This window comes from Bacillus sp. MYb78 (assembly GCF_002975115.1).
GTDB lineage: Bacteria > Bacillota > Bacilli > Bacillales > Bacillaceae_G > Bacillus_A > Bacillus_A cereus.
The window spans coordinates 57672-171158 of record NZ_PCOB01000004.1; the positions used below are offsets into that span (position 1 = coordinate 57672).

Genomic DNA, 113487 nt, shown 5'->3' on the forward strand with positions numbered 1-113487 from the left:
TATGTAGGCATGCATAGTATGACACATAATTTCGCAAAGTTATATAAAAATGGCGAGTATGTAAATGAGATGAAAGAAGATCAAGGTTTAATCGCTAATATTATTGGGAAATCACCTAAATTAACACGTCCTCCATATGGTTCGATGCCTGGATTGAATGAAGGTCTTCGAAATAAAGTGGTAGAAGGCGGATTTAAAGTATGGGATTGGACAATTGATTCATTAGATTGGAGATACAATAAAATGCCAGTTGATGCAGCTGCAGCACAAATTGCTCAAAACGTATTAACAAACGCAACAAAACCACAAGAAGTAATTTTAATGCATGATATTCACCCGCAATCAGTTGCTGCTGTGCCAGCAATTTTAAAGGGGCTAAAAGAAAAAGGTTATGAGTTTGAAGCTTATCATGAAGAGAGTCACTTCCCAGTGAACTTCTGGCATGATAACCGTATGTAATGGAGGAATGAACGTTGAAGTATGGAAAAGTAGCAGTAGTTGGAGCATTATCAGTAGGACTTTTAACAGGTTGTTTCGGTGAAAAGCCAGAAGAAAATCTATATACAGCTTTTGAAACAGCAGCAACACAAGAAAAATCTTTAGTGGATGAAGCAAAAAAATTAGAGCAGTTAGAGAAACAAGGGCAAGAATTATATGCTCAAATTTTGCAAGAAGGTAAAGATCATAATGAAGCAGTTGTGAAGAAAATAGAGCAAGCTACTGCAAATGTAGATGATCGTGAAAAAGTATTGAAAAGTGAGAAAGAAATGCTAGAAAAAGCACAGAAGGAAACGAAATCTGTTCAAAGTAATATAGAGAAGATTGAAGATAAGAAGTTACAAAAACAAGCAAAAGCAGTAGAAGAGTCGTATAAGAATCGTTATGATGCATTCCAAAAGATGAATGAAAATTACACGAAAGTGTTAGCGACTGAAAAAGAACTGTATGAAAAATTAAAAGTAAAAGAAACGAAATTAAAAGAAATCGGTGAAAAAATTAAAACTGTTAATGAATTAAATGTGGAAGCACAAAAGTCGAAAGAGCAGTTTAACAAATTTACAAAAGAGTATAATGACAGTAAATTAGCATTCTACAAAGGTGCAGAAATTAAGATTAAAGATCAGAAATAAAGAAGAATCTAAAGTGTAATAAAAAGCCGGAGAAACATAGTTATAAATGTTTTTTCGGTTTTTTACGTTAAATGAATAGAAAAGACTGGAATTGATATCATAAAAGAGTTATAGTGAGTTATTCTAAGGGAAACATTGTAAAGTAAGGAGAATGGGAATATGTCATATGAATTTTTACTCAAATTAGGTTTAGCACTCTTTTTAGGATTATTCATCGGGATAGATAGGCAGCTAAAGAATAAACCACTTGGTGTGAAAACAAGTATGGTTATTTCTGTAGCAAGTTGTTTAATTACGATGGTTTCAATTGAATCTGTGCATGTATATTCTGTTCCAGGACATACAAATATGGATCCGATGCGACTGGCCGCTCAAATTGTTAGTGGAATTGGTTTTCTTGGCGCAGGTGTCATTTTACGAAGAAGTAATGACGTTATTTCTGGATTAACAACAGCTTCTATGGTGTGGGCTGCTTCAGCTTTAGGAATCGCAATTGGTGCGGGATTTTATTTACAAGCGACAGTTGCTATGGTTTTAATTATTTTAGCGATTAATGTACTTCCGCAACTTGTGAAAATTGCAGGACCGTATTCATTAAGACAAAAGGATTTATCTATAAAAATTACTGTTAAAGAGCATCATGAGTTAGATGGTATATTTAAGCAAATTAAAAATTTAGGCATGCATGTGAAACGCGTGAAAATTAAAGATATAGATAGTGGAGCATTTCAGCAACTAGAGATGGTTATTTTAGCTCCAGAAGATTTATATACAACAGAGTTATATAGTTCCCTGAAAGAGATTGATCGAGTAGTTTCAGTTGAAGTGGAAAGTAGATAATTGTGATAAAAAAGAGTGAAGTGAATTCACTCTTTTTTATTTGGATTTTTAAGGAATGAAATTGATATAATGATGAGTAACAAGGGGGAGAAATGATGGGAATACATATTAGAAGAGCAATAAAGGATGATATACCAGGTATAGCAAAGGTGCATGTTGATAGTTGGAAAACAACGTATAAAGGGATATTTGCTGACGAAATTCTAGATAATATAGCATATGAGAAACGAGAAAAACAATGGGAAGATATTTTTCAACAAGAAGGTAATCATCAATTTAGATTTGTAGCAGAGAATTTAAATGGAGACATAGTTGGATTCATCGATGGGGGAGTAGAAAGAACTGGTACATATAATTGTGATGGAGAATTATATGCAATCTACCTTTTACAAGAGTATCAAGGAATGAAAATAGGACAAAAGTTATTTCAAGCTTTATTATCGGATTGTATAAACAATGATATGCAATCACTTTTAGTTTGGGTTGTTACGAATAATCCTTCTAAAAAGTTTTATGAAAAATTTAACCCTGAAAAAATTGATACGAAATTTTTAGAGAGAGTAAGGGTAGAAGAAACAGCGTATTGTTGGAGAGATTTGAATTTGTTATACAAACAGTTATATAGATTTACTTAAATAATATTATTATGTAAACTTTATGTTTGAAAGAGGTATACCAATTAAGGTATACCTCTTTTGTTTAACCATTTTGGATAGATTACTAATGAAAAATAGTAAGTATGTAGTTTGAAACTGAGTATTTTTTTCGTGTATTTTTAACTAGATTAAAGAAAAGAGAGAAAACAAGAAAAATTAAATCAGATAAAAAAATTCTGAAATATACTCTTGAATTGAATATCATTATCAATTAGAATCATAATTGATAACGACATTCAATTATCGTTTATTATATGAAATTTCGATAGCTTTAATATAAAGAGGAGGACCAGTATGCAGCATGCGAAACAAATCGCAGAACATGCAACATTACAAAGCTTTTTAAACTGTTATTTAAGAGAAACGGGGAGTGGAGAATGGATTACAGAGGATGAAAGAATGAAGAGTATCTTCAGTAATACGTTGAATAGAGATACAGTCCCCACATATTTATGTTGTCGGCTATCGGCACAGAACGTTACTTTGTATGGAGAAGTTATATATAAATCATCAACAGATCGTCATTTGTTTGGAGAACAATTGTATTATCAAATTGGAGATAGTAATTCTGTTATTAAAGCAGATTACGTTACAGTTATTACATTTTTAATAAAAGAGATGTCTATCAACTACGGAGAAGGAACGAATCCTGCGGAACTTATGCTTCGAGTTATCTGTAGTTGTCAAAATATTGAGGAATTTACAAAAGAGAGAATAGAAGATACATCCGCATTATACGGTTTCCATACAACTTTTATAGAAGCGGAGCAGTCTTTATTATTTGGGCATTTAACTCATCCTACACCAAAGAGTAGACAGGGGATATTAGATTGGAAAAGTGAAATGTATTCTCCAGAATTAAAAGGAGAATGTCAGCTTCATTATTTTCGGGCCCATAAAAGTATAGTAAATGAAAAATCATTATTATCAGATTCTACAACAACGATTATAAAAGAAGAATTAAGTAATGATGAGATGGTTAGTAAGGAATTTATAGCGAAGTACTGTAAGGAAGATCAATATGCATTAATTCCAATTCATCCGCTTCAGGCAGAATGGCTCTTGCATCAAGCTTACGTACAAGATTGGATAGTTCAAGAATTGCTTGAGTATATTGGACCTGTAGGTAAGTATTATATGGCAACATCATCACTAAGGACACTGTATCATCCCGATTCGAAGTATATGCTTAAGTTTTCATTTCCGGTGAAAGTAACAAATTCAATGCGTATTAATAAACTGAAAGAACTTGAGAGTGGTCTTGAAGGGAAGGAAATGTTAAATACGGCTATTGGTGAAGTACGAGAAAGATTTCCAGGCTTTGATTTTATTTGTGATCCAGCCTATATTACATTAAATTATGGAACACAAGAATCTGGATTTGAAGTGATTATTCGCGAGAACCCTTTTTATAGTGAACATGCAAACGACGCAACATTAATTGCTGGGCTAGTTCAAGACGCTATACCTGGGGAGCGTACGCGGTTATCGAATATTATTCATCGCCTAGCAGATTTAGAAAGTAAAAGCTGTGAAGAAGTAAGCTTAGAGTGGTTTAGACGATATATGAATATTTCTTTAAAGCCAATGGTATGGATGTATTTACAGTATGGTGTTGCATTAGAAGCTCATCAGCAAAATAGCGTTGTTCAGCTAAAAGATGGTTATCCGGTCAAATATTATTTCCGTGATAATCAAGGATTTTATTTCTGTAATTCAATGAAAGAGATGCTTAATAATGAATTAGTTGGTATTGGAGAACGTACTGGAAATTTATATGACGACTATATTGTGGATGAGAGATTTCGTTACTACTTAATTTTCAATCATATGTTTGGCCTCATTAATGGTTTTGGCACAGCAGGATTAATTAAGGAGGAAATTCTTCTCTCGGAATTAAGGTCTGTACTTGAATCATTCCTTCCGTATAACCGGGAACCTTCAACATTTTTAAGAGAATTATTGGACGAAGATAAGTTAGCGTGTAAAGCAAATTTACTAACGAGATTTTTCGATGTCGATGAGTTAAGTAATCCATTAGAGCAAGCAATTTATGTGCAAGTACATAATCCGCTCGTTAGAGAAGTGGCTGTTCGTTCATAAATAGCGTTAAAATTTCACGTAATACAAATAATGGTATTTTGTCATAAGGTGGAGGGTTTTATGAGAGTGGACATGTATCATACGAAAGTATTGAAGGCGCTCGAATCAGAAGATTACATTTCAGTACGAAGAAGAGTGCTACGTCAATTAGTAGAATCGTTAATTTATGAGGGGATTATTACACCGGTTCGCATAGAAAAAGAAGAACAAATTCTTTTTATAATACAAGGACTTGATGAAGAAGAAAAAAGTGTCACGTACAAATGCTATGGCAGGGAACGGATGACATTTGGACGTATTTCTTTAGACTCATTAATAGTAAGAGTCCAAGATGAACAGCAAGAAATACAATCTGTCTCGCAATTTCTAGAAGAAGTTTTTCGGGTTGCTAGTGTAGAACAAGCTAAATTAGATTCTTTTATGCACGAATTAGAACAAACAATATTTAAAGACACGATTGCACAATATGAAAGAAATAATAAGAAAGAATATACTCAAAAATCTTACGATGAGTTTGAAAGCCATTTAATAGACGGCCATCCATATCACCCTAGTTATAAAGCACGTGTTGGATTTCAATATCGTGACAATTTTCAATATGGATATGAATTTATGCAGCCAATAAAACTCATTTGGATTGCAGCGCATAAGAATTATGCGACTGTAGGTTATGAGAATGAAGTGATGTATAACGACCTTTTAAAAGAGGAGATTGGCGATCATAAATTAGAAGAGTTTATGGAACGAATTCGTAATAGGGGATGTTATCCAAAACAGTACGTGTTTATACCTGTTCACCCATGGCAGTGGGTGAATTTCATCATTTCAAATTATGGGGATCATATACAGGGTAATTTTATTATTTATTTAGGAACATCAGAGGACGATTATTGCGCGCAACAGTCAATGAGAACGTTAAGAAATATTACGAGTCCAAAGAAACCGTACGTTAAATTATCGATGAATTTACTCAACACTTCAACACTCCGTACACTGAAACCATACTCTGTTGTGAGTGCACCAGCAATATCAAATTGGTTAAATGATGTTGTAAGTAATGACGCCTATTTAATGGATGAAGCACGTTTAATCTTGTTAAGCGAGTTTTCAAGTGTAACGTATGACACGAATAAGAAAGCTATATATGGTTCATTAGGATGTATTTGGCGCGAAAGCATTCATAAGTATTTAGATGCACAAGAGGATGCAATTCCTTTTAATGGTTTATACGCTAAAGAGAAAGATGGTACACCAATTATTGATGCGTGGTTGAACAAATATGGAATGAAGGATTGGCTACAATTACTTATTCAAAAAGCGATAATACCAGTTATACATCTTGTTGTAGAGCATGGTATCGCACTGGAATCACATGGACAAAATATGATTCTAGTCCATAAAGAAGGGGTGCCTGTTCGTATTGCGTTAAAGGATTTTCATGAAGGGCTTGAGTTTTATCGTCCATATTTGAAAGAAGTTGACAAATGTCCCGACTTTACTAAAATGCATAAAACATATGCGAATGGAAAAATGAATGATTTCTTTGAAATGGATCGCATCGAATGTTTGCAAGAGATGGTGTTAGATGCACTTTTCCTGTTTAATTTAGGAGAATTAGCATTCGTACTTGCGGATGAATATGGATTGAAAGAAGAACATTTTTGGATGATGGTTGTTGAAGAAATTGAAGATCATTTAAGAATATATCCACATTTGAAAGGTAGATTTGAAAATATTCAATTATATGCACCTACATTCTATGCTGAACAATTAACGAAACGTCGATTATATATGGATGTGGAATCGCTTGTTCATGAAGTTCCAAATCCATTGTATAGAGTAAGACAACTTATGAAACAAAAATCAGTTGTTACAGGGGGAAATTATGCTAATCGTTAATAAACAAGAGTATAGCAAAAGTGATTTTAATTTGAGATTACAAGTTTATGAGGAAATGGAACAATTTCAAGAAGCAGAAGGAAATAGATTTGCACTTTGTCTGAAAGATCCATTCGATATTATTACGCTTGTGTTTTTCTTAAAAGAAAAGAAATCATCAGTATTACTTATACATGAAGATACGCCAAAAGAAACGGCTATTGAAATGGCAAAGCGTGCAAATTGTGTAGGAGTTTTATATGGAGAATATGGCGATTTTACAAAATTAGAAGTAGGGAACTTTTTACTAGAAGAGCCTTCTTTATTGCAATATAGTTCGGGAACTACGGGAGAACCGAAACTGATTCGTAGAGCATGGAAGGAAGTTGATACAGAAATTACTGCCTATAATGAAGCTTTAAACTGTGAAGTAGATGAAGTGCCAATCGTTATGGCTCCTGTTTCACATTCATACGGACTGATATGTGGTACGTTATCAGCAATTACGAGGGGGAGCAAGCCTGTAATCATTACGAACAAAAATCCTAAATTCGCATTAAATGTAGTTCGCAATACAGAAAAACATATTATATATGCAGTACCACTTATGTTACACATTATGGGGAGTTTTCCATTAGGAACGTTTCAGTTTCATAAAATTATGACATCAGGATCGCCTTTGCCAGAAGCACTATTTTATAAACTAAAAGAAATGACAACATATATGATGCAGCAATACGGTTGTTCTGAAGCAGGTTGTATTAGTATATGTCATGATATGAAGAGCCATTTAGATTTAGGAAACCCTCTACCTCATGCGAGTATAAGCATAGGTTCAGATGAAAATGCACCGGAAGAAATCGTCGTGAAAATGAATGATAAGGAAATTTTCACGAAAGATTTAGGGTATAAATCTGAGCGTGGCATTCATTTTATGGGGCGTATGGACGATGTAATTAATGTTTCAGGATTAAAAGTCTTTCCTATAGAGGTAGAAGAAACGATGCTTCGATTGGAAGGTGTGCAAGAGGCAATTGTATATCGAGGGAAACATCCTGTCATGGGCGAAATAGTTAAAGCGAAAGTGATATCTCATGTTGATCCAGTACAAATAAGAGAATGGTGTATTCAGCACTTACCTTCTTATAAAGTTCCGCATGAAATTGAAAGTGTAAATGAAATTCCTAAAAATAAAACTGGAAAAGTAAGTAGAAAGTTACTAGAGATGGGAGAGGTTACAACATGAGACGGGAAGCGTTAAAGAATGCCGTGTTAAAAATTATGATAGAAAAAATGGAACTGAAAAATGTAACGCATTTAGAAGAAACGATGCGCTTAAATCAAGATTTATATATAGATTCGGTAATGATGTTACAGCTTATTGTATACATAGAAATGGATGTAAAGCTATGCGTTCCAGAGGATGAGGTAGATCCAAAGGCATTTCTTACTGTAGGATCTTTGCTTGATTTTATGGAGGAGTTACAGCCGTTACAGGAAGTAAATGTGAATAACTAACCTTTAGGAAAGTGGATGAGAGTATGACTTCAATTAAAGTGCACTGTTTAGTGAGTTGTTTTTGTGAAATTATAAAAAGGCGTAGCGACATTGATTTTCGTCCATTTTATTTTGGACTATGGGATGGAGATTTTGATATAACAGAAGGCGGAATTATTTCATATCACTCTGAAAACATTAACCATGATCATTATTTACTTTGGTTTGAAAAATTGTACGGTATTAAAGTAAACGAATGGTATGATCATGCAAAAGATAAAGATAGCAATGTAGAAACGTTTTTAGAATTAGTAGAAAACAAGCCGGAAAATCGTTATGTCATTGTAATGGTTGATATGTCTCTATTACCAGAGAGGGAAAATAAATTTCATCAAAAACCGTTTCCACATTATTTAATGATATCAAAAACAGAGAAAGAAGAAGAGTGGTTCATGCTAGATCCTGATTTTCGTTGGGAAGGAAATATGGAAAGAGAAAAAGTACTTCACTCTATTCAAGATAACCCATTTGGTGGAGGGTATTTCATTGATATAGAAGGAATTGGGGAGCCAACGCAAGAAACAGTAGCTAGTTATTTCACAGAAACATTCAAAAAGAACGACAATGAACTGACTATGGAACTGAAAAATTTAATTGTAAAAATGGCAAATGAGGAAGAAGGATATGCGCTTTCTGGACTTGTAGCAGCAGTAAAACAAATACCAGTACTTGCAATTCGTAAATATAGTTATGAGCATGCCTTTGCATACTTCCGTGAAACGTTGCAATATTCGGAGCAAGAATTTGATTATTGGTGTGATCGGGTAGAGGATATTGTACAAGGATTTACAAATGTACAGTATCGTGCAATTAAAATGGCGATGACGAATAATAAAGGTATGCTAGTATCGATTATTGAAAAACTGGATGAAATGAATGCAATTGAACTGCAAATTAAGAAGGAATTAGAGAGACAGTTTCTATCATGGAAAGGTATGAAAACAAATCAATCTGTCGCAACTCTTTAATAAGCTAACTGAATTTAAGATAGGGGAGTTTAATGCTATGAAATATTCGCTATGTACCATTTCATTTCGTCATCAATTAATTTCATTTACTGATATTGTTCAATTTGCATATGAAAACGGTTTTGAAGGAATTGAATTATGGGGGACGCATGCACAAAATTTGTACATGCAAGAACGAGAAACGACAGAACGAGAATTGAATTTTCTAAAGGATAAAAACTTAGAAATTACGATGATAAGTGATTACTTAGATATATCATTATCAGCAGATTTTGAAAAAACGATAGAGAAAAGTGAACAACTTGTAGTACTAGCTAATTGGTTTAATACGAATAAAATTCGCACGTTTGCTGGGCAAAAAGGGAGCAAGGACTTCTCGGAACAAGAGAGAAAAGAGTATGTAAAGCGAATACGTAAGATTTGTGATGTATTTGCTCAGCACAATATGTATGTGCTGTTAGAAACACATCCCAATACACTAACGGACACATTGCCTTCTACTATAGAACTATTAGAAGAAGTAAATCATCCGAATTTAAAAATAAATCTTGATTTTCTTCATATATGGGAGTCTGGCGCAAATCCAATAGACAGTTTCCATCGATTAAAGCCGTGGACACTACATTACCATTTTAAGAATATATCTTCAGCGGATTATTTGCATGTATTTGAACCTAACAATGTATATGCAGCAGCAGGAAGTCGTATTGGTATGGTTCCGTTATTTGAAGGTATTGTAAATTATGATGAGATTATTCAGGAAGTGAGAGGTACGGATCTTTTTGCTTCCTTAGAATGGTTTGGACATAATTCAAAAGAGATATTAAAAGAAGAAATGAAAGTATTAATAAATAGAAAATTAGAAGTAGTAACTTCGTAATGTGAAATGATGTGAGAGTCTCGTTTAGAGGCTCTTTTTTTTATGGTAAAAAATAACCAAAAATTTCCATGTATTTTAATTTGAATTTAACACAATTTATATATAAATAAGGAGGTGATTGGTAATGGCTAGAAATCGTAATTCTAATCAATTAGCATCACATGGAGCACAAGCAGCTTTAGATCAAATGAAGTATGAAATTGCACAAGAGTTCGGTGTACAACTTGGAGCTGATACTTCTTCACGTGCAAACGGTTCTGTAGGCGGTGAAATCACAAAACGCCTAGTAGCGATGGCAGAACAACAGCTTGGTGGCGGATATACTCGCTAAATGTAGAAGGTTATAGGAGAAAGGAAGGATTCTTCCTTTCTTTTTTTTTCAATTAATTGGTATGAATATATTGCGAACAGAATTCAAAGAATAAAAGTAATACTATATTTTACCCAATTTCTTTTGTTGTGAATGGGAAGTATTAAAGATGTAATAGCCCTGGTGGAATGAAAATTATGTTCCAGCAGGGCTATTATATGGTAAGAAATATATGATGAAAGGTTCCGAAATCAACATGTTAAAAAAAGAAAACTGTTGTTTAATTGCGCTTGCATCAGTTCCACTTGTCATGACATTAGGGAATTCAATGCTCATTCCAATCTTGCCGACAATTGAAAAGAAATTACATATTTCATCGTTTCAAGTATCCATGATTATTACAATTTACTCTATCGTAGCCATTTTACTTATACCGATTGCTGGTTATTTATCAGATAGATGGGGACGAAAGATGGTAATGGTTCCGAGTTTGCTGATTGCGGCTATAGGAGGAGCGATAACTGGTTGGGTATCTTGGAAAGTTGATAATCCCTACACTTGGATATTAATCGGTAGAGCGATTCAAGGTATTGGTGCTGCTGGGGCAATGCCGGTTGTTATACCGTGTGTTGGTGATTTATACAAAGACGAAAAACAAGTTAGTACAGGCTTGGGAATTATTGAGACATCCAATACATTTGGAAAAGTGCTGAGCCCTATTTTAGGATCTGCTCTTGCTGCCATTGTATGGTTCTTACCATTTTGGGCGATTCCAGTTTTATGTGTCATATCAATTGTTTTGTTACTTGTTCTAGTAAAGGCAAAGAAACAAGAAGGAGAAGTACCACCACTTAAAGAGTTTATAAAATCTATTCTGTCTACGTTTCGAGAAAAAGGAAGATGGTTAATTGCCATTTTTGCATTAGGTGCAATTATTATGCTTATTTTATTCGGAATTCTCTTTTATTTGTCGACTATACTGGAATCAAAGTATGACATTCATGGTATATGGAAAGGGTGTGTGCTTGCTATCCCGTTACTTGTACTGTCACTTAGTTCCTATATGGCCGGTAAAAAAATTGGAGATAATCAAAATGTTATGAAGAAGTGTATTTATATTGGTTTTTTAATGGCAGCTGCATCAGTCATCATTCCTTTATTTATAAAAGGGATTTATTTACTACTTCTTTGTCTCGTTATTATGGGGATAGGGATCGGTATGGCACTCCCATGTTTAGATGCCCTCATTACACAAGGAATTGAAAAGGAGCAAAGGGGAACGGTTACGTCATTTTATAGTTCAATGCGATTTATCGGTGTAGCAGCTGGACCACCTTTATATTCTTTTTTCATGAAAGGGGCGGACCATGAAGTGTTTTATTTGACAAGTATTTTCGCTGCCATTGGTGCTGTCATAGCAATCATTTGGATTAAACCAGCAAAGGATGCAAAGACGGTAAAACAGAAACCGGAACCTACTTCATAATTTGTAAGAGAATTGCATGATGTTTTGAGTAACATGCAATTCTCTTTCGTTCATTAAGAATAAATAACTTGTTTTAGCATATAAAGCGCGACACCCCATATGATGAGACCAGAAAATTTATTTAATAATAAAATTGTCTTTCCGGTTGAGTCTAGTCTTTTTAGAAATTTCCCCGCTAACGCTAAGCTTATAAACCAAATCCAAGAAACGATAATAGTTGCAAGTGTGAAAGCCCATTTTTCACTTCCTATGTATTGAATAGAATTTGTTCCAATTACACCGATTGTGTCTAAAATAGCATGTGGATTTAATAACGAAACGGATGCTGCGAAAAGGATTTGCTTTTTTAAGGGCATACTTTTTTCTTGTTTTACATCGTTGGAAGGGTTACTTCTCCAAATAACAAAGCCCATGTATAGAAGAAAGAAAAATCCAATTATATATAACGAGTTAGTTAGCCAAGAAAAAGTAAGGAGTACAAGGGAGACACCTTGCACTGCAATCAATATGAGTAACGTATCACATATAGAGGCAGTTAATATTACGGGGGCTACCCTCCAAATGTTTGGTTGGCTCGCACCTTGGTTAAAGACAAAAACATTTTGTACACCTAATGGAATGATAAGTCCAAATGCAAGAATGATACCATGAATAATTGCTTCACTCATCATATTACCTCCTATTTTAATTCATTATGATAGTGTATATTGTATAGAAGAAATGAAAATTTGTATCCATCCATATGGTTGGGGAGGTTACCAACCAAAAAGAATATAAGGTGATATAATGGAAAGATTCGTTTGGAAACCGAATATGTCTCTAGCGACTCCTCTGTATAAACAAATAGAAACGTATATAAAAGAAAGGATCGTTAATGGAGAATGGACCGTTGGAACGAAATTACCTTCACAAAGAGATTTGGCACATACATTTGGTGTGAATCGAAGCACAATTGTAATGGCTTTCGGTGAACTAGTTGCAAAGGGATACATTGAAGGGAATGGCAGGAAAGGAACAATTGTTGTAAATAATAATGAGAATGCTTCAACTTACGCACCCCCGCCTAATTGGCAGTCTTATGTAGAAACAGGACTTCATTATCCGAATCTCCCAGCTATTCAGGAGATTAATCAAGCTGAATTTTATCCACATGTAATTCGATTAGGAACAGGTGAGCTCGCGCCGAGTCTCTTACCTGAGAAAAAGATGAAAGAAATTATGAATAAGCTTTTAAAGTCAAATGTGACGCTTGGGTATGAAGAGCCGAAAGGAAATTTTTATTTAAGGGAAAAGATTTCCGAATACTTAAAGGGGCATGGTGTATATGTATCTCCTGACTCTATATTAATTGTTTCAGGAGCAATTCAAGCGCTGCAACTTATCTCTATGGGGCTTCTTCCAAAAGGGGCATCCATCTTATTAGAAAAACCATCCTATTTATATTCGCTTAATGTTTTTCAATCCGCAGGAATGCGTTTCATTGGAATACCAATGGATGAGAACGGTTTAAATACATCATATATTACAAAATATAAGAAGCAATTTAATGCATCTATTTTATATACAATCCCGTCTTTTCATAATCCAACGAACTTTAGTATGAATGCGAAGAAACGAATAGAAGTGATGGAAATATGTAATGAAATTGGATTACCTATTATAGAGGACGCAGTGTATCAAGACTTATGGGTTGATGCACCTTGTTCGAAACCTTTAAAAGCCTATGATAAAAATGGAATCGTACTACATATTGGAAGCATGTCCAAAGTAATTAGTCCAGGGTTAAGAATTGGATGGATTGTTGGACCTGAGCCAGTAATTCAAAGATTGTCAGACATAAAAATGCAAACAGATTATGGTTCAAGCACTATATCCCAGCAAATTGCAGCGGAGTGGTTTACAAATGGTCTATATGATGAGCATTTGCGCTTTGTAAGAAGTGAATTGAAAAAACGAAGAGATTTTATGTTACTAATGTTAGATAAATATCTTCGTGAAATAGCAACTTGGCATGAACCAACAGGGGGATTTTATATATGGGTACATATAAAAGTACCCATTTCATATCGCAGTTTATTTGATAAAGCTCTGCAAGAAAAGGTTTTATTAAACCCAGGTACTTTATATGATAGAAGTGCAAATCAATTTTTGCGCCTATCGTATTCATACGCAACGTTAGAAGAAATTGAAATAGGTATAAAAAAACTTGCACAACTAATGAAAAAGTAAGAGGAGAAAGTAATGAAACAATATGTAATTTGCCAAATGATCAATGGAGAAAAATATTTAGCTGCTTATGCGGAGACGAAGCAAGAAGCGATTGAAAAAGCAGAACTGTTAGGATTAAGAACGGGAAATCGTTACATAGTTATTACTGCAGAGGAAGCCGAAGGGTTAACGTATCCTTAAACAATGTACGAGATTATATAATAATAAATAAGCCTAGTAATATAAGAAATTACTAGGCTTATTTATTATTAAGTTGTTAAACGTTCTCGTATTTATATGCAAAGTAATAATATTATGAGTCAAGTTGACGAAAAAATCGATTTGTCTTTCGGTCTTGATTTCCTTTTCTATATTCATCAATATATTGCCTAAAGTTCCAAGCTTGTAAAAATTTATTAGCAGAGTTATAACCAGAATTGTAAAGCCATTCTTTTTCTTCCTTCGTCAGTTCAAAATTAGTACTTGTAATCGTTCCTGTTGGAATTGTAATCGTTCTTGCTTTTGATTCCTTATCTAAATGACGTAAATCATGAGCTTGCATCATTGTTTTAAATAGTCCTTTGAACATAGAAATAGGCTCGTTATAGTGAGCAGGGTCAGCTTGAATCTCATCTTTTACAAAATGAAATCCGAAAGTCGGCCAGCGAGGAGTGGTAGGTGAATCGAAGATCCAAATTGGATAATTACTTAGAATTCCTCCATCAACCATATAACAAGGCTGCTTCCATTTTGGAGTTCTCCATTTTACGGGTTCAAAGAAGAAGGGGATTGTACTACTCATTCTTACCGCTTTAGCGATAGAGAAGCGATAATTTAAAAATCCGTAGTTTGGTAAGTCGTCAGGAAAGACAACCATTTTACCATTACTAATATCAGAAGCGATGATTTTGAGTTTGTTTAGATCCGGTAAATCAGTAAATAAATGAACACCTTTTTTTCGAAGTAATTCTTCAATCCATTCTTCTATAAATACATTAGAGTATATACCTAGAGTAGTCCATGCACTTAGTCCTTTTCCGATAAAGGGGATTTTGTCAATAAAGGTTTTCTTCGTAAATTTGTTATAATCGATATCAGTTATAATGGTTTTTAGCTCTGAACAAGAATATCCTGCAGCTAAAAGTGCCGCGATAATTGCACCAGCTGATGTTCCAGCTACACGTTCCCATTCATAACCTTTTTCGGCTAATGCGCAAATCGCTCCAACATGTGCAATACCGCGTACACCGCCTCCTTCAAAAACACCATCGATCTTCATTAAACATACTTCCTTTCAAATAAAAGATTTGGAAATGGCAAAAAAGCACGTAGTTTACGTGCTTTTTTACAATGGTTTTTAAGTTTACTAGCAGCCTACAAAGCCGCCCCAACAGCTAGCTCCGATGATGATTAGAAGGATAAATAAAACGATTAATAAAGCGAAACCTCCGTAACCACAACCACCACAGCTACCGCCGTAACCGTAACCGCCGCAACTATATCCGTAACCCATGTGGAATTCCTCCTTATATTAAAAATAAAAATGAACGAGGGGAAAATGTACTGGAAGAACTAAAGAACTATCGTGTTTGTAGGAACAATGTATAGTATGCTTTTTTAAACTTGTTCGCGTACGAAGGATAAGCCCGTTTTTTGGAGGCTTGTTGATTTTGTAAAGAATGAAGTATAATCTTTGTACTATGATATAAATAAGTATGTAAATGTAAGGAGAATTTATGAATAAAAAAATTGAAGTATTAATTGATAAATATGAACTAACACACTTGAAAGATGAACTTATTAATACTGTATTTCCTTGTATAAAAGTTGTGCCAAAGCAGCAGGAAACTGTTGCGATAGGTAGTTCGAAAATGGGAGGAGTTCCTGATTTACCAGCTTTATTTGAATATCCAAAGCATAAAGGAAATCCACTACAATTTATCGCGCAATTTAACTTAAGTGATTTACAAAACGTTGGTATGGATCACAATCTTCCTAAGACGGGGATGCTGTATTTCTTTTGCATTGAAAATTATTTTGAAGAAAATGTGAAGCTAACAGAGGCTGGGCGTGTACTTTATTATGATGTTCCTGTAGAGCAATTACGAAGAGGAAATGAAGTACAAGCGAAATATAACCAGTGTACAATTACTTTTGAACTGACATACAAATTACCAGAACTTTTCATTGAAGATGAGGCTGATTCAGATCGTTTCTTGCAATTACTTGAAGAGCTAATTCCGGATAACTACGATAACCATCAAATTTTTGGTGAGCCATTCTCTGTACAAGAGGAAGTGTTATATGAGACAGGAGAATATATGGGAGTAGACCCGCAACAAATGACTCTTTTATTCCAAATTGATTCAGATCATAAAAATTGTAATATGGTTTGGGGAGAACTAGGGATGCTATATTTCTGTATTAGTAATGAAGATTTGAAAAATCAACGTTTTGAAAATACATGCTGTGTATTACAAACATGCTAATGAAAAAAGGTTGTTCTTTTAAAAAGAACAACCTTTTTATGTGAATTAGTTAATATGCATAATCTCATATGACCTATACGAAAAAGTATTGTATACTCTGAAACTATACGATACTTTTTCGTATAGTTATAGAATATAAGGAGTGACAAGATGGGAAAGACAAGTAAGTATGTGACAGCTGCCGCACTTTGTTCAACTATAGTAATGGGAGGCTTGCAAGCGTCATCTGTATCTTATGCAGCTACAAATCCGACTACAGTGACAGCACAATCAGATGTAAAGTTATTAGATGATTTCAGAAAAGAATTAAAAAAACAGATTGATAATCGAGAAGAAAATATTACAATCACATATAAAACAAAAGATAGAAATGCTAGAAATATTATGGATCAATTGTATGGTGAGTTTAATAAAATTGTAGATGCTGATGAGTATGTAAAATATAATGTAGCGTCTACTAGATATTCTATTAAAGGAATGCCAGGGGACTATACGTTTACACTGCAAGTAAAATACCGTGAATCAAAAGAACAAACTCAATATGTAAAAGCTCAGGCGAAATCAATTGTTGGATCAATTGTAAAACCAGGGATGGATGAGCATGAGAAAGTAAAAGCTATTCACGATTACGTTGTTAAGCATGTGTCTTATGATACGTCTTATCAAGCGTATACAGCATATGAAGCATTAGCGAATCGTTCTGCCGTTTGCCAAGGATATACATTATTAACGTATGAGTTGTTAAAAGAGGCAGGTATTCAAAACCATATTGTAACAGGCACAGGAAACGGACAAGCTCACGCGTGGAATTTAGTGAACATTGAAAACAAATGGTATCACCTAGATACTACATTTGATGATCCAGTACCAGATAAAGCAGGGCGTGTAACTTACTCATATTTTAACATGTCTGACGAACAGTTAAGTAAAGATCACGACTGGGATCGTAGTAAATATCCAGCAGCAACTACAAGTTATTTTGGTGAATTAACAAACAAAATAAAAGCTGGTAGCTCAAAAACGGTCGTATATGAGCAGATGTTAAAAGAAACAAATTTACAATACTTATCTGCAGAATACGGAGCAGAAAATTATAATGAATTTAAGCAAAAGTTGCAGCAACAGTTTGCAGCCAAACCAGAAAAAGTAGAAGTGCGATATAAGCAGTCCATGGATGGGACGATGCAAGATATAAAGAAAGTATTAAATGAAATAAATTGGCCAAAAGGTGCAAAGCGTGTGTCTTATCAAGTAGCGCCTTATAGTGCATTGGCTGGTTATTCATTGGCGACAATTTCATTTACGTATTAAGCAATGAGAAAGAGCATCTGTAAAAGATGCTCTTTTTATATTTGTTGATCACTTTAAAATATTGGGAATTATGTGATAAAGTAAAAAGGAGAGGATGTGAATGCTGAATGAACTTGTTCGAAAGTAATATTTTCACATTGATATATACTTGTTTAGTAATCGGACTTATCGTTTTGTTTTTCATATCATTTACTTTGTTTATTAGAAGAGTATTACAAAGTAGCGTTGCAAAGAAACACCACGTGATTAATATGAACCAGAAGCTAGATCGAATTATTGAATTGCTTGAAAAAGATAAGAAATAGCGATAGAAGAAGTATGAAAAGGGGAAAGAGAATGGCCAATTATATAAAAGAATTACGTGAAAAAGTAGGGCATGATTATGTTTTCTTAAACTTTGCCGGTGGTTGTGTATTTAATAAAGAAGGAGAAGTATTACTGCAAAAAAGAGGAGACTTTAACGCTTGGGGCTTTCCAGGTGGCGCAATGGAGATAGGAGAATCGGCTTCGGAAACTGCAATCCGAGAAATAAAAGAAGAAACCGGGTATGATGTAGAAATAAATGAGCTTATTGGAGTGTATACAAAATATTTTCAATCATATCCAAATGGAGACAAGGCACAGTCAATTGTGATGTGTTTTTCATGCTCAATAGTTGGAGGCGACAAAAAAGTAGATGGTGATGAAACGTTGGATTTGAAGTTTTTCCCGTTAGACGACATGCCACCGTTATTTTGTAAACAGCATGAAGATTGCCTGCAAGATTTATTGGAGAAAAGAGTAGGGGTATATCGTTAACATATAAAAAAGAAGCTAAATGAGATTAGCTTCTTTTTTATGTTTTATTTATTTCCACCAATCATCAAACATTGACGCTGGTACTTGTCTTTTATGCTCACTCACTGTGTAACGTTTTTCAATTTTCTCTGCAACGTCAGCTGGAACTGCTTTACCTTCTAAATAATCATCTAATTGATCATAAGTAATACCTAACTCTGTTTCGTCAGCTTGACCTGGTTTTTCATCTAATAAATCAGCTGTTGGCATTTTTAAGTAAAGTCGCTCGTCTGCACCTAACTCTTGTAATAATGCACGTCCTTGGCGCTTCGTTAATCCCGTTAATGGTAATAAATCTGCACCACCATCTCCGAATTTTGTAAAGAACCCTGTTACAGCTTCTGCAGCGTGATCTGTTCCGATAACAAGTAGCCCTTTTTGTCCACCAATTGCATATTGAGTAACCATACGGATACGTGCTTTCACGTTACCTTTATTGAAATCTGTTAATGATTCACCCAATAAGTTTTCATATTGATTTGAAAAAGCATCAACAGTTGAAGCAATATCAAATGCAACAGATTGATCTGCTTGAATGAATTGTAATGCTAATTGTGCATCATCTTCATCTTTTTGTACTTTATAAGGAAGACGTACGGCGATAAACGTTACATTACCACCTTCGTTACGAATTTCTTCAACTGCAAGTTGTGCTAAGCGTCCTGCTAATGTAGAGTCTTGTCCGCCACTAATACCAAGTACAAATCCTTTTGCACCTGTTTTTTTTACATAATCCTTTAAGAAATCAACTCGTTTACGAATTTCAATTTTTGGATCAATTACAGGCTGAACATGTAATGCTTTCATAATCTGTTCTTGTAATGTCATTATGTTTCCTCCTATTCATATTAAAGCGGTAAATAAGTTTATATGTATAATGGTACATACTTCTATCCTTTATTATTTCGCAAAACTAACGAATATACAATAGGATGTGTGTATGAATATGAATGTAGTCATTATAAATAAAGTACTACGTATAAGCAATTTTTTTAAACCTTTCAAAACTGTAAGGTTTTTGTCATTTGAATCGATGGAAGGTATTTCCGTACTTTACTAATATAAAAACATAGTTAGTAGAAAGAAGGGCGGAGAAGTAATATGAACATTAGAGAACTCGCATATCGGAATGTAACGCGAAATAGACGGACATACTCAGCCTATTTTTTGAGTAGTGCATTTGCTATTATGGCCTTTTTTGTGTATTCATTTTTTGCGTTTCATCCGGCATTAAGTGCAGGAGAATTGGGTCAGTACGTATTCGTAAGTATGTCTTTTGCACAGTCTATTATTTACTTATTTACATTCTTCTTTATTTTATATTCGATGGGAATGTTTTTAAAAACGAGAAAGCGTGAGCTAGGAATTTTAATGATGCTAGGTATGACGAAATATCAATTAAAGCGTCTTATCTTTTTTGAAAATATTATGATTGGAATAGGGGCAATTATTTTTGGTATTCTTTCAGGTATGTTATTTTCAGGGGTATTACTATTTGTCGCCCCGATGATATTAAAACTAGATATCTCCTTATCCTATTACATACCGATGAAAGCAATTGTTGTAACAAGTATTATGTTTTTCATATTATTTATGATCATATCATTGTTTAGTGCAGGAATGATTCGTAAAAATAAAATTATGAAGTTGTTTAGAGGGTCAGCAGAGGCAAAACCGGAACCGAAAGCATCAATCATTTCTTCAATATTAGCAGTAGTATTGCTTAGTGCTGGCTATGTAGGAGCTCTTCTATCGCATGGCGCAATGGTATTTATTATGATGATTCCTGTTACAACGGTAGTTATTATTGGGACGTATTTGTTGTACAAGCAGCTGAGTGTCTTTATTATTCGATTATGTAAAAAAAGTAAACGTTTCTATTGGACACAGACTAATATTATTACGTTATCAGATTTAGCGTATCGCATGAGAGATAACGCAAGAATGTTCTTTATTGTAACCATTATTTCTACTGTAGCATTTTCCGCAATAGGGACATTAGTCGGCTTCGCATCCATGACGAAAGGGATAATGGAGAGACCAATTGCGTTTCATTACCATTCTAAGCAAGGGAATAGTAACGAATCACAACATATACAAATGATTGACAAAGGATTAAAGAAACATAATATAGCAGCTTCAAAAACTAATATTTCGACAAAGAAAACGGAGGAACAGTCGTTAAGAAGCGCCACTTTTATAAAAGAATCAGATTATAAGGAATATGCAAAGTTAACAGGAGAACCATTTAATACTGTAGCAAATAAAGAGGTTGTATTTTTGTCAGCTGATATACCAGGGCCAGCGATGAAAGAAAGAAAAGAAATTACTTTACCCAATATGAATGAAAGTTTAAAGGTGAAAAAAGTTACTTCATCTTCATTGGGGAAAATATTAAGAGGAAATGTTTATGTAATCTCTAATAATCAATATGATTCATTACAAGATGGATTTATAGAGACAAAAGATTATATGTATAAAACTGAAAGAACGAAAGATGAGATTGAAATTGGTAAAGAGCTTACTCATCAAATTAAACCGTATCAAGAACAGTCAACGTTTAGTGCGGAAGAGTACGAACAAAACCAAAGTTTACAAATTGCAGGACCGATTTTATTTGTAGGTTTCTTTATTGGTATAGTATTTTTCGTTTGCGCAGGAAGTTTCCTTTACTTCCGTTTATTCTCCGATTTGGAGGATGATGTTCGCTTGTTCGAAATGATTCGAAAAGTTGGATTGACGAGTGGGGAATTATCGAAGGTAGTTACAATTCGATTGGCGCTTTTATTCTTCGTTCCAATTGGTGTTGCAACATTACATGGGGCAGTAGCCTTAACTGCGTTAGGGCAAATGTTTGAGTACTCATTGTTTAAAGAAAATACAGTTGTATTAAGTATTTTCATAGGTATTCAAATTGTATACTTCTTACTTATAAGATCCCGTTATGTAAAACAATTGAAAGAGAGATTACGTATGCATTAAATGTGTTTTTTTAACTCGAGTACAAAATTTTCTAAAAAGAGGCAAGTATTGCCAAAAAGTGATAAAATGGAAAAAGCGAGGTGAAAAAATTAATATAGAGTAAGGGGGGGAGAAATATGAAAGCAACAGGAGTTATTCGAAAAGTAGACGAATTAGGACGAATTGTTATCCCTAAAGAATTACGCGATGTATTGGGAATACAAATCAAATCACCGCTTGAAATTTTTGTAGAATCAGATAAAATCATTTTACAAAAATATCAACCTTACAATGCTTGCCAAATCACAGGTGATGTTTCAGAACAGAACATATCATTAGCAAATGGAAATATTACTGTTGGGATAGAGGGAGCGGAATATTTAGTAAAAGAAATAGAAAAGTTTTTAAACAAGAGTGAGGTTTAGTCTTAATTTATATTATTTTTCAAATTACATATCATTCTTTTAAAAGACTGTAAGAGGACCATTAATTGGTTCTCTTATTTTGGTTAGTAGTTGAACGACATGGGGTGTTACTTCCTACAAATCATAGGGAAAATAAAAAAGTAGTATAGAGTTAGTAAATGATGTTGAGAAATATTTGAAAAGAAGGAAAACAAAAAGAATAAAACGAATGTTACATTTACAAGTATTCAAAAGTGGTCTGAAATGAAAATAATACATTTTCAGGAGGGATTACGATGAGTAGTACAGTGAATAAACAAAAAGGTATACAATTGATTCCGTTTACCGTAAATAAGGTGGTAGAACAAGTAAATGAAATTCCACCAGGTGTACAAATGATTCACGCTCCGCAAGTATGGGAAAAGAGTGTGAAGGGGCAAGATGTAGTCGTTGCCGTATTAGATACAGGGTGTGATACTAATCATATAGATTTAAAAGATCGTATTATCGACGGAAGAAATTTCACAAAAGATTATGAAGCTAATCCAAATGTGTATCTTGATAATAACGGACATGGTACTCATGTAGCGGGGACGATTGCCGCGACTGAAAATGGTGTCGGTGTATTAGGAGTTGCACCACTTGCTAAAATGTTAGTATTAAAAGTTTTAGCGGGAGATGGTTCTGGAAGTTATGAGCAAATTATTGAGGCAATTCATTATGCTGTAAATTGGAGAGGGCCGAATCAAGAGAAAGTGAGAATTATTTCAATGTCACTTGGTGGTCCGCAAGATGTTCCAGAATTACATGAAGCAATTCAAAATGCGGTAAAGCAGGATGTTCTCGTTGTATGTGCTGCTGGAAATAATGGAGATTGCGATGATGAAACAGAAGAATTAGATTTCCCAGGTGCTTATTCTGAGGTAATTGAAGTTGGTGCTGTGAATTTAGAGCGGAAGATTGCATGTTTTAGTAATTCAAATCAAGAAATTGATCTAGTAGCGCCAGGTGATGAAATATTATCTACGTATCCAGATGGGAAATATGCTGTGTTAAGTGGAACTTCCATGGCGACGCCGCATGTTGCTGGGGCGCTCGCCTTGCTCATTAAACAGTGTGAGAAAGAATACGGTCGAAAGTTATCAGAGCCGGAAATATATGCACAACTCATTAAAAGAACTGTACCTTTAGGGTACGAACGTACATCTGAAGGGAATGGATTAATAGATTTATTAAAAGAATAGCCATATTAAAAAACATCTCATATGAATATGAGATGTTTTTTAATATGGCTCTGTCGCATGTAATACAACTTGTAACAAACCTGGGAATCTAGCATTTAAATCTTCTTGACGAATTGAAATGAAACGTTGTGTTCCTTCAAGGCGTGTGTACATAACACCTGACTCACGTAAAACTTTGAAATGGTGAGATAAAGTTGATTTCGCAATAGGAATGTTTAAAGCACCACAAGATTGTTCATTTTTCTTTAGTAACATATTTACAATTTGTAAACGGATTTGATCGCTAAGTGCATATAAGACAGAAGAAAATTGAATTTCTTCTCGATTTGGATGATAGAGTGTACGCATATTTCACCTACTTGTATAAGTTAAGATATTTGCACTATAACATATAAAGTGATATATTTCTATTGTTCGAATATATTCGAACAATAGAAATATAGGGGGAGAAAAAATGAAGTATACAAAATTGCAAAAGGCAGGACTAAATATTTCAAAGTTGGGTTTAGGTACAAATGCAGTAGGGGGACATAATTTATATGCTGATGTGAATGAAGAAGAGGGAAAGCAATTAGTAGAAGAAGCTATTCAGCAAGGGATTACATTTTTTGATACAGCAGATTCATATGGTTTCGGTAAATCAGAGGAATTAGTAGGAGAAGTATTAAAGGGAACACGTCATGAGTTTATACTTGCTACAAAAGGTGGAATTCAACCGTTGTTAAATGGAGAAACTTATATTAACAATGAACCAAGTTATTTAAGAAATGCTGTGGAGAATAGCTTAAGAAGATTACAGACTGATTATATTGATTTATATTATTTACATTTTACAAATCCTGAAACAAGTTACATAGATTCAATCGGAGAGCTTACTCGTTTAAAAGAAGAAGGGAAAATTCGTTCAATTGGAATATCGAACGTAAACATAGAACAATTAAAAGAAGCGAACCAACATGGTCATATAGATGTTGTACAATCTCCGTACAATATGTTAGAACGTACGGCTGAGGAAGAACTGTTGCCGTATTGTATAGAAGCGGGTATTTCATTTATTCCATATGGGCCTCTTGCTTTTGGAATATTAGGTGGAAAATATACAGAAGATTTTAAATTGAACGAAGTCGATTGGCGCCAAAATGTAAATCTATTTGAAGAAAATACATATAAGAGTAATTTTAAGAAAGTGGAAAAGTTAAAAGGGCAAGCTAAAGAAAATGATATTGAAGTGTCTCATTTAGCGTTAGCATGGTTATTAAATAAAGAAGGAATTGATACAGTTATACCTGGTGGAAAGCGGGCAGAGCAAATAAGAGAAAGTGTGAAAGCGGTAGACGTTTCATTGAATGAAAGAGTCATGAAAGAAATCCAATCTATTTTAGAAGATTAGTGAAACAGAGGGATAGTACCCTCTGTTTATATAAGGAGAAGGTCTAAATGAATAGAGTACTAGCTGTATTTTTCACGATAATGTTTATGATCGGTACAGATACTTTCTTAATTTCACCACTGTTGCCGACATTACAACAGGTGTATCATGTTTCAACCGAGTTGTCAGGATGGATGGTGAGTTCGTATGCTTTAGGGTATGCTGGATTTGCGCTTATTGCTGGTCCTATATCAGATGGATTAAACAGAAAAAAAGTGATGGTACTAGGTATGAGTTTTTTTGCAATAAGTACGTTTTTGTGTGGAATTGCACCGAGTTTTTTATGGATGCTAACATTTAGATTTTTAGCAGGTGTAAGTGCAGCTTTTGTATCTCCACAAGTGTGGGCATCCATTCCACTCCTTATAGAGAAAAAGCAAATTGTGAAAGCAATTGGGGTTGCAACAGCAGGGTTATCAATCTCTCAAATTTTAGGGCTGCCACTGGGAGCGTATTTAGCAACGATACATTATACAATCCCATTCTATTTCATTGGTATATTATCAGCACTACTTGTTATTCTTATCTATGTTGTATTACCAGAAATACAGTCGGTTCATATAGGTGGAAATAAAAAAGTGATTTTACAGCGTTATAAACAATTACTTACAGATTCAAAGGTTTCACTTTCTTATTTTGCATACTTTGTTTTTCAAACCGGAAATTTTGCTGCATTTTCATTTTTTGGTGTATGGCTTTCCATTCAATTTGGCTTACAAGTTCATGAAGTAGGTACAGCTATGCTCGTAGTAGGATTAGGAAATTTAACTGGTAATATTTTTGGTCCTAGAATCGTAAATAAAATTGGTTATAACCTTTCTTTCTACGGTGGAATTATATTTACAGCAGTGCTATATGTATTACTTCCACATGTAAAGAACATTGTATTGGTGGAGTTATTGTTCTTTGCTTTGTTTTTTGTGACAGGAATTTTGTTTGTATTAATGATGAGGCACTTACAAAACATGTCTAGTGTAGCAAGAGGAACAGGTGCTGCCCTTGCTAACGCCTCGATGTACATTGGCCAAATGATTGGTGCGGTAATAGCAGGAATGTTATTTGCAACATCTCACAATTTTATACTAGTAGGTAGCTTTACAGCGTTATTATATGTTGTAGCTTTATTTCTGTTTAGAAAAGGTGAAAACATTAGTAAAGATAATGAAAAAGGAATTGCATCATAAAGTTTTAGTAAATCAAAAAACAATTTTTTAGGATAAGTTAAAAAGGTGCTTTTTGATTGCATAGTTGCTGTATTTTTAATAATTCGTCGTTGAGCTGTATGATTGAAAAGGATTTGTAATAAAATTATGGGAAAATAAAAAACCCCTATATAGATAGGGGTTTATATATCGGCATATAGCTCCTCGGAAAAGGATATACTTAGTTTAACATATAGGAGTACTTATAATTGTGAAATAGATGTGAAAGTAATGTGAAAAATGTTGTAATAAAAAGCACTGTTTTAGCTAATGTAGCTAAAACAGTGCTTTTCTCTTTGATTGAACAGTTGCAGCATTTTCATCATGTATACCTGCATCTTTAATAATTCGTTGTTTTGCTTTATTTAATAGATGGTTTACTGCTTCACCAAAATAGTTAGCTTCGCTTTTTGTGCGGGCTTCTCGTAAACATTTATAGTTTTCTAGCAGTTCCTCTTTTTCGGAGTTTGTTAAGAAATCTTCTATTTTCTTTTTTGTCATACGAAACACCCTTTCTCCTGACAAACGACGCAATAGAAAATATTTATTTCTCATTATAACAATAATTTTAAAAGAAAGTATACACTAACGTCGCAATAATTTGTCAATTTCTTGAATCTTCTCATCAGCTTTCCCAATTTGCGTATTTTTAGCCTGTTCGCCACCAAGAGCTTGATGTAGTAAGAAAGTTTGACCGGAAATAGCAGTTACAATGGATACTTTTATAATTTCTTTTATTGCGGTGACATCGAATAAAACGAGTCCAAGAAGTGCAGCTAGGCTACCGGTAAAAACATCAGTTAAAAATCCAAAGTGAAAAAAAGTTTTCAAACGGCGTGGAAGCAATAACTTACCTTGGTTATTGATTAGATGGGAAACGAAGCCAGTAATGCCACCAACGAGAACAGCGGTTAGCCATTGATACATTTCCATCGAATCCACTCCTTTTAGTGAATAAGATTCGATTATTTTATATTGATTCCTTTTAATATTTCATATAAGCATATTGAGAAAGTTTGTTTGGGTATATTTTGTATTCAATTTAATTATAACAGAAAATTTCGATAGATTTCAGTCTATTATATGAATCATTTTTACAATAATATGAATGCAGAAAGGGGTGCGTCATATGAATATAGATTATCGAATAAGAAGTGTAGATGGTTATACAAAAAAAATAGGGGAATTAGTAAGCATGCTTGAGCATACGAGAGCTGTAACATTAGGCGAAGTAAAAAATTTATCAGTTGAGCAATTAGATTTAATTATGCAGAGCAGCGGAAATTCAATTGGCGCCTTATTAAAGCATATAGCAGCTATTGAAAAAGTTCATCAGCTTATTTCATTTCAAGATCGTGACTTTACAAAAGAAGAATTAGAAATATGGGAAGATGCATTGTATTTAGGGGAAGCAGGTAGAGCGATCTGTGGTCATGAAATACAGTATTATGTACAACTTCTACAAAGTGTTCGAGAAGAATCTCTGAAGTATTTAAGTGAACAAGGTAATGAGTGGCTCATGTCAGAAAGAAAGTGGCCTAACGGTGTAGTATATAACCAGCACTATCTTTGGTTTCATGTGCTAGAAGATGAAATTAGTCACCGAGGACAAATTAGAATGCTCAAAAATGAGTTATTTGAAAATTACGTTAAATGATGTAGCTTTTTATAGGAGAATTCCATATAATGAGAGTAATTAAAATAAGAACGGGGTGATGTATTATGGCGAAAATAACTTATATGAATAATAAACCAAATACAAAGGTGGATGGAAAGGGCGAAACGATATAAGTGAGCGCACTATCCTTCCACTTAGCTTAAACTAGGGAGGATATCAATTTGAATCAAAATATTTTAGAATCGTATGGCTGGGATTCTTTTTTTGGGGAACAAGCTGTAGAGAACTTTGAAGTAGGGCGTATTTTACTTGAGCATAAGCATATATATCGAATTATTTGTAATGATGGTGAATATATGGCAGAACTGTCTGGAAAGTTTCGGCATGAAGCAGTAACGAAGGGAGATTATCCAGCTGTTGGTGATTGGGTGTATATAAAGAAAATAGAGAATGAAAAGAAAGCTATCATTCATCGTATTTTTCCGAGAAGAAGCTCTTTTTCTAGACAAGAAGCTGGTACTCGAACGGAAGAACAAGTAATAGCAGCAAATGTAGATTATTTATTTTTAGTGAATGCACTTAATCATGATTTTAATGTTAGAAGGATGGAACGTTATTTATTATTAGCGTATGAAAGTGGCGCTATGCCAGTTATTGTTTTAACAAAGAGTAGTATATGTAATGATGTAGAACAGAAAATTGTAGAAACGGAAGCTATAGCAATTGGTGTTCCTATTTTCGTTGTTGATAGTTTAGAGCATACAGGTATTGATTCGTTGAAACAATTCGTTTCTTCAGGGAAAACAATTGCTTTAGTTGGGTCATCAGGGGTAGGAAAGTCAACTTTGTTAAATGCGCTAATAGGAATTGAGGTAGCAAAAACGGGAGATATACGTGAAGAGGATAGTAGGGGGAGGCATACGACAACGCATCGAGAGTTATTTCAATTGCCAAGTGGCGCTCTCGTAATTGATACGCCCGGCATGAGAGAATTGCAACTTTGGGAAGGAAGCGAAGCGATTCAAACAACATTCTCTGATATTGAAAAACTTGCGACAACATGCCGTTTTCGTGATTGTAAGCATGAGAATGAACCAGGATGCGCGGTGCATAGTGCAATTGATAACGGACTTATTACGATAGATCGTTTGAAAAGCTATAAAAAATTACAAAGAGAACTGGCGTATTTTATGAGAAAACAAGATGTAATCCTTGCCAGAGCAGAGCGTGATAAGTGGAAAAAGCTTTCTAAACAACATAAAAAAATGTAAAAACCAAAGGGTGCCCTTTTGGTTTTTTCTATTTGTAAATTTTATAATAATATTATTCATATATATAGACAAAGGGAACTTAATTGTTTAAACTTTACAAAGTATTCATCATAATAGGTTATGAAAATAATAATTAGGGATTGGGAAATATTCATAATTAACTCAATTTAACTTTTAAATTTGAAAATTAGGAGGTTCATAATGGGGAAACTATTAAATTTGTTTCGTGATATGAAAGTAGCAAAAAAGCTATTAATTTCATTCTTTGTAATTTTAATTGCGGCTGTGTCTATTATCGGAGGCATGTCTTATCAAACAGCCAAAAAGAATTTTGAATCGCAAATTAAGAGTAGTGCCAACGACAATATAAAAATACTGGATAATTTAATCAATCAAATGATTGATGCAAAATTTAATGATGTGAATAATTTTGCACGGGTGATTCAGGGGAATATGTATCAAGGAGATAATCAGGATGAATTAAGAAAAATGTTATCTCAATATATAAATTTAAATAAAGATGTTGAACAAGTATATGTTGCCGGAAATGATAAAAAATTTGTACAAGAACCAAATATACAAATGGCAGCAGACTATGATCCAACAGAGCGTTCTTGGTATAAAGATGCGGTTGCAAAACAAGGTGGTATTGTTGTTACTGAGCCATATAAGGCAAAAGGAAATGGACATATTGTCGTAACAATCGCAAAACAAACAGAAGATAAAAATGGGGTTGTTGCGCTAGATTTAAGTTTAGATAATTTATTAAAAACATCAAAGTTAATTAATATTGGTAAAAAAGGATATGCCTTCATTTTAGATGGAAAGCAAAAAATAATTGCTCATCCACAAGAAAAATCAGGGGAAAAAGCGGCTGATTCTTGGGCAAAGAAAATTTATGAAGATAATCACGGTGCTTTTTCATATTCTTATGGCGGTAGTGAAAAGAATATGGTATTTGCTACAAATGTAAAAACAGGTTGGAAAATTGGTGGGACTATGTACTCAAGTGAAGTAATTGAAGCTGCTCAACCTGTATTTTATAATATGTTAATTGTTATGCTTATCTCATTAGTAATAGGTGGAGCACTTATTTATTTTGTAACACTTTCAATTACGAAGCCTTTAAAGAGATTAGTTGTTACCTCTAAAGAAATAAGTGAAGGGGATTTAACGCAAACAATTGAAATTCATTCTAATGATGAAATCGGCCAACTTGCTAAAGGATTTAATGAGATGACGAATTCGTTACGGACGTTAATCGGAAGAATTAACGATTCAGCTGGGCATGTTGCAGCGGCATCAGAAGAGCTAACTGCAAGTGTAAGGCAAGCAAGTGAAGCGACTGAGCAAATCACAATCGCAATGGATGAAATATCAAGTGGGGCAACGACGCAAACAACAAGCGTAGAAAATGGCGCTATGTTACTGTTTAATGTAACGGAAGGAATTCAGCATGTAGCAAATAGTTCATCATCTATTAATACGGCTTCTGCACATACTCGTGAAAAAGCAGAAGATGGTGGGAAACTAGTAGGAAGAACAGTAAACCAGATGCAGTCTATTGCAGAATCTGTGTCACAATCAGATGCAGTTATACAATTACTAAATAATAAATCAAAACAAATTGGTGATATTTTAGAAGTAATTCAAAATATTGCAGATCAAACAAACCTTCTAGCTTTAAATGCGGCGATTGAAGCCGCAAGAGCCGGTGAGCATGGAAGAGGTTTCGCAATTGTTGCAGATGAAGTACGTAAATTGGCAGAGCAGTCTAGCGTATCTTCTAGTGAAATTAGTAAATTAATATGTGAAATACAAGATGATATGGGTAAGACAGTCAAATCTATGAATCATGTAAATGAGGAAGTTCAATCTGGACTTGTTATCGCAAATGAAACGAAGCAAAACTTTGCTGAAATTTTACAATCTACAAATGAAATAGCTAATCAAATTAAGACGATGGTTGAAACGGCTAATGGAATGTCAAAAGGGGCAAATGAAGTATCTATTTCGGTAGGACAAATTGCAATGACAGCGCAAAATAATGCGACAAGCACACAAAACGTTGCGGCTTCAGCTGAAGAACAGCTAGCTTCGATGGAGGAAATTGGATCCGCAGCGGGCACGTTATCTCAAATGGCTGAAGAGTTACAAGGACTAATTGACAGATTTAAAGTTTAATAGAGAACAGACTATCCCCTAGTAGCATTATGCCACTAGAGGGTAGTCTGTTTTATTGTGTAAAATCAAATAGGGATGTAGACTTCCTTTATGACGTTTAAAATGGCATTTTGCATAATGTTTGTCGAAAAATAGAGGTATTTGTTAGCTTTGTGTATAATTATTAACGTATAGAATACAAATAAAAGGAGAGTATTATGGGAGTGTATTGGGGGACAAAAAGACATTCTTGGCTTAGTTACGTCTCATTTTGGCTAAGTATTTCATTTTTTATTGTTTTTCTAATTGAAGTGTTTATATTAAAAACACTTTCGAATAGCTCGGTACAAATTGTTAAATATTTTTATTTTATACTTGTACCAGTAAATATTTTTCTTAGTTTAAAGTTACTATTTAAGAAGAATGAAAAGAAAGCGTTACCTATTTTTAGTTTCATTGTCTCATTATTATTTGCAATTTTAATAATCGTATTAGTTTTAGCAGCTATAGGGAAGTTCTTTTAAGGGGAGTGGTATAAGTCACTCTCCTTTTTTATTTGTGGTAGTCTTACTATATGTAAAAATGTGAATGTTGTGAGCTAATAAAAGCGGAGAGTAGACAATATTTGTATGGATTAAAGTCTTACGTTATTTGAACTTGTAAGAGTGTATGGAGTAATGAGGTAATATACATAATAATGGAGATAGAATTAGTTATTTTATAAGTATGTATAAAGCAAATGAATACGGTAAGAACGGTGATATATGGTACAATAGCTATGGATAGTGATAGAGATAAAGGGTATATAAAATACTCATCGTTTTTTAGTAAGAGAGGGGTTATCTTATGCTATACGAGGATTTGGAGACATTATTTCAAACAGCTCCGAAAGAAGATAGAGGCGGATGGAAATATATAATCCAAGAACAAAATAATACATTTAAAATTGTTGATGAAATACTGAAAAATCAAATGAGTGTCGAATTGTATTTTAATGAATACGATGAGGTGAAAATCACTTTATATAAAGATGGAATTCCCATTACGACTATGCAAAGAATTGCGATTTCAAAAGTTGAATTAGACGAAGATGAAGAAGGTATCCAATTTGTTTTAGAGCGCATGCCTAGTCGAATGATTCGGTTGCAGTTAAAGCCATATTTAGCATTAGAAATGGGGCCGTACTGGGAAGTATGTGATGATTGTGAATGAGCATAAAAAAGCATCCAATAACATGGATGCTTTTTTATGTTTTTTGAAGTTGTTTAAACGCAATGATTGGAAGTATAACAATACTTACCCATCCGATGATAGGATATAGAATGTGAAGTAAGTCACTGTAACCGATGTAACTAAAGCAATAACTAATTAGTAAAATGAAGAAAATAATATTGTGATTTTTCCACCCAGTAATAGATTGCATCTGTTTTGTCATACCGAACACATTACCAACTAAAGTTGTGAAAACTTCACCGAAAATAATGAGAACGAAGAAGAAGTGAAAAGTTGCATTAAATCTTCTTATGACTTCAGCCATTGGGATGTTATATTGATAAAATTGATCGACTGATAAGATTGCTAAATGGCTGCATAATAAAATTAAAGAAAGTCCAGCACCACCTAAAATCCCACCCCAAAAAATGGCTTTTCGATCCTTTACTTCACTGGCTAATGGGACGAGAACACTTTGGGCGAGAGAAAGATTTAAGGCGACATATGTAATAGGGCTAGTAATCCATTTCATATTCCAACTCTCTGCAGGAATAGTGTTATTAATGGAAGGTGTGCTGTGAAAAAAGGTTGTAATAGCAAGTCCGATAATAAAAATCATCATAATAGGTACGACAAGTGTATTTACTTCAAAAACACCTTGTAATCCGCGGCTACTTATAATGAGACAAGCGATAACTGTAATGAGAATACCGAGTTGTCTTGGTAAGCGAAGTTGCTCTTCAAATACTGCACCAGCTCCTGATAACATAACGCTCGTTACGCCGAATAAAACGAGTAATAATAATGTGTTTACAACATTCCCAAATACATCCCCAAATAAATATTTGTTAAATTCTTGCGCTGAAAATGCCCCAATTTGTGATGAAAGTAACATCATCTTTGTGCCGAGCCAAATAAAAAAAAATCCACTTACACATATGCCAATGGTCCCGTATAATCCATTCACTGTGAAAAATTCAACAATTTCTCGTCCAGTAGCAAATCCAGCTCCAACGACAGTTCCGATATAAGTAGCAGCTACTTTCTTTGCTACTTGCCATTGTTGATTGTCCATGTTATCCCTCTTTCTACTATGATGAGCTTGATGTACTATTATGCATATGTATGAGCTTGGACAATTAGACGTATGAAGTGTTTGAAAAAATACATGAATTAAATGATATTAGGGAAGTATTAAAGGTGTTAAAACTTTGTTACATATAAGCCGATTGTTCGAAAGGAAAGGGAATGTATGGTAAAATGTAATTAGGTTATTAAAAGATAAACATTACAAAATGATAAGAGGAGTGGATTGTATGGGTACGAAAACAAATGTTGTTGAAGTATTAAACAAGCAGGTAGCAAACTGGAATGTGTTATATGTGAAACTACATAATTATCATTGGTATGTGACAGGGCCACACTTCTTTACATTACATGAGAAATTTGAAGAGTTTTATAATGAAGCTGGAACGTATATTGATGAGTTAGCAGAACGTATTTTAGCTTTAGAAGGTAAACCATTAGCGACAATGAAAGAATATCTCGCAACATCTAGTGTCAGCGAAGGGACAAGCAAAGAATCTGCAGAAGAAATGGTGCAAACATTAGTGAATGATTATTCTGCACTTATTCAAGAATTAAAAGAAGGTATGGAAGTTGCGGGCGAAGCTGGCGATGAAACATCAGCTGACATGCTGTTAGCAATTCATACAACATTAGAACAACATGTATGGATGCTAAGTGCATTCTTAAAATAACGATAAAAAATATAAAGAAACCCATTGAAAAATTATTTCAATGGGTTTTTTTATGATTTTTCAGTTTTCTTTTATGCTATAATATAGTAAAAAGGAGGCGATGCGATGTTTCGCTTTTTCAGAACTGGAAAAGAAGAGCGGGAAATTACGAAAGATGAATTAGAACAAGCGATGGCTCAGTTTTTAGAAACGAATGCTAATATCGTTTATACAGTATTAGTAAATGAAGATTATACAGTAAATTATGATTTGTTAAAACCGTATTTACCTGCATTTCCAACAAATGATTTTCTCATAACGAAGGAAACGCTTGAGGTATTTGAACATACAGCAGAAAATTTAAACCTAGTGAAAGAAATTGATGTCGTACAAAAGGCAGTAGATCAATACGTAACAGAAAAAGAAATGTTCCCAATTGTTGAAGGTAGCGAAGATCGCCTCATATGCGGAATGAAACTAGGACCTTACTTAAATCGTAGCTTAAAAAGAGACTTATATATTTCAGAAAAACATTATTTAGTTTCAAGTAAACCAGATAGAAAAAAACAAAAGAGCGGGTAAACGTAATGAAAACAACAATACATATATTGTTGTCTTTTTTTGTTTGTTAAAATATTGACTTTTCAGTTTATTAATATTTATATTAAATGTATTGGACAGGGAAGGATAACTATTAAGTATCATTCGGAGAATAAGATATTGCTAGGGCGAGTTATATAAAATCTTCACAAAGTGGTATAAAGATTCGCAAAATAAATATTATAAAAAGTTTCGGGGGAATTGGTACATGAAAAATAGTATGACTTACATTCAATTATTAAATGAAACGTTACGTTGTTATGCAAATAAAGGAAGTTTTGAAGCGTACAATTATATAATGGAAAACGCTACAGGTGTAATAGGGAATGAGGCGCAAATATATAATTTTAAGTATGCGCTCGCAAGTGCATCAGGACTTGAAAAAGAAGCATTACATTTAATGAGGGAGGCCATTATAGAAAAGGGATTCTGGTATGGAAATGAATATTTAATTTCCGACGAAGATTTAAAATCACTACATAAATTTGAAGAATTTCATACAATGGTGCAATTATGTAAAGAAAGAGAAGAATTAGCACATAAAAAGGAAAGACCAGATGTGAAATATATATACAGCAAGAAAGAGGGGAATCTACTACTTACATTACATGGTGACCAAGAAAATATTCAAATAGTAGAGCCATATTGGAAATCAGTTTTGACACAAGATTACACGTTAGCTTTACCACAGTCTTCACAAATTCAGTTTTCAGATGGATTTGTTTGGGATGATATAGAGAGAGGGAAAGAAGAATTAAAAGAGCATTACAATAAGTTTATAGAAAATCATACAGTAGAAAATGTAATAATTGGTGGTTTTTCTGCAGGGGCAAGAGTAGCTTTATATACGATTTTGCAAAAAGATATAGATGTGGATGGTTTTGTTTTTATAGCACCGTGGCTTCCCGAGATTGAAGAATGGGATGAGTTGCTAAGAGTGCTGCAGGATAAACATATAAAAGGATATATAGTATGCGGGGATCAAGATGGAGATTGTTTCGAATCCACGCAGCAATTTGTACGATTATTAAGAGATAAGAATATAGAACATAAGTATAAAGTTGTGCCTAACTTAAATCATGATTATCCTATTAACTTTGATGAGCTATTAAAAGAAGCTATTGAATATATAGGAAATAAAAACAATAAGTAGTAAGAAAAAGAGATGCATCATATGTGATGCATCTCTTTTTAGAGTTATAAATTAAAAGCATTTGCTAGTAAGCGATAAGACTTTAATTTATGTTCAAATTGATGAGTAATCGTGACAATCATAAATTCGTCAGTATTGTATGCTTTGCTTAAGTTTATTATTTTTTCTTTTACAGAAGACGGATCACCAACAATCATACGTTGACGATTTTCTTTTATACGGAATAAATCATAAGCACTGTATGAATAATTTTGAGCAGTTTCAATAGAAGGTGTACCAGTAGTTCGTTTTCCTTGCTCTAATAATAAGATTGATAAATCTAAACTAGAAGCAATTTTTTCCGCTTCTTCATTTGTTTCTCCGCATATAACAAAGATGGCAACGATTGAATTAGGCTTATCTCCTAAAAATGAAGGCTGATATTGTTCTTGGTAAGCCCTCATAACTTCAGGGCCTCCGAAGCCATTAATAAATTGTGCAAATGCGAAAGAAGCTCCATTGTTTGCAGCAATTTTAGCGCTCTCTCCGCTAGAACCGAGCATCCACATTTCAGGAGATGTTGGGATAACTGGAGTGGCTTTTAAGTTTGCATAGTGATGGTTTTCTGGTATTTGATCATGTAAGTACATTGCAACGTCTGCAATTTGTTCTGGATATTGATCAAGTGAGACCATTTTCCCTTCTTGAAGTGCGCGAGTTGCTATTGGCATACCACCAGGAGCTCTACCAACACCGAGATCGATGCGGTTCGGATACAGTGCTTCTAGAACACGGAAATTCTCAGCAACTTTATATGGGCTATAATGTGGTAACATAACACCACCTGAACCGACTCTAATACGATCCGTTTTTGCGGCAATATGAGAAATAAGTATTTCTGGACTTGAACCAGCTAAGCTTACGGAATTATGATGTTCGGATACCCAAAAACGTGTGAATCCGAGTTTTTCAACTTCTTGTGCAAGCGTAACTGTATGTGAAAAAGCTTGGGCTGCTGTGCTACCATCTGAAATAGGTGATTGGTCTAATACACTTAACTTGATCATAGAATATACCTCTCAATCTTAATGTACATCCTATTATATATTTACTTATGAAAAATGCGTAGTGAAATGCTCAAAATGAAAAGTGGATAATCCTATTTCCGCTTTTAATGAGAAAATCCGCGTTCATAATGATTCATTTCAACCAGATTTAAAATATATTCATAGTTGTCAACTTCACATTTTAGCTGTTCACGTTCTTTTTCAGATAGTGTCATATTGCTAAGTTTTTTACATAAGTTTTGTTTCTTTAATTCTAAATGCTTTTTTGTAGCGTGGTAATCATAAGTATGTTTCATTTTTTAGTCACTCCTTCGTTGCGATTGCTATATTATACGAAGCATAAAGAAATATGAAATCTGTCTCTTATGTACTTTTAGTGAATATTCAAATTGCAATGGTGTTATGTTTATGGAGATTTATGAATAAAATGCACTAAACCACTAACGTCTATTTGATGAAGTAAGGGGTGGAATTGTGCAGAAAGATATAATGTATAACACTGAAATGGATGAAGCGTTAAAAGTTATAGATAAAGGATTGAAGAAGACGATAAATCCAAAACAAATTATTGTAGTGGGAGCTGGTATGGCTGGATTAGTTTCAGCATCTTTATTAAAGGCTGCAGGACATGATGTGAAAATTTTTGAAGCAAACAACCGGGTAGGTGGCCGTATAGAAACGGTTAGAATGGAAGATACCGGATTATATTTAGATGTCGGAGCAATGAGAATTCCGTATTCGCATACATTAACGATGGCGTATATAAGAAAATTTGGGCTACAGGTGGGTCCTTTTATTAATAGAAATGAGACGGATATTATATACGTAAATGGACGGAAAACGACGTTGAAACAATATGAAAAGGATCCAAATATTTTAAGGTATCCTGTGGAAATGAATGAAGTGGGAAAAACGTCTGAAGAACTATTGTTATTAGCAGTACAGCCGATAATAAATTTTATTAAAAGAAATCCAGAGAAAAATTGGGATGTTGTAGTGAAGGATTTTGGGAGATATTCCACAGGACAATTTTTGAAGTATCACCCTTATCAGTATAATACTTACTTTTCGCCAGTAACAATTGAGATGATTGGTGTTCTATTAGATTTAGAAGGTTTTTTGGAACGATCGTTTGTAGAGACTTTACGCTTTCTATACATTATGCAAGAGGAGAGCGGATTTTGTGAAATTGTGGGCGGGAACGATAGATTGCCAAAGTCATTTTTACCGCAATTAGAAGAGAATATTATATATAATCAAAAATTAATGAAGCTACATCAACACGATAATGGTGTGACAGCTTTCTATCGGAACGAGGAAACTTTTGAATATAGCAGTATTACAGGAGATTTAGTTATTGTTACCATTCCGTTTTCGACAATGCGTTTTGTAGAAGTAGATCCGTTTGATTCTATATCTCATGAAAAATGGAAAGCAATTCGTGAATTACATTATATGCCTGCGACGAAAATAGGAATTCAATTTAAAAGCCGATTTTGGGAAGAACAAGGACAATTAGGTGGCAGAATTATAACAGATTTGCCAATTCGTTATGGCTATTATCCAAGTTATGGAATTGGTGAGAAAGGACCGGCTATGATGTTAGGTAGCTATACATGGTCTTATGACGCATTGTTATGGGATGGTTTATCAAAAGGTGATCGTATTTATTACGCATTACACAACTTAGCAACAATATTAGGTGGTCAAGTGTATGATGAGTTCATATCTGGAATATCAAAAAGCTGGACATTGGATCCGTATGCGCTTGGAGGATTTGCACTTTTTCAAGCAGGTCAAGAATCTGAGCTGCAACCAGCGATTGTCAAACCAGAGGGGAGAATATTCTTCGCTGGAGATCATACAACGCTATATCACGGATGGATTCAAGGTGCGATTGAATCTGGAATTCGTGTAGCGGCGGAAGTGAATGAGTAAAAGGTTTTCGATTCAGAAAATTCTTTACTATATAACTTGAGATGGATATTATTATATATAAAAGAATTATGGGGAGTGTTTACAGTGAATCCGTTATTATTCGATTTTCCTTCTGAATTTTATACTGACAGGCTTTTTATTCGAATGCCGAAACCAGGAGATGGTAAAGTTGTATATGATGCAATTCAGGCTTCAATACAAGAACTAAAACCTTGGATGGTGTTTGCACAAAAAGAGCAAACAGAGCAAGAAATAGAAGAAAGTATTAGAAAATCACATATTCAATTTTTGCAACGTGAGGATTTAAGATTACTAGTATTTTCGAAAGAAACAGGTGAATTTATTGCTTCAGCCGGATTACATCGTATTAATTGGGATATACCTCAATTTGAAATCGGATATTGGATTGATACAAGGTTTAGCGGAAAAGGCTATATGGTAGAGGCTGCGAAAGGTATAACGGATTACGCTTTTTCTGAATTGAAAGCAAACCGTGTAGAAATTCGTTGTGATTCTTTAAATAAGAAGAGTAGAGCGATACCTGAGAAATTAGGCTTTAAGTTAGAAGGTACGTTAGAAAGTGCGAGTGTTGCGGTAGATGGAAACGGATTAAGGGATATGTGTGTATTTTCCATGACTAGAAATACATATGAAAAAGAAGAGCTGTAAGAAAACAGCTCTTCTTTTTATGCATTATGGTACAGGATGCCCATTAGAGCTTTCGAAAATTGTAAACCATTGTTGACGGTCTAAGTTAACGTTTGTAGCAAGAGCAGCCGTTTTTACGCGATCTAATTTACCAGAGCCAACGATTGGCATCATATTAGCTGGATGAGCAAGTAACCAAGCATACATAACCGTATCGATACTAGAAACACCTAGCTCAGTAGCAACTTTTTGCATAGTTTCACGTACACGTACGGCGCGTTCTGATTGACCAGTAAAGATTTCCCCACCAGCAAGAGGTGACCAAATCATTGGATTGATTCGTTTTTCTTGGCATAAATCAATTGTCCCTTTTTCAAAATGCTCAAGCTGCAATGCAGAAACTTCAATCTGGTTCGTAATAAGCGGGAAATCTAAGTACGAACTTAACATATTAAATTGTGAAGGTAAGAAGTTAGATACACCGAAGTGACGAACTTTTCCTTCTTGTTTTAATTGTGAAAATGCTTTTGCCACTTCATTTGGATCCATAAAAGGATCGGGACGATGAATAAGTAATACGTCAATATAATTTGTATGTAAATTTTTAAGTGATGCTTCTACACTTTGCATAATATGCTCTGCACTAGTATTGTAGTGAGCAACATATCGCTCTGGAAATTTCGGTGATGGGGGAGCGATTCCACACTTTGTAATAATTTGCATGTTTTCTCGTAAGGAAGGCTTTAATTGTAAAGCTTCGCCAAATAAACCTTCACACGTATATCCGCCGTAAATATCAGCGTGATCAAAAGTAGTAATTCCCATATCCATACAATCTTCAATGAAAGAAAGTAATTCTTGTTTCGTCATATTCCATTCTGCTAAACGCCAAAATCCTTGAATAATACGAGAAAATTCTAGCGTTTCAGCCATTTGAACTCGCTCCATTATAAGTACCCCCTTGATGAATAATAATGTTTTGAAAAGGCTTTCTTACTACATGTTATTATATAGTTAATTAGGTGTACAGACAATAAATATGTTTTGCTACAAAAATGATTTTCTCTATATGCTATAATGTAGAAACATATAGCTATAAGGAGAGGTACGAAATGATTCCAGTAACAATATTAACTGGTTTTCTTGGATCAGGGAAAACGACTTTATTAAATCGTATTTTATCAGAAAATCACGGTAAGAAATTAGCGGTGATTGTAAATGAAATAGGGCAAATTGGCATTGATAATCAGTTGATTATGAATGTAGAAGAAGAAATTATGGAAATGACAAATGGCTGTTTATGCTGTACTGTACGTGAAGATTTACTTGTTGCTTTAAAACAGTTACTGGACGTAAAAGCAGAAGGGAAAATGGATTTTGATGGTTTAGTAATTGAAACGACTGGACTTGCAAATCCAGGGCCGATTATTCAAACATTCTTTTTAGATCCAGTCATTCAATCTGCATACCAAATTAACGGTGTTGTAACGGTGGTAGATAGTTATCATATACATAAACATTTTGAAAAAGGATTAGAGGCAAAAGAGCAAATTGCGTTTGCGGATGTCGTTTTAGTAAATAAATTAGATTTAATTGAAGAGAGTGAGAAAGAAAATCTCTTGCATGAAATTCAAGGAATTAACCCGACTGCAAAGTTAATTGAGGCGACTAACTGTGAGGTAGATATACCATCTTTATTACAAATCCAAACGTTTAAAACGAAAGATACGTTGCAAATTTACCCTCATAAAGAACATAATCACTTAGAAGGTGTGAAATCATTTGTATTACGTGAAGAACGTCCGCTGGATTTACAAAAGCTTAATGAGTGGATGTCAGCTGTCGTTCAAGAGCTAGGGGAATATTTATATCGTTACAAAGGAATTTTATCGATAGACGGAGTAGATAAACGTATCGTTTTCCAAGGTGTACATACGTTATTTGCCGCTTCGTACGATAGAGAGTGGCAAGAGGGCGAAGAGCGAGTAAGTGAAGTAGTTTTCATCGGAAGAGATATTAATAAAGAGTGGTTCCAAGAACATTTTGAAGAGTGTGTGAAATAAGTCTGCGTAAATTGCAGGCTTATTTTTATGAGCATTCTATTAGATTACAAAACAGAATTAAATAAGGGAAAGAAATTAAAAATTGATACATGTATAATAAAAAGCCTGTTTTCACAGGCTTGTATTTTCGTCTATTAGTAACTCCATTACAACACCTACAACTGGACCTTCATCATCAATATCACCATTTAAGCGGAAACCAAATGATTCATACAGTCCCATTGCAAGTTTGTTGTCTGGATGTAAACTTAAGTAAATTATTTTGCATTCAAATTTTTCTTGTAAGAATTGAATGAGTAAGCGAAGGAAACGTTTTGCGTATCCTTTTCCTTGATATTGTTGGTCAATCATAAAGCGATCGAGCCATACACTTTTATGTTTTACTGAATACCATCCATACATTGCATAACCTACAAGTGTTTCTCCATCATATAAACCTACTGACGTTCCGTTTCCTTCATATAATGATTCTGCTAAAGAAAACGCGTTACTTTCAATAAATTGTTGCTGATCTTTTGCGACGTCTAAAGCAACTACTGAACGCCAATTTTTTGCTGTTACTTCACAAATGTGAAGATTCATAATTCCAACTCACCTTCTAAATTAATATAGCTTTAAAGCTAATATGGATAATTTTACTTGTTATTTTGGTCAAGTCAAGGATAAATACATAAAAAGGCAGCTGAATACTAGATTCAGCTGCCTAGAAAATATAATGGATTAGTTTGTTGCTTCTTTCAATGTGTTTACGTTTTCTTCCATTAAAGTGAAGTAATCTTTATTATTTTTTGCATCATCTTCAGAAACAGTAGCTAAGTGATTTAAGCGTAAAACTTTTGTACCAGTTTCTTTTTGAATAACAGATGCTACTTTTGGAGTAGAGAACGTTTCGAATAAAATATATTTTAGATTATGTTCTTTTACTGTTTTTGTAATGTCAGCAAGCTGTTTTTGAGATGGTTCATCAGAAGCTGAAATTCCAGCGATAGGAATTTGTTTTAGGCCGTATCGTTGTTCCCAGTAACCATAGGCAGCATGAGAAACTAAAATTTCTTTCGTTTTTGCGTTCGCTACAGCTGCCTTAAATTGATCGTCTAAATCAGTAAATTTAGTTTGAAGTGCTGCGAAGTTTTTTTCGAATTCTTGTTTATGTTCAGGTTGTAATTCTACAAGTGCATTTTTAATTTTTTCTGCCTGTTTCATTGCTAGAGTAGGGTCTAACCAAATATGCGGGTCTTTATCGTGATGGTGTTCATCTTCTTTATGGCCATCTCCATGATCATGATGCTCTTCTTCAGTAGAAGCACGAAGCTCAATACCTTTAGATGCATTTACAATTTTAACATTTTCTTTTTGTAATGTTTTTTCCATTTTTTCAGCAAATGGTTCTAATTCAGCGCCGTTATAAACGAATAAATTGGCTTTTGCAACTTGTACTGTTTGTTTTTGACTTGGTTCAAATGTATGTGAATCTGCACCAGGTGGGTAAATTGCTTCAACATTTACATAGTCGCCACCGATTTTCTTTGCGAAATCAGCAAGTGGGAAAATCGTTGTATAAACTGTTAGCTTTCCATCTTTCTTGGCATTACTTTCTTTTTTATTTGAGCAGCCAGCGAAAATTAAGGTAAAAATAAGTAAGAATGAAAATATAGTCAATCTTTTAGGCATGAAGTTCTCCTCTTTTCTTTTTTACGGATATATTTTCCCCAATTATAGAAGAAAAATATCATTTTAATACAAAACGGAATAATTACGTTTTAGTTTGCGAACTTAGTATAATACATCTTTAATAAAGTTGCAATAAATAATAATCATTCCGATTTGTTTTGTTATAAAGTTGTCAAATAAAGGTGTATTATTTTTGCAAATGCATGCATATGTGACAACGCTGTTTTCATATATTGAAAAGGAGGTAAAGAGGGGGATGAGCGCTTGGGTTACTTAATGGAAGCTATTTTATTAATATTAGCGGTAGTATTGCCATTATCTTTCGTATTAATTTTTTTAAGAAGATTAATAAGTAATTTAGGGGACGCTACAACAATAACGAAATTACAAGAGAGAGATGAGAAAAAAGAGTGAGTAAAGCACTATGCGTACGCATAGTGTTTTACTTGTGGTAAAATAAGAGCAGGAAACTCCTAAAGGTTGTATTTTACTGAAGGAGAGAAAAGTAAAATAAGAGGTATATGCATATATGAATAAGCGAACAGCGTTAATACTTGGTGCAAGTGGTTTAGTTGGACAAGAGATAACGCGTCTATTACTTGAATCAGATTACTACGATTCGGTTACTATTTTTGTAAGAGAGCCAATGCAATTTCAACATGAGAAGTTACAGCAGAAACAAGTTGATTTTTCGGTATTAGAGGAATATAAAGAGTTCTTTGCTGTGGATGATGTTTTTAGTTGCTTAGGAACAACAATAAAAAAAGCAAAAACAAAAGCAAATTTTAAAAAAGTAGATTATGAATATACGTTACGAGCTGCTTGTTTAGCTGAAAAACAAGGGGTGCAAAATTTCCTTGTTGTGTCTTCTATGGGAGCGAATCCTAAATCATTTTTCTTTTATTCACAAGTGAAAGGAAAAATGGAAGAAGAATTGCAAAAGTTAGTAATCGGTGGTATTCACATTTTTAGACCATCATTATTAGTAGGAAACCGACAAGAATTTCGTTTCGGCGAACGAATGGCTGAAAAGTTATCTCGTATTATTCCTTTTATTTTTAAAGGGGCTTTCAAAAAGTATAAACCAATTTCAGCTAAAGATGTGGCGAAAGGTATGTATATAACCGCGCTGCGAGAAGAATCGGGTATCCATACTTATAATTCAAATGAAATTACAACGATAGAATAAATAAAACCGAGAAGAATGACTTCTCGGTTTTATTTATTCGTATGAATTTTTCCTGGTGCTCGCTTATATTGGTGAGGTTCTTGCAATTCAAAGCCAAGTTCATTGGCCGCTATTCTTGGGAAGTACGGATTGCGAAGTAATTCACGTCCGATGAAAATTAAATCTGCTTCGTTATTATTTAAAATTTGCTCTGCTTGTGACCCAGTCGTAATCAATCCCACTGCACCAGTTGCAATGTTAGCATGCTCTTTAATATGTTTAGCATATTGTACTTGATACCCAGGATAAACATCGATGCGTGCAGGGACAACAGCTCCAGAGCTACAATCGATTAAATCTACTCCTTGTTCTTTCATCCATTTTGTATACTGAACATAATCTTGAACTGTTAACCCTTCAGGATGATAATCATTTGCTGAAATACGGACAAATAACGGTCCGTTCCAAACTTCATTTATCGAGTCAATGATTTCGCGTAAGAAACGATAGCGGTTTTCAGGTGAACCACCATATTCATCAGTCCGCTTATTGGAAAGCGGAGAAAGAAATTCATTAATAAGATAACCGTGAGCACCGTGTATTTCAATAACATCAAATCCAGCTTGTTTTGATCGTACTGCAGCTTGCTGAAAAGCTAATACAGTATTTTTAATTTGGTGTTTGCTCATTTCTATTGGCATTTTCATTGTTTCATTAAATGGAATGGCTGAAGGAGCTAACGCATCTGTTTCTAATTCTGCTTTTCTTCCGGCGTGAGCGAGTTGAATGGCAGCTTTTGCGCCGTTATCATGTATAAAAGTAGTCGTTTTATGTAAGCCTTCAATTAGGTTGTCATCCCAAATACCTAAATCTTTGTTAGAAATTCGTCCTTCAGCTAACACCGCAGTTGCTTCAACCATAACTAAACCTACTTGGCCAGCAGCGCGAGTTCCATAATGAATGAGATGAAAATTCGTAACGCTGCCATCCTCATTCCCCGATGAATACATACACATAGGCGACATAACGATACGATTTTTTAGTGTAACGTTCTTAATTGTATAAGGTGAAAAAAGCTTGGAATTCATCAAATAGCCTCCTTGATTGAATTTTCTTATATTTTACCATTCTCTTTTTTGTTTCTCTAATAAAACGCTTATACGAAAAATTTTGTATATTCGTGTTACAATGACTAATATGAACTGAATTGGAGGATGGCATATGTACCAGGCTTATTATGAAAGCGAAGTAGGTTTGCTTGAAATTACAGCGAATCAAGAAGGAATTACGTCTGTTATATTTGTTGATGAACGACAAGAAGAAAATAAAAATGAAATGATAGAACAATGTATAAATGAGTTAGATGAATATTTTAAAGGGAAAAGAAAAGAAAAGAGTTTACGGTCCCGCTGTCTGCGGAGGGAACAGCATTTCAAAAAAATGTATGGGATGCACTTTATACTATTCCATACGGCGTAAGTGCTTCATATTTAGATATTGCAGAGAAAGTTGGAAATATAAAAGCTGTACGGGCAATAGGAGGGGCAAATAGTCGAAATCCAATTTCAATAATTGTTCCATGTCACCGTGTAATAGGAAAGAGTGGAAAGCTTGTTGGATATGCTGGTGGTTTATGGAGGAAAGAGTGGTTATTAAAACACGAAGGTATTTTGAAATGACGTATGGATGGGAAGAGGGATTGTTTTGAAATGTATAAATTGTGGGCAACCTTGCGAGGAGGAACAGTTAAATTGTGCAAGTTGTCAGCGAAACTTGGATAATGAACAAGAGGAAGGTAGCTCGTTAATAGATAAAGAACTAGAAGTATATGTAGGGAGACAATATCCGTATTACAAAAGGAAATGGGAACTTGAGAATAAGCGGATTGCTAGGTGGAGTTGGAATGGTTGGGCTGCAATTTTCAATATAGGCTGGCTAGGATATCGTAAATATTATATACCAGCTGCTTTATTTATGCTGTTATTAGTAGCTTGTGATGCATTTTCGTACTATATGGGATTTAATGTAGCGTTGCCAATCATTAATATGGTGCCTTTGACGTTTTTATTACTCATTTTTATTCTGTTTGGAATGGGGATTTTTGCAAATGGATTATACTATCAATTTGCGGAAAGACGTATATACCGAATAAAAGCAAGAGAAATAAAAGATAAATCAGTTGAAAACTATCTAATCAATGATAGCGGCGGAACGAGCAAAATGGGAGCGACAATTGTTACTATTTTAGCAGTTGCTAGCATATTTTTTAGTCATTTCTTTTTTCCGACTGATCGAGACGTTATTCAAAAGGTTCGTACAAGCTCGCTTTATGAATATCCTTTCTTTTCAATAGGTGAATCTTTCGAAAATTATTTTCAAAATTCAGGTTGGATATATTATCGTGGAACGGAAGGGTTAGAATTAGTAGAATTCCAAGGATATAACACCGGAACGCCAAGACAAAAGGTGAAGATTCAATTTGTTGTCGATTATAAATTAGGTGAAGTGGAACCATACTCACTTATGGTTAATGGTGAATCTAAAACTGAAGAAGAGTTTTTGAAGCTGATGGAAGAAATATTTAAAGTTCAAAATCCATTTGATATAGAGGATGGATTACAAGTAAATGCTATTCAAGAAAGCGGCTGGAAAGAAATTTCCGATCGCTTTTTTCTATGTTTGTTAAAATAAATATTTAAAATAATCAGAATCTTTTGTATAATGAAATATATTATATAGGATTTAACTTATACATATAGATTGGGGGAAGGAAGAATGAAGAGAAAGACAACAACAATTGCTGCACTTGCGTTAACGACGAGTGTATTGGTTGCAGGATGTGGGAATGGTGAGAAGGCTTCGACAACGAAGAAAGAATCGAATAAGGGAATGGCTGATAAACAAGTTTTAAATTTGCTAGAAACAGCTGAAATTCCTTCAATGGATACATCTAAATCAACGGATTCTGTATCTTTCCGTGTATTTGTAAATGCAATGGAAGGTTTATATCGTCTAGATAAAGATAATAAACCAACACCAGGTATGGCAAAAGATGTGAAGATTAGTGAAGATAAAAAGACATATACATTTGAATTACGTGATGCGAAATGGTCAAATGGTGATCCAGTTCGAGCACAAGATTTTGTATATGCATGGCAACGTACATTAGATAAAGCAATAGCGGCAGAATATGCATTCATTTTATTTGATGTGAAAAATGCACAGAAAGTAAATAAAGGTGAATTACCAGCAGATCAATTGGGTGTTAAAGCGAAGGATGATAAAACGTTGGTAGTAGAATTAGAGCAACCAGCACCTTATTTTCTTGAGCTTACGTCGTTCCCTACATTTTTCCCATTAAATGAAAAATATGTGAAAGAGCAAGGAGATAAATACGGATTAGAAGCAGATAAATTAGTATATAATGGACCATTTACAATGAGTCAATGGAAACATGAACAAAATTATCAGTTAAAGAAAAATCCTAATTATTGGGATAAAGATACTGTAAAGTTAGACGAAATTAATGTAAGTATTGTGAAGGAAACAAGCACGGGAGTAAATTTATATGATAGTGATCAAGCAGATCGAGTTATTTTAACTTCTGAATTTGTTGATAAATATAAAAAGAATAAGCCAGATGAATTTAAAACGAAGTTAGATCCACGCATATATTTCTTACGTTTTAACCAAAAAAATGCAACATTTAAAAACCAAAAAGTACGTGAAGCGATTGATTTAGCATACGATAAAAAAGGAATTGCTGATGTCATTTTAAATGACGGTTCATTGCCAGCATATTTCTTAGTACCTGAAAAATTCACGACAGGTCCGGATGGAAAAGATTTCCGCTCTGTAAATAAAAACTTCCGTGATAGTAAAGATAACGCAGAGAAAGCCAAAAAATTATGGGAAGAAGCGAAGAAAGAGCTTGGGCAAGATACAATTACGGTTGAATTACTAAACGATGATAACGGTAGCCGTAAAAAAGTAGGCGACTTTATTAAGGAAGAACTAGAGAAAAACTTGCCTGGTATTAAAGTGAATTTGAAACAGCAACCATACAAGCAGAAGCTAGATTTAGAAAAGAAATTCCAATATGAATTCTCATTATCTGCATGGAGTCCTGATTATCCGGATCCAATGACTTATATTGATATGTTTGTTACTGGAAGCTCATTTAATGAAATGGATTATTCTAATCCGAAGTATGATGATTTAGTAGCGAAATCAAAAGGAGAGCTATTAAAAGATGATAAAGCACGCTGGAATGCACTTGCGGAAGCTGAAAAAATCTTAATTGGTCAAGACGCAGCAATTTCTCCTACGTACCAACAAAGTACAGCTTATTTAGAGAAGCCGTTTGTAAAAGGCATTGCTAACCATACGTTTGGCGGGGACTTCAGTTATAAATGGGCATATATTACAAAAAAATAGTATAATAAAAGATGAGTGAATTTTCGCTCATCTTTTATTTGTATAAGGAGGAATTATAGTTGTTAAGGGGAATCAATCATATTTGTTTTTCGGTATCTAATTTAGAAAACTCTATTATGTTTTATGAAAAAGTATTAGAAGGAGAATTATTAGTTAAAGGAAGAAAATTGGCTTATTTTAACATATGTGGAGTATGGATAGCGCTTAATGAAGAGACGCATATTCCGAGAAATGAGATTCATCAATCTTATACGCACATTGCATTTTCTGTTGAACAAGAAGACTTTAAATGTCTAATACAGCGATTAGAAGAAAATGATGTTCATATTTTACAAGGAAGAGAACGTGATGTAAGAGATTGCGAATCTATATACTTTGTTGATCCTGACGGTCATAAATTTGAGTTTCACTCAGGGACACTGCAAGACCGTTTAAATTATTATAGAGATGAGAAACCTCATATGACATTTTATTAGGGAGGGATAGCATTTGCATGCACTTGTAATTGGTGGAACAGGAATGCTAAAGAAAGTTTCTATGTGGCTTTGTGAGAAAGGATTTTATGTTTCTATTATCGGGCGAGATGAAGTGAATTTAGAAAATGTTAAGCGAATGAGTTCTGCACCAGAAAATATTACATGCCTTTCGTTAGATTATCATAATGATGAAGATGTAAAGCTAGCTATTAAAAGTACAATTAAGAAAAATGGCCCGATCACATTAGTTGTTGCATGGGTACACACAAGTGCAAAGCATGCACTATCAAATATTTGTAAAGAACTAGATTTGTCGTCTAAAACATATAGTTTATTTCATATTTTAGGTAGTAAAGCATCACGTATGCCTGCACAAAAAATAGGGAGTACGCGATGTATTTATTATAGAATTATTTTAGGTTTTATTTTAGAAGATACATATGGAAGATGGCTTACTCATGAAGAGATAGCTGATGGAGTTATAAAAGGGATTGAAAGTAAACGAGCGGAGTGGATTGTAGGGAGAGTTGAACCGTGGGAATTACGACCAACATGGTGAGGGGGAGTAAGAAATGAAAACAACTATATATGTAACAAGGCATGGTGAAACAGAGTGGAATGTAGCGAAGCGAATGCAGGGACGAAAAAATTCTGCTTTAACTGAAAATGGTATAGTTCAGGCGAAACAATTAGGGAATCGAATGAAAGATTTACCAATCCATGCGATCTATAGTAGTCCGAGCGAAAGAACACTTCATACGGCAGAGTTAATAAAAGGGGAACGTGATATACCCATTATAGCGGATGAGCATTTCTATGAAATCAACATGGGTATATGGGAAGGACAAACAATCGCGGATATAGAAAAGCAATTTCCAGAAGAAGTACATCTATTTTGGAATGAGCCACATCTTTTTCAGTCAACATCAGGCGAAAATTTCGAGGCCGTTTATGAAAGAGTAATTGAAGGGATGCAGCTTCTTTTAGAGAGGCATAAAGGACAAAACATATTGATTGTTTCTCATGCGGCAGCAGCAAAATTACTTATAGGGCATTTCGCGGGAATGGAAATAGAAAATGTGTGGGATGATCCATTTATGCATAGTGCCAGTTTGAGCATAATAGAATTTGAAGAGGGTATTGGTAAAGTGAAACAATTTGCAGATATAAGTCACTTTCAATAAATGTAAAAAAGGCCGCAAAACGGCCTTTTTTGGGTGGTATAAAAACTAGCAGTTACGTTTTTTATACCAGAAGTGATCGAATTTCTTATTTTTGCAAGATGGGAATTTATGTCCGCCTTTGCAATCATTCCATTTGTGTCCGCTATCGTGACAGTCTTTACCATGATCACATGAATCATCGCAAGAGTGACCGTGTCTGTTAGGGAAGAATTCGCATTTTTTACAGAAACTTCGTTTTGTCCAGAAAAATTTCTTTTCAAAGCGTATGCATTTTGTAATGAATGTACAATGTTTTCTGCGAGTCCGCTTTGTAACTAATACGCATTCTTTTCTACGCGTTACTTTCGTAACGAACGTCCATTTTTGAACACGTACACGTGTACATTTCGTAACAAATGTCCATTTTTTTACATGCGTACATTTTGTAACGAACGTACAATGTTTCACGCGAGTACATCTTGTTCTTGGACATTTACCCCCAGTTGTACATTTACATCCAGTTGTACAATGATGATGAGTGAATTTATCATCATCGCATTCAAAAGTACTTGGATCTTGGTGTAAGAAATCCTCCATCCCAGCACTTTTGATTTCTTCGACAGCTTTTCTAATATCACGTTTCATAGAAATCCTCCTTATCATGTATTAAAGTGAAAAGGTATTCTTTTTCCTTAACATGATATGTATGTAGGCATCTTTCTGAACAGGACAAGAGTGTAATTTTATATAAATAGATGATTGCGGATGTATGGACAAGACAAGGCGCATACATTGAATGAAGAGAACTGAGAAGGGATGAGAAAACATGCTGCCTTCATATGATTTTTTTGTTCATCCAATGTACTTAGTGGAATTGAAAAAGGACATTTGGTCAGATAGTCCAGTGCCAGCAAAATTAACTTATGGAAAAAAGAAGTATGACATTGATATCGTATACCGTGGGGCTCATATTCGCGAATTTGAGAAAAAGTCTTATCATGTTATGTTTTATAAGCCTAAAAAATTTCAAGGTGCGAAAGAGTTTCATTTAAATTCGGAGTTTATGGATCCGTCTCTCATACGAAATAAATTATCTTTAGATTTTTTTCATGATATTGGTGTACTTTCGCCAAAATCACAACATGTATTAATAAAAATTAATGGTCAAATTCAAGGTGTGTATTTACAGTTAGAATCGGTTGATGAAAATTTTTTGAAAAATAGAGGATTACCGAGTGGTTCTATTTATTATGCGATAGATGATGATGCGAATTTTTCATTAATGAGTGAACGAGATAAAGATGTTAAGACAGAGCTCTTTGCGGGTTATGAATTTAAATATTCGAATAAAAATAGTGAAGAACAACTGAGTGAATTTGTATTTCAAGCGAATACTTTGACGAGGGAAGCCTATGAAAAAGAAATTGGGAAGTTTCTACATGTAGATAAATATTTACGATGGTTAGCAGGAGTTATTTTTACGCAAAATTTTGATGGTTTCGTTCATAACTATGCACTATATCATAACGATGAAACAAATTTATTTGAAGTTATACCGTGGGATTATGATGCGACTTGGGGGCGAGATGTACAAGGGAGACCACTTAATCATGAATATATTCGCATTCAAGGGTATAATACGTTAAGTGCAAGATTGCTAGACATACCTGTATTTAGAAAGCAGTATCGAAGTATTTTGGAAGAAATATTAGAAAATCAATTCACAGTTTCGTTTATGAGGCCGAAAGTAGAAGGGTTGTGTGAATTGATTCGCCCATATTTACTACAAGATCCATACATGAAAGAAAAATTAGAAACATTTGATCAAGAGGCTGATATGATTTATGAATATATAAATAAAAGAAGAAAGTATATACAAGACCACTTACATGAATTGGATTAATTTTGAAAGAGATTGAAACGTTATCAATCTCTTTTTTTTGTATAATAAAGATGTATCAATAAAAATGAAGTAATATATTTGATAGAGAATGGGGATGCGGATATATGACGATTAAATGGATTGATTGGGTAAAACAAATACAATCTATAGCTCAAGCGGGTTTAACGTATTCTAAGGATGGGTATGATATTGAGCGTTTCCAGCAATTACGAGATATTTCTATTTCAATGATGTCACATTACACGAAAACAGATTGGGAAGTCGTAGAGAAATTATTTGCAAGTGAGACAGGCTATCAAACACCTAAAGTTGATATAAGAGCGGTTGTTTTTCAAAATGAAAAGTTATTATTTGTGAAAGAAAAAAGCGATGGGAAATGGGCATTGCCAGGTGGATGGGCTGATGTCGGTTATACGCCAACCGAAGTTGCAGCAAAAGAGGTTTTCGAAGAGGCAGGTTATGAGGTAGATCATTTTAAGTTACTAGCTATATTTGATAAAGAAAAAAATCAACCATCTCCATCGGCAACGCATGTATATAAGATTTTCATTGGATGCGAGATTATTGGTGGAGAAAAGAAAACTAGTATTGAAACAGAAGAGGTGGAGTTTTTTGGTGAAAATGAATTGCCTAATTTATCAATTGCTAGAAATACAGAAGACCAAATTAAAGAGATGTTTGCCTACATGAAAGACCCGCAGAAAGAGAAATTAATAGATTAATCCTGCTTGAATTGTACATATTGTTAAAATGAAGATATTGGCAGATTGCAGCCTTTATGTAATAATGGGATGGTATGTGAAGAAAAAAGGAGATAAAAAAGAACATGTTAGCAAACATAATAGATCAGTTATTGCAATTTTTTGCAAGCTTAGGTTACTTTGGAGTAGCTCTTGCTTTAATGATTGAAGTAATCCCGAGTGAAATTGTACTTTCGTATGCTGGCTTTTTAGTAGCGAATGGTAAAATTAGTTTTGTGGGTGCAGTTATCGCCGGAACGATTGGTGGTACTTTAGCGCAAATCTTTTTATACTGGCTTGGATACTACGGAGGGCGTCCGGTTGTAGAGAAATATGGGAAATATCTACTTATTAATAAACATCATTTAGACATAGCGGAAGGTTGGTTTAAGCGTTATGGAGCAGGCGTAATATTTTCTGCGCGCTTTATCCCAGTAGTACGTCATGCGATCTCTATTCCAGCAGGACTAGCTAAGATGCCATTAAAACTATTTACACTTTATACGGTTGTAGCGATCATTCCATGGTCAATTCTATTTATATACTTAGGTGAAAAACTTGGTGGGAATTGGCGACAAATTAAAGAGTATGCATCTGATTACACACATTACATAATTATAGGAGCTGTTCTTTTTATTGCTCTATATTTTGGTTTAAAGTATTTCAAAAAGAAAAAAGCAGCGCGTTAAAGTCAATGATTTTTCATTGGCTTTTTTTGTTTGTTTCGGTTCTAAAGAAAAGGAGTTGTCCATAATGTGTAATAATAAAGCGTAGCGGAGGAATGTGATGAAAGGGTCACCGTTTATACGTGGAACGATATTTTTAACGATGGCAACGATGATATCAAAAATGTTAGGGTTTATATATGTTATACCATTTACAGCGATGGTCGGTACGAGTGGTTACGTTCTATACACATATGCATATCGTCCTTATACCATCATGCTCAGTATAGCAACAATGGGATTACCGCTAGCTGTTTCAAAGATGGTATCAAAATATGATCAACTGAATGATTATCATACGGTTAAGAGAGTGTTGAAAAGTGGAATCGTGTTTATGTTTATAATGGGAGTCATTTCGTGTTTTACGTTATATATGCTAGCTCCGCATTTAGCTAAACTTGTCATCGATGGGAATGATCAAACGGGGAATAGTGTAGGAGCGGTTACTACTAATATTCGAATTGTAAGTTTTGCGTTAATACTTGTGCCAGTAATGAGTTTATTAAGGGGCTTTTTTCAAGGATTCCAATCGATGGGGCCTTCTGCATTAAGTGTAGTTGTAGAGCAATTTTTTCGGGTTTTAACCATTTTAATAGGAAGCTTTGCCGTTTTATATGTTTTAAAAGCTTCTGTTTCGCTAGCGGTTGGTATTTCAACGTTCGGTGCATTTATGGGAGCTGTAGGTGGATTAACTGTTTTAAGTGCGTATTATATAAGAAGGAGAAGGCACTTAAAGAAAAAAGAGATGGAAAGTATACCACAAACAACGAAATCTTTTTTCTCATTGTATAAGGAGCTCTTTACATATTCTATTCCTTTTGTTGTGGTGGGCTTAGCAATTCCGTTGTATCAGACGATTGATACATTTACAATTAATAAACTACTTATACAAATAGGGTATATGCAAGGAGAAGCGGAAAAAATTAATGCGATAATTGGTCTTGTTCAAATGGTTGTGCTTATCCCGGTATCCGTTGCGACAGCTTTTAGTATGTCTCTCGTACCAGAGATGACGAAAGCTTACACAGCAGGAAATACGAAGCTATTGTACAAACATTTTACGAGAACAAATGTATTAGTAGTAGCAATTACGGTACCGGCGGCAATTGGAATGATGGTGTTAGCCAAACCTGTATATACTCTTTTATTCGGTGCTGGAAATGATCCAGAGATGGGGAGAATCATTTTACAGTATTATGCTCCTGCTTGCATACTATTTTCTCTTTTTACAGTAACGGCTGCTATGCTACAAGGAATCAATCAACAGCAGAAGACGGTGCTAGGACTAGTGATTGGAATTATTGTGAAGATAGTTTTAAATATTGTATTGCTTCCGTATTTCGATTATGTAAGTTTTATCATTTCAACATACGCTGGCTATACGATTTCAGTCGGGTTTAACTTGTGGATGCTTTCTAAATATGTTATAAAGGCAACATAAGCTTTTAAGGCAGAGAGCACTCTGTCTTTTTCTATGTTTATCCCGCTTTAACGGGCAGTGAGACCCTCACCTCAAAATTCAGCGAAAGAAAAGAAGTTTGGTTGGGGGCGGGTAGCCCGTAAAAGCCCGATTTGTGAGGCCTAATAATCAGTGGGGGATGAAGCCACCCACTGATTAAAGTTTCACTTTATAATATTTTTCCTATAAAAACGTTTTCAAAATAATTTTTCTATTGAAATTTAAACGTATGTTTCATATGCTGAGAATGGCGGTTTAAAAACTGTGATTTAAGAGAGGTAGATTCCTACATGTAAAAAGAATCGGGGTGATAGTATGTTAAATATATATTTAACAGACCGAAACGGAAAACTACAAGAGATTGAGGAAATGCAAAAGGGGTGCTGGATTAATGTACTTCATCCAACAGAAGAAGAAATTCAATATCTAGTACAAACTTTAAATGTAGACTTAGATTTCATTAAAGACCCTTTGGATGATGAAGAACGCTCTCGTATTGAAAAGGAAGACAATAATACTTTAATTATCGTGGATATTCCGACAGTTAGACATGACGAAGAAGGAAATTCGATTTATGACACGATTCCAATAGGTATGATTGTGATGCCGGATTGTTTTGTTACAATCTGCTTAGAAGAGAATCCAATTTTTGAACGTTTTATTAATCAACGTATTAAAGAATTTTATACGTTTAAGAAGACGCGCTTTGCACTTCAGCTCTTATATACGATTTCTACTTATTATTTAAGATACTTAAAGCAAATAAATCGAAAAACAATTGATTTAGAGCATCAATTAAATCAGTCAATGAAAAATAAAGAGATCTTCACATTGTTAGGCCTTGAGAAAAGTTTAGTATACTTTACAACGTCATTAAAGGCTAATAAAATTGTAATTCAAAAGTTAATGCGTAATAGTACATTTTTAAAAATGTATGAAGACGATCAAGATTTATTAGAAGATGTATTAATTGAAAATAAACAGGCTATTGAAATGGCAGAAATATATAGTCACATTTTAAGTGGAATGATGAATACTTTTAGCTCCGTTATATCAAATAATTTAAATAGTGTTATGAAACTGTTAACGTCAATTACAATCATTTTATCTTTACCGACGATGGTTTCTAGTTTCTTTGGAATGAACGTAAAGGTTCCGTTTGAAGGGGAAGCCCACGGTTTTGTAATTGTACTCATCATATGTGTAACACTATCTTTCACGTTAGCTTTTGTTTTTTGGAAGAAACGTTACTTTTAACGATAAAAAAGCTGCTCTAGCATAGTTATATAACTACGCTAGAGCAGCTTTTTTGCTATGAAATCTCAAATTTTGAATAGAATATAACTTGTACAATGTAATGTATATAAAGGGTATGTATGCCATATAATCCTTGTCCAATTAATGAAATGGGGTTAAAATTACATATTGTTAATGAAAAGTTGGAGGAAATACATCATGGAATTGTTTCAATTACCGAAAGCATTCCTGCAAATGAATACAATTTTTATCTCCATATTGATCGAAGCACTTCCGTTTGTGCTAATTGGTGTATTTATTTCAGGATTCATTCAAATGTTCGTGACAGAAGATATGGTGGCTAAATGGATGCCGAAGAACCGATTTCTGTCTGTTTTATTAGCTACTTTTTTAGGGATGTTGTTTCCAGGTTGTGAATGTGGAATTGTTCCGATTGTAAGACGATTAATCGGAAAAGGCGTTCCACCATACGCAGGGATTGCATTTATGTTAACTGGTCCAATTATTAATCCAGTTGTTTTATTTGCAACATACGTTGCCTTTGGGAGTAGTATGCACATGGTATGGTATCGTTCTATTGTAGCGATTATCGTAGCAATTATCGTTGGAATTATATTATCCTTTATGTTTAAAGAACATCAATTAAGAGATGATCACTTCCCAGAAGTGAATAATAAGCGTCCGTTACGTAAAAAAATGTGGGATGTATGTACACACGCTGTTGAGGAATTCTTCTCAATGGGAAAATATTTAGTACTAGGTGCGTTAATTGCAGCAGCGGTACAAACGTTTGTACAAACTTCAACACTTCTTGCTATTGGACAAGGTCCGTTTTCTTCATCAGCTGTTATGATGGGACTTGCTTATATATTATCACTTTGTTCAGAGGCAGATGCATTTATCGCTTCTTCGTTCCAAAGTACGTTTTCAACAGCTTCACTTGTCGCGTTCCTCGTTTACGGACCGATGGTGGATATTAAAAATATGTTTATGATGCTTGCGACATTTAAAACGAAATTTGTAATTGTTGTTATAGTTACAGTTACTCTTGTTGTTTATGCAAGCTCACTACTCATTTATGCGATGGGGTGGTAGGTTATGTTTCGAGCATATATATTATTAGGTTTTACAATATTAATTGCGCAGCTTCATATTTCCGGTAACATTACGAAGTATATCAATATGAAGTATGCCTATTTATCAACAACAGCAGCAATTATTTTAGGTTTCTTAACGATTGTACAAATTATCGTCGTTTTCCAAAAAGAGCACCAAAAGGAAAAAGAGAAAAATGATTGCAGTTGTGACCATAGCCATTGCGGACATGATCATTCAAAAGATGAGAATACATGGTGGAAAAAAGCATTTTCGTACTCCTTGTTTTGTTTTCCAATTATCTCAGGCTTATTTTTCCCGATTGCAACGTTAGATTCAGATATTGTTAAGGCGAAAGGATTTCATTTTCCTGTTGCACAAGCAGAAAGTAAGGATCCATTTATGACAAGACAATTTCTAAGACCTGATACGAGCATTTATTACGGGAAAGAAGGATACCGCGGTGTAATGGAAAAAGGGAAGAAAGAGTTTGTTACGAAAGACAATATTAATTTGAAAGATGAAGACTTCCTAAAGGGCATGGAAACAATTTATAATTATCCTGGCGAGTTTACTGGGAAAAAATTATCTTTTAAAGGGTTTGTTTTTAGAGATGATTCTTCTAAAAAAGAACAATATTTCTTATTCCGTTTCGGTATTATACACTGTGTAGCGGATTCTGGTGTATATGGTATGTTAGTGAAAAAACCAGAAGGCGTAGAGTGGAATAATGATGACTGGATTCAAGTAGAAGGAGAGATAACTACTGAGTTTTATCAGCCGTTTCATGCGAATATTCCTGTATTAGAAGTAACAAAATGGAATAAAGTTGAACAGCCGAAAGAACAATATGTATTTAGAGGAGCCGATTGATAAAATCGGTTCTTTTTTGTGGACTAAAAGTTCTGAATGTTGCTAATATTAAACATGTAGTTCATTTAGTATAGGGATTATTGAAATATTAGGGATAGATCATTAAAGGGGTGATAACAATGACAGAAGTAAAGGGGAAAACAGCCAATGAGTCAAGGGTGTTCAAAACGAGCCGGGTATTCCCAACAGATTTAAATGATCATAACACGCTATTTGGTGGGAAGATATTAGCGGAGATGGATATGGTTGCTTCTATTTCAGCATCCAGACATTCGAGAAAGGAATGTGTCACAGCATCTATGGACTGGGTTGATTTCTTACATCCTGTTCGTTCTTCAGATTGTGTTAGTTATGAATCTTTCGTAATTTGGACGGGAAGAACTTCGATGGAAGTGTTTGTGAAGGTAGTGGCTGAAGATTTAATTTCAGGTGAGAAGCGTATAGCGGCAACGTCATTCGTTACTTTTGTTGCACTTAGTAAGGAAAATAATCCAGTTCCAGTACCGCGTGTTATCCCTGAAACAGAAGAAGAGAAAGAATTACATCGTATTGCAGTGTTACGTGCAGAGCAGCGTCATATACGTAAGGCAGAGAGTAAGAAAGTAGCCACATTGTTAACCTTTTGAGATAAATGTTTAGCCATTTAAGTTACAATAGCAGGCGGAAATGGTTTTAAAATGAAAAGCGGACACCTAAAAATAGGTGTCCGCTTTTATAGTTTTTTCATCCACATATCATATGACAGTAGCTACTTAGCAGAAGCAAGCAGCACCGACGATGATTAAGAGGATAAATAATACGACTAATAGCGCAAATCCATTACCATGTGCGAAGCCCATTGTTATTTCCTCCTTTTATTTTAAGATACAACATACAATATGCAAATGAGCTATTGTTTGATATGGACATATATCATGCAATGACATATTTTCTTGAATGATAATGTAATAAAAAAGGGAAGATATAGAAATAACAGTAAGTGGAGAAAGGAATTTATCCATGAAGCACTTTTTCGCTATAATCCTTTGTTTAATAGGTGTATTCATTTGGATGAACATCGATGTGGAAATGGGGAAGGAAATGGCTAGTGAATATGAATTAGGACAAGTTCGATTAGGTGAATGTCAACTATATACGAACGGTGGAGAGTTATATAGAAAATTATTTGAGGATATAAACGAAGCAGAAAAGTATATATATATCCATTTTTATATTGTAGGAAAAGATGAAATAAGCGAAGAGTTTTTACAGTTATTAGAGAAAAAAGCATCTAGTGGAGTAGAAGTGAAATTGTCAGTCGATCGGATAGGTGGATATAAGCTGAAGAAAAAGGTAATTAGCCGATTAAAGGAAAACGGTGTGAAGTTTACATTTAGTAAAAAACCGAAACTGAAAAATGTTTTCTATTCTTTGCATCAACGAAATCATAGACGTATTGTTACGATAGATGGAAAGGTATCATACGTCGGTGGTTTTAATATCGGAAAGGAGTACCTTGGACAAGATCCGAAGTTTGGGCCATGGCGTGATTATCACGTGCGCATCCATGGTGAGGGTGCAGCGGATATGGAAAGAAAGTTCGCCGAAGATTGGAAAGAAGATACAGGAGAAAAAATGCCTATACATGAAAGTATACCGACATTAGGGAATGTAAAATATCAATATTTATTTTCAAATGGAAAAGGCTTATGGGAAAAGTATGGGGCACTTTTAAAAAAGGCTAAAAAGTCTTTAATTATCGCTACACCATATTTTGTACCAAGTAAAGAAATGGTGAAAGAGTTAAAAGCTGCATTAAATCGTGGTGTTAATGTGAAAATTCTCGTGCCATTTAAAAGTGATGCCATATTGTTAAAACAAGCTGCCTATCCATATTTGAAAGATATGTTACATGCTGGAGCGGAGATTTATCAATATCGAAATGGATTTTTTCATGGGAAAGTAACAATCATTGATGGAGAAATTGTTGATATTGGGACAGCGAATTTTGATAATAGAAGTTTTTATTTAAATTGTGAGTCTAACTGTATCATATATGATAAAACAGTTGTTGATGAAGTATGGAGTCGATTAAAGGTAGACTTTCATAAATCAAAACGATTTTCTGAAGAAGATTTTGAGAAAATTAGTAGATGGGATTGGTTTTTAGCAAGAATAGCAAATGTTTTAGCATCATATTTATAACATATAGACCCTAGAGAAGGGAGGCACTTTCATGGATTGTATGAAAGAGTTAATGAGATATAGTTATATGCTAATATACAAGGTTGGAGAGTATGCTGGAAAGGTCAGAGACGAAGAATTAAAAAATCTATTACAGCACCATTTACCATATATGTTACAAGCATATAATGAACAAGTAAATTTTCAAGAAGGAGAGAATGTGCAGCATATAACCTGTGAAACAACGGAGTTTGGTTTGCATGAAATGGAAAAGGAAACAGTTAGTAAATATACAGGGGATATTCATATTGCAACATGTTATATTGCGCACTTAAAACGATTAGCTCTAAAGTTTGCTCAAGTTGCAGTGGAAGTTGCTAATCCGGAGTTCCGCTCATTTTTGGAAAATTGTTTCCTGAAAATGAACCGTTACGCTTATAGTGTGTGGCAATATGTTATGAAGAAGGAATATAAGATTACACATCTATATGAAAATGAAAAGTTTGCATGAGAAACTAAGGCGGAATGGTATGCGCCTTAGTTTTTTTATGTCCATTTAGAGAAAAAATTAGTTTTATTGTGTATCGATTGGAAATGAAATATGTAAATTTAAATTAGTTTTTTTATCAGTAAATTTACAAAAATTTACCGTATATTTACTGTTTTTCAATCTCTCCTTTAAAAATAGAGAGTAATATGGGGTTGTACATATTCTATCACAGGGAGGAAACGCAAATGAACAAATGGGTTAAATCATTAACTGCTATGGCACTTGCAAGTTCTTTATTAATGGTAGGTTGTAGTAAAGGTGAGGACAAGAAGAAAGAAGACGACACAACAACACAACAAGAGGATAAAAAGGATAAAGAAACAAGCGGAACCGAGAAGTCTACTGATTCTAAAGAGAAGAAATAAAGTAATAATAAAGCTTCCTCTCATATATGAGGAAGCTTTTTTGTTGTAAATTGATTGATATTATTGAAAAATAGAAAGAGAATGAAAGAGGGGGAAAACAAATGAAAGTATGTATATTGGGAGCAACAGGACGAGTAGGTTCAAACATAATTAATTTAGCATTAAAGGATTCAGCTGAAGTGACTGCATTAGCGCGTGATTTAAATAGAATAGAAATACAACATGAAAGGTTACGAGTGATAGAAGGTAATGTATTGAACGAAAATGATATAAAAAAAGCGATAGAAGGAAGCGATATAGTAATTAGTGCACTTGGAACGGATCAAAATGGAACATTAGCGAAGAGTATGCCACAAATTATTAAGCAAATGGAAGAAGAAGGGGTTCATAAGATCATAACAATAGGAACGGCTGGTATTTTACAAGCAAGAACGGATCTAAATTTATATCGTTTTCAATCAACGGAATCAAAAAGGAAAACGACAACAGCAGCAGAAGATCATTTGGCTGCATATAAGGTACTAAGTAATAGTAATAATTTATGTTGGACAGTTGTTTGTCCGACACATTTAATAGACGGTGAGGCGACAGAGGTATATCGAACTGAAAAAGATTTATTGCCAGAAGGTGGATCAAAAATTACAGTGGGTGATACAGCACACTTTGCATGGGATCTATGTAAGAAAAACATATATGAAAATAGTCGAGTAGGTATTGCATATTAAAAAACCATCCCGAAGTCGGGATGGTTAAAATATGATATAACACAAGAAGATGACAATCATAATGATTTGGAGAATTGCTTTCGCTACTGTACTGCTTAAAAAACCAACTACAGTAGCAACTCCAACTAGAAAGGCATCTTTTGGCGCTTTTTTATGCACTAGTTCTGTTATAAATACTGATAAAAACGGTATGATAATAAGTCCGAATGGTGGGAAGAAGAACGATCCGACAATGATAGAAATCATTCCGACACGTTCGCCCCATTTAGAACTACCGTATTTTTTTAAGAAATATCCATTTGCAATAAAATCAGCAACGAAAATGAAAAGAGTGAAAATGACTTGAATAATCCAAAAAGAAGTTGTTAATTCTCCTCCATTTATACCGAAATGGTAAATTAAATATCCAGCCCAGACAGCAAGTATGCCAGGGATAATGGGATAAATAAAGGCGAGAAATGAAACAAGGAAACAGGCAATGGTACAAATTGTTAATAAAACAGTCACTTTATAGCTCCTTTTTAATATCTAGTTTATGTACAGCAACTTTTTTGACTTGATGTCCATCAAGTTCTAATACTTTAAATTGAAAACCAGCATATTCAATGGAATAACCAGCTTCAATATTTAAGTCAACTGCTTGAGAGAGAAGCCATCCTCCAATTGTATCTAAATCACTATCATCAATATGTAGGCCAAACATATCATTTACTTCAGAAATGAGCACCTTTCCATCTAAAACAGTAAGCTTAGGTGTACGCTTTTCAATCATAGGTGATTCATCCGCATCGAATTCATCTTGAATTTCTCCAATGATTTCTTCAAGAATATCTTCCATCGTTAAAAGTCCGGCAGTGCCACCATATTCATCCATAACGATTGCCATCTGAACGCGATTTTTTTGAAGATGGACTAACGTTTTACGAATTGGAACTGTTTCAAATACTGTTAAAACAGGATGTATATAAGATTCAAGTGGTTTATAAATACCTTTCGTTTGATCATGGAATACTTCTTTCGTATTAATCATCCCGATGATATCATCTTTATCTTTTTCAATGATTGGATAGCGTGTATATTTTTCAGTTGCGACGATATCCATATTTTCTTCTAACGTATTTTCAGTAGATAAGCAAATCATTTCGGTACGAGGAACCATTATTTCTTTCGCAACTCGATCATCAAATTCAAAAATGTTATTTACATATTTATATTCGGTTTGGTTTATTTCACCGCTTTTAAAACTTTCACCTAAAATGAGTCGCAATTCCTCTTCAGAATGAGCAAGTTCATTTTCTTTGGCAGGTTCTAATCCGAGTAGTTTTGTGAAAAATATAGCTGCACTATTGAGTAACCAAATAAATGGATACATAATTTTATCAAATAAAATAAGAGGTCTTGCAAATTTGAGTGTGATTGCTTCTGCTTTTTGAATTGCAAAAGACTTTGGAACTAACTCACCTAATACAACGTGGAAAAATGTAATAACACTAAAAGCAATAACAAAAGATAAAGTGTTAGCCATTGTTCCAGTAATATTAATTTTTTCAAAGAGCGGTCGTAGTATATGTTCCACAGTCGGTTCACCAAGCCAACCAAGCCCTAAAGAAGTGATTGTAATTCCGAGCTGACAAGCTGATAAATAAACATCTAAATTAGATAGGACGCTTCTTGCAGCTAAAGCTTGTTTATTACCTTCATTTGCAAGTTGGTCAATTCGACTTTTTCGTACTTTTACAACAGCGAATTCTGATGCAACGAAAAAGCCAGAAATAAGAATAAGTACAAAGATGAGAAAAATATTTAATATGTCCAAGTGTGTTCTCCATTCCAAGGTTTGGAATAAAGATGTCACCTCCTGCAATTATGTTATACTTTTATAATAAATCTAAATGAAAAGAATAGTCAAAGGAAAAGGGCAAATATTGGTATGTTTCTGTAATAGTTTTTGAATTTGCTGTTATTTTGTCCGCTATACAAAAGGAATAACCCCCTACTTTTAGATTATAGAGGGTTATTTCAATTAAGGTTTTGGAACGCTTCTCGTTAAAGTGTATGACTGTTGCTTGGAGTAGTTTGTGGTCCATAGTGTTTGAAGGAAAGAAAGTATGCTATATGGGATATAGAGTAGTAATAAGCCGATTGTAACAATTATGGGTGAATTTCCGCCAAATTGAACGATAAATTGTAACAGTCCACTTGCATGAAAAACGCATTCCATAAAAACAAATGAAAGAATGATGGAACCTAAAATTGATTTATGGTTCGAAGTAAGCGCCAAAAACAATGTATCCACAAGAAAAGAATCATGTTTTATTTCATATTCATTTGTGTTTTTCAAGAAAGGAATCCATTTTTTTACTGCTTGCATAACGATAATCATGGAAGTACTACATACGATGATAAAAGATGAGTAGTAAGGAAGGTTTATAAATTGTGCGACGTATAGAAGTAGTAATAAGACTGAACATTGTAATACTACAGTGCAAAAAGAGTAAGGTATCCAATTCAATACAGTAGTAAACTTTTTAAACGAGTTAGGTACTTTGAAAAATAAATGGCCGATACCCAAACTTATGAAAAATCCGATCGCAAGGGTAAAAGTAAAACGAACAATCGATATAAAATATATTTCCCATATGTAAGGGAATAATGGTGTTGAATGATTAGAAGTATGTATCATTTGATTTGCTGAGAAAAAGATAGATTCATGCATCCAATCAACCTTTGGAATTGATATAGAAGAAAGCTGTGCGAAGTTTTGAAAAATGCTAATAAATCCATTTTGATAAGAGTAATTGTGTGTAATAAAAAGAGCTGGAATAGGACTTATGGCAAAAATAACAATAACACCAATTATAAATTTACATATATGTGAGCGTAATAAGGACATATAAACCACCTACTCTTGGAATATTCAGAAAATTCTTATTCTTATTTTAGCCGTTTTTGGAGCAAGTTACAATATATTTTTCTTCATGTATGGGCATATGGATAATTTTAAATTGTATTTAGAAATCTATTTTTTGTGTGGAATGAAGAGAATGTAGGGAAATGTCGAAAGGATTAAATAGATTTTTAAAATTGGAAAGTGATACCATAAAATTAAACGATGTTTAAATCGTTGTTTAACTGATACATTCTAGAGGGGGAGATAGATTGGGAGGGAATGAAAACGTATCAACGAAAGAAAAGATTTTAAATACAACATTGGAATTAATTAAAAAAGAAGGTTTTGAAAAGGTAACGATAAGGAAAATTGCGAAATTGTTAGATATAAATATAGCGCTAGTAAATTACCATTTTGTTTCAAAAGAAAAGTTAATTAGTGAGGCGATTAGAGTTTTATTAATTAGCTTTCAAGGCACTTTTTCTATTTTAGATAATATTACAGTGCCAGCAAAAGAAAGATTAAAAATATTTTTATTGGATTATGTACTAGTAATTCGGCAATATCCGGAGTTAGTTAGGAAGATTATTGCAATGGGAACTACGGTATTTACATCTCAATACGAATATGGGGATTTTTTGAAGAGGCTAGGTTTCAGTAAAGTGAAGAATATTTTGAGCGAGATAACAAATGAAACGGATCGGGAAATTTTAATGATGATGACGGTGCAAATATTTGGATCCATTTTTCTTCCCACATTAATGATGCCAATTCTCGAATCAGGGGCAGATATAAAAGTACCATCTGTAGAAAAACAGATTGATTTCCTATTTGAACGCTATTTTTATAAAAATTGAGATAGTGGGTGATAGAGGTGGCTAGTTTCTTTAGAAAGCATTGGTGTGATATAGGGTTAGTTGTCGCTATTATTGTCGTTGTTTCTTTAGTCGCGAATTTGGGAGAAATGAGTGAAATAAAAGTACTGTTAGGGTTAAGTTTTGTGGCCATTTTAGTGCATCAATTTGAAGAGTATCGTTGGCCAGGTTATTTTGCTGGTCTGTTTAATGTAGTTATATTTAAAAGTGATATACCAGACCGCTATCCATTAAATACGCAATCTGCTATGGTAATAAATATTTTGATTGCGTATGTTTTTTATTTACTCCCGGTTTTTTTTCAAAATATAATATGGCTTGGGTTGGCACCTATTTTAATGGGATTTTTTCAATTCATATGGCATGGTATTTTTGCGAATATAAAAGCTAAAACAATATATAATCCGGGATTAGGTGCGGTTGTATTACTACATGTTCCAATTGGTTATGTATATATGAGGTATATTCTTTTACACAATCTGGCTACAAATTTGGATTGGTTATTTGGGGTGATCTACTTTCTAATAGCTACCTATTTTTTAATTATAAAAGGAAATATGTTAATGAAAAGTAAGGAGACAAATTATTACTTTTCTAAAAAACAATTAGGTCCGTACAATGATACATTGAAGTGATTCAGAATTCAGAGGGAGGGTTTTGGATGCGGAAGAAAGTGCAAGTGAAGGATTCATGAATAAATTATGACAAGAAAATGAATAATTTTCAGAAAAATAAAATAAATTATTTATTTTTTTCTGAAAATATAATATAGTTATGGCACAGAAAGTATTTTAACATAAGGAGGCTTTTTATGAGGATTAAAGGGAATTACGTGCCAAAAAGGGAAGTTTTACTGTGCTCAAGTTCGATTACGATAGGGGAAGCGTTAGAGCATTTAAATAAAACGGGGTATCGTTGTGTACCAGTTTTAGATGAAAAAAAAGAGAAATTTTTAGGGAATATATATAAAGTAGATATTTTAGAATATAAAGGATCACTTGACGAGAGTGTAATGCAATTATTAAACGATAAAGAGGGATTTGTGAGAGAAGATTCATCTTTCTTTAAAGTATTTTTTACAATAAAAAAATTGCCTTATTTATCAGTAGTTGACGAAAAAGGGGTTTTCCTTGGAATTTTAACGCATAAAAAAGTTTTTGAGTTATTAGAGGATGCATGGGGCGTTCACTCTAGTAAATACTCTGTCATGATTGGAACGCAAGACTATAATGGAGCAATCCAAAAGTTATCGACAGTTTTAAAGAAATACACTGGTATTCAAAGTTTGATGACTTTTGATAATGATGCCTTATTAGTTCGTAGAATTATGTTTACATTAGGAGAAGAGTTTAACGACGGTGAATTAGAGACATTATTGAAAGATTTAGAAGATCACGGATTTAGAGTTGTATATGTGGAAGAGATGAAAAATCCACGTGAAGTTGAAACGATAGAGTAACATACAAAAGCCATCTAATTATCTTGGATGGCTTTTGTTATGTTACGCGTGTAAAGTTATTTTAAAATAACGACAAGATAATAGGTGAGATTATAACAATATTTGTGTAAGAGAATAAAAAATGTAGATAATTTCGATTTTCAAAAAAATCAATTTGAAAATATGTTTTTATTTTGCAACTAAATATGTTACTATATGTGTGATAAAAACAAAGAGGTCTGACAACTATACTCCACGTAATAACACTCTAATGATTTAAAAATTCAAAAAACTCAAAATTCAAAAATAACAATTGTATTAATGATTAGAGTAAAAATAAGGGGAATGGAGAAATTATGGAGAAAGACACTGCTTTGTAAGGGGCATATTTTATCATCTTGAGCAGAGAGGAGGATGCATAGCATATTGTAAAATATAGAGATAAACAATGAAAAAGTGCTATGCAAATGAAGAGCATGAAGGGACGTTTAAGGCCAGGTGATACGGTAGCAATTGGTTTGATGCTATTTGCATTATTTTTAGGAGCAGGAAATTTAATTTTCCCGCCAGTTTTAGGTCAACAAGCAGGAGAGAATGTTTGGATTGCTACAATAGGATTCCTTGTAACGGGAGTCGGATTACCCCTACTAGCTGTAACAGCTGTCGCGTTTGTAGAGGGGGACTTGAAAGCGCTATCTTCTAGAGTCCACCCTATATTTGCGTTTATTTTCCCATTGATTAGTTATTTAGCAATTGGACCATTTTTCGCGATTCCTCGTACTGGAGCTGTTTCGTTTGAAATGGGTATGAAGCCATTTTTATCAGAGGCAATGGTTTCAGAGTGGTACATGCTATTTCTTTTCACGATAGTTTTCTTCGGAATAACGTGGTATTTATCATTAAATCCATCTAAATTAGTGGATTGGTTTGGAAAGTTTCTTACACCATTATTAGTATTAATTGTCGCTGTTATTGTCGGAAAGGCAATTATTGATCCAATTGGAGAGCCAGCTGCACCGTTAGCTGCTTACAAAGAAAATGCTTTCTTTGGTGGATTTATTCAAGGATATTTAACGATGGATGCAATTAGTGCTCTCGTATTTGGAATTGTCGTTGTACAAGTTATCCGCTCTAAAGGGATAAAAGAGAGTAGTCAAATTGCAAAAATAACAGTTGTATCAGGTATTATTGCTGTACTTGGTTTAACGTTAATTTATTTATCACTTGCTTATCTTGGTTCAACAAGTACATCACTTGGTATTTCAGAAAACGGTGGTCTTATTTTAACGAATGTTGTAAATGAGCTATATGGGACGAGTGGTAAAATTTTATTAGGGCTTGTTATTATACTCGCTTGTTTAACAACTTCTGTTGGGTTAACATCTGCGTGTGCGGGTTTCTTTACAAACTTATTCCCAAAACTTTCGCATAAAACGATTGTAACAATGGTATGTGTATTTAGTTTAATTGTATCTAACCTAGGTTTAACACAATTAATCGCAGTAACATTACCTGTGTTAATGATCATTTATCCAGTTGCAATTGTATTAATCGTACTTTCGTATTTCCATAAGTGGATTGGGAAGCGTAATACAATTTATATTGGAGCTATTTTAGGTGCATTGTTAATTAGTTTCTTTAACGGTTTAGAAAGTGCGAAAATTAAAATTGACGCGATTTCTAATGTACTACAAATGTTACCGTTATATAACGAAGGAATCGGATGGTTAATTCCATCATGTATTGGCGGGATTCTCGGTTTCTTCTTCTATAAATCAAATGAATCAAGTGAATTACAAAAGAAAGGTGCTTAGGCACCTTTCTTTTTTTGAAGGGGATTTTTGTATTTTGTCTAAGTAATAATTGGGGGGAATGATAAATGGCTAATTTTGAAGATTTTTTAAATTTGGATTTGAGAATTGGAACTGTAATACATGCAGAGGAATTTAAAGAAGCGAGAGTACCAGCGATTAAACTAGCAATAGATTTTGGAGAAATCGGGATAAAGCAGTCAAGTGCCCAAATTACGAAAAGGTACAGTCCAGAAGATTTAGTCGGTCAACAAATCGTTGCGGTTGTAAACTTTCCACCGAAGCGTGTAGCTGGATTCAAATCAGAAGTGCTTGTGCTTGGCGGCGTTCCTGAAGCTGATGATGTTGTGTTGCTTCAGCCTAATATGGAATTGCCAAATGGAACGAAAATTAGCTAGGGTGAAGGTAGGGGCTAATATGGATATCGGACGAGAATATTTACAATGTGCGATTTCGAACTTTAAAGCAACAAAGAAGCAAGGGGAACGGGCACTTTCTCAATTATCATATGAGCAAATACAATGGTCTTCTCATGAAGAAACAAATAGTATAGCGATTATTATAAAGCATCTGCACGGTAATATGCGTTCTAGATGGACGGATTTTTTAACGTCTGATGGTGAAAAAACAGATCGTAATCGAGATAGTGAATTTGAGGGATGCTATCATTCAAAAGAAGAAGCCCTTATAGATTGGCAAGAAGGATGGAAATATGTTTTTAATACGATGAATACTTTAACGCCGGAACACTTATTGAAGACGGTATACATTCGCGGTGAAGCACATACTGTCATGCAAGCAATTGAAAGGCAAATTTCTCATTATGCATTGCATATTGGTCAGATTATTTACATTGGGAAGATGTTAAAAGAAAATGAGTGGGAATGTTTAAGTATTCCGAGAGGTCAGTCTGCACGTTATGTAGAGAAAAAACGTTCAATATAATAATAAGAAAGAAACCGATAAAAAATGGGAAATAAGGAAATCAGCCAAATAATAGATGGTTCTGTAATCATAAGAATGCTGCCAAAAATAAGTCCATATATAATAAGAAAGAAATTGAAAAGTGTATTCACAGGGATAAATCGTGAGATGAACACTTGCTGTCGTTTAAAACAATCACTGTGAAATAAATAAAAGCGGAAGTACCATGTGGCGGTAACGAGATCTTTCTTTCTCACAATTCTTTTTTTGCATGTATGACAGATAAATGGTGGTTGCATTTCATTACGCTCCATTTTTTATTTTTATAATAATGTGAGACATAAGTAGGTACAACGTGTATGTTCCTATATACGCTCCTGCAATAAGGAAAAATGGATTCAGTAAAATCCCATGAATGCTCGTCATGAAAACTAAATCTTGTATTAAAACATCGTATATATTAATGGAAATAATTGTACCGAGTACATACAGTGCCAAGTACGCAGAAATATGTAGCACAATAGAGATTTTTGGATGCTTAGCGGACAAATAAAAAATGAATGATAGAGCGATTGGTAATATTCCTATTAATAGCTTCAATTCATTTCACCTCATTAACAATATAGCCGAAATTTTAACGGTCTATTCTCTAGGGCTTGTACATAACTTGAAATAGAGAGGTGATAGTATGAATCGGGGCTTTTTTTTTATGAAGTTTACAAGTATGCGTAAGTTAGTTTTATTTGTTATTACTACAGTGCTAGCGACTTTTTTTCTTATTAGTATGATGGTAACCTCTATGAAAGAGACGAAGTCAACGTATTTATATAATTGGTTAAATGAGTTATCGATGAATGGTTACATGTATGTACTTGGAAAAGAGAATCATTATTTTACACAGGAGTATCGAAAGTTGAATCAAGATTTTTCAATTTCTTCTTTTCTCTTTTCTATGGCTACAAATATTCGCTTTAATGATGTACGCAGTTTTGTCGGGAAAGAGCTACCCGGGTTTGGTAAGTACGATACAGAAATTGTTATTGCGGGTGAGGGCACAAACTATTCTAACTTACCGATAGAGTCGAGTGTACCTCTTGAAGAAGTAGTGAAAGAACGGACTAGTGGAACTGGACAAGCACCTAAACAAGATACGAATAAAGAGAAAAAACAGCCGTCCCAAACGACCGGAAAAAGACAAGTTGCGTTTATTTATCATACACATAGCTGGGAATCTTATTTACCTTTACTTAACTTAACGAATGACCCGAATCCGAATAAAGCAACGAGTTCTGTATCGAATATTTCTATATTAGGAGATCGTTTCCGTGAACAACTAGAAGGTGAAGGGATTGGAGCTACTAACGATAAGAGTGATGTTGGTCAAAAGTTAATAAGTAAGGGTTTAAACAGTAATAGTTCGTATAAAATGTCACGAGAAATTGTGCAGCAAGCTATGGCTGGAAATAAAGATCTTCAATACTTTTTTGATTTGCATCGTGATAGTGCTCGAAAGAATGTAACGACAAAAACAATTGGAGATAAATCATATGCGAAGCTTGCATTTGTAGTAGGGAAAGGAAATAAAAATTATGAAAAAAACTTACAATTAGCGACAGCTTTACATGAGGCGATTAATAAGAAATATCCAGGAGTGAGTCGTGGGGTCATTCAAAAAGGTTTCCAAACAGGAAATGGAATCTATAATCAAGATTTATCAGGACAAGCGATATTAATAGAAGTTGGCGGTGTAGATAATACGGAGGAAGAATTGAATCGATCAATTGATGCACTTGCTAAAGCATTTGGTGAATATTTTTGGCAGGCAGAAAAAGTGAATGGATAAAGTGAAACTTGAATTAGCCAGGGTATCTATCGATAATTATTAGCTCACTTCAATCTTGGAAAAGCGTAAGTGTAATGCTTACGTTTTTTGTGTTGGTTTGAAATGTGGATAGCAAGATGTCACAAAATGGACATGATTAATAATTATTATAGCGATATCGAAATTTGTCTAATTATAATAGGAGAATTAGAAAGGGATTTTTGAAATGGCAGAGAAAATCTTTTTACAAGGAAAATTTTTATATTATGAAATTGATAGGGTGATTTAGGTGATTAGGGAGATCAAAGTAGAAGATGCAGCATCATTTTTGCAATTAAGTAAGCAATTAGATGAAGAAACGAAGTTTATGTTATATGAACCAGGAGAAAGGAAAACTACAGCTGAGCAACAAGAAAAAATGATCCAGCGATTTATAGAAAATGAATATGCAACAATATTTGTAGCAGTTGAAGATGAGAGAATAATAGGTTTTATATTAGTGAATGGAAATAACATTCAAAGAAAGAGGCATGTGGCAAGCATTGTAATTGGTATTTTGCAAGAGTATAACGGGCGAGGTATTGGGACGAGATTGTTTAAAGAGGTTGAGAAGTGGGCAAAATTACATGATGTATGGCGTTTAGAATTAACAGTAATGGCCCACAATACAAGAGCTCAGGCACTATATAAAAAAGCTGGATTTGAGAAAGAAGGTGTCAAAAAAGCTGCTCTTATTATCGATGGAAAGGACATCGATGAGTATGAAATGGCCAAATTATTAAAATAAGAGGTCGTTATATGAAAAAAAGATGGGCACTACTCGGTATCGTAGCTGCAATAATTATTGTTGGAGTAGCAGGAATCAATTATAAAATGTATAAGGATAAGCAGGCGCGGGAAGTAAGTGTAAATAGTATATTTCCGAAAGCGAAAGAAACAATTGCTAATATGGATGGGGATATTGCGGTAATTAATAATCCGAATTCAATGCTTGTACTTGTGAATAAAAGTAGGCGTTTACCAGATGGTTATAGACCGCCAGATTTAGTTATTCCGAAAGTGCGCTACTCTAGTGAAGGTGATCAAGAAAAGAAAAAGATGAGAAAAGAGGCAGCGAGGGCGCTTGAGGAAATGTTCCAGCAAGCTAACAACGAGCGTATTTTCCTTTTTGCAGTTTCTGGATTTAGATCCTTTGATCGACAAAAAGCATTAAATACGATGTATAAAAAACAAGATGGGGAAGCAAAAACAGCAATGTCTAGCGCGGTTCCTGGCACAAGTGAGCATCAAACTGGATTAGCTATGGATATTACGTCTCAATCTGCTAAATTTCAGTTAGAGACGGTTTTTGGGGAAACGAAAGAAGGTCAGTGGCTTTCTGAAAATGCCCATAAATTTGGTTTTGTGATTCGATACACAAAAGCGAAAGAAACGATTACGGGCTATCGGTATGAACCATGGCACGTAAGGTATGTGGGAAATCCACAAGCTACATATTTGTATGATAATCAGCTGACGCTTGAAGAAGTAACAGAGTAAATGATTGAGGGGAGAGACGTATAATGACGATGTTATATAAGAAAAAAGTACATGCATATATTACAAGAGAAAAAGAGGGGGTTATGCAATTACTGGTTTTTAAACATTGTGATATACATGAAGCTGGTATTCAAGTGCCAGGGGGAACGGTTGATGAAGGTGAAACGTTAGAAGCGGCTATATTGCGTGAAGTACAGGAAGAATCCGGATTGCGTCATTTATGTATAGAGCGTTTTTTAGCAGATTACATTATACATGTGAAGGAAAAACAGGAATATGAAAAACGTCACTTTTTTCATGTAACTTTACTAACTGATGTAAAAGATACATGGGAACATATAGTAAGTGCTGGTAAGAAAGATCAAGGTTTAGCGTTTAGCTACGAATGGGTTAATATTGCAAAATGCCCTGAATTAGCAGGGAAACAAGGAGAGTTTTTACACTTATTAGATGAGATATATGTAAAGTAATAAAATAGTCTGAAGCGAAAGTTCATTCGTTTCAGACTATTTTTATTTTTCGGGAAATTAAAGGCTTTTTGAATAGATAAATTGAATTTCTTTAAAGGAATATTAGTTTGGAATAGTTGGGGTGAAAAGATGAAAAAGTAAGAGTTATACGCAAAAAAGTTGCTATAAGGGAGAATATAAATGGAGATTCAGTTTAATCCAGTATTAAAAAAAGAATTAACAATTCATGATATACAAACCGAAATGGAATCTGGGCAGTTAACTTCAAAGGAATTAGTGATGTATTATCTTCATAGAATCGCAAAGTATGACCAAGACGGACCGGAAATTAATTCTATTTTAGAAATCAATCCAGATGCTATTTTTATCGCAGAAGCGTTAGATTATGAAAGAAAGACAAAAGGTATAAGGGGTCCATTACATGGTATACCTGTTTTGCTTAAAGACAATATTGAAACGAATGACTCCATGCATACAAGTGCAGGTACGATTGCTCTAGAACAAAATATAAGCAGTGAAGATGCATTTCTCGTTACAAAATTACGAGAAGCCGGAGCAGTAATAATAGGAAAAACAAATATGACAGAATTAGCAAATGCAATGTCTTTTGAAATGTGGGCTGGATATAGTGCAAGAGGTGGTCAAACAATCAATCCATACGGAACGGGCAAGGACCATATGTTTGTTGGCGGATCTAGTACAGGATCTGCGATAGCAGTTGCTGCTAACTTTACAGTAGTATCTATTGGGACAGAAACCGATGCTTCTATTTTGAGCCCTGCTGTTCAAAATTCTGTAGTAGGTATTAAACCGACTGTCGGTTTAATTAGTCGTAGAGGAATTATTCCATTTACTTATTCGCAAGATACAGCTGGACCATTTGCTAGAACGGTAACAGATGCTGCTATTTTGCTAGGGAGTTTAATTGGAGTAGATGAGAAAGATGTTGCTACTCATAGAAGTGAAGGTAGGGCAGAGCAAGATTATACAAAATATCTTAATGTTAATGGCTTAAATGGAGCGAAGATTGGTGTGTTTAACGATGCACCAAAAGATTATTACGAAAATGGTGAGTATGATGAAATCTTGTTTAAGGAAACGATCCAAGTATTACGTAATGAAGGAGCGACAGTAGTAGAAAATATTAATATTCCTTCTTTTCATAGAGAATGGAGTTGGGGAGTGCCGCTTTATGAACTGAAGCATAGTTTAGATAACTATCTTTCTAAATTACCTTCTACTATTCCGGTACATTCTATTTCGGAGTTAATGGAGTTTAATAAAAACATAGCAGAAAGAGCTTTAAAATATGGACAAACTAAGTTAGAGGGAAGAAAAGATTTTCCTAATACGTTACGAAATCCAGAATATTTAAATGCAAGATTAGAAGATATATATTTTTCACAAGAACAAGGCATTGATTTTGCATTGGAAAAATATAATCTTGATGCGATACTGTTTCCTTCCTATATAGCTTCTACCATATGTGCGAAAGCGGGTTATCCGTCTATAGCAATACCTGCAGGGTATATGGAAAGCGGGAGACCTTTTGGAATTACGATTGCAAGTACTGCCTTTAGTGAAGGGATATTAATTAAGCTAGCTTACGCTTTTGAACAGGCGACAAAACATAGAAAAATCCCAAACTTGTCATGAATAGAATAAATAAAAAGGACAGGGAATGCCTGTCCTTTTTGTTTTAGTGATTAAAGTGAAATATCGTTCTGCTCTGTTTTATGATATTTTAATAAACTAAAAGATAAACAAGCGGAACATAAAATAAGAATAGATGCGATGATATAAATTGTACGAACACCGAACATATCAGTAATAATGCCAACGCTAAGCATAGAAAGACCAGAAGCTGTTGAAAGAAGCGCGCCATGTGCTGTATACATTTTTGATAATAAAGAAGGGGTGACACTTGATTGTAAAACAGTCGTTTGAGAAATATCTCTAATTTGATAACATGGTCCCATTAGAACACATAGAAAAAGCGCAATAAATCCGCTGCTTGTCATACCATATAAAAATGTAAGAATGCTAAACATAAGAGAGCCTATCGACATGGAGCGTATTAAATTGTTTTGAATATAGGAACTGATTTTCCATGCCAATAGACCACCGATTAACGTGCCAACATAATAACTTGTATTAATATATCCCCACCATTCCTCGCCTTTATGAAGGATAGTCGTAACATATGCCATCGTAATAGCACCGATCCATATTGTTCCGGCGAAAGTTTCAATTAAGTCCATATATGTAACGGTACGGAGAGAAGGATTTTGAAATAAGAGTTTCCAACCTTCCGATAAAGCAGTACTTTTTGAAGAGGGAGGATCTGCTATTCGTTCAGTATGTATGGTACGTAATGAAAAGTGTAATGCAATACATCCAAAAATCATTAACATGTTATTAATCATGAGTGTAGATGTAGCGCCAATGAGAAGAACGATAACACTCGTAAATGAATAAGCGGCGACTTGCGCAATTTGTGTTGAAAAGGAAAAGATACTATTTACTTTTACTAATTTTTCTTTCGGTGTAAGGCGCGGAAGAATGCTGTATAGTAATGGAGCGCTCCATCCACTACATAATGAAGTGAAAAAAATAAAAGTTAATAGAGCTATAATGTTTGTGGATAAGACTGGAAACAAAATCATTAATAATAGTAAAAAGACTGTTTTTAGCCATTGTAGCGTATATAACAACGTATAAGATGGAAAACGATTTATTATTAGTGGTGCAGAGATGTTAGCAATTAGATTTGTGATAACTTGTAATAATGGAAAAAGAGCAGTAATAGTAGCTGATTTAGTTGCTATATAAATATGAGTTGTAATAATCATTACATATACGATGTCAGCGAGAGTAATGCATGTTTTGGAACCTAAGTAGTAGGTTAGTGACAGGTTTCTCAATAAGAATAACACCTCTATAAAAATAGTATTTAGTAATTAGAATAATTGTAATTTAAAAAATGAAATTTTTAAAGAATTTAATTTTTTGTCACTTTTTGAAAGGAATTTTCATGTATAATGAAGAATATATTGATATAGTATTATATTAATAATCATTGTAACAGTGAGTATGTACAATAGCTTGTAGCAAACGCCCAAGTGTAAGAAAGGGCGGATAAACCATTCTTTTCTTCATATACATATAGAAAATGAGAAAGAAAGTGAGGGTTGCATATGGCTGCTTGGGTAATTTGGTTTATAATAGCTGGTATTTTATTTATTGCAGAAATGTTGTCGATTACATTTTACATGCTTTGGCTTGGAATTGGAGCTGTTGTCGGAGGTCTTATTGCTTTGTTTGCTCCTGATGCACTACTGTTACAAGTTACTGTTGGCGCAATTATAAGTTTAACTTTGACATTCTTTACGAAAAGAATTTCAAAAAACTTTCGAGAAGCAAAAGGTTTTACGGATACAGTAGATATGCTTGTTGGTAAAAAAGGGATTGTTATGCAAGCGATTACAAATGAAGCGAATGGTATTGTGAAGGTGGATGGAGATACTTGGACAGCTATTGCAGATTCTTCAATTGATGCTGGAGAAAAAGTCGTTGTTATAAAGAGGCATAGTACTATATTACAAGTAAAAAAGGAGAGTGAATAAATATGGTAGCATTAACGTTAACGATTATATTCGCACTAATTGTAGTTACATTTATCGCATTAACAATTAAAATTATTCCTCAGCAAAAAGTTGGGGTTGTTGAAAGATTTGGTAAGTTTCAACGTATAATGCACCCAGGATTAAATATTTTAATCCCAATTGTAGATCGTGTTCGTGTATATCACGACTTACGTATTCAACAAACGAATGTACCACCGCAAAAGGTAATTACGAAAGATAATGTTCAAGTAGAAATAGATACAATTATTTTCTATCAAATTGTTGAACCAGAGCTTGCGACATATGGTATTTCAAACTATGAATATGGTGTTCGTAATATTACTTCAGCAACGATGCGTCAAATCATCGGTAAAATGGAACTGGATGAAACGTTATCTGGTCGTGAAAAAATTTCAACAGAAATCCGCTTAGCGCTTGATGAAGCAACAGAAAAATGGGGCGTACGTATTGAACGTGTCGAAGTTGTTGATATTAACCCGCCAAAAGATGTGCAAGCATCAATGGAAAAACAAATGAAGGCTGAGCGTAATAAACGTGCGATTATTTTAGAAGCTGAAGCAGCAAAACAAGATAAAGTTCTTCGCGCTGAAGGGGAAAAGCAAAGTAAAATCTTGATGGCTGAAGGGGATAAAGAAGCGCGTATTCGCGAAGCTGAAGGTTTAAAAGAAGCAAAAGAATTAGAAGCACAAGGGGAAGCACGAGCAATTGAAGAAATCGCAAAAGCAGAACAAAATCGTATTGAATTGCTTCGTGAAGCGAATTTGGATGAGCGTATCCTTGCTTACAAATCATTCGAATCATTAGCTGAAGTTGCAAAAGGACCAGCAAATAAAGTCTTTATTCCTTCTAATGCAATTGAAACACTTGGTACTCTTGGGGCAATTGGAGAAATATTTAAAGAAAAACAAGCGAAGAAACTACCTTCAAATGATACAGGAAAAGAACAATAAAAGTGAGGAAGAGAAATGGGATACCATTTCTCTTTTTTTGTGCGTATATTCCGAAAAGCTTGTACATATCCATGTATAAAGAAGGTGATGCAGTGAAAAAGTATGCAACTCGAATACATGGGAAGAAACTGATTTCGTTACTCCTTTTATATGCGCTAATAGTAATTATAATAGCGTCGATTTTGACGTCACTTTTACGGATTTGATTATTTTAAGCAGAATAAAAGAGAGTCAGTTGGGAATTTAATGTTCTCTATTGCGACAGATTTGAAAATTAAAGATTTAAGAACATTCGTCGGTAAAGAAGTACCTGGTATGTCAAAGTATTATTCTAATATTATCGTAGCTGGGGAAGGGACAAACTTGACGAATATCCCAAATGAATCTAGTGTACCGATTGAAGAAGTAACGAAAGAACGGGAAGTAGCAAAAGATAAAGTTACAGAAGCGGAAAAGAATAATCCGGTTCAGAAAAAGAACGGAGCGAAAAAAGGTGAAAGTGCAGTATATATTTATCATACACATAGCTGGGAATCCTTCTTTCCATTATTACCAGGGGCAACTGATCCATCTAGCCCAGATGTAAATGTGTCCTTACTAGGAAAACGTATGAAGGAACAACTTGAGGGGCAAGGAATTCCAGTAATTCACGATAAAACGAATATGGGTGATTTATTAGCGAGTAAAAAGTGGGTATGGTATCAGTCATATAAAGCATCTCATGAATATGTAAAAGGAGCATTAGCACAAAATAATAAAATTGCGTTTCCGATTGATATACATCGTGATGATCAGCGTAAGAAAGTAACAACAAAAGTAATTAATGGAAAATCGTATGCAAGATTATATTTTATTATTGGGATGGAAAATGAAGGCCGTGCTGAAAATGAAAAAATTGCAAGAGCGATCAATAGTTATTTAGATGAAAACTATTACGGATTAAGTAGAGGGATTTTTCCGAAGTATAAAAAAGATGGAAATGGCGTTTATAACCAAGATCTATCGAAAAATGCGATGCTAATTGAAGTTGGTGGTGTTGATAATACGTTAGATGAATTATATAACACAATTGATGTGTTAACAGAAGCGTTTAGTAAATATTATTGGAATGATGCGGAAAAAGTGAATGGATGAGGGACGGAAGACCGTTCCTTTTTATTTTGAAATCTTAAAATATGATATAATAGAATTTTGTGAATGTTAAATAAGGGGGGAGAGAGAAACATGCAAATACTACTAATACGCCACGGAGAATCAGAAGCTGATATTTTACATGTGCATGAAGGACGAGCTGATTTTGAGTTGACTGACAAAGGGAGACGACAAGTACAAAGACTTGTACAGAAAGTGAAAAAAGATTTTGCACCAGATTTCATTTGGGCAAGCACATTAAAACGCGCTCGCGAAACGGGTGAAACATTAGCAGAAGCAATTGGTTGTCCAATTCAATTAGAAGAGGAATTAATGGAGTTTAATAATGGAATACAAGCTGGTTTATCATTTGAAGAAGCAAAGAAATATCCAGAGCCAAAGTTTCTTCATGACCGTTTTGAAAACGGAGAGTCATTTATTGAGTTTCGAATGAGAATAGAAGGAATCTTTTCTAAAATTATGACAGAGAATACATATGATCGAATTGCAATTGTTGCCCATGGAGGCGTAATTAATAGTCTATTACGTGCATTTTTCAAAATGCCAATTTCAATGGACTACTATTTCAAAATGGGAGATACGGGAATAAGTTTAATTGAAATTGAGGGTGAACAAAAAACGGTGCATTTCATTAATGATACGAATCATTTGGACGGGATGTAAAAACTTATGTACAAAGTTGTATTTTTCGATGTTGACGGTACGTTATTAAGTGAGATTGATAGAAGTATGCACGAAAGTACAAAAGAAGCGATACGAAGGTTAATAGATAATGGAGTTCATGTAGTTGTTACAACAGGGAGACCATATAGTTTATGCTCACAATTTAAGGGACTAGGCATAAAAACGTATATTTCTGCAAATGGTGCACATATAAAATGTGGGGAAAAAGTTATACATAAATCAGTACTTTCAAGCGAAATCGTTCATGATATTTCAAATTTTGCTGAATTACATGGTCACAGTGTTTCTTACTTTACAGAAGAATTTGCAATGAATGATATTGCCTCCAAAGATGAACGTGTCATACGAGCGTTAAATGAAACTTTAAATTTAGAGCGGTATCCTGACAAAGTTAAAAACTTGTCAGATGAGATGTATTGCATATGTCTGTATGCTGATGAAGCAGAAGCTCAAAAATTCATTGAAAGATATCCAGCACTTACGTTTGACCGTTTTCATGGTTACGTTATGAATGTATTGGAAGATAGTAAAGTATCGAAGCTAACTGCAATTCAAAAAGTATTGGAACATTTAAATATTAGTAAATCAGAAGCCATTGCTTTTGGTGATGGTGGAAATGATATTGAGATGTTGCAGTATGTAGGATTAGGAGTTGCGATGGGAAATGGTGGAGAGGAGTTGAAGAGAAGGGCTGATTTCGTTACAACGAAGGCGAGTGAAGGCGGAATTTCTTATGCCTTAAAGAAGTTGCACATTATTTAAAACTGATAGCTAGTCAGTGTGAAAAATCCTGTTTTAATAATAGGATTTTTTTGTTCAACAATGTGCTTGCAATAAAAGGAAAAATATGAGTATAATGAGAAAGTAATTAGGTAAGCTAATTATTTAATGAGAAAGGAGAGTGAAGATGAATGGATTCAAGAAAAGATTCTCTTCCTTTAGGGATTGAGCCGTACGCAGAGTTAATCAAAAAGACAGCATCAGCGGAAACGGATCCAATCGCAGCAAAACTTGGTTTGTTAATGTTATGGACGTCTGATAATGTTCTTGATGCGGTTGACGTAGATTTAGCTCCGCTTGGTATTTCAGAGAGTAAATTAGATTTTTTACTATTGTTTATTTTGCGTGAAATGGAAGCGAATGGGGAAGAGGTGAACATGAGTCCTTCGGATATTGCGAGTCGATTAGGGATTACACGTGCTTCTGTCACTGGCTTATTAGATTGGATGGAGAAACGAGAGTTAATCGTAAGATTCCACCATTCTGAAGATCGAAGAAGATTAAAGGTGAAAATTACTCCGAAAGGAAAAGAACTAGTTACACATTCTTTACCAACTTTTTGGTTATCTTGCGCTTCGTTAGTTGATGGCTTTAATCAAGAAGAGCGTCAAGTTTTAGAAAAGCTATTAAATAAAATGCAAACAACTATGCAGGTGAAATTAGGAGAAGGTAGGTAAATAAGTTGATTATGAAGATCAACTTATTTATTTGGACATATAATTAGCTTACCTTATTATATGCTTAACTAACTTTATGAACGGTGATAATTTTTGCTATGTAATTTAAATAAATAAGAGTTAAAGGAATGCTATTTTAGTAATTTAGAGAGTTTAAACTAATAAAAACAAATCGTAATAAGGGAGAGAGTTTATGATGGAAATAGGAAAGGAAGTAAATAGTGAAAAGAATTATACAATAATGACAGCAGTATTATGTTGGTCGGGTATGGTAGTTATGTCTAGCCTATATGTAACAATACCTTTAATCTCTCTATTTTCAAACATTTTTAATACGTCATTAGCACAATCGGCAGCTACAGGAAGTATATTTTCTGTTGGCTTTGCTATAGGGTGTTTGTTATTTGGGGCAATTTCTGATAAATATGGACGAAAAAAAGTGATTTTTATTGGATTGCTTGCACTGTCAATTGTTTCTTTTTGCTTAGGGTTTGTAGATAGTTTATTTTGGCTTGTTATTTTTAGAGGTATACAAGGGATAGCAGCAGCTACATTTTCTCCAGTAGCGCTAGCCTACGTTGTAGAAATGTTCCCAGTAGAAAGAAGGGTTACAACAATAGGATTTGTTAGTACTGGTTTTTTAGTAGCTGGAATTGTAGGGCAGGTAATAAGTACTACTGTTAGTCAGCATTTTGGATGGCATATGGTTTTCTTTCTTCTTAGCATTGTCTATATAAGTACTGCTATATGGGTTTATTATTCTCTTCCGAAAGGAGAGACGTCTCAATCCTATACTGATATTTTGGGGCCAATTAAACAGATGGGTAAAGTTTTTACAAATAAAAGCTTAGTATTAAGCTATATAATTGCATTTGTTTTATTAATGGCTTTTGTTAATATGTATACTGTTTTAGGGAATTATTTGAGCTCTCCTACTTACAATTTAACTGCAGAACAAATTCTTTATTTTCGCTTAGCGGGGCTATTTGGTATGTTGCTGTCACCGCTTGCAGGTCGTTTAACGAAGAGGTTTGAAGTAAGAAAAGTTCTTCAGGGAGGATTGTTGATCGCTATTTTTAGTCTAAGTTCAATGGGCTTTGTTTCGTATCTATCTCTACTTGTAATGATGAGTGTCTGTTTTGTAATAGGTATTGCTATATCCGTTCCGTCTTTAGTTTCTCTTGTAGGTCAATTAGGAGGGAAAGCGAGGGGAATAGCAGTATCTATTTATACTTTTATTTTATTTTTAGGTACTAGTATAGGACCTATTATTTCTATTTATCTAATGAAAATAGGAGGGTATGCTCAAACATTTATTTTATTAGGAATGCTACTTTTTATTGGTTTTGTAGCTTCTCTATTTATAATTAATGAATAAGTGGAAAATCACTCAAATAAAGGAATGCGAGGATCTTTCATATGCTCACATAATAAAAGATGAATTTGTCCACGATGATGATAAAAGTGTGCAACGATTTCAAGTAACCATTCAAAGCGCGAATAAGAAATACCCCAATAGGCAGTCATAACTTCTGCTAATTCTATTTGGGAGTAGGAAAGAAATGTTTTGGAGAGAAGGTTGTATCCTTCAATCATCGTTTGTTGCATTTGAGCAACTGTTACGGGCGTATGTTCTATATAAAAGGTATGTAATTCTTTTTCTGGAATACCATTTAAAATGAGCAAATCAGCATGACAAATAAGAGAAAGATGTGTACACATTTCAAATAATGATCGTTTTGAGTGAAGCGGTTGTATTTTTAAATCGTTTTCACTATATTGGTTAAGCATATAAATAGAAGTATCAATAGCAACTTTTAGTTGATGTAATGCAGATTGAACAAACATTGTAATTCTCCTCGTCTCCGTATATAATAGTTTCTTGAGGATATTATATCATACTCAAAATTCCGAAAATTCTAGTAGTTTGACTAGCATAATGAAAAGTATTATATTGTAAAAGGTCATATGAAACGTGAAATAGAATGGAATGCAATTATTGAGTTAGGAGTTAGACCAATGAGTTTGAAATATGGAAGAGATACAATTGTAGAAATTGACTTAAATGCTGTAAAACATAATGTAAAAGAATTTAAAAAACATGTAAATGATGAAGAAATTAAGATGATGGCTGCTGTAAAAGCGAATGGGTATGGCCATGGGGCAGTTGAAGTTGCCAAAGCTGCAATTGAAGCTGGAATAAATCAACTTGCAGTTGCATTTGTAGATGAAGCAATAGAATTAAGAGAAGCAGGAATTACTGTGCCGATTTTAATTTTAGGATACACACCAGTAGCGGCTGTAGAAGATGTAATTCAATATGACGTTATGATGACTGTTTATAGAGTAGAAGATTTACATGGTATAAATGAAATTGCAAACCGTCTTCAAAAGAAAGTACAAATTCAAGTGAAAATTGATACAGGAATGAGTCGTATCGGTTTACAAGAAGAAGAAGTTAAACCATTTTTAGAAGAATTAAACCGTATGGAGTATATAGAAGTAGTAGGGATATTTACGCATTACTCTACGGCAGATGAAATCGATAAATCATATACGAATATGCAAACAAGTTTATTTGAAAAAGCTGTTAATACAGCGAAAGAATTAGGAATTCAAATACCATATATTCATAGTTCAAATAGTGCAGGATCAATGGAATTAAGTAACACATTTCAAAATATGGTGCGCGTTGGAATAGGAGTGTACGGTATGTATCCATCAAAAGAGGTGGATCATTCAGTCGTTTCTTTACAGCCTGCGTTGTCGTTAAAATCAAAAGTGGCTCATATTAAACATGCGAAGAAAAATCGTGGTGTAAGTTATGGGAATACGTATGTAACAACTGGTGAAGAATGGATTGCGACTGTACCAATTGGTTATGCTGATGGTTATAATCGTCAATTATCTAATAAAGGCTATGCGTTAATTAACGGGGTTCGAGTACCTGTAATTGGCCGTGTTTGTATGGATCAGTTAATGTTGGATGTTTCAAAAGCGATGCCAGTACAAGTAGGAGACGAAGTAGTATTCTACGGTAAACAAGGTGAAGAAAATATCACAGTAGAAGAAATAGCGGATATGTTAAGTACAATAAACTATGAAGTTACATGTATGCTAGATAGAAGAATTCCGCGTGTTTATAAAGAAAATGACGAAACAACTGCAGTTGTAAATATATTAAGAAAAAACTGAATCATTTAGATTCAGTTTTTTTATTTTTGGCAAGTGAAAAATGCTCTATTTGTACCGTACGATTGAATATTTTTAAAACCTACAGATTGTAATGCATGAGTAATTTCGTCTTTAGTGTAACATGTTTCTTTAAAAGAAAAGTCACTTCTTTTCCAAATATCATTTGTATCACGCGTAAATAATATGAAATTCATTTCTGCTTTTTTGTTTTTATTATCAAATGTAGAATCAATCGTACAAACATATTCTTTCTCTGAAATATGAAACGAAGCAATCCAGTTTTCAAGAAATCCTTTTTCCATATTCATATCAAATGCGAATATACCCTCGTTATGTAATACGGAGTAAACGTTGTGAAACACACTTTTTAGTTCATCTAAATTCATAATATGGTTTAAACTATCACCGGCAGAGATGACGTAGTGGAATTGCTCATTTATATTGAAATAGCGAGCGTCATTGACGAAAAAGGTTGCATCTGGCGCATTTTCACGTGCATATTCAATCATTTGAGTAGAACCATCTATACCAGTTACTACAAAATTGTTATCAAGTAGTTTCCTAGTAAGATGACCAGTCCCGCAACAAAGATCTAAAATATGAGAATGTGGTTGTGCATATTGTAAAACGAGTTTTTCAAAAGCTAGATAGGAGTGTTCGGCAAAATGTCCCCAATGTTTATTATAAATAGATGCGAAAATATCATAATCAGAATAAATAAGTTTTTTAGACATAAATATTCTCCGTGCTATTCATTAAATTATAATAGTCATGCTTCGTTTTAATTTTAAAACCACATTGTGTATATAGTTTTAAAGCATGGTTATTTTTCGTTTCGACGTCTAATTCAATTGTTGAAGTTCCTTCTGTAATAAGGGTATGTACCATATAACTAAGAATATCTTTTCCATATCCTTTACCTTGATAAGAAGGATGAACAGCGAATCCTGATAATGTAGTAGATTGTTCTTGCTCAGTAACTGTAATTGTTCCAATAGCTTTTTCGTTAATAAGAGCACTGTAAACTTTATGAGAAGGTGAAGTCATCATTTTTTGTAACCATGTAGCCGTATTGTCTACTGAATCACCAAAAGCTTTACTAGAAATCTCAATAAGGTCAAGCAGTGATTCTGAAGATGCAAGAGTAAGCTGTATATTATTATCTGTTGTTTTTTGAATTTCGTTTATTTTGAACTCCATACTATATTCACTATATAAATACGGTAACTTCATATGTTTTATAAATTCATTCCCAGAAATAGAATCCCCATTGATAATAAGAAGAGCTTCATCTGTCTCTCTATTTTGTATTTCTTTCATTGCAGTTTGTAAAAGGGTAGTTCCGAAACGTTGTTTTCTAAAATGAGGATGTACAAAGCCTATTAGTTCAAGCTTTGTTGGTCTTTCGAAATCATACATATTTAAAGCGCCAATTAATTGAGTACCGTTATAAAGAAGAAAATCGTTTATATAGTCTTCATTTCGATTTTTTAAAAAGTTGATATGTAAATCTGAAGAGTAATCAAGGTTGTCTTGTTGCCCGCAAATATAAGCCAAATTCTTCATTTGCTGTATTTCACTTTCTGTTACAGAACGCTTTTTCTGAATATCCATTGTATACTCCCTCTCATTTGTATTTAAAAATAGGATGGGTAACTTAACCATTCCTTTAATTCCACACTACCTTGCACAGATAACAGTCGGTATAAATAACGATATGGTTGTCTACATTCTACAAGATGAGGAATAGGCATAATTGTTTCGTAACCACTTTGAAAGGCATGTGCTTCTTTTTCAGTAAGTACATATTCTAGTCCGATAAAATCAAACTCTCGCGGGGCAACCGCGTAAGCTTCAGTATCTACTAAACCCGTAATAGTTGTACCGTCAGATAAAAATTGGGTAGGGTCCATATCAAGTAAGACGAGTGTAGCTTCTTTTGGTACTGACAGGGAAGAAAGCTGTGATTCAAAGGTAGGAAATGCATCTTGTATGCTTTCATCATCGGAATAAAACATATTCACAAGCTCTTTACTCACGTTTAAAATATGTGATTGGAATTCATTTAGTGGAATTTTGAACGTGCCTGACGGATTTCCTATAAAATCGGCTTTAAACTTATGTATTTCTGCAAGTCCTTTTCCTAGGCTAAATAAAATAGAATCTGGTTGCTCGATAAAAGATTGAACTGTGTTACCTACTAACTTTTCGACCACCACAAATTCACGGCCATTTAAAACATGTTTTTCTAATATTGTTGGGATAGGAAGATTCGTATGTTCTTGCAGCAATGTATGTACAGTTTCTAAATGATGGACGTTCCTGGGATCAATTCCAAATAGATTTTTACATCCCCACCAAAAATCATTATTTGGTTCTTCATTCATTTTAGAAGTACGAATGATAAATTCTGTATCTTCTGTTTGAACGAGAAAAACATCACTTGCATGATCTTCATAACCTGGGTGCAAGGCTTGAACGGATAGAATAGGTGAATTGAATAGTTGTTGTAGCATGAAAGGACTCCTTTTTCTGTAAATTCTATAAATTTATTATATAACAGATGATGTGTTATGAGGATAAAGATAAAAAGATTGAAAGCATAGTTACATTTATAGCGAAAATTCATTAAAAACATTATATTTCTACATTTTTGTGTGAATTGTCTAAAAATTATAGTAGTAAGACTTGAATGTAAGACTCATATCTTTAAATCTATGAAGAGTAAAAGTAAAACTAAGCATTCATTTATAAGATTGTGAATCAAAATAATGTAGATTATAGAAAATATTTCTCAATAATAAAATGAAGAGAAAAGCATGAAGAAGTAGAATGCATTCATTTATAATAGGCTTAAATTAATTAATATAATTAATTGTTAACTTTATAAGATTGACTGGATAGGAGAGAATATTATGGCAAATGTACTCGTAATAAATTTCCCTGGGGAAGGTCATATTAATCCGACTTTAGCTATTGTAAGTGAGTTAATCCAACGAGGAGAAACAGTTGTTTCGTATTGTATTGAAGATTATAGAAAGAAGATTGAAGCAACAGGTGCGGAATTCCGAGTGTTTGAGAATTTTCTCTCTCAAATTAATATTATGGAACGAGTAAATGAAGGTGGGAGCCCTTTGATGATGCTATCTCATATGATTGAAGCATCAGAGCGTATTGTTACTCAAATTGTAGAAGAAACAAAAGAGGAAAAATATGATTATTTAATATATGATAATCATTTTCCAGTAGGACGTATTATAGCGAATATTTTACAATTACCAAGCGTTTCATCTTGTACAACGTTTGCTGTTAATCAGTACATTAATTTTCATGATGGGCAAGAATCGAGACAAGTAGATGAAATGAATCCATTATATCAATCTTGTTTATCGGGAATGGAAAGATGGAATAAGCAGTATGGAATGAAATGTAATAGTATGTATGATATTATGAACCATCCTGGCGATATTACGATTGTATATACTTCAAAAGAATATCAGCCGCGTTCAGATGTATTTGATGAATCGTATAAATTTGTCGGTCCATCAATTGCTACTCGAAAAGAAGTGGGGAGTTTTCCTACCGAAGATTTAAAAAATAAAAAAGTGATTTTCATTTCTATGGGAACAGTTTTTAATGAACAACCTGCTCTTTATGACAAATGTTTTGAAGCGTTTAAAGATGTAGATGCGACAGTCGTATTAGTCGTTGGTAAGAAGATAAATATAAGTCGATTTGAAAATATTCCGAAAAACTTTAAGTTGTATAATTATGTCCCGCAATTAGAAGTATTACAGCATGCTGATGTATTCGTGACACATGGTGGTATGAATAGTTCGAGTGAAGCGTTATATTACGGTGTCCCATTAGTTGTAATTCCGGTAACAGGAGATCAGCCATTCGTTGCAAAACGATTGACTGAAGTAGGGGCAGGCATAACACTTAATCGTAACGAGTTAACTTCTGAATTGTTACGTGAGACTGTAAAGAAAGTAATGAATGATGTGACGTTTAAGAAAAATAGTCGTAAAGTGGGAGATTCGCTTAGAAATGCTGGTGGATATCAAAGGGCAGTTGAGGAAATATTTGAATTAAAAATGAAGCCGTATGTAAAGATTAACTAGATGTTAAAAACACACTTACTTTTAATTTGTAAGTGTGTTTCTAGTATTACGCGTTACATGTGTTACATAAAAATAGCAATAAAGGTAAAACTTTTCTGTATATAAATCGATACCTTTGAATTAGTAGTAAAATTACGTTAAAATAATACTAAGAAAATATATAAGTTTTGGGGGTAATGAATGAAGAAAGTATTTGAATACGTATTATTAACAATTGGCTCAATTATAGTAGCAGGTTCATTAGAGCTTATTTTAGCACCTAATGGATTAGTAGATGGCGGGGTAACGGCTATTGCTATTATGGCAAATAAAGTCGCAGGATTGCCGCTTTATGGTGTGTTCTTAGGAATTAATATCCCAATTTTATTATTTACTGCAAAAGTAATGGGAAAGAAATTTTTTATCCGTACATCTTATGCGAATGTAGTTACAACACTCGGATTAATTTATTTAAAACCATTCCCAGCAATTACGACTTCTGAGTTATTAATTGTACTTTATGGTGGAGTGCTGTTCGGAATTGGTGTTGGGATTGTTGTTAAAATGGGTGGAGCAATTGATGGTTCGGAAATGTTAGCAGTTTGGATGAATAAACACTTTAATGTACCGATTAGTACATTTTTACTTGCAGTAAATGCAGTTATTTTCATCTTTGTTGCCATTTTATTTTCAATCGAACAAGCGATGTTCTCATTAGCCATTTTCTATATTGTTACGAAAATGATTGATTTTATATTAGATGGTATAAATCAAGGTAAGAGCGTTATGATTATTTCTGGTAAGAATAAAGAAATAGGCGATTTACTTATGAAAGAATTGCAACTATCTGTTACGTATCTACATGGAGAAGGTGGTTTTTTAGGGGAGCATAAGAGAATCATTTATTGTATTACAAACCGATTCATTTATCCGAAAATGAAAGATCTCGTTCTCTCTGTAGATCCAACCGCTATAATTGAAGCTTCTTATTCAACAGAAACGACTGGTGTGAAACGTCCGGGAAGGAAAGCTAGGTCAGGTGAATAACTAGAAGAAGGCTGTCCAAAAAGTTATTTTGGAACAGCCTTCTTTTTTATTTTGTTGAATTGTTAGTATGTTACAAGTTAAACCCACTGTTAACAAGTTTCCTTGCAACTAGGGAACCAAGCGTTTTTCAATAATATAGCCAACGTTTCAATTTTATTTTCTGGAATGCTACCAAAACCGAGTAATACGTATGATTCCTTACGTAAATCATTCACGAAATCATATGGAGAAAGCGGGTATAATTTAACGCTTTGTTTTTTAGCGGATTCAATCAGTTCGTTTTCATTCATACTGTTATGGACACATAAAACAATATGAAGTCCGGACTGTTCGCCAAGAATTTGAACATTAGTCCCCATTTCTTTCATAATGGATTTTACTAACGCATGATGTTTTCTTTTATATAGTGTACGACTCCGGTTAAGATGACGTTCCCAATTCCCGCTTTGTATAAAGTTAGCAAAAGCAAGTTGTTGTATTGTAGCGACTGTTTGTTTAAAAATTCCATGCAGTTCTTGATATGTTTTTAAAAGATGTGGTGGTAAAACAACATATCCCATTCGTAAAGAAGGTAAAAAAGATTTTGAGAAAGTCCCCATATAAATAACGCGTTCATTTGAATCAAGACTTTGCAAAGAAGGAATCGGCTTACCAGCGTAGCGAAACTCACCGTCATAGTCATCTTCAATAATGTATCCGCTGCAATCAGTAGCCCACTTTAACAATTCTAATCTTCTAGATAAAGGCATAATAATCCCGAGTGGAAATTGATGTGATGGTGTAACGTATGCGACTTTGGCATTTGTATTATATAAGCTAGAAATATCAATACCTTTTTCATCCAATGGTATGGGATGAATTTGTCTATCACAGCTTTTAATGATTGCGTGTATACGGTGAAATCCAGGGTTTTCAATGCCGTATTCTTTTGTAGGGCCAAGCAGTTGAAGTAGTAGCCAGAGAAGTGGCTGCGTTCCGGCACCGATCACAATTTGATCAGGTGAAGAATGTACACCGCGAGAATGATATAAATATGTTGATATATGCTCTCGAAGAGCGAATTCACCTTGAGGGTCTTCTTTGGCAAATAGTGCATTTTCGTATGTAAGAATGGATTCTTGTAATGCTCGTTTCCAATTTGTAATCGGAAATGTATTTTGATCAATAAGCCCTTGGCTACAATCATATTCGAATTTTTCGTCTATTAAATTGCTCGTCTTCATTGCTGCATCTCGTTTTTTATTTGGGATAACGTCAATATCGAAATTTGCTACAAAAATACCACGTTTCGGTTTACTTTCTACATAACCTTCAGCTAATAATTGTTGATAAGCTGATTCAACAGTGATGCGGCTAATATTAAGTTGTGATGCTAAATTTCTGTGTGAGGGTAGACGTGTGCCAACAGAAATACTCCCTTGTATAATTTCAGCTTTTATATAGTCGTAAATTTGCAAGTAAATAGGTGTGTTACTTTGTAATTGCAATGGGATAGTAAAATCCATATAAAACTCTCCTTTAAAACTGGCCTTATAAAAAATACTTAAACTGTCACTTAAGTAAAGGGCAGTTACTTTCTATAATAATGATATAACATTTAGAAAATTAAATAAATAGTTAGAGGAGAGTTAAAAATGAATGTTAAAGAAGTAGTAACAGAAGAGCAATTACATGAAGTATTACCTGTTTTACAGCAATTAAGAACGAAACTTTCAAAAGAGGAAACAAGCTCTTTATTTCGAAATATGAAAGAAGAAAATTATAAACTATTTTCGCTGCGTAATGAGGAGGATGAAGTTGTTAGCCTTGCAGGTGTAGCGATTTGTACGAACTTTTATAATAAGAAGCACGTTTTCGTATATGACCTTGTAACGGCAGACGCACATCGTTCAAAAGGACATGGAAATGTATTACTTTCGTATATAGAGAACTGGGGAAAGGAAAACGGATGTGAATCTATCGTCCTCACATCAGCATTTGCAAGAATTGATGCGCATCGTTTTTATGAAAGAGAAGGGTATGATAAAGTGAGTTATTCTTTTCATAAAGAATTATAAAAAATAAGAAGAAGTTGTCCCGCAAAAGTTGGGAACAGCTTCTTCTTATTTTTTAAGTTATTATTAAACCGTAAATAGGTTGTAAGTTATGGTATATGTATTTGAAAAGGTTATATAGTGTATTTTGTCGAATTATTTTAATTTAATAAAGAGAATGATTGGAGCGCTTATACTTGAAGAAAATAAAGAAACTATCAATCCCTAATGATGCTAGAGTTATCGTCATATCTGATATTCATGGAGAATTAAATCTTTTAAAAGAAGCACTACATAAAGTTAACTTTAAAGATGAAGATTATTTAATTATTAATGGAGATCTTTGCGAGAAAGGACGAGATAGCGTAGGCGTAGTAAACTATGTTATGAATCTTGTAAAGAACAATTCAAAGGTTCACGTTGTTGAAGGAAATTGTGAAGTTTTAGTTGATGCTCTTCTAAATGAAAATCCTCGCCTTATTAATTATTTATGTACGAGAAAGCATTCGATTTTTAATGAATGGCTAGAGCAATTGGATTTTTCAGTTCATGAAGGCACTTCAATTCGTGAAGTGAGAGAAGCATTGCAAAGTGAATTTTCACAAGAAATACATTGGCTAACGGAGTTACCGACAGCGATTGAAACAGAAGATTATATTTTTGTGCATGCCGGGCTAGAAGATAGAGTAGATTGGAAAGAAACAGAGCGCAAAAATGCGATAGCAATGCCAGAGTTTTTTAATAAATCACATAAAGCAAATAAGTATGTAATAGTTGGTCATTGGCCTGTCGTGAACTATTCTGAAGAAGCACCGTCTAACAATCCAGTTATTGATGAGGAGAAAAAAATTATTGCAATAGATGGAGGAAATGCAATTAAAGAAGCAGGACAATTAAATGCATTTATCATTCAGAGGAAACAAACGGGCGATACGTTTTCTTATACATATGTAGACTATTTTCCAGGGTACGAAGTAATAGCGGATTTTAATGCGAATTCAGAAATGCAGGGCGGAGTGACATATCCGTATTATTACATAGAGCCTATCGAGAAGATGCAAGATTACACAATATGTAAGCAAAAGGAAACAAATAAATTACTCACTGTAAAAAATGAATACATGAAACAACTTGAGTCAGGTGAATATACAGTGAAAACTGATATTTCTTGTGCGCAAATAAGCGTTAGAAAAGGAGATATCGTTTCTCTCATTGATGGTAGTTGTTCAGGATATGATTTAATTAAAAAAGATGGTGTAGAGGGGTGGATAGAGAAAGGCATTTTGCTTGAGCTGAAATAGGAGGGATGTAACCTCCTATTTTTTATTGCCTATTTTGCGCCTTCGTACTTCAATTAACCTTTTAAATTAGTGGACTGCCTGCTGTCTTTAATAAGTAAATAAATCGTACTTGGTAGAATGATAAGCGTCATTCCTAAAATAATCGCTAGTATGCCATAACCTCTATACGGAGCAGAAACGATAAGTGGAAGCCCCGCTAGGAAAATACCTGCTATCATCATTGAAATACTACTAATATTTGAAGCTCTTTTTTCGAGGTGCTTATCATTCCATTCTAATGAAACGGTTGATTTAGTCGTATCAATTTTGGAACTGAAATAACCTATTAATATAAATAAAAGCCCTAATGCTAAAAATATGAAATGATCAAGAGGAAGTGAAAAGCCAAGAGCGATGAGGGCAATGACAATATCGACAAAAAATAAGAATAGTAACATTGTGTTGCCGATCCAATGGAGAAATTTCTGGTTACTCGCTGCTTTAGATAAAGCTAAAAATACAAAGAATAAGAAGGAACATATAATTATATTTACGATTACAAAAGTGCTTTTATCCATTGTTGATGTAGGCGTTCCATTGAAGTCCCATTTCGTAACAATATTTGATGGTAAGAAGAAATATAGAATAATATTTGTCGTAATAATAGTGAGAAATAAAGCAATACTAAATTGATTATTCATTGAATCACCAGTTTTCTAAATCAATAATTGGTATCTTATAACAAAATTATACAATATAATATATGATATTGGTTTTGATTTTTCTGAAAAAACATTATAATTATATATGAAATAAAGGTGAATGCAGGAGGGAATTATGCAAAACGTTGTATTAAAGGGGAAGAAAGTTACAATTCGTACAATAGAAGAATCGGATATAGAAACATTATGGAATATCATATTTAAAGAAGAAAGCCCAGAGTGGAAGAAATGGGATGCGCCATATTTCCCGTTCTCAATGCAAGAATACTCTTCCTATAAAGAGAAGATGCAAACTCGTTTGAAAGAAGAACCACTGTCAAATTTAATTATAGAAAATAACGGTCAAATCATTGGGACAGTCGGGTTTTATTGGGAATATAAACCGACGCGTTGGTTAGAGATGGGGCTTGTGATTTATGACCCAACATACTGGAATGGTGGATACGGTACAGAAACATTGACATTATATAGAGATTTGCTATTTGAAAAAATGGAGATTGGTAGAGTAGGAATCACGACTTGGTCTGGCAATGAACGAATGATGAAAGTAGCGGAGAAAATAGGAATGAGCTTAGAAGGTAGAATGCGAAAGTGTCGTTATTATAAAGGAACATACTATGATTCTATTCGAATGGGAATGATTCGTGAAGAATGGGAAGCACTATGTGTAACGAAGGGGTGAGAAAGTTTGTACGCTATTATTGCTACATTTGATCGTGTATTTACTAATAAAATTACAGAACTGCAAAATGAATTAACGAATATAATGGGAACAAATCAATTAGCTGGAGTAGAACCTCATATCACGATTGCGGATTATAATGAGTTAGATGTTCATTTGTATACGGGGAAACTAGGGGAGTTTGTAGCTATTCAAGAAAATATGGACGCAGTAACTTTTCCTTCTGTTGGAATTTTTCCTACTAATGGAACGGTCTTTCTAGCACCGATTGTTACCGATGAATTGTTAAAACTTCATCATTCTTATCATGATTATTTTAAAAATTTTCATGACAATCCAAATTCATATTACGTACCGGGAAAATGGGTTCCGCATTGTACGATTGCAAATAGATTACATACAAAGCAGTTTTTAAGTGTAATGGAATATATTTATGAAAAATTTGATTTTGCAACAGCTTCAATTGAGAAATTAAAATTAATTAAGGTGAATTATAAAAATGGTTCTGCCATTTCTTCTAGTATATTAGCAGAATATAATTTAAAGAGAATGGAGACATCGAGATGACATATGTAATTAGAGAAATGAAGCAAGAAGACATTCACGCTGTACAATCAGTAGCAAAAATAGCTTGGCATGATACATATGAAGGCATTATTCCAAGAGAAATTCAAGACAGTTTTTTAGACGAGGCATATTCTGATGAAAAAATGAAATATCGTCTTAAAAATACACATTTATTCGTTGCGGAAGAAGAGGGAGAAGTAATAGGATTTGCTAACTTTTCACCTGTTAGACTACAAAATGAAGCGGAATTAGGTGCTATTTATTTGTTACCAGATCAGCAAGGAAAAGGGATCGGAAGTGCTTTATTACAAAGAGGGATTAAGGAATTAAATGGGATACGTAAATTGTACATACATGTAGAAGCAGCAAATGAAAAAGGAAAACGCTTTTATGAAGCGAAAGGTTTTGCTGAATTAGAGCAATTTGAAGAAGACTTTGAAGGACATATGATGCAGACAGTAAGGATGGTTTTATACGTATAAGGAGGACTAGCAATGAAAATTTTTGATTTTAGTGAAAAAGTAGGAAAGCACATATCAGTATTTCAATCTAATTTCATAATGTCGAAAATAGTAAACCATCAAGGAAATGTACATATCGGTGCTATGCATTTACACGAGAATGGAATCATCGGTAATCATGAAGCAGTTGTATCTCAACTGCTTCTTATTGTGGACGGAGCAGGATATGTATGTGGGGCAAATAAAGAAAAGATAAAGGTAGAGGCGGGACAAGCTGTGTTTTGGGAGAAGGGAGAGCTCCATGAAACAAGTACAGAACAAGGATTAACGGCAATTGTTATGGAAGCGGAGAATCTTGAACAAGGGATAGTAATGCCTATTATTCAAGGGGAGTTGTAAAAAATGATAATTAAGGCGAATCAAGAAGATACCAATGAAATATTAAAATATACGGCTCAATCGCTTTTTGAAGGGACGAGAGGGAATTGTCAATTAAGTACCGAGAAAGCGATTGAAATTACAAAGCCGATTGTAGAAAAAGGAGCATATTATTTAATCATTAAAGAAGAAAATAAAGTAATGGGATGGATATTAATAGGGGAAAATACAGACTATTTTTCTCGTGAAAAACTTGGATTTATATATGAATTGTACGTTTTCCCAGAATATCGCGGGAGAGGATTATCGCGAGAACTGATGGAAGCTGGTATTAAGGAATTAAAGGAGAAATATTCAGAAATTAGGTTGAATGTATTTGCTGGGAATTTTGCAAAAGAGATGTACGAAGAGTTTGGGTTTGTTGAAAGACAGGTAATTATGACTTTGAAGTGAGTATAATAGTCTGAATGAGGGAAGCGAAAGCATGAGAAAAGAAAATGAGTATGTATAAAAGCCGATTTTAAATCGGCTTTTAATTATCGATACATCGTCTATTCTTATATTTTCTATGTTATTGCCATATAGCCTACCTAAAAAGATTGCTCTTATTACTTTTGTTTTAATTATAGGAGCTATTTCATTGGGGGCGAATAAAGTGGTAGGACGAATACATAACAAATTTAAACAATAATAAAGTTTGAAAAAGGATAGGGATAATCCACTATTAATTAGGAAAAGAAACGGGATTATACGTTAGAGATGGTTATAGGATAGGTGATACTAATAAATTGAAGGATTAAGAGAGGGGCATATTAATATGCAATCATTTAAGGCCGGAAAATATATTACATATGTTGCAGTTGCGATACTTCTTATATTTGCTATGTTATTGCCATATAGCCTACTTAAAAAGATGGCTCTTATTATTTTTGTTTTAATTTTAGGAGCTATTTCCTTAGGGGCGAATAAAGTGGTAGGACGAATACATAACAAATTTAAACAATAATAAAGTTTGAAAAAGGATAGGGATAATCCACTATTAATTAGGAAAAGAAACGGGATTATACGTTAGAGATGGTTATAGGATAGGTGATACTAATAAATTGAAGGATTAAGAGAGGGGCATATTAATATGCAATCATTTAAGGCCGGAAAATATATTACATATGTTGCAATTGCTATATTACTTGTAGTCGCTATTATGTCTCCTTATGAATTACCTAAAAAGATTGGCTTTATTATAGGTGTTCTTATTTTAGGGGTATGTGCACTTGGTACTAATAAACTTTACGAACGGATATTCCTTATATGGAAGATATAACTGTAACTCAAAAAATGCACGATTTTAGTAGTATTGTAGGTTATGATGAGTATACAGCCAAGGTAGGTGCGGAATATAGTTCGCGCAAGTATGAATTGCTTTTAGAGAAAATTGATGTTCCGGATATTATTCCGTATTTCAGTGATCACGATATAACAATCCGCTTAGAATTGGGAGTAGGGACTTATGGGTATAAGCTTCACATGGGTCAAGAGAAAGGTTTTTATGCATCATACGAAGGTTTTGGAGGAGGTTTTTTCTTGAAACCTGAAAAAAAGGAGTAATCACACATGTTTAAACAAGGACGTATTTTGATGTATATTTTTACCGCGGTTTTATTTTTTTCTTCATTCTTTTTTCCGCAGCCAATGGAAAAAAGGTTTTTAACAGCTATTGCAGCATTGATTATTGGTGGAATAGGTATTGGAATTTCCTATCTATTAGAAATTTTGAGTAACAAGTCGAATATATCTAAAAAGAACGGAGAATGACGATGGAGCTTTTCCCGATTGGTTCAGTTGTGAAGCTAAAAGATCTAAACCAACCTGTTATGATTATTGGAAGAATGGTCATTTCAGCAGATAAACTTGATTTTGATTACGTAGGGGTTCTTTATCCGGTTGGTTATTTAGGCGATGAAAAAGTGTTATGCTTTAATCATGATAAGATTGTAGAGGAAATACATAGAGGGTATTTGAATGAGAGTGAATTAATTTTACGTGAGAGATTAGTAGAATTGTAAAAATATTGAAAAATACATATTGATTTTAAAAATACGATAGGGGAAACAAAATGGGAAAGATAATGAGAACTATAGTAATCATTGGCATACTTGTTCCTCCAGTGCTGCTGTGGAGTGCACCTGGTATTCCTTTAAATGATAAACTGCTGTTTACAGGTTTACAACTAACTGTAGGATTCACCACAGTAGTAGCGTTAGAGATTATATTTAAAAATCGAAAAAAGAAGAGGGCAAAATAGAGATAGATTGTATGGAATAACAGCTGAAAATATGTAACATGTATTATTAATCGTTTTACTTGGGAGGTGACCTACTGGTTGCCTCTTTTAACGTTATGCTTATAGTTTTATCTGAAAAAGAAAAAAGGAGCAATCAAGCATGTTTAAACAAGGGCATATTTTAATGTGTACTTTTACCGCAGTGCTATTTTTTCTTCCTTCTTCTTTCCACAGCCAATGGGGAAAAAGGTTTTAACAGCTATTGTTGCTCTAATTATTGGTGGAGTAGGTATTGGAATTTCCTATTTATTAGAAAATTTCAGTAGCAAGTCGAAAAATATATCTAAATAAGAAAAGAGAATAACGATAAAGCGTTCCTAATTGGTTTAGTTGAAAAGATAAAAGATTTAAATTGTTTTTTTATGTTATAGAAATTAACAAGCGTTAACAAGTAAATACGTAGTATATCATATAGTAACGGCAAGCGGAGTACATGTGAATAGATATTAGTTAAGAAGAGGCTACTTATAATAGGCAGCCTCTCCTGCGTGTATTATGCATTATTATCGATACATCGTCCACATCCCAATGTCTTTAAACCCTAGTCGTTTATAAATACGTCCAGCAGCTGGATTGTTATAAAACAAACAAAGCGTTCGGCCTTCATTCGTAAAGTCTTGAATCATTTTTTGTAATATGAGCGAAGCGTATCCGCTTCCGCGATAATTCGGATGTGTACATACGCCAACTACCATAGCGGATAATGAATTTTCAGCGGAAGTAGAGGCGGATGCAATAATAGCACCGTCTTTTTCAATATAATATGTGCGTCCTGTATTTGTTTTGAGAGCTTGTCTTAATATTTTCTCTGATTCATTAGCAACTGGAAATTCAGCAATGTTACCTCGCAATTGCATAATTCGCTCTACATCATCTAGTGTGGCAAGTTTAATTGTTTCTTGGATAGGCGTGCTAGGTAAGTTGTTGTCATTTAGACATTCGCAAAAATACATTTCATTTTTGGCGCCTAATTGTAGACTTGGAGAAGTTTCAAACCTTTCTACAATAGTTGACTTGCCAGAGAGTTTAAGCGGTTTATATGCGGAAAGAAGTGCCTCATAATCAAGGGTAACAAAGTCTTCTTTACTATATGGTATAAATGAATCGTGGAATCGGAGTAGAATTGATTTTAATGTCCCATTCTCTTTAAATACTCCCCATAATTCTTGGAAATCTGTGTCATAACCGAAAGCTTCAATATCTCCAATAATAAACAAGTTAATGGCTGCTTCTTCTTTTAGGTAAGCGAATACTTGTTCATGATCTTTCTTTGTTAATTTTCGCATCATAAAGAATCGACCTCTTTTTTTATTTTTCTAAATATTACAACTTAAGTTTTTTGAAATCAATATAAAATTTTATGTTTAGTTCACAAACTTTCGGAAAAACTAGGAAAGATATGACAAAGGAGGTTATGAACGGTGGATCATCCAATTCAAGGGTTAATGAAAGCAGCAATGGAAAATTTAAAAGAAATGGTTGATGTAAATACGATTGTTGGAGAGCCTGTTCAAACGGCTGACGGTGGTGTGGTGTTAACGGTTTCTAAAGTAGCGTTCGGTTTTGGAGCAGGAGGTTCTGATTTCCAAACGAATGATGGACAAAGAGCGAACGGTAACCCTGCATTTGGTGGCGGTAGCGCGGGTGGTGTTTCGATTACACCAGTAGCATTTCTTGTGGTGAATAAAGATGGAGTAAATATTCTTCATTTACAAAATGCGACACATTTAGCAGAAAAAATGATTGAATTAGCTCCACAAACAATTGATAAAATTCAATCGATGTTCCAAAAAGAAGAAAAGAAAGAGGGAAATCATCATCCTCAAAACCCTGATGAAATCCTTTAAAAACGCCTGCTTATGAGCAGGCGTTTTTTCTTGTAATCACTATGTAATAAAACACATGAAATTGTAAATAGTTTTTGAAGTTTTTTCTATGTTTCTAAAATTTTTCATGTTAAAATATGCTATAGAATTGAAACATATAAAACGAAGGTGGCTAGGTGCTTTGTCTGGAGGATCTGACCAAGTAAAGAATATGATATATATTAATGGTAATCGTCGAGGTCATTGTTTTATTACATCAGGAATTACGTTTAAAGAGTTTGCGAGTAACATCCCTTCACCGCTTCATCAAGTGTTGCTTTTGAAGCACAACTTTGAATGGACGGATTTTCATTATCATACTTTATTTGAATATGTTGAGGAAGAAAATATACATAAGTTAATTCAAGCAGAGATTGATGAATTTGATGAATTTTGTTGGGTAGATTTTGATGATGCAAGCGATTTAGATGAATTAGAGCCGAAAGAAATTGCAGAATTATTATATTTGGCTCACAAAAAAGAACCACTTGCAAGAACATTCTTTCCGTTACTGAAAAATAGATTTGTTTATTTTTCACATGATGACGGATGGTACAACAAAGTGTATTATCGTAGAATTGCCGATTTTGTAGGAATGTTAAGTAAAGTCATTCCGTATAAACTCGGTGCTTTCGGTAAGAAACGTTTTTCTTTCTTCCAAAAATCAAAAATTTTCCCAGCAATTTCAAAAGAATTGATTATGGGACTTATTCCACTAATGGAAGATGGTCTTTACATAGATCTAGCAGGGAAGATTGAGTCAAGAAGAGGTCTTGAAATTCCGGTATATGTAGTTGGTTCGTATGAAAGTACGGATGAGGTGCTAGATAATATCGATGAATTGAAAGAGGAAGCAACAGAAACAGGTTGGCTCATTTTTGATAAGAAAGAACAAGAGTGGCAATGGGTTGTTGACTAAGAAAACTTGGCGCATGAAGTCAAGTTTTCTTGTCATTTGAAAGGAGTACAAATGAAGAAATATTATACAATTGTGGGTATTGTAAGTATTATTCTCGTGGCAATATTACTTATAACTTGTCCGAAAGAATCAGATTTTAAAGTGTATGTAGAGGATAAGTATGCGTTGAATTGTAATGAGAGTAGTTTTGAATGCACGCAAAATGTAGATGGTAAAAAAGAAAAACTACAATTTGAGAGTACAGATGCACGAAATGGTGTATTCTTTATGACTGTAAAGCAAACATTTAAAACAGAAGCTGGTGTTTCAAAAGAATATAGCGGAGTAGGAATGTTTGGTACATTTCTTTTTGTTTCAGAGAAGACTTTCTAGTAATAGAAGGTCTTTTTTTTATGCTTATGTTCATATAGATGAAGTAAGACAAGCATAGGAGGGATAGCGATGAAGAACACATGTATCGTTTGCGGTGGTGAGGAGTTTTTTTCCTCAACATTATATGCACGTACGAAACAAGATTGGGCATATGCACCAAACATGTATCGGTTTGAAAAAGTATTTATTGAGCATAGGGATGAAGAAAATTATCCAGTGTTTCAAGAAATTACAGCGAAACATTGTTGTGGATGCGGTCATATTATGTTGCATCATGAATAAACACACCAAGTATAACTTGGTGTGTTTTTTTAAAACGCTGACAAAGCAAGCGGATAAAGTAAAGTAAATAAAACAGAAAAACTACCAAAACCAATTGCTGTATATCCAAGTGTTCTTGCTCCGAAATTGACAGCTAATAGGCCAACTAAAATTGCTAGGGAGCCGAGCGTAACTGGATAAAAAGCAATGGAGAATAACGAAAGAAATAAAGCGACATAGCCTACCATTGCGCCGGTATTTGTACCTTCTATCTCATTTGCAATTTCTTTACGCTTATGTCTAATTGGAATGCCAGCTGGTGATATTTCAGCAGCATACTCTTCGTTTTTTTCACCACTTTTAAAATGATGATTTCTCTTTCTTCGCATGTACATCCCTCTCTTTCAATTGGGTGTACCTATAGTATCTTTCATAAAGAGAAGAACATGAGTATGAGTTAAACCCAAGTAAAGCAAAAATTGGAGAATACGTATTCCATCGTTAACATATCCATTTCCTATTGAAGATAAAGTGCGGGATTTTTTCCATCACGACTGATTATCAGCCAGCAACAATTGGATTTTTATAAGCAGTTCTCTTCCATTAACTGGTCCGCATCCATTGAATTCTGAGGTAGGTGTCTTACTGCAAGCGGGATAAAACAGGAATTTTGGAAAATGATGTAGAATGAAATGAATGATAATACGTGAAGGTAGGGGAATGTATGACAACATTTAATTGGCATGAATCAGCAGAGAAGAAATGGGATAGTAGTGCGGAGTTTTGGAATAAAAATAGTCAGGAAATGTGGGATAGCGGGAGTAGGAGCACAATTATTCCGTTTTTTGAACAATACGTAAAGAAAGAAGCACAAGTGCTCGATGTTGGTTGTGGTGATGGGTACGGTACATATAAATTAAGTAGCGCAGGCTATAAAGCAGTGGGAGTAGATTTATCGGAAGTGATGATTCAAAAAGGTAAGGAGCGCGGAGAAGGACCAAATTTATCTTTTATAAAAGGAGATTTTTCTGCATTACCATTTGAAAATGAGCAATTTGAATCAATTATGGCAATTAATTCTTTAGAATGGACGGAAGAGCCATTACGAGCGTTAAATGAAATAAAGCGTGTGTTAAAGAAAGATGGATATGCATGTATTGCAATTTTAGGACCGACAGCAAAGCCACGAGAGAACAGTTATCCTCGCTTGTATGGAAAAGACGTTGTTTGTAATACGATGATGCCTTGGGAATTTGAACAGTTAGCGAAAGAACAAGGTTTTAAAGTTATAGATGGCATCGGCGTATATAAGCGCGGAGTAAATGAGAAGATGTTAGGTCAACTACCTACAGAGTTACAACAATCGTTAACATTCTTATGGGTATTTATGTTAAAAAACGTATAAAGAAATGAAAGAATTTTTAGGAGGTAAATAAGTGCAGAAAATACAAAAAACTGATACAATATCATCAGAACCAATTAAAGGGGGACTAGGGTATATGACAACTACTACAACAGTGAAATCCGATATTGAAATCGCACAAGAAGCGAGTATGAAGAAGATTCAAGAAATTGCAGCTGATTTAAATATTTTAGAAGATGAATTAGAGCCATACGGGCATTATAAAGGTAAGTTATCTCTTGATATTTTTAAGCGCTTACAAGATGAGAAAGACGGTAAAGTTGTTTTAGTAACAGCAATTAACCCAACTCCAGCTGGAGAAGGTAAATCAACAGTAACAGTTGGTTTAGGTCAAGCTTTTAACAAAATTGGTAAGAAAACAGTAATTGCACTTCGTGAACCATCTCTTGGACCGACGATGGGATTAAAGGGTGGAGCAGCAGGTGGCGGTTTTTCACAAGTCGTACCAATGGAAGACATTAACCTTCACTTTACTGGAGATATCCATGCGATCACAACTGCCAATAACGCATTAGCAGCGTTTATTGATAATCATATCCAACAAGGAAACACACTTGGAATTGATACGCGTAAAATTGTTTGGAAACGCTGTGTTGACTTAAATGATCGTGCCCTTCGTAACGTAGTAATTGGTCTTGGTGGACCTGTACAAGGTGTACCACGTGAAGACGGTTTTGACATTACAGTCGCATCTGAAATTATGGCCGTATTCTGCCTTGCAACAGATATTCAAGACTTAAAAGCGCGTCTATCTCGCATCGTAGTTGCTTATAACTTTGCAAATCAACCTGTAACGGTTAAAGATTTAGGTGTAGAAGGTGCGTTAACGCTATTATTAAAAGACGCATTAAAACCAAACTTAGTACAAACATTAGAAAATACACCAGCTATTATTCATGGCGGACCATTTGCGAATATTGCTCACGGTTGTAACAGTGTTATCGCTACGACAATGGCAGCAAAATTAGGTGATTATGTTATTACAGAAGCTGGATTTGGTGCTGATTTAGGCGCTGAGAAGTTTTTAGATATTAAAGCTCGTGCAGCTGGCATTAAACCAGAAGCAGTTGTTATTGTTGCGACGATTCGTGCGCTTAAAATGCATGGTGGCGTAGCAAAAGATCAATTAAAAGAAGAAAATGTAGATGCATTAGCAAAAGGTATGGAAAACTTACAGAAGCATGTTGAAACAATTCAAAGCTTTGGTGTGCCTTTCGTAATTGCAATTAATAAATTCATTACAGATACAGATGCAGAAGTTACATACTTACAAGAGTGGTGTAATGAGCGTGGCTATGCAGTATCCTTAACAGAAGTTTGGGAGAAGGGTGGCCAAGGCGGAGTTGACCTTGCTGAAAAAGTGTATGGCGCAAAAGATATTGAATTTGCTCCGAAAGCACGTAAGCAATTAGCTCAATATGAAGGAGAAGGTTGGAGTAACCTACCAGTTTGTATGGCGAAAACACAATACTCTCTTTCTGACGATGCAACAAAATTAGGTCGTCCATCTGACTTTATCGTTACAATTCGTGAGTTAAAACCATCTATCGGTGCAGGCTTTATCGTTGCGTTAACAGGTACAATGTTAACAATGCCAGGTCTTCCAAAACAACCAGCAGCACTTCAAATGGATGTAAATGAAGATGGAAAAGCAGTAGGTTTATTCTAAAAGGTTGTAATTCATCTCGTTTATCTGTAAACTATATATACATCAAGTGGCGCCTTTCCATCGAAAGGCGCCTGTTTTTTGGAGGAAATTATGTTTGATCCAACTGCTTTTGACAATTTAAAAGTAATCGTAGAAGGTGCTGTGTATGATTTTGATCTACATGGAGATATTCTTGTAACAGATCGAAAAGATATGATGGACCTTGCCTCATTAAGTCGTATATATCATATCTCATTTCAATTAACAGAACCGTTCGAACCATTAGTAGAAGCAACATTTTCATTATCTGTGGATGCAAAGAACTTGTCTGGTGAAATACTAGAAGTGCCTCAGTTTACACCAGGTTGTGAAATGAAGCTAGCATTTTCATTCCCGTTAGAACAACCAGAAGTAGGATGCGAAGAAATTGAAACTTTAATGCGTTCTATATGGGGAAAAGAAAGAATGATTATGCAGAAAGTTTCATACGAATATAATAAGCAAGCGATTTCATATCATAATAAGGTAGAGGTTCTATTTCAAAAAGCGATTACAGAAGACCATGTTGATGATTTAATAGCTGTTATTTCACACATGATAGAAACGGTGCGAACAATACAGCATTTTCTTCAAAAATAGAGATAAAGGAGAAAAACAAATGATAAAAGATATGCAACCATTTTTACAAGAAGCTTGGGAGAAGGCTGGTTTTAAAGAATTAACTGAAATTCAAAAACAAGCGATTCCAACTATTTTAGAAGGACAAGACGTTATAGCTGAATCTCCAACTGGAACAGGAAAAACATTAGCGTACTTATTACCCCTTTTACATAAAATTAATCCTGAAGTAAAACAGCCACAAGTTGTTATTTTAGCTCCAACGCGTGAACTTGTAATGCAAATTCATGAAGAGGTTCAAAAATTTACAGCAGGAACTGAAATTTCAGGTGCATCTTTAATTGGTGGTGCAGATATTAAGCGCCAAGTTGAAAAATTAAAGAAACACCCAAGAGTAATTGTCGGTTCACCAGGCCGTATTTTAGAATTAATTCGTATGAAAAAGCTAAAAATGCATGAAGTAAAAACAATTGTATTTGATGAGTTTGATCAAATTGTAAAGCAAAAAATGATGGGTGCAGTGCAAGATGTAATTAAATCAACGATGCGCGATCGTCAATTAGTATTCTTCTCGGCGACAATGACAAAAGCGGCAGAAGATGCGGCACGTGATTTAGCAGTTGAACCACAATTAGTACGTGTAACACGTGCAGAATCAAAAAGCTTAGTTGAGCATACGTATATCATTTGTGAGCGACGCGAAAAAAATGATTACGTAAGAAGAATTATGCATATGGGCGATGTAAAAGCAGTTGCTTTCTTAAACGATCCATTCCGTTTAGATGAAATTACTCAGAAATTGAAATTCCGTAAAATGAAAGCAGCGGCTCTTCATGCAGAAGCAAGTAAACAAGAGCGTGAAGCAACGATGCGTGCTTTCCGCGGTGGAAAATTAGAAATCCTACTTGCTACTGATATTGCAGCACGTGGAATCGATATTGACGATTTAACACATGTAATTCACTTAGAATTACCAGACACAGTAGACCAATACATTCACCGCTCAGGACGTACTGGACGTATGGGTAAAGAAGGAACTGTCGTATCTCTTGTAACTCCACAAGAAGAGCGCAAATTACTACAATTTGCGAAAAAACTAGGCATCGTATTTACGAAGCAAGAAATGTTCAAAGGAACATTTGTAGAATCGAAGCCACCAGCACCAAAGAAAAAGAAACCAGCATTTACTGGGAAGAAAAAGCCTAGATAAATGATGGAGAAGGCGTAACTATTTGTAGTTACGTCTTTTTTATTTGCAATTGAATAATACAAGGAGTTTTATTAATGATTATTGAAATGTATCTATTATCACTTTTTTAATCAACATATGTACAAGGAAGTAATATAAAAAAAGTCGAATATTAAACTGATGCGAAATGATAAAAAGAAGGTTCATATATGGATAGGAAATTAGGAATGTTTTTGAATACGAAACATATTGAAGTAAACGAAGGAATACAAAAAGCAAGGGAATGGGATTTAGAATATATTCAATTATATGCTATGAATAAAAACTTCAACTTAGCTAATATTCCAGTGGTAGAATGGACTGCTTTAAAGAAAAGCTTATCTTTTAATGGAATAAAGATTCCATCATTAGCAATTAGTTTTGGAGAAAATGGAATTACAGGAACAGAAGTTGACAGTGCAATAGATCAGATTAAATATATTACTGACAGAGGTTTGGAGCTGGGAGCAAAGATCATAACAGCTCATATTGGGAAAGTTCCAGATGATGAAAAAAGTGAGTGCTATGATAAAATGATACGGGTTTGTTATGAGATAGGAGAATTAGCATTCAAATTTGGGGGAGTCTTTGCTATTGAGACAGGATCTGAAAAAGCAATAGTATTAAAACGATTTTTAGAAAATGCAAACTCGAAAGGACTAGCTGTTAACTTTGACCCAGCAAATTTAATAAGTGATGTAAATGAAAATCCGTTAGAAGGTTTATTACTATTAAAAGATTATATAGTACAAACTCATATTAAAGATTGTAAAGAAGTGAAAAGTAATAGTTCAAGTAAGTATATAGAAGTAGCAGTAGGAAATGGTGAAGTGGATTTCGATATATTCTTCAAAGTATTAGATGAAATTGGATTCGACGGATATAACATGATTGAAAGAAACAATTATTTTGACGAACTGGATGGGATGAGTCAGTCGATAAATTTTGCAAAGAAGTACATACCAACTCAAAAGGAATAACGATACCAGCTGTAGAAAGCTACATAGAATGTAAAAAAACAATAGGAGGAATACAAATGATTCATAAAGTAGGACAAATTATGTTATATGTAAATAATCAAGATGAGGCAGTAAATTTTTGGACGGAAAAGGTAGGGTTTCATGTAGTTGCAGAGGAAGATAACAAGCAAGGAATGAGATGGATTGAAATTGCTCCAACTAATGGTGCTGAAACGAGCATTATATTACATAATAAAGAAGTTATTTCGAAAATGAGCCCAGAATTAAATCTTGGTACACCGTCCTTAATGTTCTTCTCAGAAAATCTGGATCAATTATATGCAGGTTTAAAAAATAAAAATGTTACTGTTGGAGAAATGGTAACTATGCCTTCTGGTAAAGTGTTTAACTTTGCTGATAGTGAAGGGAATTATTTTGCGGTTATGGAGAAGAACCAATAATAATATTGCTATGTGAAAATCCCCCTCAAATATATTGAGGGGGATTAAATCTTTGAAGTGGATTTTTCATGAGAGAGTTGTTTAATAAAAAATGCACCTTTTTCAATAGCGGTTTCAATGTAACCGACAATTTGATTAAACGTAAACACCTGTAAGTCTTCATGCAAATGTTGCTCAGGATACAACATATCTTCAAAAAGATACTTTCGAAAAGCTAAAACGTTTTCTTTAGAAACCTCTTCAATATCCACAATGTGAGCCTCTTGATTGAGAAGAGAGAAGAGCTGTTGTTCTTGATCGTAATGATGAAGCAATTTTGCATTTAACAGTTTAAAATCGTTATAGTACAGGGGTGCGATGGTTTCGTCATTCTCTATTCTATTTTTTAGCCATGGTAGAAAAAAGCCACTTAGCCAATTATCATCGGCAATGAGGTGGGTATAATAGCCTAAAATAAAGGGGGAATCTATATGTGCTTCGTATTTATGAAAGAATGAATCATAATCTATTCTTCTCGTATAGTTCTTCGTTGTACCAGCGTAAAAGTGTGAAGTACCTTTTTCTTCTGCTGAATGAACCGTATCAGGGGCTACCCCTCCAAGTAAGAAAGAAGTTTTATCTTGAATACATAGTTTCTCAGCAATACCGTTAGCGATAATAACATGCATAATTCGTGATCCCATGAATGCCACCTCTGTTTCAAGTATTCATTTCAGGAAGAAGACTGAACAGTTAGTATTACTTTCCCTGTACTTTTTCTACTTTCGACCCATTCATGTGCTTTCCCTGCATCTTGAAGGGGAAAAGATTTTGTAGCTTTCATTTGCAAACTTCCGTCACGCAAATAACGGAAAACTTCATTTGCCGTTTCTTGGAGTAGTTCAGGACGTTTTTTCCGTGTAGTGCCAAAGCTAAAGCCTAGTATAGAGCGGCAACTTGCGTGTAAATCTTTCGTTTTGAAATTGCCAATTTTACCGCTTGCATTACCGAAATGAACGAGGCGACCGTAATAAGCTAGGCAGTTTAAACTTCTTTCAGAGACAGTTCCAGAAATAGAGTCCAAAATTATATTCACTCCTTCTCCGTTTGTCAGCTCATTGACTTTCTCTACAAAATCTTCATCTTGATGACAAATAACATAATCAGCTCCAGCATCTAAAGCGATTTCTTTTTTCGTTTCACTTCCGACAGTACCGATAACTGTTCCAGCCCCTAATCGTTTTGCAAGTTGAATCGCGGTAGTACCAATTCCGCCAGCAGCTGCATGAATCAGCACGGATTCATTTTGTTGAAGCCTTGCAACATTCACGAGTAAATTATAGCTTGTGAAAGATACGATCGGACAAGCAGCTGCGGTTTGAAAGTCGACTTCATGGGGTAAAACGAAAGTGAGATTTTCATTTGAAACAACGTACTCTGCGTAAGATCCATTTTGAGGAAAAGCAATGACACGCTGTCCAGGTTGAATATTTTTCACATGAGAACCGACGCGTTCTACAATACCAGTGGCATCTATACCTGGAATAAAAGGTAGTGCTTTATTTCCTTTTTTGCCATAACGTGATTTAATATCAGCGAAATTTACACTAGTAGCAACAACGCGAATTAAAACTTGATCTTCTGAAATAGCCGGTATATCCAAATCTGTATATTTCATCACTTCAGGACCACCGAACGACGTTACAACGATAGCTTTCATCATATATCCTCCTAAATTTGACTATATAAATCATTTTAAATCTTTATCAGAAATTGGAAAATTATATAATAGTTATGTGTGGTTATAAGTGAAGCTTATGAACTCATTGGATCATAATATTAATTTATATAAAAAATTTTTTCGGAAAAATCGAACGAAATATGAATTACTTGCCAATATATAGTGTAAGACAAAGGAGGGCTGGAATATGAAGGCTGAAATAGATTACGCACATTTAATTCGATTAACTTTATCAGGAAATAAAGAAGCGTATAGCGAATTGTATGATGTAACGATTCAAGAAGTATATAAAACAGCACATTTTTTAATTGAAGATAAAACGGATGTAGATGATGTCGTTCAAGAAGTATACATACAGCTATATGAATCGCTTCGTAAATATGATAGCGAGAAGCCATTTCGCCCTTGGCTAATTGGGCTTGCGATTAAACAAATTCATTCTTATAGAAGAAAGAGGTGGATGCGACTACGAATTATGAAAAAAGCAGAAGAGCAAAGAAAGCCAGTGCAAATTGATTTTTCTAACGATGTTGTAAGTAAAATATCAAACCAAAAACTAATCGAACTCATTCATAAATTACCGTATAAATTGAAACAAGTTATTATCTTAAGATACTTATACGAATATTCACAAGAAGAAGTAGCACAAATATTACATATTCCAATTGGTACAGTGAAGTCTAGAATTCATGCGGCATTAAAGAAACTACGTCAAAAAGAGTAAGTAGAAGAAATCTTTTTAGGAGAGGTAGGGAATGTGAAATGAGTTTAGATTGTAGAGTTAGAGAATCTATACGAGAAGAAGCGAAGGGGATTGTTGCCCCGCCGGAGTTAAAAGAAAAAGTAATTGTTCAAATCAAAATGAATCGCGGGGGAAGTAAGGTGAAGAAACGTCTTATCGCCGGAGTGCTTGCAGCAGCATTTTTAATCCCTACGACCGGTTTTGCATATCAATCTATTATGGCGGATGGTATATACGGATCTTTTGAGAATTTAAAAAAACACGCCGGAGCGATGACATTAGAAACGTATATGCGTTTTAATGCAAAATTATCAGAAGCGAAAGATGAAATGAGTTCGAAGGAATATGAAGAGTTTACAAAAGAACTGAAAAAATTAACTAATGCAAAGCTTGCGTACGGGGATTCGAATGGTAATATAGATTATGATCAATTATCACCAGCTAAAAAAGAGGAATTGAAAAAGGTAGTAATGGAGCTTCATCCGTATTTTGATAAATTAAATGGCCATAAATCTAGTAAAGAAGTACTAACTCCTGAAGAGTATGAACAATATATGGAGGCATTAATGTCACATCAAACTGTGTTAGTAAAAACGAAATCGAGTGGCGGGATAACAGTAGAAGAAGTGCCTGAGGCGTACAAAGAAAGATTTATTAAAGCGGAGCAGTTTATGGAGTATGTAGATGAAAAGGTGAGATAAGTAAAAAAGCTCAAAGCTTTAGTTTTGAGCTTTCTTTATTAAAAGAAAATAGAGCATTCAATTATATTTTTTCATCGTTGCATTGTCCTTTTGTATAAAACAATCTAATAGTGAATAACCAGCTATTAAACTAATAATCGTAACAAAAGTTGTATTTATTAGAATAATATTAACTAAATAAGGTAGGTATTCGGCAAGTGGTGAAAAGAGTAGTGCTGGGGAAAAGGAAATGAATAGTGTAGGCACTGTAATAGCAATAAATTTATCTGGTTGAAAGCTCCAGTTTTGTTTACTCGTTTCGCGATTAATAGATTGAAGGAAGCGTAATAAAATGCCAACTATAAGAGGGAAGAGTGTAAAGTAGAATAATCTTGGATAAACGTTAAAGTTCACTTGTGCATCTGTATCTAAATAAAATTGAATTTTTACTCCTACAAATAATAATAAGACGATAAATAATGTGAAGCAGAGGTATAGCATCACTTTTTGCATTATATTCCACCATCCTTTACTCAAAATATATTCAAAAAAAGAAGAGATATACAATAACTACTGTTGTATATCTCTTCTTTTACTGTTAGTTAATAGTGGAGTTTGCTTTTTCTTGCTTCGTGAAATAATCAATAATGCCCATTGCGCTAATTTCTATATCTAGATGTAAAATATTATAAACGGAATGATCTGATGGAACGTTTAACTTTGTAAGATGAGAAGAGATTTTATCCATTAACAAAGTTTGTAAAGCTTTAGTTGCTTCATCGAAATCATTATACTTTTCAAAGACTTCCTTACCAGTATGAACGAAAATAGGTAGCCAATATTCCAGTTGATTATATACTTCTGTAACATGAGAGGATGCGCCGTAATGACCGAAATAAATAGTATCTACATTCATACTTTGAATGTGATTTTTAGAAGTAATCATCGCATCTGGTTGGAATTGTGAAGGGGACGTTGATGGTAGATATAACTCTACATCAACGTCTGCGAGTTCTCTATAATAAATTCCAATTGTATCGCCAGTAAAAATCCCGTTTGTTAATGAATCATGAATGCTAATATGGTGCTTCGCATGTCCTGGTGTATCATAAAATGTAAGGGTGCGGTCTTTTGCAATTTTTAACGTATCACCATGTTGTACAATATGAACACGTTCTTCTTCAATTGGAAGAATTGGATCAAAGAGTTTATCGAAATCTTCTTTGTAGACAGCTTTTGCACCTAAAATAAGTTTTGTTGGATCAATCATATGACGAGCACCACGAGAATGCACATATAACGTAGCATTTGGGCACTTTTCCATCATTAAACCAGCTGCGCCAGCGTGATCTAAATGCACATGTGTAACGATAATGTTTTTAACATCGTTTAAATCAATATGTAATTGTTGTAAGCCGTCTAAAATATACGGAAGAGAAGGGGCTGCACAAGTTTCAATTAAAGTAATATCGTCACCTAATAAAACGTACGTACCTGTTCGTTCATTATGCTGTAAATCGAAATCATCAATAAGATATAGGTGAGAAGATAATTGCTCTACTTTTTTCATAGTTACCACTCCTTATATACTGCATGTTTTTATTATACGCTAAAATAGAAAAAAGGCAGAAAACGAAGCTCGTCTTCTGCCTTTTTGTAATATTATTATTTCGTTTGTTGTTTATTAATAGACATAATGAACAGTCCAACAATCCCGCCTACTAATGGAAGCATAATCTCTCCTGCTAAATTAAAGTAGGAGCTTAAGAATAAACCATTTACATCGATTACCCAGCCAGTAACATACAATAACATCATATATAGTACGAAATAAAACTCGCGATTTGAAATCGTTTCATGTTGTGCAGTTTTCATAATGAACACCATCCTTTTCTTTTATAATGGAATATAAACTGTCACATTTTGTTCACATTTCAATTGTAAAACTTTCCATCATAAAAGTCTAGTAGTTTGTGTCGAATTTTCGAACAGAAATAAAGCGCTATCAT

Annotated in this window: 133 protein-coding genes and 3 pseudogenes (1 of these 136 cut by a window edge); 101 read left to right on the forward strand and 35 right to left on the reverse strand. The window is 34.1% G+C overall.

All coding sequences use genetic code 11. The annotated features are described in order from the left end of the window. From CQ064_RS11020 to bcbE, 12 genes are all read left to right on the forward strand, one after another. Positions 1-459: the 3' portion of a peptidoglycan-N-acetylglucosamine deacetylase gene (locus CQ064_RS11020; RefSeq protein ID WP_000409484.1), read on the forward strand. Its footprint begins 363 nt before the window's first position; only the last 459 of its 822 coding nucleotides appear in the window; its start codon lies off the left edge, out of view; its stop codon occupies positions 457-459. 14 nt (positions 460-473) lie between these two features. Then, the gene (locus tag CQ064_RS11025) at positions 474-1130 is read left to right on the forward strand and encodes a YkyA family protein (protein ID WP_000873564.1); all 657 of its coding nucleotides are present in this window, start codon (positions 474-476) and stop codon (positions 1128-1130) included. Positions 1131-1289: 159 nt separating this feature from the next. Beyond that, positions 1290-1970, forward strand: a complete 681-nt coding sequence (locus tag CQ064_RS11030; RefSeq protein ID WP_000119510.1) for an MgtC/SapB family protein — start codon at positions 1290-1292, stop codon at positions 1968-1970. A 92-nt stretch (positions 1971-2062) separates the two neighbouring features. Then, on the forward strand, positions 2063-2605 hold the full coding sequence (locus tag CQ064_RS11035; RefSeq protein WP_003270281.1) for a GNAT family N-acetyltransferase: 543 nt from the start codon (positions 2063-2065) through the stop codon (positions 2603-2605). A 315-nt stretch (positions 2606-2920) separates the two neighbouring features. Next, positions 2921-4729 carry an IucA/IucC family protein gene (locus tag CQ064_RS11040; protein ID WP_001163357.1) on the forward strand — a complete coding sequence of 603 codons (1809 nt, stop codon included), beginning with the start codon at positions 2921-2923 and terminating at the stop codon, positions 4727-4729. 60 nt (positions 4730-4789) lie between these two features. Continuing rightward, a complete protein-coding gene (locus CQ064_RS11045; RefSeq protein WP_001261823.1) occupies positions 4790-6628 on the forward strand; it encodes an IucA/IucC family protein in 1839 nt (612 codons plus the stop codon). After that, positions 6615-7853, forward strand: coding sequence for an AMP-binding protein (locus CQ064_RS11050; RefSeq protein ID WP_000909584.1), 1239 nt, complete (start codon positions 6615-6617; stop codon positions 7851-7853). Before CQ064_RS11045 ends, CQ064_RS11050 begins: the two co-directional genes overlap by 14 nt. Further along, complete coding sequence (asbD, locus tag CQ064_RS11055) at positions 7850-8125, forward strand: petrobactin biosynthesis protein AsbD (protein ID WP_001250562.1); 276 nt, start codon at positions 7850-7852, stop codon at positions 8123-8125. Before CQ064_RS11050 ends, asbD begins: the two co-directional genes overlap by 4 nt. A gap of 23 nt (positions 8126-8148) precedes the next feature. Beyond that, positions 8149-9132, forward strand: coding sequence for a DUF6005 family protein (locus tag CQ064_RS11060; protein ID WP_000200705.1), 984 nt, complete (start codon positions 8149-8151; stop codon positions 9130-9132). A 37-nt stretch (positions 9133-9169) separates the two neighbouring features. Continuing rightward, positions 9170-10012 (forward strand): sugar phosphate isomerase/epimerase family protein, encoded by an 843-nt coding sequence (locus CQ064_RS11065; RefSeq protein WP_000877684.1) that lies wholly within the window; start codon positions 9170-9172, stop codon positions 10010-10012. A 124-nt stretch (positions 10013-10136) separates the two neighbouring features. Further along, complete coding sequence (locus CQ064_RS11070) at positions 10137-10343, forward strand: alpha/beta-type small acid-soluble spore protein (RefSeq protein ID WP_000113545.1); 207 nt, start codon at positions 10137-10139, stop codon at positions 10341-10343. A 235-nt stretch (positions 10344-10578) separates the two neighbouring features. After that, complete coding sequence (gene bcbE, locus CQ064_RS11075) at positions 10579-11808, forward strand: bacillibactin exporter BcbE (RefSeq protein ID WP_003270289.1); 1230 nt, start codon at positions 10579-10581, stop codon at positions 11806-11808. A 53-nt stretch (positions 11809-11861) separates the two neighbouring features. On the opposite strand, the gene CQ064_RS11080 is transcribed toward bcbE, so the two are convergent. Then, the gene (locus CQ064_RS11080; RefSeq protein ID WP_001287319.1) at positions 11862-12476 is read right to left on the reverse strand and encodes a LysE/ArgO family amino acid transporter; all 615 of its coding nucleotides are present in this window, start codon (positions 12474-12476) and stop codon (positions 11862-11864) included. 118 nt (positions 12477-12594) lie between these two features. On the opposite strand from CQ064_RS11080, the gene CQ064_RS11085 reads away from it, so the two are divergent. Together CQ064_RS11085 and CQ064_RS11090 are read left to right on the forward strand one after the other, a co-directional pair. After that, positions 12595-14037 carry an aminotransferase-like domain-containing protein gene (locus CQ064_RS11085; RefSeq protein WP_000439423.1) on the forward strand — a complete coding sequence of 481 codons (1443 nt, stop codon included), beginning with the start codon at positions 12595-12597 and terminating at the stop codon, positions 14035-14037. 12 nt (positions 14038-14049) lie between these two features. Beyond that, positions 14050-14217, forward strand: coding sequence for a DUF3933 family protein (locus tag CQ064_RS11090; protein ID WP_000816389.1), 168 nt, complete (start codon positions 14050-14052; stop codon positions 14215-14217). A 112-nt stretch (positions 14218-14329) separates the two neighbouring features. On the opposite strand, the gene CQ064_RS11095 is transcribed toward CQ064_RS11090, so the two are convergent. Together CQ064_RS11095 and CQ064_RS11100 are read right to left on the reverse strand one after the other, a co-directional pair. Beyond that, positions 14330-15295, reverse strand: a complete 966-nt coding sequence (locus tag CQ064_RS11095) for a patatin-like phospholipase family protein (protein WP_000686790.1) — start codon at positions 15293-15295, stop codon at positions 14330-14332. An 87-nt stretch (positions 15296-15382) separates the two neighbouring features. Beyond that, positions 15383-15529, reverse strand: coding sequence for a YjcZ family sporulation protein (locus CQ064_RS11100; RefSeq protein ID WP_000540425.1), 147 nt, complete (start codon positions 15527-15529; stop codon positions 15383-15385). A 223-nt stretch (positions 15530-15752) separates the two neighbouring features. On the opposite strand from CQ064_RS11100, the gene CQ064_RS11105 reads away from it, so the two are divergent. From CQ064_RS11105 to CQ064_RS11120, 4 genes are all read left to right on the forward strand, one after another. Then, entirely contained in the window at positions 15753-16505 is a 753-nt protein-coding gene (locus CQ064_RS11105; RefSeq protein ID WP_001034827.1) for a YwqG family protein, read from the forward strand. Positions 16506-16655: 150 nt separating this feature from the next. Further along, positions 16656-17816, forward strand: coding sequence for a transglutaminase domain-containing protein (locus CQ064_RS11110; protein ID WP_000520861.1), 1161 nt, complete (start codon positions 16656-16658; stop codon positions 17814-17816). 107 nt (positions 17817-17923) lie between these two features. Beyond that, positions 17924-18121, forward strand: coding sequence for a DUF4083 domain-containing protein (locus CQ064_RS11115; RefSeq protein WP_001048104.1), 198 nt, complete (start codon positions 17924-17926; stop codon positions 18119-18121). Positions 18122-18152: 31 nt separating this feature from the next. Further along, the gene (locus tag CQ064_RS11120) at positions 18153-18614 is read left to right on the forward strand and encodes an NUDIX hydrolase (RefSeq protein WP_000035001.1); all 462 of its coding nucleotides are present in this window, start codon (positions 18153-18155) and stop codon (positions 18612-18614) included. 48 nt (positions 18615-18662) lie between these two features. On the opposite strand, the gene nadE is transcribed toward CQ064_RS11120, so the two are convergent. Next, positions 18663-19481: an ammonia-dependent NAD(+) synthetase gene (gene nadE, locus CQ064_RS11125; RefSeq protein WP_000174893.1), complete on the reverse strand. Its 819-nt coding sequence runs from the start codon at positions 19479-19481 to the stop codon at positions 18663-18665. Positions 19482-19754: 273 nt separating this feature from the next. Between nadE and CQ064_RS11130 the strand changes: the two genes are divergently transcribed. The 3 genes from CQ064_RS11130 to CQ064_RS11140 all read left to right on the forward strand — a co-directional run bounded on the left by CQ064_RS11130 (position 19755) and on the right by CQ064_RS11140 (position 23262). Further along, entirely contained in the window at positions 19755-21635 is a 1881-nt protein-coding gene (locus tag CQ064_RS11130) for an FtsX-like permease family protein (protein WP_001025996.1), read from the forward strand. A gap of 116 nt (positions 21636-21751) precedes the next feature. After that, a complete protein-coding gene (locus tag CQ064_RS11135) occupies positions 21752-22039 on the forward strand; it encodes an AbrB/MazE/SpoVT family DNA-binding domain-containing protein (RefSeq protein WP_000648335.1) in 288 nt (95 codons plus the stop codon). A gap of 275 nt (positions 22040-22314) precedes the next feature. Then, positions 22315-23262 (forward strand): serine protease, encoded by a 948-nt coding sequence (locus CQ064_RS11140; protein ID WP_000099765.1) that lies wholly within the window; start codon positions 22315-22317, stop codon positions 23260-23262. 39 nt (positions 23263-23301) lie between these two features. On the opposite strand, the gene CQ064_RS11145 is transcribed toward CQ064_RS11140, so the two are convergent. Beyond that, positions 23302-23610 (reverse strand): ArsR/SmtB family transcription factor, encoded by a 309-nt coding sequence (locus tag CQ064_RS11145; RefSeq protein ID WP_001259912.1) that lies wholly within the window; start codon positions 23608-23610, stop codon positions 23302-23304. 106 nt (positions 23611-23716) lie between these two features. On the opposite strand from CQ064_RS11145, the gene CQ064_RS11150 reads away from it, so the two are divergent. Together CQ064_RS11150 and CQ064_RS11155 are read left to right on the forward strand one after the other, a co-directional pair. Continuing rightward, on the forward strand, positions 23717-24652 hold the full coding sequence (locus CQ064_RS11150; RefSeq protein WP_000877945.1) for an aldo/keto reductase: 936 nt from the start codon (positions 23717-23719) through the stop codon (positions 24650-24652). 47 nt (positions 24653-24699) lie between these two features. Continuing rightward, positions 24700-25875 carry an MFS transporter gene (locus CQ064_RS11155; protein ID WP_001082498.1) on the forward strand — a complete coding sequence of 392 codons (1176 nt, stop codon included), beginning with the start codon at positions 24700-24702 and terminating at the stop codon, positions 25873-25875. 294 nt (positions 25876-26169) lie between these two features. Here the strand turns inward: CQ064_RS11155 and CQ064_RS11160 are convergent, their stop codons facing one another. Further along, positions 26170-26394 carry a hypothetical protein gene (locus CQ064_RS11160; RefSeq protein WP_000162602.1) on the reverse strand — a complete coding sequence of 75 codons (225 nt, stop codon included), beginning with the start codon at positions 26392-26394 and terminating at the stop codon, positions 26170-26172. A gap of 84 nt (positions 26395-26478) precedes the next feature. Next, positions 26479-26826: a DUF4257 domain-containing protein gene (locus CQ064_RS11165; protein ID WP_000426321.1), complete on the reverse strand. Its 348-nt coding sequence runs from the start codon at positions 26824-26826 to the stop codon at positions 26479-26481. Positions 26827-27022: 196 nt separating this feature from the next. Here CQ064_RS11165 and CQ064_RS11170 point away from each other — a divergent pair, with 196 nt between their 5' ends. From CQ064_RS11170 to CQ064_RS11195, 5 genes are all read left to right on the forward strand, one after another. After that, the gene (locus CQ064_RS11170) at positions 27023-27550 is read left to right on the forward strand and encodes a DinB family protein (RefSeq protein WP_001018101.1); all 528 of its coding nucleotides are present in this window, start codon (positions 27023-27025) and stop codon (positions 27548-27550) included. A 182-nt stretch (positions 27551-27732) separates the two neighbouring features. Beyond that, positions 27733-28782 carry a ribosome small subunit-dependent GTPase A gene (gene rsgA / locus CQ064_RS11175; protein WP_001073090.1) on the forward strand — a complete coding sequence of 350 codons (1050 nt, stop codon included), beginning with the start codon at positions 27733-27735 and terminating at the stop codon, positions 28780-28782. Positions 28783-28983: 201 nt separating this feature from the next. Further along, positions 28984-30966: a HAMP domain-containing methyl-accepting chemotaxis protein gene (locus CQ064_RS11180; RefSeq protein ID WP_000517287.1), complete on the forward strand. Its 1983-nt coding sequence runs from the start codon at positions 28984-28986 to the stop codon at positions 30964-30966. Between the two features lie 197 nt (positions 30967-31163). Then, a complete protein-coding gene (locus CQ064_RS11190; protein WP_000539571.1) occupies positions 31164-31469 on the forward strand; it encodes a hypothetical protein in 306 nt (101 codons plus the stop codon). A gap of 322 nt (positions 31470-31791) precedes the next feature. Continuing rightward, the gene (locus CQ064_RS11195) at positions 31792-32157 is read left to right on the forward strand and encodes a DUF3979 family protein (protein WP_000965068.1); all 366 of its coding nucleotides are present in this window, start codon (positions 31792-31794) and stop codon (positions 32155-32157) included. A gap of 34 nt (positions 32158-32191) precedes the next feature. On the opposite strand, the gene CQ064_RS11200 is transcribed toward CQ064_RS11195, so the two are convergent. Continuing rightward, positions 32192-33232: a YkvI family membrane protein gene (locus CQ064_RS11200; protein ID WP_000370211.1), complete on the reverse strand. Its 1041-nt coding sequence runs from the start codon at positions 33230-33232 to the stop codon at positions 32192-32194. Positions 33233-33473: 241 nt separating this feature from the next. Here CQ064_RS11200 and CQ064_RS11205 point away from each other — a divergent pair, with 241 nt between their 5' ends. From CQ064_RS11205 to CQ064_RS11215, 3 genes are all read left to right on the forward strand, one after another. Further along, the gene (locus CQ064_RS11205) at positions 33474-33917 is read left to right on the forward strand and encodes a Dps family protein (protein WP_000536897.1); all 444 of its coding nucleotides are present in this window, start codon (positions 33474-33476) and stop codon (positions 33915-33917) included. Between the two features lie 105 nt (positions 33918-34022). Further along, complete coding sequence (locus tag CQ064_RS11210) at positions 34023-34478, forward strand: DUF3939 domain-containing protein (RefSeq protein WP_000488209.1); 456 nt, start codon at positions 34023-34025, stop codon at positions 34476-34478. 226 nt (positions 34479-34704) lie between these two features. Next, positions 34705-35649 (forward strand): alpha/beta hydrolase, encoded by a 945-nt coding sequence (locus tag CQ064_RS11215; RefSeq protein ID WP_000798316.1) that lies wholly within the window; start codon positions 34705-34707, stop codon positions 35647-35649. A 44-nt stretch (positions 35650-35693) separates the two neighbouring features. Here CQ064_RS11215 and CQ064_RS11220 read toward each other — a convergent pair whose 3' ends face one another. Together CQ064_RS11220 and CQ064_RS11225 are read right to left on the reverse strand one after the other, a co-directional pair. Continuing rightward, a complete protein-coding gene (locus CQ064_RS11220; protein ID WP_000594040.1) occupies positions 35694-36695 on the reverse strand; it encodes an LLM class flavin-dependent oxidoreductase in 1002 nt (333 codons plus the stop codon). 104 nt (positions 36696-36799) lie between these two features. After that, positions 36800-36991, reverse strand: a complete 192-nt coding sequence (locus tag CQ064_RS11225) for a DUF3896 family protein (protein WP_000683367.1) — start codon at positions 36989-36991, stop codon at positions 36800-36802. Positions 36992-37169: 178 nt separating this feature from the next. Between CQ064_RS11225 and CQ064_RS11230 the strand changes: the two genes are divergently transcribed. Together CQ064_RS11230 and CQ064_RS11235 are read left to right on the forward strand one after the other, a co-directional pair. Beyond that, positions 37170-38633, forward strand: a complete 1464-nt coding sequence (locus tag CQ064_RS11230) for a flavin monoamine oxidase family protein (RefSeq protein ID WP_001168110.1) — start codon at positions 37170-37172, stop codon at positions 38631-38633. 84 nt (positions 38634-38717) lie between these two features. Then, positions 38718-39302 (forward strand): GNAT family N-acetyltransferase, encoded by a 585-nt coding sequence (locus CQ064_RS11235; RefSeq protein WP_001068746.1) that lies wholly within the window; start codon positions 38718-38720, stop codon positions 39300-39302. Positions 39303-39326: 24 nt separating this feature from the next. Here CQ064_RS11235 and CQ064_RS11240 read toward each other — a convergent pair whose 3' ends face one another. Beyond that, on the reverse strand, positions 39327-40229 hold the full coding sequence (locus CQ064_RS11240; RefSeq protein ID WP_000442793.1) for an aldo/keto reductase: 903 nt from the start codon (positions 40227-40229) through the stop codon (positions 39327-39329). A gap of 164 nt (positions 40230-40393) precedes the next feature. Between CQ064_RS11240 and CQ064_RS11245 the strand changes: the two genes are divergently transcribed. Beyond that, positions 40394-41344 carry a CobW family GTP-binding protein gene (locus CQ064_RS11245; protein ID WP_000613426.1) on the forward strand — a complete coding sequence of 317 codons (951 nt, stop codon included), beginning with the start codon at positions 40394-40396 and terminating at the stop codon, positions 41342-41344. Positions 41345-41455: 111 nt separating this feature from the next. Here the strand turns inward: CQ064_RS11245 and CQ064_RS11250 are convergent, their stop codons facing one another. Both CQ064_RS11250 and CQ064_RS11255 read right to left on the reverse strand, forming a co-directional pair. Beyond that, positions 41456-41926 (reverse strand): GNAT family N-acetyltransferase, encoded by a 471-nt coding sequence (locus tag CQ064_RS11250; protein ID WP_001048677.1) that lies wholly within the window; start codon positions 41924-41926, stop codon positions 41456-41458. A gap of 138 nt (positions 41927-42064) precedes the next feature. Further along, a complete protein-coding gene (locus CQ064_RS11255; RefSeq protein WP_001126153.1) occupies positions 42065-43015 on the reverse strand; it encodes a metal ABC transporter substrate-binding protein in 951 nt (316 codons plus the stop codon). Between the two features lie 264 nt (positions 43016-43279). Here CQ064_RS11255 and CQ064_RS33600 point away from each other — a divergent pair, with 264 nt between their 5' ends. Further along, positions 43280-43429 (forward strand): hypothetical protein, encoded by a 150-nt coding sequence (locus CQ064_RS33600; RefSeq protein WP_000540932.1) that lies wholly within the window; start codon positions 43280-43282, stop codon positions 43427-43429. A 115-nt stretch (positions 43430-43544) separates the two neighbouring features. Further along, positions 43545-44204, forward strand: a complete 660-nt coding sequence (locus tag CQ064_RS11260; protein WP_001042732.1) for an oxidoreductase — start codon at positions 43545-43547, stop codon at positions 44202-44204. Positions 44205-44233: 29 nt separating this feature from the next. On the opposite strand, the gene namA is transcribed toward CQ064_RS11260, so the two are convergent. After that, entirely contained in the window at positions 44234-45271 is a 1038-nt protein-coding gene (namA, locus tag CQ064_RS11265; RefSeq protein ID WP_001086179.1) for an NADPH dehydrogenase NamA, read from the reverse strand. A gap of 133 nt (positions 45272-45404) precedes the next feature. Between namA and CQ064_RS11270 the strand changes: the two are divergent. The 6 genes and pseudogenes from CQ064_RS11270 (at position 45405) to CQ064_RS11295 (ending at position 50280) form a co-directional block, all read left to right on the forward strand. Then, positions 45405-45862 (forward strand): annotated as a pseudogene (locus CQ064_RS11270) (methylated-DNA--[protein]-cysteine S-methyltransferase). Positions 45863-45869: 7 nt separating this feature from the next. Beyond that, entirely contained in the window at positions 45870-46874 is a 1005-nt protein-coding gene (locus CQ064_RS11275; protein ID WP_003274183.1) for a DUF2628 domain-containing protein, read from the forward strand. Between the two features lie 84 nt (positions 46875-46958). Next, positions 46959-48620 carry a peptide ABC transporter substrate-binding protein gene (locus CQ064_RS11280; RefSeq protein ID WP_000824273.1) on the forward strand — a complete coding sequence of 554 codons (1662 nt, stop codon included), beginning with the start codon at positions 46959-46961 and terminating at the stop codon, positions 48618-48620. A 59-nt stretch (positions 48621-48679) separates the two neighbouring features. Continuing rightward, positions 48680-49096, forward strand: a complete 417-nt coding sequence (gene fosB / locus CQ064_RS11285; RefSeq protein ID WP_000943769.1) for a FosBx1 family fosfomycin resistance bacillithiol transferase — start codon at positions 48680-48682, stop codon at positions 49094-49096. A 13-nt stretch (positions 49097-49109) separates the two neighbouring features. Next, positions 49110-49655 (forward strand): short-chain dehydrogenase, encoded by a 546-nt coding sequence (locus CQ064_RS11290; protein ID WP_000543127.1) that lies wholly within the window; start codon positions 49110-49112, stop codon positions 49653-49655. 13 nt (positions 49656-49668) lie between these two features. After that, the gene (locus CQ064_RS11295) at positions 49669-50280 is read left to right on the forward strand and encodes a phosphoserine phosphatase 1 (RefSeq protein WP_000858830.1); all 612 of its coding nucleotides are present in this window, start codon (positions 49669-49671) and stop codon (positions 50278-50280) included. Positions 50281-50325: 45 nt separating this feature from the next. Here the strand turns inward: CQ064_RS11295 and exsB are convergent, their stop codons facing one another. Further along, positions 50326-50904, reverse strand: coding sequence for an exosporium protein ExsB (gene exsB / locus CQ064_RS11300; protein WP_000817498.1), 579 nt, complete (start codon positions 50902-50904; stop codon positions 50326-50328). 181 nt (positions 50905-51085) lie between these two features. On the opposite strand from exsB, the gene cotH reads away from it, so the two are divergent. The 8 genes from cotH (at position 51086) to CQ064_RS11340 (ending at position 58937) form a co-directional block, all read left to right on the forward strand. After that, positions 51086-52162, forward strand: coding sequence for a spore coat protein CotH (cotH, locus tag CQ064_RS11305; protein WP_000938004.1), 1077 nt, complete (start codon positions 51086-51088; stop codon positions 52160-52162). A 104-nt stretch (positions 52163-52266) separates the two neighbouring features. Continuing rightward, positions 52267-52884 carry an NUDIX hydrolase N-terminal domain-containing protein gene (locus tag CQ064_RS11310; protein ID WP_000153575.1) on the forward strand — a complete coding sequence of 206 codons (618 nt, stop codon included), beginning with the start codon at positions 52267-52269 and terminating at the stop codon, positions 52882-52884. Between the two features lie 104 nt (positions 52885-52988). Then, complete coding sequence (gene uptA, locus CQ064_RS11315) at positions 52989-53591, forward strand: undecaprenyl phosphate transporter UptA (protein ID WP_000880691.1); 603 nt, start codon at positions 52989-52991, stop codon at positions 53589-53591. Positions 53592-53688: 97 nt separating this feature from the next. Next, positions 53689-55068, forward strand: a complete 1380-nt coding sequence (locus CQ064_RS11320; RefSeq protein WP_000678841.1) for a putative polysaccharide biosynthesis protein — start codon at positions 53689-53691, stop codon at positions 55066-55068. 333 nt (positions 55069-55401) lie between these two features. Then, positions 55402-56343, forward strand: a complete 942-nt coding sequence (locus CQ064_RS11325; protein ID WP_000932389.1) for a magnesium transporter CorA family protein — start codon at positions 55402-55404, stop codon at positions 56341-56343. Between the two features lie 198 nt (positions 56344-56541). Continuing rightward, the gene (locus CQ064_RS11330; protein WP_000418716.1) at positions 56542-57438 is read left to right on the forward strand and encodes a permease; all 897 of its coding nucleotides are present in this window, start codon (positions 56542-56544) and stop codon (positions 57436-57438) included. Between the two features lie 3 nt (positions 57439-57441). Beyond that, on the forward strand, positions 57442-58311 hold the full coding sequence (locus tag CQ064_RS11335) for a TIGR03943 family putative permease subunit (protein WP_000488059.1): 870 nt from the start codon (positions 57442-57444) through the stop codon (positions 58309-58311). Between the two features lie 119 nt (positions 58312-58430). Then, a complete protein-coding gene (locus CQ064_RS11340) occupies positions 58431-58937 on the forward strand; it encodes an acyl-CoA thioesterase (RefSeq protein WP_000141164.1) in 507 nt (168 codons plus the stop codon). A gap of 126 nt (positions 58938-59063) precedes the next feature. On the opposite strand, the gene CQ064_RS11345 is transcribed toward CQ064_RS11340, so the two are convergent. Next, positions 59064-59150 (reverse strand): YjcZ family sporulation protein, encoded by an 87-nt coding sequence (locus CQ064_RS11345; RefSeq protein WP_000505094.1) that lies wholly within the window; start codon positions 59148-59150, stop codon positions 59064-59066. A gap of 160 nt (positions 59151-59310) precedes the next feature. On the opposite strand from CQ064_RS11345, the gene cls reads away from it, so the two are divergent. From cls to CQ064_RS11365, 4 genes are all read left to right on the forward strand, one after another. Then, complete coding sequence (gene cls / locus CQ064_RS11350; protein WP_003291637.1) at positions 59311-60495, forward strand: cardiolipin synthase; 1185 nt, start codon at positions 59311-59313, stop codon at positions 60493-60495. A 31-nt stretch (positions 60496-60526) separates the two neighbouring features. Beyond that, positions 60527-60985: a spore coat protein gene (locus CQ064_RS11355; RefSeq protein ID WP_000340543.1), complete on the forward strand. Its 459-nt coding sequence runs from the start codon at positions 60527-60529 to the stop codon at positions 60983-60985. A 224-nt stretch (positions 60986-61209) separates the two neighbouring features. Further along, on the forward strand, positions 61210-61389 hold the full coding sequence (locus CQ064_RS11360; RefSeq protein ID WP_001045960.1) for a hypothetical protein: 180 nt from the start codon (positions 61210-61212) through the stop codon (positions 61387-61389). Positions 61390-61490: 101 nt separating this feature from the next. Beyond that, complete coding sequence (locus CQ064_RS11365) at positions 61491-62114, forward strand: NAD(P)-dependent oxidoreductase (protein ID WP_000861650.1); 624 nt, start codon at positions 61491-61493, stop codon at positions 62112-62114. A gap of 24 nt (positions 62115-62138) precedes the next feature. On the opposite strand, the gene CQ064_RS11370 is transcribed toward CQ064_RS11365, so the two are convergent. The 3 genes from CQ064_RS11370 to CQ064_RS11380 all read right to left on the reverse strand — a co-directional run bounded on the left by CQ064_RS11370 (position 62139) and on the right by CQ064_RS11380 (position 65007). After that, complete coding sequence (locus CQ064_RS11370) at positions 62139-62621, reverse strand: DUF456 domain-containing protein (RefSeq protein ID WP_000217340.1); 483 nt, start codon at positions 62619-62621, stop codon at positions 62139-62141. A gap of 1 nt (position 62622) precedes the next feature. Beyond that, positions 62623-63930, reverse strand: a complete 1308-nt coding sequence (locus CQ064_RS11375; protein WP_000353735.1) for a hemolysin family protein — start codon at positions 63928-63930, stop codon at positions 62623-62625. A 207-nt stretch (positions 63931-64137) separates the two neighbouring features. Beyond that, a complete protein-coding gene (locus CQ064_RS11380; RefSeq protein WP_000055272.1) occupies positions 64138-65007 on the reverse strand; it encodes a hypothetical protein in 870 nt (289 codons plus the stop codon). A gap of 266 nt (positions 65008-65273) precedes the next feature. Between CQ064_RS11380 and CQ064_RS11385 the strand changes: the two genes are divergently transcribed. The 6 genes from CQ064_RS11385 to CQ064_RS11410 all read left to right on the forward strand — a co-directional run bounded on the left by CQ064_RS11385 (position 65274) and on the right by CQ064_RS11410 (position 70073). Then, positions 65274-65861: a TetR/AcrR family transcriptional regulator gene (locus CQ064_RS11385; RefSeq protein WP_000509367.1), complete on the forward strand. Its 588-nt coding sequence runs from the start codon at positions 65274-65276 to the stop codon at positions 65859-65861. Between the two features lie 8 nt (positions 65862-65869). Further along, positions 65870-66514, forward strand: a complete 645-nt coding sequence (locus CQ064_RS11390; protein ID WP_003270331.1) for an HXXEE domain-containing protein — start codon at positions 65870-65872, stop codon at positions 66512-66514. 176 nt (positions 66515-66690) lie between these two features. Then, a complete protein-coding gene (gene cbpA, locus CQ064_RS11395; protein ID WP_001220528.1) occupies positions 66691-67338 on the forward strand; it encodes a cyclic di-AMP binding protein CbpA in 648 nt (215 codons plus the stop codon). A gap of 455 nt (positions 67339-67793) precedes the next feature. After that, the gene (gene brnQ4, locus CQ064_RS11400) at positions 67794-69131 is read left to right on the forward strand and encodes a branched-chain amino acid transport system II carrier protein BrnQ4 (RefSeq protein ID WP_011110049.1); all 1338 of its coding nucleotides are present in this window, start codon (positions 67794-67796) and stop codon (positions 69129-69131) included. 65 nt (positions 69132-69196) lie between these two features. Continuing rightward, a complete protein-coding gene (gene csaA / locus CQ064_RS11405; protein ID WP_001263018.1) occupies positions 69197-69526 on the forward strand; it encodes a chaperone CsaA in 330 nt (109 codons plus the stop codon). Then, entirely contained in the window at positions 69507-70073 is a 567-nt protein-coding gene (locus CQ064_RS11410) for a DUF1572 domain-containing protein (protein ID WP_015055115.1), read from the forward strand. The genes csaA and CQ064_RS11410 overlap by 20 nt, the downstream gene beginning before the upstream one ends. Here CQ064_RS11410 and CQ064_RS11415 read toward each other — a convergent pair. After that, a complete protein-coding gene (locus CQ064_RS11415) occupies positions 70046-70351 on the reverse strand; it encodes a permease (protein ID WP_140340087.1) in 306 nt (101 codons plus the stop codon). The genes CQ064_RS11410 and CQ064_RS11415 overlap by 28 nt on opposite strands. Before the next feature lie 4 nt (positions 70352-70355). Continuing rightward, positions 70356-70652: a hypothetical protein gene (locus tag CQ064_RS11420; protein ID WP_000770728.1), complete on the reverse strand. Its 297-nt coding sequence runs from the start codon at positions 70650-70652 to the stop codon at positions 70356-70358. 88 nt (positions 70653-70740) lie between these two features. Between CQ064_RS11420 and spoIIP (CQ064_RS11425) the strand changes: the two genes are divergently transcribed. The 5 genes from spoIIP (CQ064_RS11425) (at position 70741) to CQ064_RS11450 (ending at position 75539) form a co-directional block, all read left to right on the forward strand. Continuing rightward, the gene (spoIIP, locus tag CQ064_RS11425) at positions 70741-71895 is read left to right on the forward strand and encodes a stage II sporulation protein P (protein ID WP_001079282.1); all 1155 of its coding nucleotides are present in this window, start codon (positions 70741-70743) and stop codon (positions 71893-71895) included. Between the two features lie 268 nt (positions 71896-72163). Continuing rightward, on the forward strand, positions 72164-72661 hold the full coding sequence (locus CQ064_RS11435) for a GNAT family N-acetyltransferase (protein ID WP_002093964.1): 498 nt from the start codon (positions 72164-72166) through the stop codon (positions 72659-72661). Between the two features lie 11 nt (positions 72662-72672). Next, positions 72673-73413 carry a M15 family metallopeptidase gene (locus tag CQ064_RS11440; RefSeq protein ID WP_000747650.1) on the forward strand — a complete coding sequence of 247 codons (741 nt, stop codon included), beginning with the start codon at positions 72673-72675 and terminating at the stop codon, positions 73411-73413. Positions 73414-73436: 23 nt separating this feature from the next. Beyond that, complete coding sequence (locus tag CQ064_RS11445) at positions 73437-73883, forward strand: NUDIX hydrolase (protein ID WP_000178281.1); 447 nt, start codon at positions 73437-73439, stop codon at positions 73881-73883. 180 nt (positions 73884-74063) lie between these two features. Next, the gene (locus CQ064_RS11450) at positions 74064-75539 is read left to right on the forward strand and encodes an amidase family protein (RefSeq protein WP_000405414.1); all 1476 of its coding nucleotides are present in this window, start codon (positions 74064-74066) and stop codon (positions 75537-75539) included. A gap of 50 nt (positions 75540-75589) precedes the next feature. On the opposite strand, the gene CQ064_RS11455 is transcribed toward CQ064_RS11450, so the two are convergent. Then, positions 75590-76807, reverse strand: coding sequence for an MFS transporter (locus CQ064_RS11455; RefSeq protein ID WP_001245238.1), 1218 nt, complete (start codon positions 76805-76807; stop codon positions 75590-75592). A gap of 273 nt (positions 76808-77080) precedes the next feature. Between CQ064_RS11455 and CQ064_RS11460 the strand changes: the two genes are divergently transcribed. The 7 genes and pseudogenes from CQ064_RS11460 (at position 77081) to CQ064_RS11490 (ending at position 83151) form a co-directional block, all read left to right on the forward strand. After that, positions 77081-77509, forward strand: a complete 429-nt coding sequence (locus tag CQ064_RS11460; protein WP_000741971.1) for an NfeD family protein — start codon at positions 77081-77083, stop codon at positions 77507-77509. A gap of 2 nt (positions 77510-77511) precedes the next feature. Beyond that, complete coding sequence (locus tag CQ064_RS11465; RefSeq protein ID WP_000226257.1) at positions 77512-78480, forward strand: SPFH domain-containing protein; 969 nt, start codon at positions 77512-77514, stop codon at positions 78478-78480. Between the two features lie 71 nt (positions 78481-78551). Beyond that, positions 78552-79614: pseudogene (gene spoIIP / locus CQ064_RS11470) on the forward strand (stage II sporulation protein P). A 90-nt stretch (positions 79615-79704) separates the two neighbouring features. Beyond that, on the forward strand, positions 79705-80295 hold the full coding sequence (locus tag CQ064_RS11475; RefSeq protein ID WP_001166441.1) for a histidine phosphatase family protein: 591 nt from the start codon (positions 79705-79707) through the stop codon (positions 80293-80295). 6 nt (positions 80296-80301) lie between these two features. After that, entirely contained in the window at positions 80302-81078 is a 777-nt protein-coding gene (locus CQ064_RS11480; RefSeq protein WP_000278970.1) for a Cof-type HAD-IIB family hydrolase, read from the forward strand. A 149-nt stretch (positions 81079-81227) separates the two neighbouring features. Further along, positions 81228-81773, forward strand: a complete 546-nt coding sequence (locus CQ064_RS11485; protein ID WP_000378333.1) for a MarR family winged helix-turn-helix transcriptional regulator — start codon at positions 81228-81230, stop codon at positions 81771-81773. Positions 81774-81969: 196 nt separating this feature from the next. Beyond that, positions 81970-83151 (forward strand): MFS transporter, encoded by a 1182-nt coding sequence (locus CQ064_RS11490; RefSeq protein ID WP_015406471.1) that lies wholly within the window; start codon positions 81970-81972, stop codon positions 83149-83151. Positions 83152-83159: 8 nt separating this feature from the next. Here CQ064_RS11490 and CQ064_RS11495 read toward each other — a convergent pair whose 3' ends face one another. Further along, positions 83160-83621: a DinB family protein gene (locus tag CQ064_RS11495; RefSeq protein WP_000498007.1), complete on the reverse strand. Its 462-nt coding sequence runs from the start codon at positions 83619-83621 to the stop codon at positions 83160-83162. A gap of 171 nt (positions 83622-83792) precedes the next feature. On the opposite strand from CQ064_RS11495, the gene alr reads away from it, so the two are divergent. Continuing rightward, complete coding sequence (gene alr / locus CQ064_RS11500) at positions 83793-84968, forward strand: alanine racemase (protein WP_002093966.1); 1176 nt, start codon at positions 83793-83795, stop codon at positions 84966-84968. 20 nt (positions 84969-84988) lie between these two features. On the opposite strand, the gene CQ064_RS11505 is transcribed toward alr, so the two are convergent. Genes CQ064_RS11505 through CQ064_RS11515 form a run of 3 tightly spaced genes read right to left on the reverse strand, consistent with a single transcriptional unit; the run spans position 84989 to position 87484 of the window. Next, on the reverse strand, positions 84989-85702 hold the full coding sequence (locus CQ064_RS11505) for a class I SAM-dependent methyltransferase (protein WP_000038481.1): 714 nt from the start codon (positions 85700-85702) through the stop codon (positions 84989-84991). Continuing rightward, a complete protein-coding gene (locus CQ064_RS11510; RefSeq protein ID WP_000354428.1) occupies positions 85695-86582 on the reverse strand; it encodes a GNAT family N-acetyltransferase in 888 nt (295 codons plus the stop codon). Before CQ064_RS11510 ends, CQ064_RS11505 begins: the two co-directional genes overlap by 8 nt. Positions 86583-86605: 23 nt before the next feature. Then, the gene (locus tag CQ064_RS11515) at positions 86606-87484 is read right to left on the reverse strand and encodes an aminoglycoside phosphotransferase family protein (RefSeq protein WP_000941364.1); all 879 of its coding nucleotides are present in this window, start codon (positions 87482-87484) and stop codon (positions 86606-86608) included. A 399-nt stretch (positions 87485-87883) separates the two neighbouring features. On the opposite strand from CQ064_RS11515, the gene CQ064_RS11520 reads away from it, so the two are divergent. Both CQ064_RS11520 and CQ064_RS11525 read left to right on the forward strand, forming a co-directional pair. Further along, entirely contained in the window at positions 87884-89092 is a 1209-nt protein-coding gene (locus CQ064_RS11520) for a macrolide family glycosyltransferase (RefSeq protein WP_000024461.1), read from the forward strand. A gap of 180 nt (positions 89093-89272) precedes the next feature. After that, entirely contained in the window at positions 89273-90118 is an 846-nt protein-coding gene (locus CQ064_RS11525) for a YitT family protein (RefSeq protein ID WP_000755126.1), read from the forward strand. Between the two features lie 89 nt (positions 90119-90207). Here the strand turns inward: CQ064_RS11525 and pdxR are convergent, their stop codons facing one another. Then, a complete protein-coding gene (pdxR, locus tag CQ064_RS11530; protein WP_000348017.1) occupies positions 90208-91623 on the reverse strand; it encodes a MocR-like pyridoxine biosynthesis transcription factor PdxR in 1416 nt (471 codons plus the stop codon). A gap of 129 nt (positions 91624-91752) precedes the next feature. Here pdxR and CQ064_RS11535 point away from each other — a divergent pair, with 129 nt between their 5' ends. Beyond that, positions 91753-92175, forward strand: a complete 423-nt coding sequence (locus CQ064_RS11535; RefSeq protein WP_001101119.1) for a GNAT family N-acetyltransferase — start codon at positions 91753-91755, stop codon at positions 92173-92175. Positions 92176-92348: 173 nt separating this feature from the next. Beyond that, entirely contained in the window at positions 92349-93452 is a 1104-nt protein-coding gene (locus CQ064_RS11540; protein ID WP_000721391.1) for a metallophosphoesterase, read from the forward strand. Between the two features lie 53 nt (positions 93453-93505). Here CQ064_RS11540 and CQ064_RS11545 read toward each other — a convergent pair whose 3' ends face one another. Beyond that, positions 93506-94132 carry a DUF1648 domain-containing protein gene (locus CQ064_RS11545; protein WP_001064610.1) on the reverse strand — a complete coding sequence of 209 codons (627 nt, stop codon included), beginning with the start codon at positions 94130-94132 and terminating at the stop codon, positions 93506-93508. Between the two features lie 136 nt (positions 94133-94268). On the opposite strand from CQ064_RS11545, the gene CQ064_RS11550 reads away from it, so the two are divergent. The 12 genes and pseudogenes from CQ064_RS11550 (at position 94269) to CQ064_RS34300 (ending at position 98873) form a co-directional block, all read left to right on the forward strand. Next, a complete protein-coding gene (locus CQ064_RS11550; RefSeq protein ID WP_001181849.1) occupies positions 94269-94835 on the forward strand; it encodes a GNAT family N-acetyltransferase in 567 nt (188 codons plus the stop codon). A gap of 6 nt (positions 94836-94841) precedes the next feature. Further along, complete coding sequence (locus CQ064_RS11555) at positions 94842-95402, forward strand: 2'-5' RNA ligase family protein (RefSeq protein ID WP_000270883.1); 561 nt, start codon at positions 94842-94844, stop codon at positions 95400-95402. Further along, positions 95399-95884: a GNAT family N-acetyltransferase gene (locus CQ064_RS11560; RefSeq protein WP_000222825.1), complete on the forward strand. Its 486-nt coding sequence runs from the start codon at positions 95399-95401 to the stop codon at positions 95882-95884. The genes CQ064_RS11555 and CQ064_RS11560 overlap by 4 nt, the downstream gene beginning before the upstream one ends. Before the next feature lie 12 nt (positions 95885-95896). After that, on the forward strand, positions 95897-96262 hold the full coding sequence (locus CQ064_RS11565) for a cupin domain-containing protein (protein WP_000688070.1): 366 nt from the start codon (positions 95897-95899) through the stop codon (positions 96260-96262). A gap of 3 nt (positions 96263-96265) precedes the next feature. After that, a complete protein-coding gene (locus tag CQ064_RS11570; RefSeq protein ID WP_000584248.1) occupies positions 96266-96694 on the forward strand; it encodes a GNAT family N-acetyltransferase in 429 nt (142 codons plus the stop codon). A gap of 364 nt (positions 96695-97058) precedes the next feature. Beyond that, complete coding sequence (locus tag CQ064_RS11575; protein ID WP_001190441.1) at positions 97059-97247, forward strand: hypothetical protein; 189 nt, start codon at positions 97059-97061, stop codon at positions 97245-97247. A 126-nt stretch (positions 97248-97373) separates the two neighbouring features. Then, on the forward strand, positions 97374-97562 hold the full coding sequence (locus CQ064_RS11580) for a hypothetical protein (RefSeq protein WP_003270359.1): 189 nt from the start codon (positions 97374-97376) through the stop codon (positions 97560-97562). Further along, a complete protein-coding gene (locus CQ064_RS11585) occupies positions 97550-97846 on the forward strand; it encodes a hypothetical protein (RefSeq protein ID WP_002093967.1) in 297 nt (98 codons plus the stop codon). Before CQ064_RS11580 ends, CQ064_RS11585 begins: the two co-directional genes overlap by 13 nt. 6 nt (positions 97847-97852) lie before the next feature. Next, the gene (locus CQ064_RS11590) at positions 97853-98053 is read left to right on the forward strand and encodes a hypothetical protein (RefSeq protein ID WP_000476183.1); all 201 of its coding nucleotides are present in this window, start codon (positions 97853-97855) and stop codon (positions 98051-98053) included. A gap of 2 nt (positions 98054-98055) precedes the next feature. Further along, the gene (locus tag CQ064_RS11595; RefSeq protein WP_000418713.1) at positions 98056-98304 is read left to right on the forward strand and encodes a DUF4176 domain-containing protein; all 249 of its coding nucleotides are present in this window, start codon (positions 98056-98058) and stop codon (positions 98302-98304) included. Positions 98305-98354: 50 nt separating this feature from the next. Further along, positions 98355-98543, forward strand: a complete 189-nt coding sequence (locus tag CQ064_RS11600) for a hypothetical protein (protein ID WP_000516417.1) — start codon at positions 98355-98357, stop codon at positions 98541-98543. Between the two features lie 139 nt (positions 98544-98682). Beyond that, a pseudogene (locus tag CQ064_RS34300) lies at positions 98683-98873 on the forward strand (hypothetical protein). Between the two features lie 212 nt (positions 98874-99085). On the opposite strand, the gene CQ064_RS11605 reads toward CQ064_RS34300, so the two are convergent. Further along, entirely contained in the window at positions 99086-99871 is a 786-nt protein-coding gene (locus CQ064_RS11605; protein WP_000984746.1) for a GNAT family N-acetyltransferase, read from the reverse strand. 132 nt (positions 99872-100003) lie between these two features. Between CQ064_RS11605 and ytfJ the strand changes: the two genes are divergently transcribed. The 4 genes from ytfJ to CQ064_RS11625 all read left to right on the forward strand — a co-directional run bounded on the left by ytfJ (position 100004) and on the right by CQ064_RS11625 (position 102020). Then, the gene (gene ytfJ, locus CQ064_RS11610; protein ID WP_000349991.1) at positions 100004-100429 is read left to right on the forward strand and encodes a GerW family sporulation protein; all 426 of its coding nucleotides are present in this window, start codon (positions 100004-100006) and stop codon (positions 100427-100429) included. Positions 100430-100589: 160 nt separating this feature from the next. Continuing rightward, positions 100590-101366: an oxalate:formate antiporter gene (locus CQ064_RS11615; RefSeq protein WP_000014087.1), complete on the forward strand. Its 777-nt coding sequence runs from the start codon at positions 100590-100592 to the stop codon at positions 101364-101366. 51 nt (positions 101367-101417) lie between these two features. Further along, positions 101418-101738 (forward strand): hypothetical protein, encoded by a 321-nt coding sequence (locus CQ064_RS11620; RefSeq protein WP_000761184.1) that lies wholly within the window; start codon positions 101418-101420, stop codon positions 101736-101738. Positions 101739-101807: 69 nt separating this feature from the next. Further along, on the forward strand, positions 101808-102020 hold the full coding sequence (locus tag CQ064_RS11625; protein WP_000798746.1) for a hypothetical protein: 213 nt from the start codon (positions 101808-101810) through the stop codon (positions 102018-102020). A gap of 29 nt (positions 102021-102049) precedes the next feature. Here the strand turns inward: CQ064_RS11625 and CQ064_RS11630 are convergent, their stop codons facing one another. Next, on the reverse strand, positions 102050-102388 hold the full coding sequence (locus CQ064_RS11630) for a hypothetical protein (RefSeq protein WP_001253201.1): 339 nt from the start codon (positions 102386-102388) through the stop codon (positions 102050-102052). Positions 102389-102723: 335 nt separating this feature from the next. On the opposite strand from CQ064_RS11630, the gene CQ064_RS11635 reads away from it, so the two are divergent. From CQ064_RS11635 to CQ064_RS11660, 6 genes are all read left to right on the forward strand, one after another. Beyond that, positions 102724-103404 (forward strand): class I SAM-dependent methyltransferase, encoded by a 681-nt coding sequence (locus CQ064_RS11635; protein ID WP_000206576.1) that lies wholly within the window; start codon positions 102724-102726, stop codon positions 103402-103404. A 94-nt stretch (positions 103405-103498) separates the two neighbouring features. Next, a complete protein-coding gene (locus CQ064_RS11640) occupies positions 103499-105091 on the forward strand; it encodes a formate--tetrahydrofolate ligase (protein WP_033795633.1) in 1593 nt (530 codons plus the stop codon). 90 nt (positions 105092-105181) lie between these two features. Further along, a complete protein-coding gene (locus CQ064_RS11645) occupies positions 105182-105709 on the forward strand; it encodes a hypothetical protein (protein WP_000460216.1) in 528 nt (175 codons plus the stop codon). A 19-nt stretch (positions 105710-105728) separates the two neighbouring features. After that, the gene (locus tag CQ064_RS11650) at positions 105729-106898 is read left to right on the forward strand and encodes a DEAD/DEAH box helicase (RefSeq protein WP_000588597.1); all 1170 of its coding nucleotides are present in this window, start codon (positions 105729-105731) and stop codon (positions 106896-106898) included. Positions 106899-107086: 188 nt separating this feature from the next. Further along, a complete protein-coding gene (locus CQ064_RS11655; RefSeq protein ID WP_000375200.1) occupies positions 107087-107896 on the forward strand; it encodes a sugar phosphate isomerase/epimerase family protein in 810 nt (269 codons plus the stop codon). A gap of 56 nt (positions 107897-107952) precedes the next feature. Continuing rightward, positions 107953-108336: a VOC family protein gene (locus tag CQ064_RS11660; protein ID WP_000581475.1), complete on the forward strand. Its 384-nt coding sequence runs from the start codon at positions 107953-107955 to the stop codon at positions 108334-108336. Positions 108337-108380: 44 nt separating this feature from the next. On the opposite strand, the gene CQ064_RS11665 is transcribed toward CQ064_RS11660, so the two are convergent. Both CQ064_RS11665 and CQ064_RS11670 read right to left on the reverse strand, forming a co-directional pair. Continuing rightward, positions 108381-109019 carry a hypothetical protein gene (locus tag CQ064_RS11665; RefSeq protein ID WP_000535616.1) on the reverse strand — a complete coding sequence of 213 codons (639 nt, stop codon included), beginning with the start codon at positions 109017-109019 and terminating at the stop codon, positions 108381-108383. Positions 109020-109048: 29 nt separating this feature from the next. Beyond that, positions 109049-110035, reverse strand: a complete 987-nt coding sequence (locus tag CQ064_RS11670; RefSeq protein WP_000644636.1) for a quinone oxidoreductase family protein — start codon at positions 110033-110035, stop codon at positions 109049-109051. A 208-nt stretch (positions 110036-110243) separates the two neighbouring features. Here CQ064_RS11670 and CQ064_RS11675 point away from each other — a divergent pair, with 208 nt between their 5' ends. Beyond that, positions 110244-110780 (forward strand): sigma-70 family RNA polymerase sigma factor, encoded by a 537-nt coding sequence (locus CQ064_RS11675; RefSeq protein ID WP_000642663.1) that lies wholly within the window; start codon positions 110244-110246, stop codon positions 110778-110780. Between the two features lie 38 nt (positions 110781-110818). Continuing rightward, on the forward strand, positions 110819-111499 hold the full coding sequence (locus CQ064_RS11680) for a DUF3600 domain-containing protein (protein ID WP_000050703.1): 681 nt from the start codon (positions 110819-110821) through the stop codon (positions 111497-111499). A 57-nt stretch (positions 111500-111556) separates the two neighbouring features. Here the strand turns inward: CQ064_RS11680 and CQ064_RS11685 are convergent, their stop codons facing one another. The 3 genes from CQ064_RS11685 to CQ064_RS11695 all read right to left on the reverse strand — a co-directional run bounded on the left by CQ064_RS11685 (position 111557) and on the right by CQ064_RS11695 (position 113353). Further along, positions 111557-111991, reverse strand: a complete 435-nt coding sequence (locus CQ064_RS11685; RefSeq protein ID WP_001174535.1) for a hypothetical protein — start codon at positions 111989-111991, stop codon at positions 111557-111559. 85 nt (positions 111992-112076) lie between these two features. Further along, positions 112077-113048 (reverse strand): MBL fold metallo-hydrolase, encoded by a 972-nt coding sequence (locus tag CQ064_RS11690; RefSeq protein WP_000754965.1) that lies wholly within the window; start codon positions 113046-113048, stop codon positions 112077-112079. Positions 113049-113143: 95 nt separating this feature from the next. Beyond that, positions 113144-113353, reverse strand: coding sequence for a DUF3925 domain-containing protein (locus tag CQ064_RS11695; protein ID WP_000844984.1), 210 nt, complete (start codon positions 113351-113353; stop codon positions 113144-113146). Positions 113354-113487 lie beyond the last annotated feature (134 nt).

Excerpts from the sequence above, each read along its gene's own strand:
- CQ064_RS11640 (WP_033795633.1), top strand. The coding sequence starts at position 103,499 with ATGACAACTACTACAACAGTGAAATCCGATATTGAAATCGCACAAGAA.
- CQ064_RS11605 (WP_000984746.1), bottom strand. The coding sequence starts at position 99,871 with ATGATGCGAAAATTAACAAAGAAAGATCATGAACAAGTATTCGCTTAC.
- CQ064_RS11220 (WP_000594040.1), bottom strand. The coding sequence starts at position 36,695 with ATGATCAAGTTAAGTGTATTAGACCAATCACCTATTTCAGATGGTAGC.
- CQ064_RS11650 (WP_000588597.1), top strand. The coding sequence starts at position 105,729 with ATGATAAAAGATATGCAACCATTTTTACAAGAAGCTTGGGAGAAGGCT.
- bcbE (WP_003270289.1), top strand. The coding sequence starts at position 10,579 with ATGTTAAAAAAAGAAAACTGTTGTTTAATTGCGCTTGCATCAGTTCCA.
- CQ064_RS11510 (WP_000354428.1), bottom strand. The coding sequence starts at position 86,582 with ATGGATATTCAGAAAAAGCGTTCTGTAACAGAAAGTGAAATACAGCAA.
- CQ064_RS11360 (WP_001045960.1), top strand. The coding sequence starts at position 61,210 with ATGAACAAATGGGTTAAATCATTAACTGCTATGGCACTTGCAAGTTCT.
- CQ064_RS11415 (WP_140340087.1), bottom strand. The coding sequence starts at position 70,351 with ATGCAACCACCATTTATCTGTCATACATGCAAAAAAAGAATTGTGAGA.
- CQ064_RS11095 (WP_000686790.1), bottom strand. The coding sequence starts at position 15,295 with ATGAAGATCGATGGTGTTTTTGAAGGAGGCGGTGTACGCGGTATTGCA.
- CQ064_RS11545 (WP_001064610.1), bottom strand. The coding sequence starts at position 94,132 with ATGAATAATCAATTTAGTATTGCTTTATTTCTCACTATTATTACGACA.
- spoIIP (WP_001079282.1), top strand. The coding sequence starts at position 70,741 with ATGAATCGGGGCTTTTTTTTTATGAAGTTTACAAGTATGCGTAAGTTA.
- CQ064_RS11195 (WP_000965068.1), top strand. The coding sequence starts at position 31,792 with ATGCTATACGAGGATTTGGAGACATTATTTCAAACAGCTCCGAAAGAA.
- CQ064_RS11635 (WP_000206576.1), top strand. The coding sequence starts at position 102,724 with ATGACAACATTTAATTGGCATGAATCAGCAGAGAAGAAATGGGATAGT.
- CQ064_RS11515 (WP_000941364.1), bottom strand. The coding sequence starts at position 87,484 with ATGCTACAACAACTATTCAATTCACCTATTCTATCCGTTCAAGCCTTG.
- CQ064_RS11660 (WP_000581475.1), top strand. The coding sequence starts at position 107,953 with ATGATTCATAAAGTAGGACAAATTATGTTATATGTAAATAATCAAGAT.
- CQ064_RS11280 (WP_000824273.1), top strand. The coding sequence starts at position 46,959 with ATGAAGAGAAAGACAACAACAATTGCTGCACTTGCGTTAACGACGAGT.
- CQ064_RS11580 (WP_003270359.1), top strand. The coding sequence starts at position 97,374 with ATGCAATCATTTAAGGCCGGAAAATATATTACATATGTTGCAATTGCT.
- CQ064_RS11035 (WP_003270281.1), top strand. The coding sequence starts at position 2,063 with ATGATGGGAATACATATTAGAAGAGCAATAAAGGATGATATACCAGGT.
- CQ064_RS11345 (WP_000505094.1), bottom strand. The coding sequence starts at position 59,150 with ATGGGCTTCGCACATGGTAATGGATTTGCGCTATTAGTCGTATTATTT.
- CQ064_RS11160 (WP_000162602.1), bottom strand. The coding sequence starts at position 26,394 with ATGACAAAAAAGAAAATAGAAGATTTCTTAACAAACTCCGAAAAAGAG.
- CQ064_RS11135 (WP_000648335.1), top strand. The coding sequence starts at position 21,752 with ATGAAAGCAACAGGAGTTATTCGAAAAGTAGACGAATTAGGACGAATT.
- CQ064_RS11045 (WP_001261823.1), top strand. The coding sequence starts at position 4,790 with ATGAGAGTGGACATGTATCATACGAAAGTATTGAAGGCGCTCGAATCA.
- CQ064_RS11070 (WP_000113545.1), top strand. The coding sequence starts at position 10,137 with ATGGCTAGAAATCGTAATTCTAATCAATTAGCATCACATGGAGCACAA.
- CQ064_RS11340 (WP_000141164.1), top strand. The coding sequence starts at position 58,431 with ATGACAGAAGTAAAGGGGAAAACAGCCAATGAGTCAAGGGTGTTCAAA.
- CQ064_RS11060 (WP_000200705.1), top strand. The coding sequence starts at position 8,149 with ATGACTTCAATTAAAGTGCACTGTTTAGTGAGTTGTTTTTGTGAAATT.
- CQ064_RS11520 (WP_000024461.1), top strand. The coding sequence starts at position 87,884 with ATGGCAAATGTACTCGTAATAAATTTCCCTGGGGAAGGTCATATTAAT.
- CQ064_RS11130 (WP_001025996.1), top strand. The coding sequence starts at position 19,755 with ATGAACATTAGAGAACTCGCATATCGGAATGTAACGCGAAATAGACGG.
- CQ064_RS11225 (WP_000683367.1), bottom strand. The coding sequence starts at position 36,991 with ATGAAACATACTTATGATTACCACGCTACAAAAAAGCATTTAGAATTA.
- CQ064_RS11165 (WP_000426321.1), bottom strand. The coding sequence starts at position 26,826 with ATGGAAATGTATCAATGGCTAACCGCTGTTCTCGTTGGTGGCATTACT.
- CQ064_RS11150 (WP_000877945.1), top strand. The coding sequence starts at position 23,717 with ATGAAGTATACAAAATTGCAAAAGGCAGGACTAAATATTTCAAAGTTG.
- CQ064_RS11690 (WP_000754965.1), bottom strand. The coding sequence starts at position 113,048 with ATGAAAAAAGTAGAGCAATTATCTTCTCACCTATATCTTATTGATGAT.
- uptA (WP_000880691.1), top strand. The coding sequence starts at position 52,989 with ATGTTAGCAAACATAATAGATCAGTTATTGCAATTTTTTGCAAGCTTA.
- CQ064_RS11190 (WP_000539571.1), top strand. The coding sequence starts at position 31,164 with ATGGGAGTGTATTGGGGGACAAAAAGACATTCTTGGCTTAGTTACGTC.
- CQ064_RS11480 (WP_000278970.1), top strand. The coding sequence starts at position 80,302 with ATGTACAAAGTTGTATTTTTCGATGTTGACGGTACGTTATTAAGTGAG.
- CQ064_RS11440 (WP_000747650.1), top strand. The coding sequence starts at position 72,673 with ATGAAAAAAAGATGGGCACTACTCGGTATCGTAGCTGCAATAATTATT.
- CQ064_RS11625 (WP_000798746.1), top strand. The coding sequence starts at position 101,808 with ATGAAGAACACATGTATCGTTTGCGGTGGTGAGGAGTTTTTTTCCTCA.
- cls (WP_003291637.1), top strand. The coding sequence starts at position 59,311 with ATGAAGCACTTTTTCGCTATAATCCTTTGTTTAATAGGTGTATTCATT.
- CQ064_RS11210 (WP_000488209.1), top strand. The coding sequence starts at position 34,023 with ATGTTTCGCTTTTTCAGAACTGGAAAAGAAGAGCGGGAAATTACGAAA.
- CQ064_RS11120 (WP_000035001.1), top strand. The coding sequence starts at position 18,153 with ATGGCCAATTATATAAAAGAATTACGTGAAAAAGTAGGGCATGATTAT.
- CQ064_RS11380 (WP_000055272.1), bottom strand. The coding sequence starts at position 65,007 with ATGTCCTTATTACGCTCACATATATGTAAATTTATAATTGGTGTTATT.
- CQ064_RS11155 (WP_001082498.1), top strand. The coding sequence starts at position 24,700 with ATGAATAGAGTACTAGCTGTATTTTTCACGATAATGTTTATGATCGGT.
- CQ064_RS11485 (WP_000378333.1), top strand. The coding sequence starts at position 81,228 with ATGGATTCAAGAAAAGATTCTCTTCCTTTAGGGATTGAGCCGTACGCA.
- CQ064_RS11245 (WP_000613426.1), top strand. The coding sequence starts at position 40,394 with ATGATTCCAGTAACAATATTAACTGGTTTTCTTGGATCAGGGAAAACG.
- CQ064_RS11630 (WP_001253201.1), bottom strand. The coding sequence starts at position 102,388 with ATGCGAAGAAAGAGAAATCATCATTTTAAAAGTGGTGAAAAAAACGAA.
- CQ064_RS11085 (WP_000439423.1), top strand. The coding sequence starts at position 12,595 with ATGGAAAGATTCGTTTGGAAACCGAATATGTCTCTAGCGACTCCTCTG.
- cbpA (WP_001220528.1), top strand. The coding sequence starts at position 66,691 with ATGAGGATTAAAGGGAATTACGTGCCAAAAAGGGAAGTTTTACTGTGC.
- namA (WP_001086179.1), bottom strand. The coding sequence starts at position 45,271 with ATGAATTCCAAGCTTTTTTCACCTTATACAATTAAGAACGTTACACTA.
- CQ064_RS11065 (WP_000877684.1), top strand. The coding sequence starts at position 9,170 with ATGAAATATTCGCTATGTACCATTTCATTTCGTCATCAATTAATTTCA.
- CQ064_RS11105 (WP_001034827.1), top strand. The coding sequence starts at position 15,753 with ATGAATAAAAAAATTGAAGTATTAATTGATAAATATGAACTAACACAC.
- CQ064_RS11115 (WP_001048104.1), top strand. The coding sequence starts at position 17,924 with ATGAACTTGTTCGAAAGTAATATTTTCACATTGATATATACTTGTTTA.
- CQ064_RS11320 (WP_000678841.1), top strand. The coding sequence starts at position 53,689 with ATGAAAGGGTCACCGTTTATACGTGGAACGATATTTTTAACGATGGCA.
- CQ064_RS11355 (WP_000340543.1), top strand. The coding sequence starts at position 60,527 with ATGGATTGTATGAAAGAGTTAATGAGATATAGTTATATGCTAATATAC.
- CQ064_RS11200 (WP_000370211.1), bottom strand. The coding sequence starts at position 33,232 with ATGGACAATCAACAATGGCAAGTAGCAAAGAAAGTAGCTGCTACTTAT.
- CQ064_RS11465 (WP_000226257.1), top strand. The coding sequence starts at position 77,512 with ATGGTAGCATTAACGTTAACGATTATATTCGCACTAATTGTAGTTACA.
- CQ064_RS11330 (WP_000418716.1), top strand. The coding sequence starts at position 56,542 with ATGGAATTGTTTCAATTACCGAAAGCATTCCTGCAAATGAATACAATT.
- CQ064_RS11170 (WP_001018101.1), top strand. The coding sequence starts at position 27,023 with ATGAATATAGATTATCGAATAAGAAGTGTAGATGGTTATACAAAAAAA.
- CQ064_RS11215 (WP_000798316.1), top strand. The coding sequence starts at position 34,705 with ATGAAAAATAGTATGACTTACATTCAATTATTAAATGAAACGTTACGT.
- CQ064_RS11685 (WP_001174535.1), bottom strand. The coding sequence starts at position 111,991 with ATGCAAAAAGTGATGCTATACCTCTGCTTCACATTATTTATCGTCTTA.
- brnQ4 (WP_011110049.1), top strand. The coding sequence starts at position 67,794 with ATGAAGGGACGTTTAAGGCCAGGTGATACGGTAGCAATTGGTTTGATG.
- CQ064_RS11490 (WP_015406471.1), top strand. The coding sequence starts at position 81,970 with ATGGAAATAGGAAAGGAAGTAAATAGTGAAAAGAATTATACAATAATG.
- CQ064_RS11365 (WP_000861650.1), top strand. The coding sequence starts at position 61,491 with ATGAAAGTATGTATATTGGGAGCAACAGGACGAGTAGGTTCAAACATA.
- CQ064_RS11100 (WP_000540425.1), bottom strand. The coding sequence starts at position 15,529 with ATGGGTTACGGATATAGTTGCGGCGGTTACGGTTACGGCGGTAGCTGT.
- CQ064_RS11310 (WP_000153575.1), top strand. The coding sequence starts at position 52,267 with ATGACGATTAAATGGATTGATTGGGTAAAACAAATACAATCTATAGCT.
- CQ064_RS11475 (WP_001166441.1), top strand. The coding sequence starts at position 79,705 with ATGCAAATACTACTAATACGCCACGGAGAATCAGAAGCTGATATTTTA.
- csaA (WP_001263018.1), top strand. The coding sequence starts at position 69,197 with ATGGCTAATTTTGAAGATTTTTTAAATTTGGATTTGAGAATTGGAACT.
- CQ064_RS11250 (WP_001048677.1), bottom strand. The coding sequence starts at position 41,926 with ATGAATCTTCACATTTGTGAAGTAACAGCAAAAAATTGGCGTTCAGTA.
- CQ064_RS11590 (WP_000476183.1), top strand. The coding sequence starts at position 97,853 with ATGTTTAAACAAGGACGTATTTTGATGTATATTTTTACCGCGGTTTTA.
- CQ064_RS11535 (WP_001101119.1), top strand. The coding sequence starts at position 91,753 with ATGAATGTTAAAGAAGTAGTAACAGAAGAGCAATTACATGAAGTATTA.
- CQ064_RS11585 (WP_002093967.1), top strand. The coding sequence starts at position 97,550 with ATGGAAGATATAACTGTAACTCAAAAAATGCACGATTTTAGTAGTATT.
- CQ064_RS11040 (WP_001163357.1), top strand. The coding sequence starts at position 2,921 with ATGCAGCATGCGAAACAAATCGCAGAACATGCAACATTACAAAGCTTT.
- CQ064_RS11525 (WP_000755126.1), top strand. The coding sequence starts at position 89,273 with ATGAAGAAAGTATTTGAATACGTATTATTAACAATTGGCTCAATTATA.
- cotH (WP_000938004.1), top strand. The coding sequence starts at position 51,086 with ATGCTGCCTTCATATGATTTTTTTGTTCATCCAATGTACTTAGTGGAA.
- CQ064_RS11680 (WP_000050703.1), top strand. The coding sequence starts at position 110,819 with ATGAGTTTAGATTGTAGAGTTAGAGAATCTATACGAGAAGAAGCGAAG.
- CQ064_RS11325 (WP_000932389.1), top strand. The coding sequence starts at position 55,402 with ATGTTAAATATATATTTAACAGACCGAAACGGAAAACTACAAGAGATT.
- CQ064_RS11550 (WP_001181849.1), top strand. The coding sequence starts at position 94,269 with ATGCAAAACGTTGTATTAAAGGGGAAGAAAGTTACAATTCGTACAATA.
- asbD (WP_001250562.1), top strand. The coding sequence starts at position 7,850 with ATGAGACGGGAAGCGTTAAAGAATGCCGTGTTAAAAATTATGATAGAA.
- CQ064_RS11600 (WP_000516417.1), top strand. The coding sequence starts at position 98,355 with ATGGGAAAGATAATGAGAACTATAGTAATCATTGGCATACTTGTTCCT.
- CQ064_RS11575 (WP_001190441.1), top strand. The coding sequence starts at position 97,059 with ATGCAATCATTTAAGGCCGGAAAATATATTACATATGTTGCAGTTGCG.
- CQ064_RS11205 (WP_000536897.1), top strand. The coding sequence starts at position 33,474 with ATGGGTACGAAAACAAATGTTGTTGAAGTATTAAACAAGCAGGTAGCA.
- CQ064_RS11275 (WP_003274183.1), top strand. The coding sequence starts at position 45,870 with ATGGGAAGAGGGATTGTTTTGAAATGTATAAATTGTGGGCAACCTTGC.
- CQ064_RS11080 (WP_001287319.1), bottom strand. The coding sequence starts at position 12,476 with ATGAGTGAAGCAATTATTCATGGTATCATTCTTGCATTTGGACTTATC.
- CQ064_RS11450 (WP_000405414.1), top strand. The coding sequence starts at position 74,064 with ATGGAGATTCAGTTTAATCCAGTATTAAAAAAAGAATTAACAATTCAT.
- CQ064_RS11670 (WP_000644636.1), bottom strand. The coding sequence starts at position 110,035 with ATGAAAGCTATCGTTGTAACGTCGTTCGGTGGTCCTGAAGTGATGAAA.
- CQ064_RS11145 (WP_001259912.1), bottom strand. The coding sequence starts at position 23,610 with ATGCGTACACTCTATCATCCAAATCGAGAAGAAATTCAATTTTCTTCT.
- CQ064_RS11695 (WP_000844984.1), bottom strand. The coding sequence starts at position 113,353 with ATGAAAACTGCACAACATGAAACGATTTCAAATCGCGAGTTTTATTTC.
- CQ064_RS11645 (WP_000460216.1), top strand. The coding sequence starts at position 105,182 with ATGTTTGATCCAACTGCTTTTGACAATTTAAAAGTAATCGTAGAAGGT.
- CQ064_RS11255 (WP_001126153.1), bottom strand. The coding sequence starts at position 43,015 with ATGCCTAAAAGATTGACTATATTTTCATTCTTACTTATTTTTACCTTA.
- CQ064_RS11560 (WP_000222825.1), top strand. The coding sequence starts at position 95,399 with ATGACATATGTAATTAGAGAAATGAAGCAAGAAGACATTCACGCTGTA.
- CQ064_RS11460 (WP_000741971.1), top strand. The coding sequence starts at position 77,081 with ATGGCTGCTTGGGTAATTTGGTTTATAATAGCTGGTATTTTATTTATT.
- CQ064_RS11655 (WP_000375200.1), top strand. The coding sequence starts at position 107,087 with ATGGATAGGAAATTAGGAATGTTTTTGAATACGAAACATATTGAAGTA.
- CQ064_RS11570 (WP_000584248.1), top strand. The coding sequence starts at position 96,266 with ATGATAATTAAGGCGAATCAAGAAGATACCAATGAAATATTAAAATAT.
- CQ064_RS11665 (WP_000535616.1), bottom strand. The coding sequence starts at position 109,019 with ATGGGATCACGAATTATGCATGTTATTATCGCTAACGGTATTGCTGAG.
- CQ064_RS11180 (WP_000517287.1), top strand. The coding sequence starts at position 28,984 with ATGGGGAAACTATTAAATTTGTTTCGTGATATGAAAGTAGCAAAAAAG.
- CQ064_RS11675 (WP_000642663.1), top strand. The coding sequence starts at position 110,244 with ATGAAGGCTGAAATAGATTACGCACATTTAATTCGATTAACTTTATCA.
- CQ064_RS11110 (WP_000520861.1), top strand. The coding sequence starts at position 16,656 with ATGGGAAAGACAAGTAAGTATGTGACAGCTGCCGCACTTTGTTCAACT.
- CQ064_RS11030 (WP_000119510.1), top strand. The coding sequence starts at position 1,290 with ATGTCATATGAATTTTTACTCAAATTAGGTTTAGCACTCTTTTTAGGA.
- CQ064_RS11595 (WP_000418713.1), top strand. The coding sequence starts at position 98,056 with ATGGAGCTTTTCCCGATTGGTTCAGTTGTGAAGCTAAAAGATCTAAAC.
- nadE (WP_000174893.1), bottom strand. The coding sequence starts at position 19,481 with ATGACATTACAAGAACAGATTATGAAAGCATTACATGTTCAGCCTGTA.
- CQ064_RS11050 (WP_000909584.1), top strand. The coding sequence starts at position 6,615 with ATGCTAATCGTTAATAAACAAGAGTATAGCAAAAGTGATTTTAATTTG.
- CQ064_RS11565 (WP_000688070.1), top strand. The coding sequence starts at position 95,897 with ATGAAAATTTTTGATTTTAGTGAAAAAGTAGGAAAGCACATATCAGTA.
- exsB (WP_000817498.1), bottom strand. The coding sequence starts at position 50,904 with ATGAAACGTGATATTAGAAAAGCTGTCGAAGAAATCAAAAGTGCTGGG.
- CQ064_RS11295 (WP_000858830.1), top strand. The coding sequence starts at position 49,669 with ATGAAAACAACTATATATGTAACAAGGCATGGTGAAACAGAGTGGAAT.
- alr (WP_002093966.1), top strand. The coding sequence starts at position 83,793 with ATGAGTTTGAAATATGGAAGAGATACAATTGTAGAAATTGACTTAAAT.
- CQ064_RS11445 (WP_000178281.1), top strand. The coding sequence starts at position 73,437 with ATGACGATGTTATATAAGAAAAAAGTACATGCATATATTACAAGAGAA.
- CQ064_RS11140 (WP_000099765.1), top strand. The coding sequence starts at position 22,315 with ATGAGTAGTACAGTGAATAAACAAAAAGGTATACAATTGATTCCGTTT.
- CQ064_RS11495 (WP_000498007.1), bottom strand. The coding sequence starts at position 83,621 with ATGTTTGTTCAATCTGCATTACATCAACTAAAAGTTGCTATTGATACT.
- pdxR (WP_000348017.1), bottom strand. The coding sequence starts at position 91,623 with ATGGATTTTACTATCCCATTGCAATTACAAAGTAACACACCTATTTAC.
- CQ064_RS11620 (WP_000761184.1), top strand. The coding sequence starts at position 101,418 with ATGAAGAAATATTATACAATTGTGGGTATTGTAAGTATTATTCTCGTG.
- CQ064_RS11335 (WP_000488059.1), top strand. The coding sequence starts at position 57,442 with ATGTTTCGAGCATATATATTATTAGGTTTTACAATATTAATTGCGCAG.
- CQ064_RS11240 (WP_000442793.1), bottom strand. The coding sequence starts at position 40,229 with ATGGAGCGAGTTCAAATGGCTGAAACGCTAGAATTTTCTCGTATTATT.
- CQ064_RS11260 (WP_001042732.1), top strand. The coding sequence starts at position 43,545 with ATGAATAAGCGAACAGCGTTAATACTTGGTGCAAGTGGTTTAGTTGGA.
- CQ064_RS11505 (WP_000038481.1), bottom strand. The coding sequence starts at position 85,702 with ATGTCTAAAAAACTTATTTATTCTGATTATGATATTTTCGCATCTATT.
- CQ064_RS11410 (WP_015055115.1), top strand. The coding sequence starts at position 69,507 with ATGGAACGAAAATTAGCTAGGGTGAAGGTAGGGGCTAATATGGATATC.
- CQ064_RS11090 (WP_000816389.1), top strand. The coding sequence starts at position 14,050 with ATGAAACAATATGTAATTTGCCAAATGATCAATGGAGAAAAATATTTA.